Source organism: Gordonia mangrovi (assembly GCF_024734075.1).
GTDB lineage: Bacteria > Actinomycetota > Actinomycetes > Mycobacteriales > Mycobacteriaceae > Gordonia > Gordonia mangrovi.
In genome coordinates this window covers 115,343-229,894 of the sequence record NZ_CP102850.1, presented here as the reverse complement: position 1 = coordinate 229,894, position 114,552 = coordinate 115,343, and the positions used below count along the sequence as shown (strand labels likewise).

Annotated in this window: 111 protein-coding genes, 3 tRNA genes and 1 pseudogene (2 of these 115 only partly in view); 73 read left to right on the top strand and 42 right to left on the bottom strand. The window is 67.3% G+C overall.

Features of this window, described 5'->3' with window-relative positions; all coding sequences use genetic code 11:
- The 3 genes from leuC to NWF22_RS01075 all read left to right on the top strand — a co-directional run.
- Positions 1-261: the end of a 3-isopropylmalate dehydratase large subunit gene (leuC, locus tag NWF22_RS01085; protein WP_160901003.1), read on the top strand. 1,176 nt of this gene lie to the left of the window's left edge; 261 of the gene's 1,437 nt are visible here — the last part of the coding sequence; the start codon falls outside the window, past its left edge; it ends in the stop codon at positions 259-261.
- 42 nt (positions 262-303) lie between these two features.
- The gene (gene leuD, locus NWF22_RS01080) at positions 304-897 is read left to right on the top strand and encodes a 3-isopropylmalate dehydratase small subunit (RefSeq protein WP_160901004.1); all 594 of its coding nucleotides are present in this window, start codon (positions 304-306) and stop codon (positions 895-897) included.
- A gap of 173 nt (positions 898-1,070) precedes the next feature.
- The gene (locus NWF22_RS01075) at positions 1,071-1,664 is read left to right on the top strand and encodes an HU family DNA-binding protein (protein WP_160901005.1); all 594 of its coding nucleotides are present in this window, start codon (positions 1,071-1,073) and stop codon (positions 1,662-1,664) included.
- Positions 1,665-1,777: 113 nt separating this feature from the next.
- Here NWF22_RS01075 and NWF22_RS01070 read toward each other — a convergent pair whose 3' ends face one another.
- The 3 genes from NWF22_RS01070 to cofC are packed head-to-tail and all read right to left on the bottom strand — an operon-like array spanning position 1,778 to position 5,700.
- Positions 1,778-2,692 (bottom strand): NUDIX hydrolase, encoded by a 915-nt coding sequence (locus NWF22_RS01070; RefSeq protein WP_160901006.1) that lies wholly within the window; start codon positions 2,690-2,692, stop codon positions 1,778-1,780.
- A 37-nt stretch (positions 2,693-2,729) separates the two neighbouring features.
- A complete protein-coding gene (locus NWF22_RS01065) occupies positions 2,730-4,913 on the bottom strand; it encodes an RNA degradosome polyphosphate kinase (RefSeq protein WP_160901007.1) in 2,184 nt (727 codons plus the stop codon).
- Between the two features lie 7 nt (positions 4,914-4,920).
- Positions 4,921-5,700 (bottom strand): 2-phospho-L-lactate guanylyltransferase, encoded by a 780-nt coding sequence (gene cofC, locus NWF22_RS01060; RefSeq protein WP_233750885.1) that lies wholly within the window; start codon positions 5,698-5,700, stop codon positions 4,921-4,923.
- Positions 5,701-5,818: 118 nt separating this feature from the next.
- Here cofC and NWF22_RS01055 point away from each other — a divergent pair, with 118 nt between their 5' ends.
- On the top strand, positions 5,819-6,823 hold the full coding sequence (locus NWF22_RS01055; RefSeq protein WP_160901008.1) for an NAD(P)H-dependent glycerol-3-phosphate dehydrogenase: 1,005 nt from the start codon (positions 5,819-5,821) through the stop codon (positions 6,821-6,823).
- 11 nt (positions 6,824-6,834) lie between these two features.
- Here NWF22_RS01055 and NWF22_RS01050 read toward each other — a convergent pair whose 3' ends face one another.
- On the bottom strand, positions 6,835-7,353 hold the full coding sequence (locus NWF22_RS01050) for a DUF3515 domain-containing protein (protein WP_258321287.1): 519 nt from the start codon (positions 7,351-7,353) through the stop codon (positions 6,835-6,837).
- Between the two features lie 49 nt (positions 7,354-7,402).
- Positions 7,403-7,648 (bottom strand): Lrp/AsnC ligand binding domain-containing protein, encoded by a 246-nt coding sequence (locus NWF22_RS01045; RefSeq protein ID WP_160901009.1) that lies wholly within the window; start codon positions 7,646-7,648, stop codon positions 7,403-7,405.
- Between the two features lie 97 nt (positions 7,649-7,745).
- Here NWF22_RS01045 and thiL point away from each other — a divergent pair, with 97 nt between their 5' ends.
- From thiL to NWF22_RS01030, 3 genes are read left to right on the top strand one after another with little or no spacing between them, the layout of a single operon-like run.
- Positions 7,746-8,765 carry a thiamine-phosphate kinase gene (gene thiL, locus NWF22_RS01040; protein WP_258321286.1) on the top strand — a complete coding sequence of 340 codons (1,020 nt, stop codon included), beginning with the start codon at positions 7,746-7,748 and terminating at the stop codon, positions 8,763-8,765.
- Positions 8,766-8,796: 31 nt separating this feature from the next.
- Positions 8,797-9,318: a gamma carbonic anhydrase family protein gene (locus NWF22_RS01035; RefSeq protein ID WP_160901011.1), complete on the top strand. Its 522-nt coding sequence runs from the start codon at positions 8,797-8,799 to the stop codon at positions 9,316-9,318.
- A complete protein-coding gene (locus NWF22_RS01030) occupies positions 9,315-10,031 on the top strand; it encodes a uracil-DNA glycosylase (RefSeq protein WP_160901012.1) in 717 nt (238 codons plus the stop codon). Before NWF22_RS01035 ends, NWF22_RS01030 begins: the two co-directional genes overlap by 4 nt.
- An 11-nt stretch (positions 10,032-10,042) precedes the next feature.
- Here NWF22_RS01030 and NWF22_RS01025 read toward each other — a convergent pair whose 3' ends face one another.
- Positions 10,043-10,858, bottom strand: a complete 816-nt coding sequence (locus NWF22_RS01025) for an enoyl-CoA hydratase/isomerase family protein (protein ID WP_160901013.1) — start codon at positions 10,856-10,858, stop codon at positions 10,043-10,045.
- Between the two features lie 130 nt (positions 10,859-10,988).
- A complete protein-coding gene (gene rpmB, locus NWF22_RS01020; RefSeq protein WP_124706538.1) occupies positions 10,989-11,180 on the bottom strand; it encodes a 50S ribosomal protein L28 in 192 nt (63 codons plus the stop codon).
- A 200-nt stretch (positions 11,181-11,380) separates the two neighbouring features.
- Here rpmB and fakA point away from each other — a divergent pair, with 200 nt between their 5' ends.
- The 3 genes from fakA to NWF22_RS01005 are packed head-to-tail and all read left to right on the top strand — an operon-like array spanning position 11,381 to position 16,061.
- Positions 11,381-13,048 carry a DAK2 domain-containing protein gene (fakA, locus tag NWF22_RS01015; RefSeq protein ID WP_233750886.1) on the top strand — a complete coding sequence of 556 codons (1,668 nt, stop codon included), beginning with the start codon at positions 11,381-11,383 and terminating at the stop codon, positions 13,046-13,048.
- A complete protein-coding gene (gene recG, locus NWF22_RS01010) occupies positions 13,048-15,306 on the top strand; it encodes an ATP-dependent DNA helicase RecG (RefSeq protein WP_160901457.1) in 2,259 nt (752 codons plus the stop codon). Before fakA ends, recG begins: the two co-directional genes overlap by 1 nt.
- A gap of 35 nt (positions 15,307-15,341) precedes the next feature.
- Entirely contained in the window at positions 15,342-16,061 is a 720-nt protein-coding gene (locus tag NWF22_RS01005; RefSeq protein WP_202398192.1) for an HNH endonuclease family protein, read from the top strand.
- On the opposite strand, the gene NWF22_RS01000 is transcribed toward NWF22_RS01005, so the two are convergent.
- Together NWF22_RS01000 and NWF22_RS00995 are read right to left on the bottom strand one after the other, a co-directional pair.
- The gene (locus NWF22_RS01000) at positions 16,021-17,160 is read right to left on the bottom strand and encodes an MFS transporter (protein ID WP_160901014.1); all 1,140 of its coding nucleotides are present in this window, start codon (positions 17,158-17,160) and stop codon (positions 16,021-16,023) included. The two genes, NWF22_RS01005 and NWF22_RS01000, sit on opposite strands and share 41 nt — an antisense overlap.
- 12 nt (positions 17,161-17,172) lie before the next feature.
- A complete protein-coding gene (locus NWF22_RS00995; protein ID WP_258321285.1) occupies positions 17,173-18,561 on the bottom strand; it encodes an HNH endonuclease in 1,389 nt (462 codons plus the stop codon).
- 112 nt (positions 18,562-18,673) lie between these two features.
- Here NWF22_RS00995 and NWF22_RS00990 point away from each other — a divergent pair, with 112 nt between their 5' ends.
- The 11 genes from NWF22_RS00990 (at position 18,674) to holA (ending at position 29,328) form a co-directional block, all read left to right on the top strand.
- Complete coding sequence (locus NWF22_RS00990; protein WP_160901015.1) at positions 18,674-19,951, top strand: glutamate-5-semialdehyde dehydrogenase; 1,278 nt, start codon at positions 18,674-18,676, stop codon at positions 19,949-19,951.
- Positions 19,951-20,871 (top strand): AAA family ATPase, encoded by a 921-nt coding sequence (locus NWF22_RS00985; RefSeq protein ID WP_202398193.1) that lies wholly within the window; start codon positions 19,951-19,953, stop codon positions 20,869-20,871. The genes NWF22_RS00990 and NWF22_RS00985 overlap by 1 nt, the downstream gene beginning before the upstream one ends.
- Positions 20,871-22,304 carry a vWA domain-containing protein gene (locus NWF22_RS00980; RefSeq protein ID WP_160901017.1) on the top strand — a complete coding sequence of 478 codons (1,434 nt, stop codon included), beginning with the start codon at positions 20,871-20,873 and terminating at the stop codon, positions 22,302-22,304. Before NWF22_RS00985 ends, NWF22_RS00980 begins: the two co-directional genes overlap by 1 nt.
- 52 nt (positions 22,305-22,356) lie before the next feature.
- Entirely contained in the window at positions 22,357-23,061 is a 705-nt protein-coding gene (nadD, locus tag NWF22_RS00975) for a nicotinate-nucleotide adenylyltransferase (RefSeq protein ID WP_160901018.1), read from the top strand.
- A gap of 49 nt (positions 23,062-23,110) precedes the next feature.
- Positions 23,111-23,473: a ribosome silencing factor gene (rsfS, locus tag NWF22_RS00970; RefSeq protein ID WP_160901019.1), complete on the top strand. Its 363-nt coding sequence runs from the start codon at positions 23,111-23,113 to the stop codon at positions 23,471-23,473.
- Entirely contained in the window at positions 23,470-24,183 is a 714-nt protein-coding gene (locus NWF22_RS00965; RefSeq protein ID WP_160901020.1) for a histidine phosphatase family protein, read from the top strand. Before rsfS ends, NWF22_RS00965 begins: the two co-directional genes overlap by 4 nt.
- The gene (gene octT, locus NWF22_RS00960; RefSeq protein WP_160901021.1) at positions 24,180-24,947 is read left to right on the top strand and encodes a diglucosylglycerate octanoyltransferase; all 768 of its coding nucleotides are present in this window, start codon (positions 24,180-24,182) and stop codon (positions 24,945-24,947) included. Before NWF22_RS00965 ends, octT begins: the two co-directional genes overlap by 4 nt.
- Before the next feature lie 4 nt (positions 24,948-24,951).
- Positions 24,952-25,800 (top strand): DegV family protein, encoded by an 849-nt coding sequence (locus NWF22_RS00955; RefSeq protein WP_160901022.1) that lies wholly within the window; start codon positions 24,952-24,954, stop codon positions 25,798-25,800.
- 105 nt (positions 25,801-25,905) lie between these two features.
- Positions 25,906-26,847: a ComEA family DNA-binding protein gene (locus tag NWF22_RS00950; RefSeq protein ID WP_160901023.1), complete on the top strand. Its 942-nt coding sequence runs from the start codon at positions 25,906-25,908 to the stop codon at positions 26,845-26,847.
- An 11-nt stretch (positions 26,848-26,858) separates the two neighbouring features.
- Entirely contained in the window at positions 26,859-28,358 is a 1,500-nt protein-coding gene (locus tag NWF22_RS00945) for a ComEC/Rec2 family competence protein (protein WP_258321284.1), read from the top strand.
- Positions 28,351-29,328 carry a DNA polymerase III subunit delta gene (holA, locus tag NWF22_RS00940; RefSeq protein WP_160901024.1) on the top strand — a complete coding sequence of 326 codons (978 nt, stop codon included), beginning with the start codon at positions 28,351-28,353 and terminating at the stop codon, positions 29,326-29,328. Before NWF22_RS00945 ends, holA begins: the two co-directional genes overlap by 8 nt.
- Positions 29,329-29,370: 42 nt before the next feature.
- Here holA and rpsT read toward each other — a convergent pair whose 3' ends face one another.
- Entirely contained in the window at positions 29,371-29,631 is a 261-nt protein-coding gene (gene rpsT / locus NWF22_RS00935; protein ID WP_160901025.1) for a 30S ribosomal protein S20, read from the bottom strand.
- A gap of 162 nt (positions 29,632-29,793) precedes the next feature.
- Here rpsT and NWF22_RS00930 point away from each other — a divergent pair, with 162 nt between their 5' ends.
- From NWF22_RS00930 to NWF22_RS00915, 4 genes are all read left to right on the top strand, one after another.
- Positions 29,794-30,924 (top strand): sulfotransferase family protein, encoded by a 1,131-nt coding sequence (locus NWF22_RS00930; RefSeq protein ID WP_160901026.1) that lies wholly within the window; start codon positions 29,794-29,796, stop codon positions 30,922-30,924.
- 78 nt (positions 30,925-31,002) lie between these two features.
- Positions 31,003-32,823 (top strand): circularly permuted type 2 ATP-grasp protein, encoded by a 1,821-nt coding sequence (locus tag NWF22_RS00925; RefSeq protein ID WP_160901027.1) that lies wholly within the window; start codon positions 31,003-31,005, stop codon positions 32,821-32,823.
- Positions 32,820-33,803, top strand: a complete 984-nt coding sequence (locus NWF22_RS00920) for an alpha-E domain-containing protein (RefSeq protein ID WP_160901028.1) — start codon at positions 32,820-32,822, stop codon at positions 33,801-33,803. The genes NWF22_RS00925 and NWF22_RS00920 overlap by 4 nt, the downstream gene beginning before the upstream one ends.
- The gene (locus NWF22_RS00915) at positions 33,800-34,648 is read left to right on the top strand and encodes a transglutaminase family protein (RefSeq protein ID WP_160901029.1); all 849 of its coding nucleotides are present in this window, start codon (positions 33,800-33,802) and stop codon (positions 34,646-34,648) included. The genes NWF22_RS00920 and NWF22_RS00915 overlap by 4 nt, the downstream gene beginning before the upstream one ends.
- Before the next feature lie 6 nt (positions 34,649-34,654).
- Here the strand turns inward: NWF22_RS00915 and NWF22_RS00910 are convergent, their stop codons facing one another.
- Both NWF22_RS00910 and NWF22_RS00905 read right to left on the bottom strand, forming a co-directional pair.
- Positions 34,655-35,059: a type II toxin-antitoxin system PemK/MazF family toxin gene (locus NWF22_RS00910; RefSeq protein WP_160901030.1), complete on the bottom strand. Its 405-nt coding sequence runs from the start codon at positions 35,057-35,059 to the stop codon at positions 34,655-34,657.
- A gap of 7 nt (positions 35,060-35,066) precedes the next feature.
- Positions 35,067-35,729, bottom strand: coding sequence for an alpha/beta hydrolase family protein (locus NWF22_RS00905; RefSeq protein ID WP_160901031.1), 663 nt, complete (start codon positions 35,727-35,729; stop codon positions 35,067-35,069).
- 54 nt (positions 35,730-35,783) lie between these two features.
- Here NWF22_RS00905 and lepA point away from each other — a divergent pair, with 54 nt between their 5' ends.
- The 3 genes from lepA to NWF22_RS00890 are packed head-to-tail and all read left to right on the top strand — an operon-like array spanning position 35,784 to position 40,692.
- Positions 35,784-37,706, top strand: a complete 1,923-nt coding sequence (gene lepA, locus NWF22_RS00900; RefSeq protein ID WP_160901461.1) for a translation elongation factor 4 — start codon at positions 35,784-35,786, stop codon at positions 37,704-37,706.
- 4 nt (positions 37,707-37,710) lie between these two features.
- Positions 37,711-39,759: a M3 family metallopeptidase gene (locus NWF22_RS00895; protein WP_233750887.1), complete on the top strand. Its 2,049-nt coding sequence runs from the start codon at positions 37,711-37,713 to the stop codon at positions 39,757-39,759.
- 9 nt (positions 39,760-39,768) lie between these two features.
- The gene (locus NWF22_RS00890) at positions 39,769-40,692 is read left to right on the top strand and encodes a cation diffusion facilitator family transporter (RefSeq protein WP_160901033.1); all 924 of its coding nucleotides are present in this window, start codon (positions 39,769-39,771) and stop codon (positions 40,690-40,692) included.
- Between the two features lie 6 nt (positions 40,693-40,698).
- On the opposite strand, the gene NWF22_RS00885 is transcribed toward NWF22_RS00890, so the two are convergent.
- The gene (locus tag NWF22_RS00885; RefSeq protein WP_160901034.1) at positions 40,699-42,729 is read right to left on the bottom strand and encodes a glycoside hydrolase family 15 protein; all 2,031 of its coding nucleotides are present in this window, start codon (positions 42,727-42,729) and stop codon (positions 40,699-40,701) included.
- A 132-nt stretch (positions 42,730-42,861) separates the two neighbouring features.
- Between NWF22_RS00885 and NWF22_RS00880 the strand changes: the two genes are divergently transcribed.
- The 5 genes from NWF22_RS00880 (at position 42,862) to NWF22_RS00860 (ending at position 47,012) form a co-directional block, all read left to right on the top strand.
- Positions 42,862-43,059 (top strand): hypothetical protein, encoded by a 198-nt coding sequence (locus NWF22_RS00880; RefSeq protein ID WP_160901035.1) that lies wholly within the window; start codon positions 42,862-42,864, stop codon positions 43,057-43,059.
- A gap of 258 nt (positions 43,060-43,317) precedes the next feature.
- Entirely contained in the window at positions 43,318-44,316 is a 999-nt protein-coding gene (locus NWF22_RS00875; RefSeq protein ID WP_160901462.1) for a sulfate ABC transporter substrate-binding protein, read from the top strand.
- A complete protein-coding gene (gene cysT / locus NWF22_RS00870; RefSeq protein ID WP_160901036.1) occupies positions 44,313-45,164 on the top strand; it encodes a sulfate ABC transporter permease subunit CysT in 852 nt (283 codons plus the stop codon). The genes NWF22_RS00875 and cysT overlap by 4 nt, the downstream gene beginning before the upstream one ends.
- Positions 45,161-46,015: a sulfate ABC transporter permease subunit CysW gene (cysW, locus tag NWF22_RS00865; protein WP_160901037.1), complete on the top strand. Its 855-nt coding sequence runs from the start codon at positions 45,161-45,163 to the stop codon at positions 46,013-46,015. Before cysT ends, cysW begins: the two co-directional genes overlap by 4 nt.
- Before the next feature lies 1 nt (position 46,016).
- A complete protein-coding gene (locus tag NWF22_RS00860) occupies positions 46,017-47,012 on the top strand; it encodes a sulfate/molybdate ABC transporter ATP-binding protein (RefSeq protein WP_160901038.1) in 996 nt (331 codons plus the stop codon).
- Here NWF22_RS00860 and NWF22_RS00855 read toward each other — a convergent pair.
- Genes NWF22_RS00855 through NWF22_RS00835 form a run of 5 tightly spaced genes read right to left on the bottom strand, consistent with a single transcriptional unit; the run spans position 46,970 to position 52,530 of the window.
- Positions 46,970-47,740, bottom strand: a complete 771-nt coding sequence (locus NWF22_RS00855; RefSeq protein WP_160901039.1) for a sirohydrochlorin chelatase — start codon at positions 47,738-47,740, stop codon at positions 46,970-46,972. The genes NWF22_RS00860 and NWF22_RS00855 overlap by 43 nt on opposite strands.
- A gap of 21 nt (positions 47,741-47,761) precedes the next feature.
- Positions 47,762-49,066, bottom strand: coding sequence for a sulfate adenylyltransferase subunit 1 (locus tag NWF22_RS00850; protein WP_160901040.1), 1,305 nt, complete (start codon positions 49,064-49,066; stop codon positions 47,762-47,764).
- Between the two features lies 1 nt (position 49,067).
- Positions 49,068-50,006, bottom strand: a complete 939-nt coding sequence (gene cysD, locus NWF22_RS00845) for a sulfate adenylyltransferase subunit CysD (RefSeq protein WP_160901041.1) — start codon at positions 50,004-50,006, stop codon at positions 49,068-49,070.
- Positions 50,003-50,788: a phosphoadenylyl-sulfate reductase gene (locus NWF22_RS00840; protein WP_160901042.1), complete on the bottom strand. Its 786-nt coding sequence runs from the start codon at positions 50,786-50,788 to the stop codon at positions 50,003-50,005. Before NWF22_RS00840 ends, cysD begins: the two co-directional genes overlap by 4 nt.
- The gene (locus NWF22_RS00835) at positions 50,785-52,530 is read right to left on the bottom strand and encodes a nitrite/sulfite reductase (RefSeq protein WP_160901043.1); all 1,746 of its coding nucleotides are present in this window, start codon (positions 52,528-52,530) and stop codon (positions 50,785-50,787) included. Before NWF22_RS00835 ends, NWF22_RS00840 begins: the two co-directional genes overlap by 4 nt.
- 364 nt (positions 52,531-52,894) lie before the next feature.
- Here NWF22_RS00835 and hemW point away from each other — a divergent pair, with 364 nt between their 5' ends.
- Positions 52,895-54,106, top strand: coding sequence for a radical SAM family heme chaperone HemW (gene hemW, locus NWF22_RS00830; RefSeq protein WP_160901044.1), 1,212 nt, complete (start codon positions 52,895-52,897; stop codon positions 54,104-54,106).
- A 7-nt stretch (positions 54,107-54,113) separates the two neighbouring features.
- Here the strand turns inward: hemW and NWF22_RS00825 are convergent, their stop codons facing one another.
- Complete coding sequence (locus tag NWF22_RS00825) at positions 54,114-54,563, bottom strand: type II toxin-antitoxin system VapB family antitoxin (RefSeq protein ID WP_160901463.1); 450 nt, start codon at positions 54,561-54,563, stop codon at positions 54,114-54,116.
- Positions 54,564-54,695: 132 nt separating this feature from the next.
- Between NWF22_RS00825 and hrcA the strand changes: the two genes are divergently transcribed.
- The 13 genes from hrcA (at position 54,696) to NWF22_RS00760 (ending at position 66,607) form a co-directional block, all read left to right on the top strand.
- Positions 54,696-55,730, top strand: coding sequence for a heat-inducible transcriptional repressor HrcA (hrcA, locus tag NWF22_RS00820; protein ID WP_160901045.1), 1,035 nt, complete (start codon positions 54,696-54,698; stop codon positions 55,728-55,730).
- An 86-nt stretch (positions 55,731-55,816) separates the two neighbouring features.
- Positions 55,817-56,980 (top strand): molecular chaperone DnaJ, encoded by a 1,164-nt coding sequence (gene dnaJ / locus NWF22_RS00815; protein ID WP_160901046.1) that lies wholly within the window; start codon positions 55,817-55,819, stop codon positions 56,978-56,980.
- Between the two features lie 37 nt (positions 56,981-57,017).
- Positions 57,018-57,770 (top strand): 16S rRNA (uracil(1498)-N(3))-methyltransferase, encoded by a 753-nt coding sequence (locus tag NWF22_RS00810; RefSeq protein ID WP_160901047.1) that lies wholly within the window; start codon positions 57,018-57,020, stop codon positions 57,768-57,770.
- An 11-nt stretch (positions 57,771-57,781) separates the two neighbouring features.
- Entirely contained in the window at positions 57,782-58,546 is a 765-nt protein-coding gene (locus tag NWF22_RS00805) for an alpha/beta hydrolase family protein (RefSeq protein ID WP_160901048.1), read from the top strand.
- 137 nt (positions 58,547-58,683) lie between these two features.
- Complete coding sequence (locus NWF22_RS00800) at positions 58,684-59,775, top strand: PhoH family protein (RefSeq protein ID WP_258321283.1); 1,092 nt, start codon at positions 58,684-58,686, stop codon at positions 59,773-59,775.
- The gene (gene ybeY, locus NWF22_RS00795; RefSeq protein ID WP_160901049.1) at positions 59,772-60,338 is read left to right on the top strand and encodes an rRNA maturation RNase YbeY; all 567 of its coding nucleotides are present in this window, start codon (positions 59,772-59,774) and stop codon (positions 60,336-60,338) included. Before NWF22_RS00800 ends, ybeY begins: the two co-directional genes overlap by 4 nt.
- Before the next feature lie 2 nt (positions 60,339-60,340).
- Positions 60,341-61,786 carry a hemolysin family protein gene (locus NWF22_RS00790; RefSeq protein ID WP_160901050.1) on the top strand — a complete coding sequence of 482 codons (1,446 nt, stop codon included), beginning with the start codon at positions 60,341-60,343 and terminating at the stop codon, positions 61,784-61,786.
- Positions 61,767-62,123, top strand: a complete 357-nt coding sequence (locus NWF22_RS00785) for a cytidine deaminase-like protein (RefSeq protein WP_160901051.1) — start codon at positions 61,767-61,769, stop codon at positions 62,121-62,123. Before NWF22_RS00790 ends, NWF22_RS00785 begins: the two co-directional genes overlap by 20 nt.
- Positions 62,123-63,055 carry a GTPase Era gene (gene era, locus NWF22_RS00780; RefSeq protein ID WP_160901052.1) on the top strand — a complete coding sequence of 311 codons (933 nt, stop codon included), beginning with the start codon at positions 62,123-62,125 and terminating at the stop codon, positions 63,053-63,055. The genes NWF22_RS00785 and era overlap by 1 nt, the downstream gene beginning before the upstream one ends.
- Positions 63,056-63,058: 3 nt before the next feature.
- Entirely contained in the window at positions 63,059-64,549 is a 1,491-nt protein-coding gene (locus NWF22_RS00775) for a YhgE/Pip domain-containing protein (RefSeq protein ID WP_160901053.1), read from the top strand.
- Between the two features lie 48 nt (positions 64,550-64,597).
- Positions 64,598-65,356, top strand: coding sequence for a DNA repair protein RecO (gene recO / locus NWF22_RS00770; RefSeq protein ID WP_160901054.1), 759 nt, complete (start codon positions 64,598-64,600; stop codon positions 65,354-65,356).
- A gap of 13 nt (positions 65,357-65,369) precedes the next feature.
- A complete protein-coding gene (locus NWF22_RS00765) occupies positions 65,370-66,200 on the top strand; it encodes an isoprenyl transferase (protein WP_160901055.1) in 831 nt (276 codons plus the stop codon).
- Entirely contained in the window at positions 66,197-66,607 is a 411-nt protein-coding gene (locus tag NWF22_RS00760) for a hypothetical protein (RefSeq protein ID WP_160901056.1), read from the top strand. Before NWF22_RS00765 ends, NWF22_RS00760 begins: the two co-directional genes overlap by 4 nt.
- Here NWF22_RS00760 and NWF22_RS00755 read toward each other — a convergent pair.
- Entirely contained in the window at positions 66,599-67,015 is a 417-nt protein-coding gene (locus tag NWF22_RS00755; RefSeq protein WP_160901057.1) for a Fur family transcriptional regulator, read from the bottom strand. The genes NWF22_RS00760 and NWF22_RS00755 overlap by 9 nt on opposite strands.
- Positions 67,012-67,389, bottom strand: coding sequence for an ArsR/SmtB family transcription factor (locus NWF22_RS00750; protein ID WP_160901058.1), 378 nt, complete (start codon positions 67,387-67,389; stop codon positions 67,012-67,014). Before NWF22_RS00750 ends, NWF22_RS00755 begins: the two co-directional genes overlap by 4 nt.
- 170 nt (positions 67,390-67,559) lie before the next feature.
- Here NWF22_RS00750 and NWF22_RS00745 point away from each other — a divergent pair, with 170 nt between their 5' ends.
- The 4 genes from NWF22_RS00745 to dnaG all read left to right on the top strand — a co-directional run bounded on the left by NWF22_RS00745 (position 67,560) and on the right by dnaG (position 72,862).
- Positions 67,560-68,963, top strand: coding sequence for a glycine--tRNA ligase (locus NWF22_RS00745; protein WP_160901059.1), 1,404 nt, complete (start codon positions 67,560-67,562; stop codon positions 68,961-68,963).
- Positions 68,964-69,133: 170 nt separating this feature from the next.
- On the top strand, positions 69,134-69,586 hold the full coding sequence (locus NWF22_RS00740; protein ID WP_160901060.1) for a cold-shock protein: 453 nt from the start codon (positions 69,134-69,136) through the stop codon (positions 69,584-69,586).
- A gap of 10 nt (positions 69,587-69,596) precedes the next feature.
- On the top strand, positions 69,597-70,880 hold the full coding sequence (locus NWF22_RS00735) for a deoxyguanosinetriphosphate triphosphohydrolase (RefSeq protein WP_160901061.1): 1,284 nt from the start codon (positions 69,597-69,599) through the stop codon (positions 70,878-70,880).
- 50 nt (positions 70,881-70,930) lie between these two features.
- Positions 70,931-72,862: a DNA primase gene (dnaG, locus tag NWF22_RS00730; protein WP_160901062.1), complete on the top strand. Its 1,932-nt coding sequence runs from the start codon at positions 70,931-70,933 to the stop codon at positions 72,860-72,862.
- Between the two features lie 315 nt (positions 72,863-73,177).
- On the opposite strand, the gene NWF22_RS00725 is transcribed toward dnaG, so the two are convergent.
- Together NWF22_RS00725 and NWF22_RS00720 are read right to left on the bottom strand one after the other, a co-directional pair.
- Positions 73,178-74,548 (bottom strand): cutinase family protein, encoded by a 1,371-nt coding sequence (locus NWF22_RS00725; protein WP_233750888.1) that lies wholly within the window; start codon positions 74,546-74,548, stop codon positions 73,178-73,180.
- A gap of 443 nt (positions 74,549-74,991) precedes the next feature.
- Positions 74,992-75,065 (bottom strand) — tRNA-Ile (locus NWF22_RS00720).
- Positions 75,066-75,210: 145 nt separating this feature from the next.
- Between NWF22_RS00720 and NWF22_RS00715 the strand changes: the two genes are divergently transcribed.
- The 5 genes from NWF22_RS00715 to NWF22_RS00695 all read left to right on the top strand — a co-directional run bounded on the left by NWF22_RS00715 (position 75,211) and on the right by NWF22_RS00695 (position 79,950).
- Complete coding sequence (locus NWF22_RS00715; protein ID WP_160901064.1) at positions 75,211-75,900, top strand: GntR family transcriptional regulator; 690 nt, start codon at positions 75,211-75,213, stop codon at positions 75,898-75,900.
- 94 nt (positions 75,901-75,994) lie between these two features.
- Positions 75,995-77,431, top strand: a complete 1,437-nt coding sequence (locus tag NWF22_RS00710) for an allophanate hydrolase (protein ID WP_160901065.1) — start codon at positions 75,995-75,997, stop codon at positions 77,429-77,431.
- A complete protein-coding gene (locus NWF22_RS00705) occupies positions 77,431-78,138 on the top strand; it encodes a cysteine hydrolase family protein (protein ID WP_202398389.1) in 708 nt (235 codons plus the stop codon). The genes NWF22_RS00710 and NWF22_RS00705 overlap by 1 nt, the downstream gene beginning before the upstream one ends.
- A gap of 40 nt (positions 78,139-78,178) precedes the next feature.
- Positions 78,179-79,777: a regulator gene (locus NWF22_RS00700; RefSeq protein WP_160901067.1), complete on the top strand. Its 1,599-nt coding sequence runs from the start codon at positions 78,179-78,181 to the stop codon at positions 79,775-79,777.
- Between the two features lie 100 nt (positions 79,778-79,877).
- Positions 79,878-79,950 (top strand) — tRNA-Asn (locus NWF22_RS00695).
- 79 nt (positions 79,951-80,029) lie between these two features.
- Here the strand turns inward: NWF22_RS00695 and NWF22_RS00690 are convergent.
- The 3 genes from NWF22_RS00690 to NWF22_RS00680 form a co-directional block, all read right to left on the bottom strand.
- Positions 80,030-80,809 (bottom strand): potassium channel family protein, encoded by a 780-nt coding sequence (locus NWF22_RS00690; RefSeq protein WP_160901068.1) that lies wholly within the window; start codon positions 80,807-80,809, stop codon positions 80,030-80,032.
- Positions 80,810-81,032: 223 nt separating this feature from the next.
- Complete coding sequence (locus tag NWF22_RS00685; protein ID WP_160901069.1) at positions 81,033-81,767, bottom strand: GntR family transcriptional regulator; 735 nt, start codon at positions 81,765-81,767, stop codon at positions 81,033-81,035.
- Positions 81,724-82,863, bottom strand: coding sequence for an acyl-CoA dehydrogenase family protein (locus NWF22_RS00680; RefSeq protein WP_160901070.1), 1,140 nt, complete (start codon positions 82,861-82,863; stop codon positions 81,724-81,726). The genes NWF22_RS00685 and NWF22_RS00680 overlap by 44 nt, the downstream gene beginning before the upstream one ends.
- A gap of 127 nt (positions 82,864-82,990) precedes the next feature.
- On the opposite strand from NWF22_RS00680, the gene NWF22_RS00675 reads away from it, so the two are divergent.
- Positions 82,991-83,800 carry a hypothetical protein gene (locus NWF22_RS00675; protein ID WP_160901071.1) on the top strand — a complete coding sequence of 270 codons (810 nt, stop codon included), beginning with the start codon at positions 82,991-82,993 and terminating at the stop codon, positions 83,798-83,800.
- On the opposite strand, the gene NWF22_RS00670 is transcribed toward NWF22_RS00675, so the two are convergent.
- The gene (locus NWF22_RS00670; protein WP_160901072.1) at positions 83,774-85,009 is read right to left on the bottom strand and encodes a TetR/AcrR family transcriptional regulator; all 1,236 of its coding nucleotides are present in this window, start codon (positions 85,007-85,009) and stop codon (positions 83,774-83,776) included. The genes NWF22_RS00675 and NWF22_RS00670 overlap by 27 nt on opposite strands.
- 197 nt (positions 85,010-85,206) lie before the next feature.
- Between NWF22_RS00670 and NWF22_RS00665 the strand changes: the two genes are divergently transcribed.
- The 5 genes from NWF22_RS00665 (at position 85,207) to NWF22_RS00645 (ending at position 90,577) form a co-directional block, all read left to right on the top strand.
- On the top strand, positions 85,207-86,022 hold the full coding sequence (locus tag NWF22_RS00665) for an enoyl-CoA hydratase-related protein (protein ID WP_258321282.1): 816 nt from the start codon (positions 85,207-85,209) through the stop codon (positions 86,020-86,022).
- Positions 86,023-86,112: 90 nt separating this feature from the next.
- Complete coding sequence (fadD5, locus tag NWF22_RS00660) at positions 86,113-87,717, top strand: fatty-acid--CoA ligase FadD5 (protein WP_160901073.1); 1,605 nt, start codon at positions 86,113-86,115, stop codon at positions 87,715-87,717.
- Positions 87,718-87,943: 226 nt separating this feature from the next.
- On the top strand, positions 87,944-89,074 hold the full coding sequence (locus tag NWF22_RS00655) for an NDMA-dependent alcohol dehydrogenase (RefSeq protein WP_160901074.1): 1,131 nt from the start codon (positions 87,944-87,946) through the stop codon (positions 89,072-89,074).
- Positions 89,075-89,107: 33 nt separating this feature from the next.
- A complete protein-coding gene (locus NWF22_RS00650) occupies positions 89,108-89,932 on the top strand; it encodes a serine hydrolase domain-containing protein (protein ID WP_160901075.1) in 825 nt (274 codons plus the stop codon).
- Positions 89,933-90,058: 126 nt separating this feature from the next.
- Positions 90,059-90,577 (top strand): DUF3145 domain-containing protein, encoded by a 519-nt coding sequence (locus tag NWF22_RS00645; protein ID WP_160901076.1) that lies wholly within the window; start codon positions 90,059-90,061, stop codon positions 90,575-90,577.
- 87 nt (positions 90,578-90,664) lie between these two features.
- On the opposite strand, the gene NWF22_RS00640 is transcribed toward NWF22_RS00645, so the two are convergent.
- From NWF22_RS00640 to aceE, 6 genes are all read right to left on the bottom strand, one after another.
- Complete coding sequence (locus NWF22_RS00640; protein WP_160901077.1) at positions 90,665-92,116, bottom strand: acyl-CoA carboxylase subunit beta; 1,452 nt, start codon at positions 92,114-92,116, stop codon at positions 90,665-90,667.
- Between the two features lie 31 nt (positions 92,117-92,147).
- Positions 92,148-93,419, bottom strand: coding sequence for a KasA/KasB family beta-ketoacyl-ACP synthase (locus tag NWF22_RS00635; protein ID WP_160901078.1), 1,272 nt, complete (start codon positions 93,417-93,419; stop codon positions 92,148-92,150).
- Entirely contained in the window at positions 93,419-93,721 is a 303-nt protein-coding gene (acpM, locus tag NWF22_RS00630; RefSeq protein WP_160901079.1) for a meromycolate extension acyl carrier protein AcpM, read from the bottom strand. The genes NWF22_RS00635 and acpM overlap by 1 nt, the downstream gene beginning before the upstream one ends.
- A gap of 214 nt (positions 93,722-93,935) precedes the next feature.
- Positions 93,936-94,844 carry an ACP S-malonyltransferase gene (locus NWF22_RS00625; RefSeq protein WP_160901080.1) on the bottom strand — a complete coding sequence of 303 codons (909 nt, stop codon included), beginning with the start codon at positions 94,842-94,844 and terminating at the stop codon, positions 93,936-93,938.
- A gap of 195 nt (positions 94,845-95,039) precedes the next feature.
- Positions 95,040-96,311, bottom strand: a complete 1,272-nt coding sequence (locus NWF22_RS00620) for a PucR family transcriptional regulator (protein ID WP_160901081.1) — start codon at positions 96,309-96,311, stop codon at positions 95,040-95,042.
- A gap of 74 nt (positions 96,312-96,385) precedes the next feature.
- Positions 96,386-99,190, bottom strand: coding sequence for a pyruvate dehydrogenase (acetyl-transferring), homodimeric type (gene aceE / locus NWF22_RS00615; RefSeq protein WP_258321281.1), 2,805 nt, complete (start codon positions 99,188-99,190; stop codon positions 96,386-96,388).
- Between the two features lie 217 nt (positions 99,191-99,407).
- On the opposite strand from aceE, the gene NWF22_RS00610 reads away from it, so the two are divergent.
- From NWF22_RS00610 to NWF22_RS00595, 4 genes are all read left to right on the top strand, one after another.
- Positions 99,408-100,031: an Rv2240c family protein gene (locus NWF22_RS00610; RefSeq protein WP_202398199.1), complete on the top strand. Its 624-nt coding sequence runs from the start codon at positions 99,408-99,410 to the stop codon at positions 100,029-100,031.
- 109 nt (positions 100,032-100,140) lie between these two features.
- Complete coding sequence (locus NWF22_RS00605; protein ID WP_160901083.1) at positions 100,141-100,572, top strand: DUF3052 domain-containing protein; 432 nt, start codon at positions 100,141-100,143, stop codon at positions 100,570-100,572.
- The gene (locus NWF22_RS00600; protein ID WP_160901084.1) at positions 100,569-101,087 is read left to right on the top strand and encodes a peroxiredoxin; all 519 of its coding nucleotides are present in this window, start codon (positions 100,569-100,571) and stop codon (positions 101,085-101,087) included. The genes NWF22_RS00605 and NWF22_RS00600 overlap by 4 nt, the downstream gene beginning before the upstream one ends.
- Before the next feature lie 88 nt (positions 101,088-101,175).
- Positions 101,176-101,247, top strand: a tRNA-Val gene (locus tag NWF22_RS00595).
- A 14-nt stretch (positions 101,248-101,261) separates the two neighbouring features.
- Here NWF22_RS00595 and NWF22_RS00590 read toward each other — a convergent pair.
- The 3 genes from NWF22_RS00590 to NWF22_RS00580 form a co-directional block, all read right to left on the bottom strand.
- Positions 101,262-102,239: a GmrSD restriction endonuclease domain-containing protein gene (locus tag NWF22_RS00590; protein WP_160901085.1), complete on the bottom strand. Its 978-nt coding sequence runs from the start codon at positions 102,237-102,239 to the stop codon at positions 101,262-101,264.
- A 336-nt stretch (positions 102,240-102,575) separates the two neighbouring features.
- Positions 102,576-103,370: a putative protein N(5)-glutamine methyltransferase gene (locus NWF22_RS00585; RefSeq protein ID WP_160901086.1), complete on the bottom strand. Its 795-nt coding sequence runs from the start codon at positions 103,368-103,370 to the stop codon at positions 102,576-102,578.
- A complete protein-coding gene (locus NWF22_RS00580; RefSeq protein WP_160901087.1) occupies positions 103,367-104,353 on the bottom strand; it encodes a helix-turn-helix transcriptional regulator in 987 nt (328 codons plus the stop codon). Before NWF22_RS00580 ends, NWF22_RS00585 begins: the two co-directional genes overlap by 4 nt.
- Before the next feature lie 290 nt (positions 104,354-104,643).
- On the opposite strand from NWF22_RS00580, the gene NWF22_RS00575 reads away from it, so the two are divergent.
- The gene (locus NWF22_RS00575) at positions 104,644-104,907 is read left to right on the top strand and encodes a hypothetical protein (protein ID WP_160901088.1); all 264 of its coding nucleotides are present in this window, start codon (positions 104,644-104,646) and stop codon (positions 104,905-104,907) included.
- Between the two features lie 41 nt (positions 104,908-104,948).
- On the opposite strand, the gene NWF22_RS00570 is transcribed toward NWF22_RS00575, so the two are convergent.
- Positions 104,949-105,827 carry an aldo/keto reductase gene (locus tag NWF22_RS00570; RefSeq protein WP_160901089.1) on the bottom strand — a complete coding sequence of 293 codons (879 nt, stop codon included), beginning with the start codon at positions 105,825-105,827 and terminating at the stop codon, positions 104,949-104,951.
- A gap of 30 nt (positions 105,828-105,857) precedes the next feature.
- Entirely contained in the window at positions 105,858-106,040 is a 183-nt protein-coding gene (locus NWF22_RS00565; protein ID WP_160901090.1) for a hypothetical protein, read from the bottom strand.
- 89 nt (positions 106,041-106,129) lie between these two features.
- Here NWF22_RS00565 and NWF22_RS00560 point away from each other — a divergent pair, with 89 nt between their 5' ends.
- Entirely contained in the window at positions 106,130-107,458 is a 1,329-nt protein-coding gene (locus NWF22_RS00560) for a family 1 glycosylhydrolase (RefSeq protein ID WP_258321280.1), read from the top strand.
- 47 nt (positions 107,459-107,505) lie between these two features.
- Complete coding sequence (locus tag NWF22_RS00555) at positions 107,506-108,330, top strand: maleylpyruvate isomerase family mycothiol-dependent enzyme (protein ID WP_160901091.1); 825 nt, start codon at positions 107,506-107,508, stop codon at positions 108,328-108,330.
- Positions 108,331-108,508: 178 nt separating this feature from the next.
- Here the strand turns inward: NWF22_RS00555 and NWF22_RS00550 are convergent, their stop codons facing one another.
- The gene (locus NWF22_RS00550) at positions 108,509-109,324 is read right to left on the bottom strand and encodes a spermidine synthase (protein WP_160901092.1); all 816 of its coding nucleotides are present in this window, start codon (positions 109,322-109,324) and stop codon (positions 108,509-108,511) included.
- Between the two features lie 60 nt (positions 109,325-109,384).
- On the opposite strand from NWF22_RS00550, the gene NWF22_RS00545 reads away from it, so the two are divergent.
- A complete protein-coding gene (locus NWF22_RS00545; protein ID WP_373691971.1) occupies positions 109,385-110,359 on the top strand; it encodes a cobalamin biosynthesis protein in 975 nt (324 codons plus the stop codon).
- Here NWF22_RS00545 and NWF22_RS00540 read toward each other — a convergent pair.
- Entirely contained in the window at positions 110,337-111,302 is a 966-nt protein-coding gene (locus NWF22_RS00540; protein WP_258321279.1) for an SURF1 family cytochrome oxidase biogenesis protein, read from the bottom strand. The genes NWF22_RS00545 and NWF22_RS00540 overlap by 23 nt on opposite strands.
- An 88-nt stretch (positions 111,303-111,390) precedes the next feature.
- Here NWF22_RS00540 and NWF22_RS00535 point away from each other — a divergent pair.
- Positions 111,391-111,938: pseudogene (locus NWF22_RS00535) on the top strand (putative zinc-binding metallopeptidase); the annotation flags it as partial.
- Positions 111,939-111,946: 8 nt separating this feature from the next.
- Here the strand turns inward: NWF22_RS00535 and NWF22_RS00530 are convergent.
- Both NWF22_RS00530 and NWF22_RS00525 read right to left on the bottom strand, forming a co-directional pair.
- Entirely contained in the window at positions 111,947-112,426 is a 480-nt protein-coding gene (locus NWF22_RS00530) for a low molecular weight protein-tyrosine-phosphatase (protein WP_160901094.1), read from the bottom strand.
- Positions 112,419-113,126, bottom strand: coding sequence for an HAD hydrolase-like protein (locus tag NWF22_RS00525; RefSeq protein ID WP_160901095.1), 708 nt, complete (start codon positions 113,124-113,126; stop codon positions 112,419-112,421). Before NWF22_RS00525 ends, NWF22_RS00530 begins: the two co-directional genes overlap by 8 nt.
- A gap of 39 nt (positions 113,127-113,165) precedes the next feature.
- Here NWF22_RS00525 and cobC point away from each other — a divergent pair, with 39 nt between their 5' ends.
- Together cobC and NWF22_RS00515 are read left to right on the top strand one after the other, a co-directional pair.
- The gene (cobC, locus tag NWF22_RS00520; RefSeq protein ID WP_160901096.1) at positions 113,166-114,242 is read left to right on the top strand and encodes an Rv2231c family histidinol phosphate aminotransferase CobC; all 1,077 of its coding nucleotides are present in this window, start codon (positions 113,166-113,168) and stop codon (positions 114,240-114,242) included.
- Positions 114,218-114,552 carry the beginning of a Nif3-like dinuclear metal center hexameric protein gene (locus tag NWF22_RS00515; protein WP_160901097.1) on the top strand. 784 nt of this gene lie beyond the right edge of the window, so 335 of the gene's 1,119 nt are visible here — the first part of the coding sequence; the start codon lies at positions 114,218-114,220; its stop codon lies beyond the right edge, outside the window. Before cobC ends, NWF22_RS00515 begins: the two co-directional genes overlap by 25 nt.

Genomic DNA, 114,552 nt, shown 5'->3' with positions numbered 1-114,552 from the left:
CGGGTACGTGCACAGGCCGAAGCGGAGGGCCTCGGTGAGATTTTCGTCGCAGCAGGCGCCGAATGGCGGCAGGCGGGATGCTCGATGTGTCTCGGGATGAACCCCGATCAACTCGCTCCGGGTGAGCGGTGCGCGTCGACCTCGAATCGGAACTTCGAAGGGCGGCAGGGCAAGGGCGGCCGCACACACCTGGTCTCGCCGGCGGTGGCTGCCGCCACCGCCATCCGGGGAACGCTGTCGGCTCCCGCGGATCTCGGCTGACCGCATCCCTGCACCCCCGAACACACAGGATTGGAAAACCTCATGGAACCTTTCATCACCCACACCGGGATCGGCGTGCCGCTGCGCCGGAGCAATGTCGACACCGACCAGATCATCCCCGCGGTCTACCTGAAGCGAGTGACCCGCACCGGCTTTGAGGACGGACTGTTCGCCGGATGGCGCGCCGACCCGGATTTCATTCTCAACAACGAGCCGTGGAGCCGGGGGTCGGTATTGGTTGCCGGCCCGGACTTCGGCACCGGTTCATCTCGCGAGCACGCGGTCTGGGCACTGTCGGACTTCGGCTTTCGGGTGGTCATCTCGTCACGCTTCGCCGACATCTTCCGCGGCAACGCGGGGAAGGCGGGCCTGGTGGCTGCCGAGGTCGCGCAATCCGACATCGAACTGATCTGGAAGCGACTCGAGGAGCAGCCCGGGCTGGAACTGACGGTCAGTCTTGCCGATCGGACAGTCTCCGCGGGAGACCTCGTGGTGCCGTTGGCAATTGATGACTACACCCGATGGCGCCTGATGGCGGGTCTGGACGACATCGGATTGACATTGCGGCAGGTAGAGGCCATTTCTGAGTTCGAGAAGCAACGGCCGTCGTTCAAGCCGGTGACACTCGGAGGCTGACCCCGACACCCTTCCGCGGGCTGTTCTGGCCAGACTCCGGAATCTGATCGCTGCTTTCGATTTCGCAACATGCCTCGTTAATTGGCGTGGAAGATGGACGTTTTCGAATTCGACGTTTACCGTGTGGAGTTAGCTGGCCTACCAATGGGTCAGAACAGCTTGCGGAGGTTTCAATGAACAAAGCAGAGCTCATTGATGAGCTGACCAAGAAGCTCGATGCGGATCGCAAGACTGCGACGGCCGCCGTCGAGCTCGTGGTGGACACGATTGTGCGCGCCGTGAACAAGGGCGAGAGCGTGACGATCACCGGCTTCGGTGTCTTCGAGAAGCGCAAGCGCGCTCCTCGCGTCGCGCGCAACCCGCGTACCGGCGAGACCGTGAAGGTGCGTGCCACTTCGGTTCCCGCGTTCCGGCCGGGAGCGCAATTCAAGGCGGTCGTCGCGGGCAAGCAGAAGCTGTCGGCCACCGGACCCGCAGTGAAGCGGGGCAGTGCCACGACCGCGGCTCCGGCGAAGAAGACCGCGGCGAAGAAGACCGCGGCGAAGAAGACTGCGGCCAAGAAGGCTCCGGCCAAGAAGACCGCGGCCAAGAAGGCAGCTCCGGCGAAGAAGACCGCAGCGAAGAAGGCAGCTCCGGCGAAGAAGACCGCAGCCAAGAAGGCTCCGGCCAAGAAGACCGCAGCCAAGAAGGCTCCGGCCAAGAAGACCGCAGCCAAGAAGACTCCGGCCAAGAAGACCGCAGCCAAGAAGACCACCGGACGCCGCTGAGGCTCCGGCACTTCGAACCGGCACTTCGAACCGGCACTTCGAACCGTCCACTTCGAACCGTCCACTTCGGCCCTCGACGAACTTCCCACGTCGGGGGCCGAAGCGTGTGTGGATCAGTTGCCGTTGCGGTCCGTGTGCGGTTGCGGGCTGTCGATGTGGTCGGCGGCCACCAGACGGCCGTTCAGAGTCGACAACACCCAGACGCTGCCTTTCCGATTGCGCTTGGCGGGCAACGTCAGGTCGTCCTCGTCGGCCCACCAGCGCATCAGCGGCGGGATCACCTTTCCCTGACTGCACACCGCGTGGATCGCGGAGGTGTCGGTGGCGATCTCACGCATACGGCGATGGGCGGCGCCGGGATCGGCCTTGTAGGCCTCCTCGGACAGTGAGGTCTCCGGCACGATGGCCACGCCGAGCTTCTCCGCCGCGGGGGCCAGCGTCTGCTCGCAGCGCAACCGGTCGGCCGAGTGCAGGCGCTCGGCGCCGAAGCTAGAGAGCAACGCCGCCAGGTCGCGGGCCTGTGCCCGACCGAACTTGTCCAGCGGGCGCATTCGGTCATCACCCTTGTACCGCGAGCGCTGCCCGGCGCGTGCGTGACGCACCAGCAGCAGGGTGTGCGTATCGGGCGGGAGGCGCTCGAACTCTTTGAGGACCTTCCGGTCCAGCCCGTAGCTGAGCAGACCGGCCGCCGCGGCAGGCTCGAGCCACCGCAGTTCGTCGACCTCCCGGTTGGGGGTGAAGTCACCTCCGAGTGCACGCGCAGTCCAATAGCGCACCCGTTTGTACCCGCTGGGGATCTGGTAGCCGACGTCCATCAGGTGGCGGCCGAGGCGGCTCAACTGCCCGGTCTCCTCGCGGATTTCACGGACCGCTGTGGAGATGAGCGTCTCGCCGGAGTCGATCTTGCCCTTGGGGAGGGTCCAGTCGTCGTAGCTGGGTCGGTGAACGAGGCAGATCTCGACGCTGTCGCGCGTCGGGCGCCACAGCACGGCGCCCGCCGCCCACACCGACTTCGTTGTCTTGGACATCGAAGCGAATCCTAGGGGTTCGAGGTTGCCGGCCGGTTCACGCGTGCGGGTCGGGTCGCCGACGGTTGCGTCGGATCATCTGCCGTTGGTGATCGCGGACTTCCTCACCGGCAGCCGGCGACGCCGCCCAACTCCCGTCGGATTGCAGCTCCCAACACCGCGTCCGCGGATCGAGCGCCGAGGCGAAGACGTCGCCGAGTTCAGTGGTCAGACGATGGTCACGAACCTGGACCATCACCTCCACCCGGCGGTCGAGGTTGCGGTGCATCATGTCGGCGCTGCCGATCCAGTACTCGTCCTGCGCGCCGAAATACAACACGCGAGAGTGTTCGAGGAACTGACCGAGGATCGAACGAACCACGATGTTCTCGCTGACCCCGAGCATTCCCGGCCGCAGCGCGCAGATGCCGCGGACGACGATCTCGACCGGAACGCCGTTCTGCGATGCGCGATAGAGGGCGTCGATCACCTGCTCGTCGACGAGGGCATTGGCCTTGAGTTGCACGCGGGCTCGGGTGTCGCCTTGGAGGAAGCGGTCGATCTCACCGTTGATGCGCTCGATGATGCCCGAACGAATCCCGTGTGGTGCCACCAGGATGTTGCGGTACTCCTTCTTTCGTGAGTAGCCGGTGAGGGTGTTGAACAGATCGGTGAGATCGGCGCCGATGTCGGGCGCGGCGGTGAACAGGCCCACGTCCTCGTAGAGCCGGGCGGTCTTGGGGTTGTAGTTGCCGGTGCCGATGTGGCAGTAGCGTCGGATCGACGAGCCCTCGCGACGAACCACCAGACATGTCTTGCAGTGCGTCTTGAGGCCCACGAGGCCATAGACCACGTGGACGCCCGCCTGCTCGAGCTGCCTGGCCCACTTGATGTTCGCCTGCTCGTCGAATCTCGCCTTGATCTCCACCAGTGCGACGACCTGTTTGCCGGCCTCGGCGGCGTCGATGAGCGCGTTGATGATCGGGGAGTCGCCCGAGGTGCGGTACAGCGTCTGCTTGATCGCGAGCACCTGCGGATCAGCCGCGGCCTGTTCGATGAAGCGCTGCACACTCGTCGAGAACGAGTCGTAGGGATGGTGGACGAGCACGTCACCTTCGCGGAGCGTGGAGAAGATGCTCTTGGGTGTCTCGCGCTCGCCGAACGCGGGATGGGTCGCGGGAACGAACGGGCGGTCCTTCAGATGTGGCCGATCGAGACCGTTGACCTCGAAAAGGCAGGACAGATCCAGCAATCCCGGGACCTGGATGACATCGTCGGGGTTCACATCGAGTTCGCGCAGCAGCAGTTCGAGCATGTGCTCGCTCATGTCGTCGGCGACCTCGAGTCGCACCGGGGAGCCGAAGCGTCGACGCGCGAGCTCGCGTTCGAGTGCCTGCAGCAGGTCCTCGTCGCGGTCCTCCTCGACCTCGAAGTCGGCATTGCGGGTGATCCGGAAGGCGTGATGCTCAACGATTTCCATACCCGGGAACAGATGCCCCAGGTTGGCCGCGATCAGCGTCTCGAGCGGCAGGAGGATGGTCTTCGACTCGTCTTCTTTCGACGCGTCGGCACGCCGCATCAGGGTGTCGACCCGGATCAGCCGGCTGACGTTGTCGGGCACCTTGATCCGGGCGAAATGTTCGCCACCTTCGTTGGCATCCTTGACCGTCACGGCCAGGTTCAACGACAGGCCGCTGATGTAGGGGAACGGGTGAGCCGGGTCCACGGCCAGCGGGGTCAGCACCGGGAACACGTCTTCGTGGAAGTAGTCGACCAGCCGGGTCTTCTGCTCCTCGGAGAGTTCGGCCCAGGTGACGACATAGATGTCGTTGTCGGCCAGCGCGGGGTTCACCGAATCGAGGAAGACCCGGGCATGCCGCTCGGCGACCGTCTGGGTGCGCGCGGCGATGCGGCGCAGCTGTTCTCGGGGTGACAGGCCGTCCGCCGACCGCACCGACAGTCCGGTCTCGTCGCGACGTTTCAGTCCGGCGACGCGCACCATGAAGAACTCGTCGAGGTTGGAGGCGAAGATCGCGAGGAATTTCGCCCGTTCCAATAACGGCATCGACGTGTCCTCGGCCAGGGCCAGCACGCGTGAGTTGAAGTCCAGCCAGCTCAGTTCACGATTGAGGTAGCGGTCGTCGGGAAGATCGGTCGCCTCTTCCGGGACCAGTGTCGCGGCGGGCGGCGCCCCCGGGATCGAGGTGATCGGTTGCGTGGCGATGTCGTCGGCAGGGCTCACGGTTCAATCATGACGCATCGCGGGTTGCGCGGAGACGTTTGGTGGCCGTCTCCGACTGTGCCGACCCGTTCGTGGCGGGTGCGGGCGCCCGTGCGCCGTCCAGGACCGCCGCGGTGTGGCGACCCACTCCCAACAACTGTGCGGCGTCGAGGTCGGCGGCGGTGTCCACGTCGGTGCGCAGATCCGGCCATCGGCGGTGCTGCGGATCGAGTTCGACGGCTCCGGTGGCCCGATGGGCGGCCGCGGAACCGGGCCCGAATCGTGGTGGTTCGGTGATACCCCGCCCACGCAGGAGGACCGTGGTGCCGTGCCCGTTCCGATCGGTCAGCACCGCCTGCGGCAATCCGCGCGCCGCGTCGATCACCGCCCGCATGCTAGGGGCCGTCGCGGCGGGCAGATCCGCCTGCACCAACATCACCGTCCGCATGGTCGGCCAGCGGCGGCGGGCGAGCGCCGAGGCTTCGGCGAATGCCTGGTTGAGTCGGTCGGCGCCGATTGGTTGTGCGATGCGGTCCTCACCCACGCTGGTCGCGCCCGCCGCATGCGCTGCGGTGAGCACCTTGGTGTCCGGGCTGATCACCACGATGCGGTCGACGCCGGCCTGTCGCAGCGCATCCATGGTGTCGAGCAGCATCGCCAGGACGAGGTCGCGGTGCAGTCCGTCGGAGGCTCGTCCGCGACTGGCCGCCAGTCGGGACTTGGCCTCGGCAAGGCGTTTGACCGCCAGCACGGCGACGACATCACCCGAGCGTGTTGCGCCCGCGTCGGTGTGTGATGTCGGTTCCATGGCATCCATGATGCCGACCGCGGCTCCGGGCGTGACGTGCACCCGCCCGATCCGCTCCGGCGCTCGTGACCCACGCACTAGTCTGAGGTGCGAAGTTGTGGTCGGCGAAGGAGTGGTCGTGCGTGCGGTGGTGATGGGTGCGGGTTCCTGGGGAACCGCGATCGCGAAGGTCTTGGTGGACGCCGGGACGGACACGACGATGTGGGCTCGGCGGCCCGAACTCGCCGAACGCATCACCCACGACCACACAAACACCGACTACCTGCCCGGGATCACGCTGCCCGACGGACTGCGGGCGACGAGCTCGGTGGTCGACGCGGTCACCGGGGCCGACGTGGTGGTGTGTGCGGTGCCCTCGCAGTCCCTGCGCGCGAACCTCACCGACTGGATGCCGCATGTGGCCGCGGAATCGACCTTCGTCTCGCTCGCCAAGGGAGTGGAGACCAGCACGCTGATGCGGATGAGTGAGGTCATCTCCGAGGTCTCCGGTGCGCCGGATGACCGGATCGCCGTGTTGTCCGGACCCAACCTCGCGCGTGAGATCGCCGAGGGGCAGCCGGCGGCGACCGTCATCGCCTGTAGCGACGAACACCGCGCCGAGGAGCTGCAGCAGGCCTTCAACACCGGGTACTTCCGGCCGTACACCAACACCGACGTGGTGGGCTGCGAGATCGGCGGTGCGGTGAAGAACGTCATCGCACTGGCGTGCGGGATGGCCAGCGGTGTCGGGTTCGGTCAGAACACGCTCGCGACCATCATCACCCGCGGTCTCGCAGAGACCATCCGGCTCGCCGTGGCGGTGGGTGCGCAGATCGAGACCCTGGCCGGTCTCGCCGGAGTGGGCGACCTGGTCGCCACCTGTTCGTCGCCGCTGTCACGCAACCGGACGTTCGGTGCGCATCTCGGGCAAGGGGCGACGATGCAGGAGGCGCAGGAGGCCACCCACGGACAGGTCGCCGAGGGGGTCAAATCGTGTTCGTCGGTGCGGGCACTCGCCGACAAGTTCGACGTCGAGATGCCGTTGACCGACGCGGTCCATCAGGTCTGCCACTCGGGCCTGTCGGTTGCCGATGCGGTGAGTTCGCTTCTCGGCCGCCGCACCAAACCCGAGATCTACGACTGACCGACCCGGGATCAGCCGAAGTCGAGCGGTGCCCGCGGCAACGTCCGGTCGATCACCGCGCTGACGTCGGTGATGGGTGCGTTGCCGGCGTTCTCGGGAATCCACATCGCCACATATGGTCGATGGTCGACACACACGTATGCCTGTCCGGCACCCTCGACGGTATCGGTGATGAACCACTGGACCGGGTTGATCACCTGCAGGTTGCTCGTCGGCGACAGTTCGTCGGGACGGGAGATACCGCATCGCAGGGTGACCGGATCGGTGTCGCCGTCCGACGGCCACGTCACCGTGGTGCCCTCCACCTGCTTGTCGCCGAATCCGTCGAAGGTCTGTGGCAGCGCGTCGACGAGTGTGGCGCACTCGGCCGCTGACGGCTCGCCGGATGCGTAGTCCTCGATCGGGGTGGTGGGTTCCGGACGCAGCGCCGCGAACGTGATGAAGCCGACGATCACCATCGCCGGGATGGCCACCAGGGTGGCGATGAGTGCCGGACTCAGTCTCGGGCCGGTCTGGTCGTCGTCGGTCACGACGAACACACTAGTGACCGGACCCGGAGACGCTGCGACCGTCGGCCGGTCAGTGCGCGGACTGCACCACGGGGCAGGTGAGAGTACGGGTGATGCCGTCCACCTTCTGAATCTGTGGCACGACGTTCTCCGTCAGGTGCGTCGCGTCGGCCGCGTCCACGCGGACGATGACATCGTAGGGTCCGCTGACCTCTTCGGATGTGGCGACGCCGGAGATCTCCGCGATCGTTGCCGCTGCCAGTGCGGCCCTTCCGACCTCGGTCTGGATCAGAATGTATGCCTGAACCACGCCCATCCTCTCGTCTGTACCGGAGTCCGGCTGTCGACCCGGTGTCAGTATTGTCGCTGACAACCCCGTCCAAGCGCGACTGGAAGCGAATCGAGGAGTTGTGGTGTCCGTCGGAGATGCCCGGGATCCGGTCGATCGATCGAGAACTGTCGGCGAGGTCGGGGAGCGGCGACTGATAGCCGAATTGACACGATCATCACGTGCGCTGGACGTCACCCACCGGCCACCGGACGTCGTCATCGGTTCCGGAGACGATGCGGCGGTGATCGACAGCGGTGGGCCCACGGTCATCAGTACCGACACCGCGGTCGCCGGTCGGCACTTCCGATTCGACTGGTCGGATCCGCGCACCGTGGGAGCGCGTGCGGTGGTGCAGAGCGCCGCCGACATCGCGGCGATGGGTGGTCGCGTGACGGGCACGGTCGTGTCGATCGCCTGTCCCCCCGACACCACCGTCGGCACCGTGCTCGACATGAACGCCGGAATCCTCGACGCGACCCACCGGCTCGGCGGCCGGGTCCTCGGCGGCGATCTCGTGGGCGCCGACGAGGTGGTGCTCACCGTGACCACCGTGGGTGCGCTCGACGGTGCGACACCCATCGTGGTCGGCGGTGCGCGGCCAGGAGACCTCCTCGCCGTCACCGGCAGTGCCCTGGGCGCCAGTGCCGCCGGACTGGCGCTGCTGCTCGACGCGCAGCGACGTGGGACCGACGAACTGCTCACCGAATTCTCCGGTCTCGTCGCCGCACATCGGCTCCCGGCGCCGGATCTGACTCAGGGGCCCGCCGCGGCCCGCGCCGGTGCGCATGCGATGACCGACATCTCCGATGGCCTCGTGGAGGAATTGATCACCATGGCCGCGGCGTCGGGAGTGCAACTGTCCGTGGCCGGCGACCGGATTCCGGTCAGTGACGACATGCGTTCTGCCGCTGAGCGTCTCGGTGTGGATCTCCGTGACTGGACGGTAACCGGCGGCGAGGACCACGAACTGCTCGGGTCGTTCGCGGCGGGCTCGGTGCCGCCCGGGTGGACCACGATCGGCGAGGTCCATGACGGCACCGCGGTGTGGGTGGATGGTCGAACGGTGCAGGATCTGCAGGGCTGGCAGTCGTTCGGATCGTGAGGCCGGATCGGGCATGCCCTAGATTCGGGGGATGGCTATCTATGCGCTCGGTGAACGTGAACCCACCGTCGGCGACGATGTGTACATTCATCCGGATGCCGTCGTCATCGGCGACGTGACGCTGGGCGACGGGGTGTCGATCTGGCCGACCGCGGTGCTGCGCGGCGACTCCGGGACCATCACCGTGGGGCGCCGCACCAACATCCAGGACGGCACCATCATCCACTGCACACCGATCGATGCCACGGTGATCGGTGCGGAATGCGTGGTCGGTCACAACGCGCACATCGAGGGCGCGACAATCGGCGACCACTGCCTGATCGCGTCCGGGTCGGTGGTGCTCAACGGGTCCACGATCGGCAGCGGTGCCGTCGTCGGTGCCGGCGCGGTGGTCCCGTTCGGGTTCACGGTGCCGGACCGGGCGATGGCGCTGGGTGTGCCGGCCAGGATCCGGGAGGGATTCCAGGTGCCGGAAGGACACGTCGATCTCAACGTCGAGATGTACTTCGAGAACGCCAAGTATTTCCGGGAATCGCTGCGGAGGATCGGATGAGTGCACCCACACCCGCGTCCGACGGTACCGGCGCCAAACCCCTGTCGGATCTGATCGACCCCGGCTGGGCCGATGCGTTGGCGCCGGTCGAACCGGTCATCAGCGCGATGGGGCAGTTCCTGCGCGCGGAGAACGCGGCTGGACGTGGCTACCTGCCGGCCGGCAAGAACGTGTTGCGGGCATTCACCGATCCGTTCGCCGACGTCCGGGTGCTGATCGTCGGGCAGGACCCGTATCCGACGCCCGGTCATGCGGTGGGACTGAGTTTCTCGGTGGCGCCCGAGGTGTCGCCGATTCCGAGGTCGCTGGCCAACATCTACCGCGAGTACTCCGCGGACCTCGGCTACCCGGCGCCCGCCAACGGGGATCTCACTGGGTGGGCGAAATCCGGCGTGCTGTTGTTGAACAGGGTCCTCACCGTGTCCCCGGGAGCACCCGCATCGCACCGCGGGAAGGGCTGGGAACAGGTCACCGAGTGTGCGATCAAGGCGTTGGTCGCCCGCGCTGCCGACCCCCTGGTGGCCATCCTGTGGGGGCGTGACGCCGCCGGACTCGCGAAGTGGCTGCCCGACGTGCCGGTGATCGAGTCGGCTCATCCGTCACCGTTGTCGGCGAGCCGAGGTTTCTTCGGTTCCCGACCGTTCAGCAGAGCCAATGAGGCGCTGGAGGATCTGGGAGCCGACCCGATCGATTGGCGATTGCCCGAGGCCTGACGTCAGCTGGGTCAGGCGTTGCGGGCGGAGCCGAAGTCCGGCTTGCGCTTGGCGACGAAGGCATCGACGCCTTCGATCCCCTCCGGTGATGCGGACAATGCCGAGATCGACCGGGCCTCCGCGGCGAGCTGATCGCCCAGGGTGGACGTGGCCGAACGGGTGAGCAATGCGCGCGCGGCGGCGTCGGACTGCCACGGACCCGATGCGATCTTGGCCGCGGCCGCGAGTGCCGCGGCGTCGACTTCGTCGTCGGTGACGATCTCGGACAACAACCCCCAGTCGAGTGCCTTTTCGGCGTCGATGACCGGGTCGGTGAGGATGATCTGACGGGCGCGAGCCGCGCCGACGAGACGGGGCAGCGTCCACGTCATCCCGCCATCGGGAGACAGCCCGATACCGCGGTAGGCCGGTCGCATCTTGGTCGATGGGCCACCGATCGCGACGTCGGCGTGGGTGACGATGCTCATTCCGGCCCCGGCGGCCCAGCCCTTGACCGCCGCCACCACCGGTCGCTCGGCCTCGTGCAGGGCGTTGATGAAGGCGTGAAAATTGTCGGCGATCTCGCGCAGGAAGGTGGGGCGGTGAGCGGCGGAGGCGAAGTCGCGGACGTTGCCACCGGCGCAGAAGTTCGCGCCCGGACCCTTGAGCAGGATCACACCGACCCGGCGCTCGCCGCGAGCGACCTCGCGCAGCGCGGCGGCGCCGGCGGCCAGGGCGTCGTCATTGAGTGGATTGCCCGGGGCCGAGGACGAGATCGCGATCGTCAGGATGCCGTCGTTGTCGGTGACGGGTTCGGCTGTGGGTGCGGTGACAGAGTCGGCGGTCATGGTCTGCAGACTCTAGCCGGAACGCACAAAGACCCGACTCCCAGGGCCGAGCAAGTGTTCGCTCGGGGAGTCGGGTGCAGTGTGGATGTCGATTCGAGGCCGACGCCGATGGCGCCAGCCGCCGGAAGCGTCAGACGCGAGCGGTCTTGCCGGCCTTCAGGCAGGAGGTGCACACGTTCTTGCGCTTGCGGTTCCCCGGCGCGACCTCGACGCGCACCGACTGAATGTTCGGGTTCCACCGGCGGTTCGTGCGGCGGTGCGAGTGTGACACCGACTTGCCGAAGCCCGGTCCCTTGCCGCAGATGTCGCAGACGGCAGCCATCGTCGAACTCCCTTGTGTTGATGAAAGTGGTCGTGTTCTGCCCGCAGTTCCACGATCGGCGACCTGCGTCGACGGGCACAGTTGCAAGGCAACCCTGCAAGAATAGCCGCATCGACCCGACCGGGCCAAATCGTGGTGCCCGGGTAACCTCGAACACATCCGGCCAACGGCCATCGTCGCTGCCAACGGTAAGGGGTTACATGGAGTCGGTGTTCGACGGTGGTCTCATCAAGACGATGAATCCGCAGCTCCTGCGGGATTGGGCGCATACCGCGGTCGAGGGACTCGAGACCCTGCGCGGCGAGATCAACGACCTGAACGTCTTCCCGATCCCGGACTCCGACACGGGCAGCAACATGCTGTTCACGATGCAGGCCGCAGCCGACGGCCTCGCCCCGCTGTCCGAGGACGCGGGTACCGCGCAGGTGGCGCGGGCGATGGCCGACGCAGCGATCGCCCAGGCCCGGGGCAATTCCGGCATCATCCTCTCGCAGGTGCTGATCGGTCTGGCCGACGCCGCCGAACTGATGGCCGACGAGACGCAGATGACCTTCAACCAGTTGTGGGCGGCGGGCCTGCGGCTCGGTTCGCTGGCGGCCGTTCGTGCGGTCAGCGACCCTCGTGAGGGTACCGTCCTCACCCTGATCCGCACCGCCGCCGAAACCGCCGCATCGCATCTCTCGGAATCGGCGGGCGATCTGGCCCGTGCGGTCGCCGACGATTGCGCGGAAGCGCTCGAACACACGCCCGAGCAGCTGCCCGAGCTCGCCGAGGCGGGCGTCGTGGACGCGGGTGGGCGGGGTTTTCTCGCGCTGGCCGACGCCATGGTCGCGGTGTTGACCGGTGTCGCACAACGCCGGCGCCGCTATCGCGGCATCTTGATCGGCGGTGGCATCCCGGGCCATCAGGGCAACGATGCGTGCACCGGCGGCAGCGACATGGACTTCGAGGTGATGTATTCGCTCGACGGTGCCGCCGGCGAGCAGGTTGGCTCGTTGCGCCAGGTTCTCAACGAGATCGGTGACTCCGTCGTCATCGTGGGCGACAGCTCGTCTGGTGGAGAACGATTCTCGGTCCATGTGCACACCAGTGATCCCGGCCGGGCGGTGGAGGAAGGCGCGATGCGTGGCCCGATCGCCGAGGTCCGGATCAGCTGTTTCGCTCTCGATGCGATCCACGCCCAGGTCGACACGGCCGAGCCGCCGCCCCGGCACAAGCGTGCGGTGGTCGCGGTGGTCACCGGCGAGGGCGCCGACGAACTGTTCACCGAGGCCGGGGCCGCGGTACTGCGCGCCGACGGCGGACTCGCGCCGGAGGCCCTCACCGAGGCGATTCGCGGGACCGACAGTGCACACGTGGTGGTGATGGCCAACGGCAAACTGAGTTCGCAGGATCTGGTGTCGGTGACGGCGGCCACGCGCTCGGCGCAGCGTTCGGTGGTGTTCCTGCCGACGTCGTCGATGGTGCAGTGCCTGTCGGCGCTGGCCGTGCACGATCCCACCGAGGCCCCCGATCCGGACACCTATGCGATGGCCGAGGCGGCCGCCGGCACCCGATGGGGTTCGCTGGTGCGCGCGGAGAGCCGGATCATGACACTCGCCGGTACCTGTGAGGTGGGCGACGTGTTGGGCATGATCGGGTCCGACGTCCTGGTGATCGCCGCCGACCAGACCGGAGCGGCGACCGCACTGGTCGACCTGATGCTCGCCACCGGCGGCGAGATGGTCACGGTGATGGCGGGTTCCGGCGTCGATGACGCCGCGCTGGACGCGCTCACCGAACAGATGCGCCGCAGCTATCCGGGTGTGGAGCTCGCCATCTACCGCACCGGTCAACCCGATCAGCTGCTGCAGGTGGGGGTCGAGTGATGGTCGCGATGGCCGATGGCCTCGACACGGTGCTCAGCCCCAAGGTCGTCGCGCAGATCGAGACCCTCGGCATCGTCACCGTCGGCGAGCTGCTGCGCTACGCGCCGCGCCGATATGTGCGGCAAGGTCAGTTCTCCAACCAGGAGCTGCCCGTCGAAGACGACTGGCTGACGATCGTCGGCCGCGTCAACAGCGCCGCCATGATCCCGATGAAGAAGCGCTCGGGAAAGTTCCTGAAGGTCACCGTGACCGACGATGACTACACCTACGTGGCCAACTTCTTCAACGCCCGCTTCATCCAGCATCGGATCAAACCGGGGGCCCGGGTGCTGATGGCGGGCAAGGTGAAACTCTTCCGCGGGCAGATCCAGTTGTCCCACCCGCAGTGGGCGGTGCTGCCCGATGGCGAGGCGGGCGTGGACGGGGTGGTCGGCTCGGCGATGCTGGCGGAAATGTTGGGCGCGGAGGCGGAGTCGCTCGACGAGTCGGGGAACACCGCAGCGGAGGCTCTGGTGGATCGGTCGATCATCCCGATCTACCCGGCCACCAAGGACATCCAGACCTGGACCATCTGGGCGGCGATTGCGCGCACACTGGCCGCGGTCGAGCGCAGCGGCGCGCAGGCCGACGCCCTCACCGACCAGCAGCAGACATCGCGCGGGCTGATCAGCACGGCCGAGGCTCTGCACAAAGTGCATCTGCCCGACACCGACGATGACATCGAGTCCGCGCGGGCGCGCTTGAAGTTCGACGAGGCAATGGCCATCCAGACCGTGCTGGCCCAACGTCGGATCGCCGGCCGCACCGAGAACGGTCCGCCGTGCCCGCACGTCGACAACGGCCTCGAGGACCGACTGCGCGAGCGTCTGCCGTTCACGCTGACCGACGGGCAGAAGGACGTGGTGGCCGAGATCGCGGAGGATCTGGGTCGGGACACCCCGATGAGTCGCCTCCTGCAAGGTGAGGTCGGTTCCGGTAAAACTCTCATCTCCCTGCTCGCGATGCTCCGGGTGGTGGACAACGGGCATCAGTGCGCGATCCTCGCACCGACGGAAGTTCTTGCCGCACAGCACTACCGGACGATGACGTCGATGCTCGGGAATCTCGCGGAAGCCGGCGAGTTGACCGCGGCGGAGGGGGCGACGAAGATCGCGCTGCTGACCGGGTCGATGAAGACCGCGGGGAAGCGTCAGACCCTGCTGGACGTGGTCACCGGCGAGGCCGGCATCGTGGTGGGGACCCACGCCCTTCTCGAGGAGAACGTGGCGTTCTTCGACCTGGGTATGGTCGTGGTGGACGAGCAGCACCGATTCGGCGTTGAACAACGGGATACGTTGCGCGGCAGGGGAAAAGACCGTCTGATGCCGCATTTCCTGGTGATGACCGCGACCCCGATCCCGCGCACGGTCGCGATGACGGTGTTCGGCGACCTCGACACCTCGGTGCTCACCGAGTTGCCCACGGGTCGCCAACCCATCAAGACGACGGTGGTGCCCATGCGCAACTCGACCTGGGTGGACCGCGCGTGGGCGCGGGCGGCCGAGGAGATCGCGCAGGGACGCCAGGTGTATGTGGTGTGTTCACGGATCGGTGACGATCCCGACGCCAAGAAGAAGCCGAAGGCAGGCACTGCCGAATCGGAACCGAAGAGCACGTCCGTGGTCGACCAGTACGCCGAGTTGCTGGGCGGTCCCCTCGCCGAACACCGGATAGAGATGTTGCACGGTCGGCTTCCCGGCGACGAGAAGAACGCGATCATGGACGCGTTCGGTCGGGGTGAGATCGACGTGGTGGTCTCCACCACCGTCATCGAGGTCGGTGTGGACGTCCCCAACGCCACGATGATGGTCATCGTCGATGCGGAGCGATTCGGGGTCAGTCAGCTGCATCAGCTGCGCGGTCGTGTCGGCCGCGGCCAACACCCCGGCTTGTGTCTGTTGATGACCTCGGCGCCGGATATCTCGCAGTCGATGCAACGTCTCCGAGCGGTCGAGGCGTCGACCGACGGCTTCGAACTCGCCCGTGTGGATCTCGAGCAGCGCAGGGAAGGAGACGTGCTCGGCTCGTTGCAGTCCGGCGGCGTCTCCTCGCTGCACTTCTTGTCCTTGCTGGAGGACGGCGATGTGATCGCCGATGCCCGCGAACTCGCCGACGAGGTGGTGGGCGCCGATCTGCCGCTGGCCGATCATCGTCCGCTCGCCGACCTCGTCGACGCCGTCTTGGTGCCCAACAAGGTCAAGTACCTCGACAAGTCCTGACGGAACCGTCCGCGGGGCCACGGCGTCCAAATCCCATGGGGGCGCGTGCAGGGTGGCCGGTGCGGTGGTGGGTGATGCTCGTCGGCGGCGTGCTGACCTCGGTGATCGTGGCCGGGGGAGTGCTGACGGCCGGACGTGGATTGTCGATCGATCCGGCGGTCAGCAGCCACGCGCGTGCGGCGTTGGTGCGGTTGGCGGAGCTTACGGTGACCGACGGTCGCCCATCACGGTCGGACTACCGGCGTGCGGCGTTCGGCGCGGCGTGGACCGACGCCGCAACCGTGCTCGGTGGTGGCAACGGATGCGACACCCGAAACGACGTCCTGGCGAGAGATCTCACAGATCTGCGCCGATCCATGGTCGACAGCTGTCCGAATGCGGTGGCCGGCGGTGAGTTCCGCAGCCCCTACACCGGGGACTTCATCGTGTTCCGGCGGGACCGACGCGCGGGCGATGTGCAGATCGATCACATCGTGCCACTCGCGTATGCCTGGGATATGGGTGCATGGTCGTGGCCGGTGACCATGCGGACGAATCTCGCCAACGATCCCGCGAACCTGGTCGCCGTGGATGCCGCGTCGAATCTCACGAAATCCGATCAGGCCCCGGCGCAGTGGCTGCCGCCGAACCGAGGTTTCCACTGCCAGTATGTGACCCAGTTCGTGATGGTGATGGCCGGATATCGCCTGACCGTCGACCGCCCCTCACACGACGTCATGGCTGCGGTCCTGCGGTCGTGTGCTGCGGTCGAGTAGAAACGAACCGTGCGCACGCGAGGGTCACCACGGCGATGGATGCGGCCATCGTCAGGAAGGCCTCTGCATACCCGAGTCGGGCGACGAACCAACCGAATCCGACGGCACCGAGCCCGAGGCCGCCGTCGTAGGCGATGTTCCAGATGATGCTCGCCGTGCCGCTGCGTTCGGCACCGAGACGTTGAACGGTCACCACGAACGAATCGTTCTGACACGAACCGAAACCGACGCCCAGTAACGCGGCCCCGAGGATGAGTGACCAGGCGGGTCCGCCGAGAGATATCGCGATGATCGTGCAACCCAGGGCCGCGACGAGCACCGACACCACCAGCAATCGTCCGGCTGCGTGGCGGTCACCGAGGAATCCTGCGCCCAGCCGTCCGATCACCAATGCGATGGACGCCGCGAGCAGTGCGGCGGCGACTGTCACCGCATCCGGCCCGGACAGGGAGAGGAATGTGGTGGCGGCGCCGAAGGACCCCGCGACCATCACGAACAGGATGATGGGCACCGTGATCGGCCGTACATCGGACACCGACGGCCGTTGGAAACGCCCGTGCACCCCGCCCGGAAGCCAGCAGGCCGTGACAGTGCCCGCCAGGCTCGCAGCACCGGCCACATAAAACACGAGGTCGTAGCCCAGCACGTCGACGGCCCACACGCCGCCGGCCAGAGCGCCGATGTTCGGGAGCGCCGCAGCGGCACCGTAATAACCCGAATAGGAGGCGAGCTTTCCGGGGCCCGCGAGGTCGGCCACGATCACCGCCCCGGCGATCACGATGAAAGCGAATCCAACGCCACGGATCACACTGATCAGCACGATCGGGGCGGCCTCGGTCGCCAGCGGATAGAGCGCCGTCGGGACACCGAGGAGGACTGCGCCAAGCACCATCATGGTGCGGAGGGAGACGTGTTGGAACAACCACGGCATGGAGAGTTGTGTGAGTACGGTGGCCGCCATCATCGCCCCGGTGGTGGCGCCGACCACCACGCTCCCGGCGCCACCGCTCGACGCCCACATGGGCACCACGGGAAGCAGCGCGGCGTAGTTGACGAAGGCCAGGAAGGTCGCCGCCATCAGCGCCACGAGATTGCTCATGGCACCAGGGTTTCACGCAGCGTTGAGCAGCGCGAGGAGACGGGACTCCACCACGCTCGTGGTGTCCGGGACATGACCGACGGCCGGTGGCGCTGCCGACAGGTGAGTGCCGCCGGTCGGTGTATGGATCTCCATCCGGTGTCCCCCGGACGTTTCCACCACCGTGTATCGCCAGCCGTCGGCCTCCTTCGCCAGATTGTGGGCGCGACAGGCCCCGTCGCCGTTCACATCGGTGGTGGCGCCACCGTGTCGATGCGGTGTCGCATGATCGGTCTCGGCTATCGGTGCTCCGCAATACGGTGTGCGACACAATCGGTCACGCATGGCGATGAAGTGTGCCAGCGCCTTGGGAAACGTGCGGGACCGCGCGTCCATGGAGACCAGCGTGCCGTCGCGTGGTCGCGCGAACAATCGTCGCAGCGTCGATCTCGTCGCCTCGTCGGTACCTTCGGCGATCATCTGTCGCGCCAGGCTGCTCGGGATCGGACCGAACCCGGGGATCTCCGCGGCCTCGTCGCTGGTGGTGAGCATGGTGCGTTCGGACATGACCACGTTCACCGACACCGGCACCTTCTCGGCGGAGGACTGGCCGGTGACCCGCTCGACGAGCGTGTCGGCCATGATCTGCGCATGCGTCCGGTCGTCACCCCCGACCGTCGCGTCGGCATGTGCTTTGAGTGACGCATACACGGCGACTCCCTGTTTCAGGGGGAGCAGCGCCGAGAGTTTCGTCATCAGATCCGGGGCCGGGCGTACCCCGACGCGGCGGTCCTTCTCCGCCCGGGCCGATCGCGCGACCACGGCGTGTGGGTCGAGTTCGTAGGCGTGTTTTTTGGCCGAGGCCTCGAGTGCGCGATCGCTGACGCCGTCCAGGACGGCCGGATCGGCGCACATGCGTCGATCGATCTCGGTTCGGGTTTCTTTTGTCAGATAAGCGGTTTCACGGACCAGGATCGTGGCACGCCACTCGGTGAGCGTCCCGGACGTCAACGCCCGCATCGTGTGCGGCATCTCGTGGGCGAGAGCCCGTGTGAAACCCAGGTATTGACTGCCTTTTCGCGGGGACACCTTCCGGGCGAGACCGACCTCTGCCGACAGGCTGCGCCCGCGCCGGGATGCCGGTACGTTGCGCATCTGCTCGTCGGCGTCCCGCAACTCCTCGAGTCGCGCCGTCTCACGCACTTGCGCGGCAGCGCAGGCCGACTTGATCTCCTCGAGCAGCGTCAGGCGTCGTGTCGCGTCGGCCTCGGTGTCGGCTACGGCAAGCGATGCAACCGAATCCAGCGTGGAGCGCAGGAAGTCGGGCGCAGCCGGCGTCTCTGCAGCAGGTTCGGCGTTACCCGGCGTCACAACCGACACGTCCACCGACATCGACCCCCCGATCGATTGATTCGAACTCACGTTCGAGGGTACGCCACGATCGTGATCGGCGCAACAGCCGGGATTGGGGCGCTTCCGGGCGCACCGCTACTCTGGTGGGCGACATGTTTCCGCAGGCGAAGTCGAGGATTCCATGAGTGCACCCACCGCCGATTCGGGCGTGGTGGCGACCGATGTCGAACAGGTTGTCACGGGTCTGGCCAAGGCCGCCAAGGTCGCGTCGCGTGCCCTGGCCGGGTTGACGACCGCCGCCAAGAACGAGGTGCTGCTCGCGGCGGCCGAGGCGATCGAGGCCGACAGTGAGGCAATTCTGGCCGCGAATGCGGCCGACATCACCCGTGCGGACAACGACGGCACCGAGGCCAGCCTGATCGACCGTCTGCGGCTGACCCCCGAGCGCATCACCGGGATTGCCGACGGGCTTCGCCAGGTGGCCGTGTTGCCGGATCCGATCGGCACCGTGGTGTCCGGGAAGACGCTGCCCAACGGTATGGAACTGCGTCAGTTGCGGGTGCCGCTCGGTGTGGTCGGCATGGTCTACGAGGCACGGCCGAATGTGACCGTGGATGCGTTCGGCATCGCCTTCAAGTCGGGCAACGCGGTCCTGCTGCGCGGTTCGTCATCGGCGGCGAACTCGAACGCGGAGCTCGTCCGGATTCTGCGTGAGGTGATGCGCGACCAGGGGGTCAACCCCGATTCGGTGGCACTTCTGCCGAGCGAGGATCGTTCCAGCGTCACCGCGCTGATCCGGGCGCGTGGCCTCGTCGACGTCGTGATCCCGCGCGGGGGCGCGGGACTGATCAACGCGGTCGTGGCCAATGCGACGGTGCCCACCATCGAGACCGGCACCGGCAACTGCCATGTCTACGTGCATGCGCTCGCCGATCTCGATGTCGCCACCCGCATCGTGCTGAACTCGAAGACCCGTCGGCCCAGCGTCTGCAACACCGCCGAGACGGTACTCATCGACAAGGCCGTGGCGTCCGACGCGTTGCCGAAGATCTCGCAGGCCCTGCAGGCGCAGGGCGTGGTGATCCACGGTGATGAACCCGGTATGGAGCCGGCGACGGACACGGACTGGGCCGAAGAGTATCTGTCGATGGACATCGCGATGAAGGTCGTCGACGACCTGGATGCGGCGGTCGCCCACATCGACACCTGGGGGACCGGTCACACCGAGGCGATCGTCACCACCGATCTGGCCGCCGCGCGGGAATTCACCTCGCGGGTCGATGCGGCGGCGGTGATGGTCAACGCGTCGACCGCGTTCACCGACGGTGAGCAGTTCGGGTTCGGTGCCGAGATCGGCATCTCGACACAGAAACTGCATGCGCGCGGTCCGATGGGGCTGCCGGAACTCACCTCGACGAAGTGGACCGTCTGGGGCGACGGCCACATCAGGCCCGCCTAATGGCCGAGACGACCGCCGCGACCGGCGGGCCCACCACCGTGCCATCGTTCACCGACGTCGCCGACGTCACCACACGGCTGCGCGACACCGGCTATCTCGCCGACGACGCCACTGCCACGTCGACGTACCTGGCCGACCGGCTCGGCAAACCGCTCCTGGTGGAAGGCCCCGCCGGCGTCGGCAAAACCGAACTGGCGCGGGCGATCTCGCAGTCGACCGACGCCGAGTTCATCCGGCTGCAGTGCTATGAGGGCATCGACGAGGCCCGGGCACTCTACGAGTGGAACCACGCCAAGCAGATCCTGCACATCCAGGCCACCGGCACCCGCGACTGGGACGAGGCGAAGAGCGACATCTTCTCCGACGAGTTCCTGCTGCCGCGCCCGCTGCTGCGCGCCATCTCGAGATCCGAACCGACGGTGCTGCTCATCGACGAGGTGGACAAGGCCGACGTCGACGTCGAGGGGCTGCTGCTCGAGGTGCTCAGCGACTTCGCGGTGACCATTCCCGAGATGGGGACGGTGGCGGCGACTCGCCGCCCGATTGTCATCCTCACCTCGAATGCGACGCGCGACCTCTCCGAGGCGCTCAAGCGTCGCTGCCTGTACCTCTACATCGACTTCCCCGACTCCGCCCGCGAACGTGAGATCCTCGCCTCGCGGGTGCCCGGGCTGCCGGAGGCGCTCGCAGCCGAACTGGTCCGCGTCGTCGGTGTGCTGCGCGCACTCGACATCCGCAAGAAGCCGTCGGTGGCCGAGACCATCGACTGGGGCAACACCCTGCTCGCGCTCGGCGCAGGGGAATCGACCGGTGGCGCCGGGGCGACGCTTGACGACGGGCTGATCGCCCGGACGTTGGGTGTGGTGCTCAAGCACCGCCCGGACCTGAAGACCGCGTTCAAAGAACTCAAGTTGGGCTGATGGCCGGCGCGGCGGAGATTGTGGCGCCCGAGGTGCCGCTGATCGATCATCTCACCGGTTTCGTTGACGAGTTGCGGGCCCGCGGCATCGTCGTCGGGCCGTCGTCGCTCATCGATGCGGCCCAAGCGGTGGAGGTGCTCGATCTCCTCGACCGTCGCACGTTGCGTGAGGGCTTGGCCGCCACCCTGATCAGTGATCAGATGCATCGCCGGGTGTTCGACACCGTCTTCGACCTGTGGTTTCCGTTGGGCACCGGCGCGCGCACCGCGGTCTCCGAATTGCCGAGAACGTCCGACGGCGAGGTGGATGTGGAGGCGATCCGCGACCAGCTGGCCGAGTTGCTCGCCGACGAGTCGCCCGATGCGGACGCGCGGCTCGCGCAGATGGTGGCGCTCATCGTCGACCAGCTCGGACGTTACGATTCCACCCGCGGCGAGGCGTACTCGGCCTATCAGGCGTTGTCGCAGATCAGTCCGCAGACGCTGATCGCGCGGATCGCGGCCGCGATGGCCGGCGGTGATGGCGACGACTCGCTCGGTGATCGGGCCGGTACCGAGCCTCGGTATCGCAGTGCCGCACGTGCTCGCTCGGCCGACCTGCGTGCTGCGATCGAGTCGGAGACACAGCGGCGGATGGCCGGTGCCAAGGGGCGGGAACGGGTCGCGGAGTACGCGGTCCCACAGCTGCCGGAGAACATCAATTTCCTGTCGGCCGGTGCGTCGGATCTCGCGGAGATCCGACGCACGATCGAGCCGCTGGCCCGGCTGCTGGCGGCCAAGTTGGAGATTCGTCGTCGTCGATCGCATCGCGGCGCGGTCGACGTGCGCAAGACGTTGCGGGCATCGATGTCGACCGGCGGTGTGCCGATCGAGCTGACCCACCGCAAGCCCCGCCCGGGGCGTCCGGAGCTCACCGTGATCTGTGACGTTTCGGGTTCGGTGGCAGGATTCTCCCAGTTCACGCTGCGGTTGGTGTACGCGTTGCGTCAACAGTTCTCGAAGGTCCGGGTGTTTGCGTTCGTCGACACCGTCGACGAGGTGACCGACTTCTTCGACCGGGGCGCCGACGACGAGGACTTCGGGACCAGCATGCACCGGATGATCACCACCGCCCGGATCAGCACCCGCGACGGACACTCCGACTACGGCAACATGCTGAAGGGTTTCGTCGACGACTACGTCGAGTCGTTGACTCACCGCGGTGCGCTGCTGATCCTCGGCGACGCCCGCAACAACTACCACGATCCGCGTCTGGAAGCTCTTCGTGAGCTCGTCGACCGAGCCCGGCACGCCTACTGGCTGAACCCCGAGGCCCAGCGCAATTGGGGCACCGGAGACTCGGCGGCGACCGAGTACGCCGAGGCCATCGAGATGTTCGAGTGCCGCAACGCCACCCAGCTCGGTCGGGTGATCGCCGACCTGCTGCCGGTGTGATCTGCAGCGGCTCGCCGGGTGCCGCGTGGTCGACCGCGTAAACTCACACGTCATGGCCACCGACGGGCAGACGTCCACGCGACCGCGCGCACGCCGCATCGGCATCATGGGTGGCACCTTCGATCCCATTCACAACGGTCACCTCGTGGCCGCCAGCGAGGTCGCCCACCGGTTCTCCCTGGACGAGGTGATCTTTGTCCCGACCGGACGGCCCTGGCAGAAGCTGGGCGAGGACGAGGCCGGCAACGTCATCGACGCGACCCGGGCGGTCAGCCCGGCCGAGGATCGCTACCTGATGACGGTCATCGCCACCGCATCCAATCCGCGCTTCAGTGTGAGTCGCGTCGACATCGAACGCGAGGGCGACACCTACACCGTCGACACGTTGCGAGACCTACGCACACTCCATCCCGAGGCGGAGCTGTTCTTCATCACCGGCGCCGATGCACTGGAGTCGATCCTGTCCTGGCAGGACTGGGAAGGGTTGTTCGAACTCGCGCACTTCATCGGTGTCAGCCGCCCGGGCTACGAACTGCACGCCAAGCATCTTGCTCAGCATCTCGGTTCGTTGCCGCCGGACACGTTGCAGATGCTCGAGATCCCGGCGTTGGCGATCTCGTCCACGGATTGCCGTGCCCGTGCCGCGCGCGGCCGGCCGGTCTGGTATCTCGTCCCCGACGGCGTCGTCCAGTACATCGCCAAACGCAAGCTGTACCGCGCGCCGAAGGCGTCCTCGCCAGGGGTGTCCGCGCCCTGATCGCACTCCGCCGCACCACACCGCACCACTCCACGACGGAAGGACTCCAGTGACTGCCTCAGCCGAAGCGCTGCAGATGGCCACCGTGGCGGCACACGCCGCCGCCGACAAACTCGCCCACGACGTCACGGTCATCGACGTCTCCGAACAGCTCGTCATCACCGACATCTTCGTGATCGCGTCGGCCGACAACGAACGGCAGGTCACCGCGATCGTCGACGAGGTGGAGGACAAACTGCGCGAAGCCGGCCACAAGCCCGTTCGACGCGAGGGCACCCGTGAGGGCCGGTGGGCACTGATCGACTACGCCGATATCGTCGTACACATCCAGCACACCGACGAACGGCAGTTCTACGCGCTCGAACGGTTGTGGAAAGACTGCCCGGTGATCGACGTGGACGGCCTCGCATGAGCGGCGGTCCGGACAGCCACGACACTTCTGTGGAACGTCTCACCCCGGTGGTGCGTCGGCTGATCCTGTTGCGTCATGGGCAGACCGACTACAACGCGACCAGCCGGATGCAGGGACAGCTCGACACCGAGCTGTCGACGTTGGGCCGCCGCCAGGCCGAGGACGCCGCGGTCGCGTTGGCCGATCGCGCACCGATGCGCATCCTGTCCTCCGATCTGACCCGCGCCCGCGACACCGCCGAGGCGTTGGCGCGACGGACGGGGCTCACGGTGACCACCGACAAACGGCTGCGCGAGACCCATCTCGGTGATTGGCAGGGCATGACCCACCTCGAGGTCGATGCCGAGATGCCGGGGGCGCGGCGCATCTGGCGCGACGACGCCGCCTGGGCGCCACCGAACGGCGAGAGCCGAATCGACGTCGCCACCCGGGCCACCCCGCTGGTGGACGAGCTCGTCGACATCGTCGACGGCTGGGGCAGTGGCGAACGGCCCGAGGCCCCGGTGGTGCTCGTCGCGCACGGCGGCGTCATCGCCGCGATGACCGCGGCGCTGCTGGACCTGGATCGAAGGTCGTGGCCGGTGTTCGGCGGGCTCGCGAACACCAGTTGGGTGCAACTGTCCGGCCACGGCGTGCCCGGCAGTGCGCCACGGTGGCGATTGGACGTCTGGAACGCCTCGGCCGAGGTGGCCGACGCGGGCGTGCAGTGACGATCCTGATCCTGTCGGATTCACTCGCCTACTACGGACCGACCGGTGGACTGCCCGCCGACGACCCTCGGATCTGGCCGTCGCTGGTGGGGGCGGCATGCGACCGTGACGTCGCGCTGTTCGGCCGGATCGGCTGGACCAGTCGCGATGTCTGGTGGGCCCTGATCCAGGATCCCAACATCTGGGCGGCGGTGCCGACCGCCGAGGTGGTGGTGCTGGCGTTCGGCGGGATGGACAGCCTGCCGTCGCCGCTGCCCACCGCGCTGCGCGAGCAGATCCGCTATGTGCGACCGGCGCGACTGCGCCAGGTGGTGCGCGACGGTTACTCGTGGTTGCAGCCCCGACTGTCGAAGGTCGGGTGGCCGGTGGCGCTGCCGCCGGCGGTCACGGTCGACTATCTGGAGAAGATCCGGGCGGCGCTCGCCGAGTTGCGGCCCGATCTGCCGATCGTGCTGTGCCTGCCGCCGACCCACCGCAGTCCGTACTACGGGTACGTGCACGCCGGGCGGGTACCGACCACAGCGGCCATGCTCCGCTGGGGTCGCCACCACGCGCTGCCCATCGCCGACTTCTATCCGGTCACCTGCGATGCGTTCGGGCAGCGACCCGACACGATGAACCCGGACGGCATCCATTGGGGATTCGAGTGCCATCGGCAGATCGCCGGCGAGGTCATCGGTGCGGTGCGCAACGCGCTGGCCGGCCCCGCCCTCGATGCTGCCGACGCCGCCCCCGACCACCCCGAAATCGACCGGCTAACGTAGACCCGTGCCAGTCGTCGTCGTCACCGATTCCTCCTCGCGCCTACCAGCCGAGATCGCCGACCACTACGGCATCCGTCAGGTGCCGTTGCACCTGACCGTGGACGGCGAGGACTATCGTGAAGGCGTCGACGACGTACCCGCCGACATCGTGTCCCGTCCCGGCGTGACGACCTCGGGGGCCAACCCGCACGAACTCGGCGAGGTCTATGAACAGGCGCTGGCCGACAGCGACGGCGACGGGGTCGTCGCGGTGCACATGTCCCGGCGGCTGTCGGGCACGTGGAGCGCCGGTCGCCTGGCCGCCGAGAAGTTCTCCGGGCAGGTCCGCATCGTCGATTCCCGATCGGTGGGGCTGGCCGTCGGTTTCACCGCGATCGGTGCGGCCCAGGCGGCGAACACGGGCGCCGACCGTGACCGCGTCTACGAGTCCGCCATCCGGCAGGCCGCCACCATCGACTCGATGCTGTGCGTCCATCAGCTCGAGAACCTGCGGCAGAGCGGCCGGATCAGCGCCGCGAGCAAGATGCTCGGCTCGGCACTGTCGATCAAGCCGATCCTGCACATGGTCGACGGCATGCTGACGTTGCGTGAACGCCACCGCACCTTCTCCAAGGCGCTGGACAAGATGGCCGATGCGGCGGTCGAATCGGCGGCCGGCCGGCCGGTGATCCTCGGCGTCCAGCACTGCGAATCTGCCGATCTGGCAACGGAATTCGCCGACGACCTGGCCGGTCGCCTACGTGAGGTGACGTCCCGGGTGATGGTGGATCTCGGGCCCGTCCTCGGCTGCCACGTGGGGCCGGGCGCCATCGGGGTGACCCTCGCGACTCACCTCGAGCCGATCGAGGTCTGACGGCGCCCGCAGCGGACTCCACAGCCGCTGGGTGATCCACAGATCGCCGACCCAGGTCGGGCTCGCGCCGTTTTCGGCCGCCGATCGGCCATAGCCTCCACGGGCATGAGCACAACCTCGTCCCGTCGTCGATCCGGTCTCGACCGACTTGACACCCGTGCGCCGACGACGGCCACCGCGCAGTCGGAAGACAATACGCTGCATGGTGATTCCATCGCCGAGGAGCACGATTCGGGTGGGGTCGGCGGTCCGTGGGGAGTGACGGCCGTCCCCACGTGGTTCACCCCGGTCGACGATGCGGAGCGCGCCGGGCAGCAGATGAGTGTCGGTGAACGGTTCGGCGACGTCGACGCCGACGAGTCCGACGACGAGCCACGGCGCCGCTTCCTGGTCGCGCCGCCGGCGGCGATCGCGCTGATCCTGGTGGGGATCGCGGCGTGTGCCGTGGCCGGGTTCTCGCTCCTGCGTGGCGGGACGGACACACCGACGACGGTGGCATTTCCCGCGACTGCCGGGCCGTCCGCCGCGGGCGGGGTGACCACCTCGGATGCGCCGGCAACGGCGTCGGCGGCCGAGGTGGTGGTCAGTGTGGTGGGTCTGGTGCATCGGCCCGGGCTGGTGCGGCTGGCTGCCGAGGCGCGCGTGGCCGATGCGATCGCACGAGCCGGCGGAGCGCGCAAGGGGGCAGATCTGTTGTCGCTGAACCTCGCACAGCGCCTCAATGACGGCGACCAGGTGTTGGTCGGCTATGGCGGTGATGGTGGGCGGATGGCGCTGCGCAGTGCGGTCGTCGGAGCCGGTGGTCAGGCGTCGGCAGCGCAATCCGGTGCATCGGGGGACCCGGGGTCATCGTCGGGGAAGGTGGACCTCAACTCCGCGACCGAGGCGCAGCTCGACGAGTTGCCCGGCGTCGGGCCGGTGACCGCGCAGGCCATCATCTCCTGGCGTGACACCCACGGTCGGTTCACATCGGTCGACCAACTCGCCGAGGTCGACGGGATCGGACCCGCCCGCTTCGCTCGACTGCGCGATCTGGTGACGGTGTGAGCGTTCGGCGCGTGGCACGTGACGTCGTGCCCGGCGGCGACTACCGATTGGTGGTCCCGGGGCTGACCACGTGGGCGGTGACGTTGCTGATCCTGTACGGCCCTCGCTGGTCGGTGTGGCCGGTGATCGGCGGGGGTGCGCTGATATGTGCAATCGCCGTGCTCGCCATCCTGCGCGTGCGGGTGACGTGGACCGCGGTGTCGCTGGTGGTGATCGCCTCGGGGATGGCGACGGTGACCGCCGGCGCGATGGCGTTGCGTCTGGAGACCGCGGCGGTGCATCCGTTGGCAGAGGCCGATGGCAAGGCGCGGATCGCGGGTGTGATCCGCGACGATGCGATGACTCTCGGCTCCGCGTCGTCGCGCGTTCGGATCCGCATCGACGTGACCGAGATGGCGGGGCTGACGGTCGCCCCGGCGACTGCGGAGTTGACCGGTCCGAGCGAGACATGGGCAGAACTATCTGTCGGGCAACCCTTCTCGGCCCTTGTTCGGGTGAGACCGCCACGCCGGGGTGAGTTGCTCGTCGCGCGCCTGTCCGCGGTGTCCGCTCCGCATCTGTCCGGCCGACCGCCGCCACATCAGCGATTGGCGACATTCATCCGTCAACGGCTGCAACAGATCTCCGCACGTGCTCTCGGCGTGGACGCCGCCGGTTTGCTGCCCGGCCTGGTGCTCGGCGACACCAGCGGCCTCGATGCGGATGTGCGGACCGATTTCCGCACCGCCGGGCTCACGCATCTGGTGGCGGTGTCGGGCGCCAACTTCGCCATCGTCTGTGGGGCTGTGGTATTGGCGGTGCGGATGCTCGGGGCATCCCCGCGGGTGACCGTTGTGGTCGGCGCGATCGTGGTGGTGTCCTTCGTGATCCTGGTCCGTCCCTCGCCGAGTGTGTTGCGCGCGGCGATGATGGGCCTGATCGGATTGTTGGCGTTGGTCAGATCGCGGCGGGCGCAGGCGTTGCCGGCGCTCGGGTCGGCGGTCGTCATCGGGTTGTTGTGGTGGCCCGAGCTGGCGGCCGATCCGGGTTTTGCCCTGTCGGTGATCGCGACGGCGGGACTGGTGCTGTGGTCGGCGCCGGTGCGGGATCGGTTGCGGGGGTGGGGAGTGCCGCCCGGGCTTGCCGAGCTGACGGCGATGGCATTGGTGGCGCAACTGATCACCGCACCGGTTGTCGCGATGATCAGTGGCCGGTTCAGCGTCGTCGGGTTGGCGGCCAACATCGCGGTGGCGCCGGTGGTCGGGCTGATCGCGATCGGCGGGACCGCGGCCGCGGTGGTGGGTGCGCTGGGTGGTGCCGACGGCCTGGGTGCGGTGTGCGCGGAGTTGATGATCCGCGCGCTGGCGCCGGAGTTGTGGTGGATGCTCACGTGCGCCCGGGTGCTGGGCCGACAGTCGTGGGCGGCGATCACTGTTCCGTCCGGTGCGGTCGGGGCGTTGGCGGTGACGATGGTGACCGCGTGCGCCCTCGGTGCTGTCGGCGTGGTCTGGCAGCATTGGCGTCGTGAGTGAACGCCTGCATCTGCTGCTCGGAGACGACGACTTCCTGACCGGTCGGGTCATCAGCTCGATCACCTCGGCGCAGGCGGCGGCGGCCGGCACCGATGTCCCGGTGACGCGGGTGCGCGCCGGGGACGTCACCGAACACGAATTGGCGGAACTGCTCAGTCCGTCGCTGTTCGCCGAGGACCGGGTCGTGGTCGTCGAATCGGCGGCCGAGGCGGGTAAGGAGCCCGCTGCATTGATCGCGCAGGCGGCCGGAGAACTGCCCGACGGCATCACCCTGATGGTGATCCACACCGGCGGCGGCCGCGCGAAGTCGTTGGTGCCCGCGTTGCAGAAGGCGGGTGCGACCGAGCACGACTGTGCGGCACCCAGATGGCCGTCGGAGCGGATGGATTTCGTACGCCGAGAATTCCGCGTACTCGGTGCGCGGGTGAGCAACGACGTGGTGGAGCAGGTCGTCGAGGGGGTCGGGGCCGAGCTGCGTGAACTGGCCGCGGCGTGCGCCCAGCTCGTCGCCGACACCGACGGAAAGGTGACCGTCGACGCGGTCCGACTCTACTATCAGGGCCGCCCGGAGATCACCGGGTTCGAGGTCGCCGACAAGGCGGTGACCGGCGACCGACCGGGCGCGCTGGAGTCGCTGGCCTGGGCCGAGCACCACGGCGTCCCACGGGTGCTGCTCGCCGATGCGCTGGCCGAGGCGGTCCACGCGATCGCCCGGGTCCGGGCGATCGGATCGATGGATCAGTACGCGGCCGCGTCCGAACTGGGTATGCCCCCGCGTCGGGTCAAGAAGGTGCAGGCGCAGGCACGCGCCTGGGATTCGGCATCCATCGCGGCCGCGATCCAGGTCGTCGCGCAACTCAACGGCGACGTCAAAGGCCAGGCTGCCGACCCGGCCTTCAGTCTCGCGAACGCCGTCGGGACCGTGGCGGATCTGCGCCCGGCGCCCGGACAACGCAGTTCACCCCGGTGACCGCGTGGGCGTCACCGGGGTGAACTGAAAGACTTCAGCAGATCAGAGCTTGTTGACGGCGAGTGCCATCGCCGACTTCTTGTTGGCGGCCTGGTTGGCGTGGATGACGCCCTTCGAGGCGGCCTTGTCGAGCTTGCGGCCGGCGGTGCGCGACAGCTCGGCGGCCTTGTCCTTGTCGCCGGCGTCGACGGCCTCGCGGAAGCTGCGGATCGCGGTGCGCAGCGACGACTTCACCGACTGGTTGCGCTGACGGCGCTCTTCGTTGGTGCGGTTACGCTTCATCTGCGACTTGATGTTGGCCACGCGTGTATTCCCTCTTGATCTGGTCGGTAGTTGTTTCGTCTCCAGCAGGTCTGATGCCGTGAACCCGTTGGATCACGTCGACTCTGCGACAGCGATCGACTTTACCAGTAGGCTGCCACCCCGCCCAAATCGTCGACCCCGCCCACTAGGCTGGCCATCATCATGTCAGTCGTCTTCGTTCACATCGGCCTGCCCAAGACCGGCACCACCCACCTCCAGGACCGCCTCTGGCGCAACCGTGACCTGGCGTTGCGGTCGTCGGGTCTGCTGTATCCGGGCAATCGCATGACCGACCACTTCCACGCCGCCACCCATCTGCAGCCCGAGCGCTACCTGGACTGGGTGAACCCCGACTTCGACGACGCGTGGCCCACCCTCCTCGGACAGATGAAGGCGTGGCCGGGCAAGTCGCTGCTGTCGCATGAGCTCTATGCAACGGCCACGCCGCGGCACATCCGCACACTGATGTCGGACCTCTCCTTCGCCGATGAGATCCACGTCATCGCGACAGTCCGCGACCTGGCGAGGCAGCTGCCCTCGGTGTGGCAGGAGAACATCAAGAACCAGCGGCGCGCCGATTTCGCCGAGTTCCTGGCGTCGGTGCGGGATCACGGACCGGCGGTGCCGGGCTTCGTCGCGCCCACCGACGCCGGCGAGGAGGAGCCGTTCTGGGAGTTCCAGGATTATGTGCGGATCCTCGCCGACTGGGCCGACGCGGTGGGGCCGCAACGGGTGCATCTCGTCACCGTGCCGACCCGGCGCGACACGCCCGGCGAATCGATCTGGGAGAGATTCCTGCGGGTGCTCGAGGTCGATCCGGGGCCGCTGACGATGGAGGTGCCGAACCTGAACTCGTCGTTGCCGGCGGCGCAGGCCGAATACCTGCGACGACTCAACCACCATCTGCAGCCGTCGGATGTGCACTGGAGTCGTTACGACGGGGTGGTGAAGGGTCAGGTCATCCAGATCCTGAAACGCGCCGAGGGGGCGCCGTTGGGGCTCAGTGCCGAGCAACGTGTGTGGGCGGCGAGTGCCGCCGACGACATGGTGGCGGCGGTCCGGTCGCGCGGCTACGCCGTCTCCGGGGACCTCGCGGATCTCGAGGTGGCCACCGCTGCCGGCGCCGACGCCGAGCCGCCGACCACCGCCGACGTCCTCGACGTCGCCGTCGCGACGATGGCGGAGATGGTCAAGCAGGCGCCGATCGCCGACAACCGGCCGCGGCTGCGGACACGTGCCATGAACGTGGTGCGTCGCGTCCGGCGCCGGGTCCGCGCGCTCCGCCGTCGGTGAGCCGCCCGCGATGAGGTGTGCCACGCGCGTGACCAACAGTCCTGCCGAATCCCGGTTTTTGTAGCACCATGTCAAGTTATGAGTCCCGCGTCGACGACCTCCGCCAGCAAGCGAGCCGCCAGCAAGGCCACGAAGTCGAAAGCGACGACCGGCAGCCAGCCGAACAAGTCGACCAAGGCCACCAAGTCGACGGCCGGGCGTAAGTCCGACACCAAGGCGGCCGGCACCAAAGGGCGGTCCAAGGAGCCGGCCAAGCGCGCCAAGACCGTCGTCCGCGAACCCAAGGCGATCGACAACACGATCTTCTCCGGGTACTCGGAAGGGCCGTACGGCAAGGCCTTCGACGAGATGTTCGACGCCGACGGCGAGGTGCGCGCACCGTATCGCGGCATCTACAAGGCGATGTCGGAATACGACGCGGCCGACCTCGACGTGCGGGTCGATGCGCTCGGTCGTGCGTTCATCGATCAGGGTGTGACCTTCTCGCTGTCCGGCAAGGAACGGCCGTTCCCGCTCGATGTTGTGCCGCGGGTGATCTCGGCGGGTGAGTGGAGCAAGCTGGAGGCCGGCATCACCCAACGTGTGCAGGCCCTGGAGTTGTTTCTCGACGACATCTACGGCGAACAGGAGATCCTGCGCGACGGGGTGCTGCCGAAACGACTCGTGCACTCGTGTGAGCACTTTCACCGGCAGGCCGCAAACATCCGGCCGCCCAACGGGGTTCGCATCCACGTCGCCGGCATCGACCTCATCCGCGACGAGAACGGCGATTTCCGTGTCCTGGAGGACAATCTGCGGTCCCCGTCGGGTGTCTCCTATGTGATGGAGAACCGACGCACCATGGCGCGGGTCTTCCCGGATCTGTTCTCCTCACATCGGGTGCGTGCGGTCGCCGACTACCCGAGTCACCTGCTGCGCGCCCTGCGAGCGTCTGCAGCGTTCAACGAGGCCGACCCCAACATCGTGGTGCTCACCCCGGGTGTCGCCAACTCCGCCTACTTCGAACACTCGTTGCTGGCGAGACTGATGGGCGTCGAATTGGTCGAGGGTCGAGACCTCTTCTGCCGCGACAACATCGTCTATATGCGCACCACCGAGGGCGAGCAGCGGGTGGATGTGATCTACCGCCGCATCGACGACGATTTCCTCGATCCCATGCAGTTCCGGCCGGACTCCATGCTCGGCGTCGCGGGACTGCTCAATGCCGCCCGGGCCGGCAACGTGGTCATCTCGAGTGCGGTCGGCAACGGCGTCGGCGACGACAAGCTCATCTACACCTATGTCCCCGAGATCATCGAGTACTACCTCGGCGAGAAGCCCTCGCTGCAGAACGTCGACACGCTGCGGTGCTGGCTCGACGACGAATGCGAAGAGGTTCTCGACCGGATCGACGAACTGGTGGTCAAACCGGTGGAGGGTTCCGGCGGCTACGGCATCGTGTTCGGTCCGGACGCCACCAAGGCCGAACTGGACACGTTGGCTCGCAAGGTGCGCAACGATCCCCGCGGGTGGATCGCCCAGCCCGTGGTGCAGCTGTCGACGGTGCCGACCAAGATCGACGGGGAGGTGCGGCCCCGACACGTCGACCTGCGGCCGTTCGCGGTCAACGACGGAGAGTCGGTGTGGGTGCTGCCGGGTGGACTGACCCGCGTCGCCCTACCGGAGGGGTCGTTGGTGGTCAACTCCAGCCAGGGTGGTGGCTCCAAGGACACCTGGGTGCTCGCATCGTCACGCTCGTCGGCCGAAGACCGCGAGCTGTCCGGGGCGAAGGTGGTCAACGCCAGTGGGGTCGCGGCCGCCCGCCCGGCCGAGAGCGCTCCCGACCCACTGCACACCCAGACACAACAGCAGCAGCAGGCGCAGCAGGGTACCGATCAGCAGGGTGGTGAGCACCGATGATGTTGGCGCGCAACGCGGAATCCCTCTACTGGATCGGCCGCTACGTCGAACGAGCCGACGACATGGCACGTATTCTCGACGTCGCGATCCACCAGTTGCTCGAGGACGCGACCGTCGACGTGGACCGCCAGGCGCGACTGGTGATCCAGGTGCTCGGTCTGGACGCACCCGGCACCGACGAACTGATCGACGTGTGGACGCTGACCGAGCGCGTCGCCTACGACAAGGACGCGATCGGGTCGATCGTCGACCTGATCCGGTCGGCCCGCGAGAACGCCCGCGGTGCGCGTGAGGTCACCTCGAGCGAGATGTGGGAGTGTCTCAACACCACCTACAACGGACTCAGCGACGCCGAACGTCGGGCCCGCCGTCTCGGCCCGCACGAATTCCTGTCCTATGTCAAGAACCGGGCGGCCATGTTCGCGGGCCTCGCCGACGCCACGCTCAGCCACGACGACGGCTATCGGTACCTGCTGCTCGGGCGGTCGGTGGAGCGTGTCGACATGACCATCCGGATGCTGCTGTCGCGCGCCGGCGATCGCGTCTCGTCGCCGTCGTGGGTCAGCGTGCTGGTGTCGGCCGGCGCGCAGGACACCTTCCTGCGCACCTACCGGGGACGCCTCGACGCAGACAACATCGTCGAGTTCATGCTGGTGGACCGGCTTTTCCCACGGTCGGTGTTCCACGCACTGCGGGTGGCCGAGCACAATCTGACCGAACTGGAGAAGCGGCCGAGTCGCGTCGGCACCCAAGCCGAGGCGATGTTGCTCCTCGGCCGGGCGCGCAGCTCGTTGGAGTTCATCGAGCCGGGCAATCTGCTCGACGACCTGCAGGACCGCCTGCTCGATCTCCAGGACACCTGCCGGGCGGTCAACGAGGCGGTGACCGGCCAGTACTTCCATGTGTCGCCGTATGTCTCGTGGGCCGACGCCCGCGTGAGCGATTCGGAGGACCACATGATCGAGGAGAGTGAACTGTGAGCTGGCGTCTGCGCGTCGTCCATTCCACCGGATTCGCCTACAAGAGCGCGGTGACGTCGTCGTACAACGAGGCCCGCCTCACGCCCCGCAGTGACAATCGGCAGAACGTCATCATCAACCGGGTCGAGACGGTGCCGGCCACGAGGTCCTACCGCTACACCGACTACTGGGGCACTGCGGTTACCGCCTTCGACCTGCACGCGCCGCACGAGGAACTCGAGGTGTCCGGCATGTCGGTGGTGGAGACCGAGGCCGGCGGCCGGGTCCCGGTCGGCGAGCAACGCAGCTGGGACGAGGTGCGTAGCGCCTACGTCAGGGACCGCTACGACGAGATGCTGGCCTACACCGGGTATGTGCCGAAGAACCGGCAGCTGACCTCGGCGGCGACACGGCTGGCCAAGGGTCTCGAACCGGATGCGGCGGTCGAGGCGGTGTGCCGGTATGTGCACGAGGAGATGAAGTACGTGCCGGGCACCACCGGCGTACACACCACGGCCGTGGACGCCTGGAACGAACGCAAAGGGGTGTGCCAGGACTACGCGCACCTGTCGTTGCTGATGTTGCGTGGTCTCGGGATCCCGGCCCGCTACGTCTCCGGCTACCTGCACCCGAAACCCGATGCCGCCATCGACAAAACGGTGGAGGGGCAGAGCCATGCGTGGATCGAGGCATGGACGGGAGGCTGGTGGGGTTTCGACCCGACCAATGCCACCGACATCACCGAGCAGCACGTGTCGGTCGGGGTCGGACGTGACTATGCCGATGTGTCACCGCTGAAGGGCATCTACACCGGGGGTGGGGCGACCGATCTCGACGTCGTCGTGGAGATCACCCGGTTGGCCTAGACCAGGTCAGTGCCAGCCGTAGTCGCTGCGCAACCGGGTGGCGACGCGGTCGAACCGCTCGCGATCGAGAATGGCGCCCTCACGACGGATGCCGTGTTCGGAGACCACCAGCACCCGGTCGAGACGGACGTAACTCTCCCGCCGTGACGAGTCCCACACCCCGCTGCCGATGCGCACCCAATCCGGATCCTCGCGGTGATACTCCTTGCTGGACAACATCAATCCGAGAAGGTACGTGCCGGCGCGGCCGACGACGAGCACCGGGCGATCCTTGCCCTCGTCGGGATCATCCTCGTAGCGCACCCAGGTCCAGACGATCTCGCCGGGATCGGCGGCACCGTCGAGGTCTGGGGAGTAGCAGATCGTGCGCGCGAGGGCGCGTGTCGCAGCGGTACGCGGACCGGGTGGCATCGCCGCGTCAGCCGATCAAGGTGTCGAACACGGCGTCGGCGGTCAATGCGGCGGTGGGTTTGCGGTCGGGGTTGAGGTTGTGTCCGACCTTCTCGATTTCGACCACGCGGGTGGGTGCCGGGATCAGCGCCACGGCGTCGGCGAGTTCGTCCGGGGTGGCGAACGGATCGGTACTGCCGTGCACGATCACGGTGGGCACCGAGATCGACGGCAGGTGTTCGGTACGCAGCCGGTCCGGTTTGCCCGGTGGATGCAGGGGATAGGACGTCAACAGCAGGCCGTCGGCCAGATCCGGGTCCTCGGCCACCGCCATCGACGCCTGGCGACCACCGTAGGAATGGCCGCCGACGATCAGCGGAGCACCGCCCACCCGAAACGTCTCGCACGCCGCGACGATGCCGGCCCGGTCGGCGGCCGCCGTCGACGGGCTCGGCGGGCCCTTGGGGCGACGTTGACGGTAGGGCAGGTCGATGCGGGCCACCAGCAGGCCCCGCGCCGACAGCTCGTCGGCCAGCGCGCGCAGGATGACCGCGTGCCGGTTGCCACCGGCCCCGTGCGCCAGGACGGCCACACCGACGCGATCCCGGCCGGGGTCGGTGACCTCCGCCACGACAGAGTCGGCGTCGTATGTGCGCGACTCGGGACTGTTCGGCGGGGGTGCGGCAGCCATTGCTCAACCGTAGCGGCGAGCGTCGCCGACGCCGACTGCGGCGGGCATGAGAAACTGGACCCATCGACGCGGTCAGGCCGACCGCGTCCCCATGCCGCACGTCCGAGGAGCAGTTCGATTCCCACCTTCGCCGACAACACCTTCACCGCCCCCGAGCGGATCCGCAACTTCTGCATCATCGCCCACATCGACCACGGGAAGTCCACCCTGGCCGACCGGATGCTGCAGCTCACCGGTGTGGTCGAGGAGCGACAGATGCGAGCGCAGTACCTCGATCGGATGGACATCGAACGTGAGCGCGGTATCACCATCAAGGCGCAGAACGTGCGCCTGCCGTGGCAGGTCACCGACGAGTCGGGCGCCACCACCGACTACGTGATCCACCTCATCGACACTCCCGGACATGTCGACTTCACCTACGAGGTGTCGCGTGCGCTCGAGGCCTGTGAGGGTGCGATCCTGCTCGTCGACGCCGCGCAGGGCATCGAGGCGCAGACCCTGGCCAACCTGTATCTGGCCATGGACAAGGACCTGACGATCATCCCGGTCCTCAACAAGATCGATCTGCCGGCCGCCGACCCGGACCGCTATGCCGCCGAGATCGCCCACATCATCGGTTGTGAGGCGTCGGACGTGCTGCGGGTGTCCGGCAAGACCGGCGAAGGTGTCGCCGCTCTGCTCGACGAGGTGATCAAGCAGGTCCCGCCACCCGAGGGCGACCAGGACGCACCCGCACGTGCGATGATCTTCGACTCGGTGTACGACACCTACCGGGGTGTGGTCACCTATGTCCGCGTCGTCGACGGACGGGTGCTGCCGCGCGAAAAAGTGCTGATGATGTCCACCGGCGCCACCCACGAGTTGCTCGAGGTCGGCATCGTCTCGCCCGAACCCAAGGCATCCAGAGGCCTCGGTGTCGGGGAGGTCGGCTACCTCATCACCGGTGTCAAGGACGTCCGGCAGTCCAAGGTCGGCGACACCGTGACGACGGCCAAGCACGGCGCCGAGCAACCGCTGACCGGCTACCGCGAACCCCAGCCGATGGTCTACTCGGGTCTCTATCCGGTGGACGGCTCGGACTATCCGGTGTTGCGTGAGGCGCTGGACAAGCTGCAGCTCAACGATGCCGCACTGGCGTACGAGCCGGAGACCTCGGTGGCCCTCGGGTTCGGGTTCCGCTGCGGATTCCTCGGGTTGCTGCACATGGAGATCACCCGCGAACGCCTCGAACGTGAGTTCAACCTGAACCTCATCTCGACCGCGCCCAACGTGGTCTACCGGGTGATCATGGAGGACGGCCAGGAGATCACCGTCACGAATCCCTCGGACTGGCCCGCGGGGAAGGCCAAACAGATCTTCGAGCCGATCGTGAAGATGACGATCATCGCGCCCAGTGAATTCGTCGGGGCGATCATGGAGCTCTGCCAGTCCCGGCGGGGTGACCTCGGCGGTATGGACTACCTGTCGGAGACTCGCGTCGAATTGCGGTACACGATGCCGATGGCCGAGATCATCTTCGACTTCTTCGACGCGCTCAAGTCGCGCACCCGCGGGTATGCCAGCCTCGACTACGAGGAGGCCGGCGAGCAGGAGGCCGATCTGGTGAAGGTCGACATCCTGCTGCAGGGCGAGGCGGTCGACGCCTTCAGCGCCATCGTCCACAAGGATGCCGCATACGCCTACGGCAACAAGATGGCCACCAAGCTGAAGGAGCTGATCCCGCGGCAGCAATTCGAGGTGCCCGTGCAGGCCGCTGTCGGGTCGAAGATCATCGCGCGAGAGAACATCCGCGCCATCCGTAAGGACGTGCTGGCCAAATGCTATGGCGGCGACATCAGCCGTAAGCGCAAGCTGCTCGAGAAGCAGAAGGAGGGCAAGAAGCGGATGAAGACGATCGGCCGGGTGGATGTCCCGCAGGAGGCGTTCGTGGCGGCCCTCTCCACCGACTCGCTCGGAGACAAGCCGAAGGGGAAGTAGACCGTTGGAGACCCGCCGCAACCCGGTTCTGGCCGAGAGCTCGCTGCCGCACGGACTGCCCGACTTCGCCTCGATCTCCGACGACGATTTCCTGCCGGCCTTCCGCGAGGCGATGACAACCCACCTCGCGGAAGTGGAGTCGATCGCGACGGACTCGCGGCCGGCGACCTTCCGAAACACCGTGGAGGCGCTCGAACTGTCCGGCCGCGACCTGGCACGGGCGGGTGGGATCTTCTTCAATCTCGTCGGGCCCGACACCAACCCGCAGCGAAACGAGATCTCCCAGCAACTCTCGACGTTGCTCACCGACCACGCGAACACGATCTCGATGGATCGGCGCCTGTTCGACCGGATCTCGTCGCTCCATGAGCGCATGGACGAACTCGGTCTGACCGAGTCGCAGGAACGACTGCTGGCCAAGCGCTATCGCGAATCGGTGCGTGCGGGAGCCGGTCTCGGTTTGGGCGAGCAGGAGCAGATGCGACAGATCTCGTCGCGGTTGGCCTACCTGAGCACCGCGTTCTCGCAGCGGATTCTCGACGACACCAACGCCTCGGCGGTGTTCGTCGACGACGCCGCCGGCCTCGACGGGCTGTCGGCGGGGCAGATCGCTGCCGCCCGTCGAGCGGCCGCCGACGCGGGCCACGACTCCGGGTATCTGCTCACCCTGGAGCTGCCGAGCAGTCAGTCGTTGCTCACCGTGCTGACCGATCGTGACGTGCGGCAACGCGTTTTCGACGCCTCGGTCTCCCGCTGTGCCCGGGGCAACGAACACGACACCCGCGAGCTCGTCCTCGAGATCGTCCGGCTGCGTGCGCGGCGGGCCCGTCTGCTCGGGTATCACGACCACGCCGAATACGTGATCGCCGAGGAGACCGCGCCGAACCCCGACGCCGTCGTCGAACTGCTCGACGAGCTCACCGAGTCGGCGTTGCGTGCCGGCGGACGCGAACTGACTCGACTGACCCGCTTCGCCGACGAGGAGATCGGTGCCGCCGACCTCACGTACTGGCTCGATCGGGAGCGCCGGGCATCCTCGGCGGTTCCCCTCGACGACTTCGCCGACTACTGCGAGCTCGACAATGTGCTGCAGCGCGGCGTCTTCTATGCGGCCGGCAAACTCTATGGCCTGCGTTTCGTCGAACGATCCGATCTCGACGGCTATCACCCCGACGTGCGGGTGTGGGATGTGATCAACGAGGCCGGCCGCAGCATCGGGCTGTTCCTCGGTGACTTCTATGCGCGCCCGTCCAAACGGGGCGGCGCGTGGATGAACAACATCGTCGACCAGTCGGTGGCGCTGTCGGCGCAGCCGATCGTGGTCAATGTCGCGAACCTGACCAAACCCGATCCCGGCGAGCCGTGCCTGCTGACGATGGACCAGCTGACCACCCTCTTCCATGAGTTCGGACACGCTCTGCACGGCCTGCTGTCGGCGGTCGACTATCCCTCGCAGTCGGGGACCTCGGTGCCCCGCGATTTCGTCGAGTTCCCGTCGCAGGTGAACGAGATGTGGGCGCTGCACCCGGATGTGTTGTCGCAGTACGCTCGTCATCACGAAACCGCGGCGCCGATCCCGGCAGGGCTGGCCGATGCGGCGCGGGCTGCGGCGAAGACCGAGAGCGCGCACGCCACGCTCGAATACCTGGCCGCAGCGCTGTTGGATCTCGCCTGGCATCGGATCACCGTCGACGACGCGGTCGACGATGTCGTGGAGTTCGAACGAGCGGCATTGCGCGCGAAGGGTTTCACCGGCGACCTGATCCCGCCGCGATACCGAAGCGCGTACTTCAACCACATCTTCGGCGGCGGCTACTCGGCGGGCTACTACTCCTACATCTGGTCGGAGGTTCTCGACGCCGAGACCGAGCAGTGGTTCCTCGCCGAAGGTGGGCTCCGGCGCGACAACGGTCGGCGCTTCGCCGAGGCCACTCTCACGCGCGGTGACAGCATCGACCCGTTGGTGGCACACGAGAAGCTCATCGGACGCACCCCGCAGATCGGGCCACTGCTCGCCCGCCGCGGGCTGGCCGCGGCCGGCGAGGCCCGGTAGCCGCAGCCGATGGAATCCGGCGTGGGGCCCGGTCGGGACGCCCGTGGTGACCTGACACGGTTCGCGCTGCTGAGCATCGCCGCGGCCGTGGTGACCATTGCGATGAAGGTCACCGCCTGGCGGATCACCGGGTCGGTGGGCCTGCTGTCGGATGCGGCCGAGTCGGTGGTGAATCTCGTTGCGGCAGTCGGTGCTTTCGTGGCGTTGCGGGTCGCCGCCCGACCCGCCGACGCCGGTCACAACTTCGGCCACACGAAGGCGGAATACCTCTCGGCCGTCGTCGAGGGCGTGATGATCTTCGTCGCCGCCGGCGCGATCATCGTCGCCGCAGTCGACCGCCTGATCCATCCCGCCGAACTGGAGTCGGTAGGACCGGGCCTGGCGATCTCGGTCGCGGCCACCGTCGTCAACGGTGCGGTGGCGGTGGTCCTGCTGCGGGCGGGCCGGCGCCACCGTTCAATCACCTTGGAAGCCGACGGCAAGCATCTGATGACCGACGTGTGGACCACCGTCGGCGTGGTGGTCGCGGTCTTCCTGGTCGCCGTCACCGGATGGCTTCGGCTCGATCCGCTCATCGCGATCGCTGTCGCGATCAACATCCTCGTGGTGGGCGGCCGGCTGATCTGGCGCTCGGCCGAGGGAATGATGGATGCGGCCCTACCCGAATCCGACCGGGCAAAGGTCGAGGCGGCCCTGGCCCCACATCGCGAGCGCGGCGTGGTCTTCCACGACATCCGCACACGTGAGGCCGGGCATCGTCGCTTCATGCAGATGCACATGCTGGTGCCGGGGACCTGGACGGTGCAGCACGCCCATGACCTCGCCGAGGAGGTCGAGGCCGACCTGCAGGCGACGCTGTCACACCTCGACGTCACCATCCACGTCGAGCCGGTGGAGGACCCCCGAGCCTACGAATCCTGGCGCCTGTCCTGACCGGTGTCAGTGATGTGCCGGCTGGAAGGTTCCGTGGCTGGCGGCTTCCTCGGCCCGGATCACGTGCATCACCGCGTTGATCAACGCCAGGTGGGTGAACGCCTGCGGGAAGTTGCCCAGATGCTGACCGGTGCTGGCGTCGATCTCCTCGGCATAGAGCTTCAGCGGGCTCGAGTAGGACAGCAGTCGCTCGCAGAGGACCTTGGCGCGATGGAGCTCACCGATCTCGACGAGCGCCGAGACCAACCAGAACGAACAGATGGTGAAGGTCCCCTCCTCGCCGGAGAGTCCGTCGTCGGTCTCGTCGACCCGGTAGCGCAGAACCAGGCCGTTGTCGGTGAGCTCATCGGCGATCGCGAGCACCGTGTTGCGGACCCGGTAGTCGTCCGACGGCAGGAAGCGCAGCAGCGGGATCAGCAGCGCGGACGCGTCGAGCGCGGGGTCCCCGTAGCGCTGGGTGAACACCCCGCGCTCGTCGACCCCGTGTTCGAGGATGTCGGCGCGGATCTCGTCGGCGATACCGGCCCACGTCTTCGCGTACGACTTCTCACCGTGTAGCGCGGCGAGGCGGGCGCCGCGGTCGAGCGCCACCCAGCACATGACCTTCGACGAGGTGAAGTGCTTCGGTTCGCCGCGCACCTCCCAGATCCCGCGATCGGGCTTGCGCCAGTTCTTCACGGCCTCCTCGACCTGCGCCTTCAACACCGGCCACAAGGTCTCGGGGACCGCCTCGCTCGACTTGGTGTTGAGGTAGACCGAGTCGAGCATGGTGCCCCAGATGTCGTGCTGCGCCTGGTTGTAGGCGCCGTTGCCGATACGCACCGGGCGGGCACCGTCATAGCCGGACAGGTGGTGGAGTTCCTCCTCCTCCAGGGTGCGTTCGCCGCCGACCCCGTACATCACCTGCAACGGATGGTGTTCGCCGTTGGTGGCCCCGGACACGTCGGCGATGAACGAGAAGAAGTCGTCGGCCTCACGGTCGAGCCCCAGGGTGTACAGACCCCACAGGGCGAACGTGGAGTCGCGTACCCACGCGTACCGGTAGTCCCAGTTACGTTCGCCACCAGGGGTTTCCGGAAGGGATGTGGTCGCAGCGGCGAGCAGTGCGCCGGTCGGGGAGTAGGTGAGACCTTTGAGGGTCAGCGCTGACCGCTGCAGATGTGTGCGCCACGGATGGTCGGGGAAGGTGCCGGCGTTGATCCATTGCCGCCAGCACTCCGAGGTCGACCACATCTTCTGTGCGGCTTCCTCGAAGTTCTGCGGTGCCGGCTGCCGCGACCAGGACAGTGCGACGAACCGGTTGTCGCCCTCCACGAGGCGGGTACGCGCGCGGGCCTCGCGGCCCTCGAGTCCCAGGCGCAGGTCGGTGGTCAGCTTGAGCGTGGGGCCGGGTGCAGTGGTGCCCGTGCCGGTGGCGATCGCCTCCCCATAGGCGGGTCCGGAGTACTCCCAGACCGTCTTGCCCCGGTGGTAGTCGAACGCCGGTTCGCAACTGAGTGACAGTTCGACGGTGCCCGAGACACATCGCACCGTTCGCAACAGGATGTGTTCGGCGTCCCAATCGGTAGGGGTGCGGCGATGCGTCGTGGAGCGACGTTCGTTGTCGTGCCAGGGGCCCATCACCAGGGCATCGCGCACCACGATCCAGCCGGTGTCGGTCTGCCAGGTGGTCTCGACCATCAGGCTGCCCGGCAGATACCGCCGATCGACCGGCACATTGACGCCGTAGGGGGCCAGGCGGAAATGGCCGGCGCTGCGGTCGAGGACGGCGCCGAACACGCTGGGGGAGTCGGGGCGCGGCACACACATCCACTCGACCGAACCGTTGCGTGCGATCAGACAGTTGGTCTCGGTGTCCGACAGAAAGGCGTAGTCGCCGATATGGGGAAACGCGTTGTGACTCGGGGTCGCGGGCGAGAAGGCCTTGACCTCGGGGTCGATCTCGCCGGCGTCGGAATGTGCGCTGTCGGTGGCGTCGAGGTGCGTGGCGTTGTCGATGGGCAGCGCAGTGACGGCAGCGTCTTCCGGTGGAGTCATGGCTATATCATTGCGATCAGGCCCGACCGTCGCCACTCGGCCGACGTCGGAACCTTGCCGGGTTTGAATCAGCCTGCGCGAAACCCATGTGGGCCGGGGTGCCGGCCGGGAAGAACGAAGAGGTGAAATGTCATGTCGCTGCTCGCCTGGTGGGACGGTGTCGAGGAGTGGCTGACGGGTCTCTCGTTCGTCCCGCAGTTGCTGGTGACCCTCGTCGTCGTGATCCCGTTCGCCGTGCTGGTGGCCGCAGCGCTCAATGTGCTGGTCGACGCGGTGTCCACGGTGTTCGACCGGCGCCGATTCGCCGATGACGACGGAAAGGGGCTGTAGGCGGTGTTCCGTTCCCGCGTGACCTTGGCCTTGGTGGCGCTCATCGTGCTGGTGATCCTCGCCTGGGTGCTCACCAGGTAGCACATCGACTCGACCTGCGGTACCGCTCGCGCCCACGCATGTGGTGACGCATCGCCGCCCGTTGCTAGCGTCTACGGGTTCGGTTGATGCAATGGTGGGAGGACGGTGAGCGTGACGAAGTCGGCAGCCGCGCGCTCGTGGCGCCCGTTGACGGCGGTGGTCGTCGTGGCGCTGGTGATGCTCGCCGCCACGTCCTGTGGTGGCTCGACCGACGAGCCCGGCGGCGACGACATCTCCTCCGGTTCGCGCCATGTGAACCTGATCGCCTACGCGACGCCCAAACCCGGGTTCGATGTCGTGATCCCGGCGTTTCGTCGCACCGAGGCAGGCCGTGACATCGGCTTCTCCCAGTCCTACGGCCCGTCCGGTGACCAGTCCCGAAAGGTGGCCCGCCGTGTCCCCGCCGACGTGGTGAACGTCTCGGTGCAACCCGATATCACCCGACTCGTCGATGCGGGAGTGGTGGACGAGGACTGGCAGCAGCGGGAGCCGAACGGCAGCGTCCCGTTCGGGTCTGTGGTGGCGTTCGTCGTGCGCAAGGGCAACCCCAAGAACATCCACGGCTGGGACGATCTGCTCAGGCCGGGAGTGCAGGTCATCACCCCGAATCCGGGCAGCTCCGGTTCGGCGAAATGGAATCTGCTCGCACCGTATGCGGTGCACAGTGACGGCGGGAGTGACCACCAGGCCGGTCTGGACTACATCGCCGAACTGATCCGCGATCACGTGACGGTGATCCCGAAGTCGGGCCGGGAGGCCACCACAGCGTTCGAACAGGGCCAGGGTGACGTGCTGATCAGCTACGAGAACGAGGCGATCATGCTCGACCGGGCCGACGCGACCGCGAGTCCCGACAAGCAGGTCGAGTACTTCGTCCCTGCCGAGACATTCCGGATCGAGAACCCGGTCGCCGTGGTCAACACCACCTCCGACGAATCCGCAGCCCGCGACTTCGTCGACTACCTCTTCACCGACGAAGCCCAAGTGTTGTGGGCCGAACAGGGATTCCGACCGGTGATGCCCTCGGCGATCGCGGCGACCAGCGCTCTGTTCCCCGGCGAGATCGACACCTTGTGGACCATCGACGAACTCGGCGGCTGGGACGCGGTGGACGCCGAACTGTTCGGTCCCGACGGAGCGATCACCGAGATCTTCGACACCGGAGGCCGGCAATGAGCGCACCGGTCACCGACAGTTCGCCGCCGGGCGGATTCCTGGGGCGTAGCCGAACCTTCAGCGGAGTCAGCCCGCTGGGCGTTGGTGTGGCCGCACTGTGGCTGACCGTCATCGTGCTGCTGCCGCTGGCCGCCATCACGGCGCAGTCCTTCGCCGACGGCTGGTCGGGATTCTTCGACGCTGTGACCGATCCGAATGCGCTGGCCACCCTGCGCATCACCGTTCTGGTATCGGTGGTGGTGGCTGCCATCAACATGCTGTTCGGCACCATCATCGCCTGGGTACTGGTGCGTGACGACTTCTGGGGCAAGGGATTCGTCAACGCGATCATCGATCTGCCGTTCGCCCTGCCGACGATCGTGGCCAGCCTGGTGCTGCTGTCGCTGTACGGGCCCAACAGCCCGATCGACATCCACCTCAATGCGACCAAACCGGCGCTGGTGATCGCGCTGACCTTCGTGACGTTGCCGTTCGTCGTACGGCAGGTGCAGCCTGTGCTGATGGAACTCGACACCGACGTCGAGGAGGCCGCGGCAGTCCTCGGCGCGAGCAACGCGACCACCTGGACCAGAATCGTGCTCCCCGCCCTGCTGCCCTCCATCCTCACCGGCGCCGGACTCGCGTTCACCCGAGCGATCGGCGAATTCGGGTCGGTGGTGCTCATCGGCGGCAACATTCCGGGCGAGACCCAGGTCGCCTCGCAGTACATCCAGCAACAGATCGAGGTCGACGACCCGGTCAGTGCGGCCGCGGTGTCGGTCATGTTGCTGCTCACCGCGTTCGTGGTGCTGCTGGCACTGCGCATGGTGGGGCGACGCCAACGGCTGCGCGAGGAGCACGACCAGTGAGAGTGTCACCGCTGATCCGCTACGGCCTGCGAACCGTCGCCGTCGTCTACCTCTTCGTGCTGTTGATCGTGCCGGTCGGGTTGATCTTCTGGCGTTCGTTCGAACACGGCCTCCTCCAGTTCTGGGAGTGGATCACCACCCCGGCGGCGATCTCGGCGCTGCAACTGAGTCTCCTGATCGTGGCGATCGTGGTGCCTTTGAACGTGGTGTTCGGTATCGCGACGGCACTCGCGCTGGTGCGGGGCCGCTTTCCCGGCAAGGGCGTTCTGCAGGCCGTGGTCGACCTCCCGTTCGCGGTGTCACCGGTGGTGGTGGGTGTGGCGCTCATCCTGCTGTGGGGCTACGGCGGTTGGTTCGGCGGGATCGAGAGCGCCGGCTTCCGCATCATCTTCGGCTTCCCGGGGCTGGTGCTCGCGACGATCTTCGTGACCCTGCCGTTCGTGGTCCGCGAGGTCGAACCCGTGCTCCGCGAAATCGGGACCGAACAGGAACAGGCCGCGGCCACGCTGGGTGCCAACGGCCGACAGACGTTCGCGCGCATCACCCTGCCGGCCATTCGCTGGGGTCTCACCTACGGCATCGTGCTCACCGTCGCACGCTCCCTCGGCGAATACGGCGCGGTCATGATGGTGTCGTCGAACTTCCCGGGTATCTCGCAGACGCTGACCCTGCTGGTGCATTCTCGCTATGTCGACGACTACAACGAGTACGGCGCATACGCGGCGGCCACTCTGCTGATGCTGGTGGCCATCGCAGTGTTGATCGCGATGACGCTCATCGAACGCCGCGTCCAGAGCCGGATGGGTGACGCGAGCCCCGAAGCCACCGATCCCCGGAAGGAAGGCGTGTGACATGTCGATCTCGGTGATCCGCGCGAACAAACGGTACGGCGATTTCGCCGCCCTCGACGACATCTCGATCGACATCCCGGAAGGCTCCCTCACCTCGCTGCTCGGGCCGTCGGGGTCCGGCAAGTCGACGCTGCTGCGCGCCATCGCCGGGCTCGACAGCCTCGACTCGGGCACTGTGTTGATCAAGGGGAACGACGTGTCGGCGGCGTCACCGCAGCAACGTGACATCGGCTTCGTGTTCCAGCACTATGCCGCGTTCAAACACCTGACGGTGCGGGACAACATCGCGTTCGGGCTCAAGATCCGCAAGCGGCCGAAGGCCGAGGTCAAGGCGAAGGTCGATGAGCTCCTCGAGGTCGTCGGACTGACCGTCTTCCAGAAGCGCTTTCCAGCCCAACTGTCCGGCGGGCAACGTCAGCGCATGGCGCTGGCGCGGGCGCTTGCGGTGGATCCACAGGTGCTGCTCCTCGACGAGCCGTTCGGCGCGCTCGACGCCAAGGTGCGTGACGATCTGCGGAAGTGGTTGCGGCGGTTGCACGACGAGGTGCATGTCACCACCGTGCTGGTCACGCACGACCAGCAGGAGGCGCTCGACGTCAGTGACCGCATCGCAGTACTCAACAGGGGACGGATCGAGCAGGTGGGCACCCCGGATGATCTCTACGATCGCCCGGCCAACGTGTTCGTCGCCTCGTTTCTGGGTTCGACGGTCCGGCTCAACGGCGAATTGGTGCGCCCGCACGATATTCGGATCGGTCGGAACCCGGAACTGGCGCTACCCGCCGCGGATGCCGCCCTGGACACCGGGGTCATCAAGGCGACGGTGACCCGTGTGGTGTATCTGGGCTTCGAGGTGCGGTTGGAACTGATCGCGGCCACCACCGGCGATGAGTTCCAGGCGCAGATCACCCGCGGTGACGCCTACGCGCTGAATCTCAAACCCGGAGAGGTGATCTATGCGCGGGCCACGAAGGTGGCCGCGCTCAGCGAGTCCTGATCGGTCCCACCGGTGGCGCCGAGCCAGTAGTGGTGGCACACGGCGTCCACCACATCACGGTGGGCGCCGAGTGGGCCGGCCACCACCACGCCGTCGGCCAGCGCGTCCAGGGCCCGCTCCACGCGTTCGGTCAACAGGCCTGCCGACAGGAAGTACGGGCTCACCGCGATCGTGCGGGCGCCGGCAGCGCGCAGGCGTCGGACGGCGGTGCGCAGCCGATGCTCACGCGCGCCGAGTTTGGTCGCGAACACCACTTCGACCGGACGGTGCAGCAGTGTCGACAACTCGATGGCGCGGCGCCGGACATGACGGTCGGCGGCCGGATCCGAGGACCCGACCGCGGTGAGGATGACCCCGACCCGCTCGTCGGACTGATCGCTGATCCCGGCCTCGCCGAGGCGTTCGGCGAGGGCTGCGGCCAGCGACACCGTGCCGATGACATCGGTCTGGTGAACCACCCGGCCGGTACCGGCGTGTTCGGCGATGATGGCCGGCAGGTCGACCTTGCTGTGATAGCCGGCGGAGAACAGCAGCGGCACCACCACACAGTCACCGCTGATGTCGGCGAGGGCCGGCCCTACCAGGGGCTCGTCGAGGTCGAGATAGGACAGCCGGATGTGCACTTCGGGCAGGGTGCGTGCCACCGCGTCACGAATGCGTGACGCGGTGGCGGCGAACCGCGGATCGCGGCTGCCGTGGGCCACCAGCAGGAGCGTGGGGTTCGTCAACAGCTTCTTCGCAGGGTCGGATCAGACGAGTTCGGGCGTCTCGGTCAGATGCAGATGCGCCAGTGCGTCACCGACGAGACCCGCGCCGAGCGTATTGCCGCCCTGCGGATCGATCAGCAGGAAGCTGCCCGATTCGCGGTTGACCTGATAGTCGTCGGCGGCAATCGGTTCGGCGGTCTGGATGGCGATGCGGCCGATCTGGTTGAGTTCCACCGTGTCCGGTGCGTCGATGAGCGACAGGTGCTGCTCATCGAAGAGCACCTCGATGCCGCCCACGATCGCCTGGGTGGTGCGCGTGCCGTGCTTGAGCAGCAGGCGAGCACCGGGTCGCAGCGGCTTCTCGGCGAGCCAGCAGACCGTGGCACCGAACTGCTGCAACGGTTCCGGCGCATCCCCGGCCGCGGCGATCACATCGCCTCGGGAGATGTCGACATCGTCGTCGAGCAGCAGGGTCACGCTGCGACCGGTATGGGCGGTCGCCAGCTGTCCGTCCGCGGTGTCGATCTGACGGACGGTGCTGCGGGTGCCGGCGGGAAGGATGACGACCTCGTCGCCGACGGAGACACGGCCGGCCGCGATCTGACCGGCGTAGCCGCGGTAGTCGGGGAACTCCGGCGTACGCGGACGGATCACGTACTGGACGGGGAAACGCAGCCCGACGTCCTTGATGTCGGTGACATTCGGGACCGTCTCGAGATGCTCGATGAGGGTGGGGCCGTCGTAGTACGGGGTGTTGTCCGAGCGGGTGGCGACGTTGTCGCCGTGCAGCGCGGACACCGGAATCGAGATGACCTGCTCCGGCGACCATCCCAGCGAGCGGGTCAGATCGGCGAACTCGGCCGATATCTGGCCGTACACCTCGTCCGGATTGTCGACGAGGTCGATCTTGTTGACCGCCAGCACCAGCCGCGGAACACCGAGCAGCGACATCACCGCGGCGTGCCGGCGGGTCTGCGCGACGACACCGTTGCGGGCGTCGACGAGCAGGATCACCAGCTGGGCGGTGGACGCGCCGGAGACGGTGTTGCGGGTGTACTGCACGTGGCCGGGGGTGTCGGCGAGCACGAACGACCGTGCCGGCGTGGCGAAGTAGCGGTAGGCCACATCGATCGTGATGCCCTGCTCGCGTTCGGCACGCAGACCGTCGACGAGCAACGAGAGGTCGGGGCCTTCGAGACCGCGGTCCACCGACGCCTTGGTGACGGCATCGATCTGGTCGGCCAGCACCGATTTCGTGTCGTAGAGCAGTCGGCCGACGAGGGTCGACTTGCCGTCGTCGACGCTGCCCGCGGTGGCGATGCGGAGAAGGTCGGGAGCGTGCTTCATCTCAGAAATATCCTTCGCGCTTGCGGTCTTCCATGGCGGCCTCGGAGACACGGTCGTCGCCGCGGGTGGCGCCACGTTCGGTCAGCCGCGAAGCGGCGACCTCGGCCAGGACGGCCTCGTTGTCGGCGGCGTCGGACAGGACCGCGCCGGTGGTCGAGCCGTCGCCGACGGTGCGGTAACGCACCGAGAGTCGTTGTAGTTCTTCGCCATCGCGGGGACCTCCCCACGGTCCCGGCGTCATCCACATACCGTCGCGCTGGAACACATCACGCTGGTGCGCGTAGTAGATCGGTGGGAGCATCACCTGCTCGCGGGCGATGTAGCGCCACACGTCGAGTTCGGTCCAGTTCGACAGCGGGAATACCCGGACGTGTTCGCCGGGAGCGTGGCGGCCGTTGTACAGGTTCCACAGTTCGGGACGCTGCCGTTTGGGGTCCCACTGGCCGAAGGCGTTGCGCAGGGAGAAGATCCGTTCCTTGGCGCGGGAGCGTTCCTCGTCGCGGCGGCCGCCGCCGAACACCGCGTCGAAGCGGTTCTCGGTGATGGCGTCGAGAAGCGGAATGGTCTGCAGCGGGTTGCGCACACCGTCGGGACGCTCGGTGAGCCGGCCGTCGGAGAGGTAGTCCTCGACCTTGGCCACGTGCAGCCGCAGGTTGTAGCGGTCCACGACCTGGTCGCGGAACTCGAGGACCTCGGGCAGGTTGTGCCCGGTGTCCACGTGCAGCAGCGAGAACGGCAGCGGGGCCGGCCAGAAGGCCTTGAGCGCCACATGCAGCAGCAGGGTCGAGTCCTTGCCGCCGGAGAACAGGATCACCGGGCGTTCGAACTCGCCGGCGACCTCACGGAAGATGTGGATCGCCTCGGATTCCAGCGCGTCGAGGGTGGTGAAATCGTCTGCCGTGTCGACGATCGGGGAGGCGGAGGTGTCGGCGATGGTCATGATGCGTGCAGCCCACATTCTGTCTTGGCGCGACCGGCCCAGCGGCCGCTGCGCGGATCGGATCCGGGTTCGGGTTTGGCGGTGCAGGGTGCGCAGCCGATCGACGGGTAGCCGTCGTCGACGAGCGGGTTGACCAGCACGCCGTTGGAGTCGATGTAGTCCTGCATGGTCTCGTCGGACCAGGCGGCGATCGGGTTGATCTTGACCAGCCCGAAGCCCTCGTCGAAGGAGATCAGCGGCGCGTTGGCGCGGGTGGGTGCCTCCACCCGCCGGATGCCGGTGATCCAGGCGTCGTAGCCGGCGAGCCCGTTCTTGAGCGGAACCACCTTGCGCAGCCGGCAGCATTCGCCGGGGTCACGGGCGAACAGGTTGCGGCCCAACAGTTCGTCCTGCTCGGCGACGGTGTGTTCGGGGGTCAGGTTGACCATCTCCACACCGGGGCGAGCGAAGCGACGGGACATGTCGTTGTACACCTGCTCGACCGCATCGCGGGTGCCGATGGTCTCGGCGAAGTGGTAGCCGGTGTCGAGGAACAGCACCTTGAGCTTGCTGCCGTGCAGCGCCTCGTCGTCGATGTTCTTGCTCGCCAGGTCGACCAGCGCTGCGTCCTGCATGTTGGATGCGACGACGAAGTTGTCACCGAAGGTCTCGGCGGTCCACCGCAACAGGTCGGCAGGGGTGGCGTCGGGGCCGAGATCGGCCGCGCCCTTCTCGGCGATCGCGCGCAGTTCGTCTTCGCTGAACCGGCGGCCGGTCGCTGTCGTGTCGGTGGACGTGCTCATCGCAGTGCCTCCTCTTCAGCCCGAACGGCCCACTGGGCGAACCGTTCTCCGTCGTGTCGCTGCTCCACGTACTTGCGGACAACCCGGTCGATGTAGTCGCCGAGTTCGGTGGAGAGCACTTTGTGTTGCCGCAGTTTGCGGCCGAATCCGGCGTCCTGGCCGAGGCTTCCGCCCAGGTGCACCTGGAACCCCTCGGTCTGTCCGCCGTTGCCGTCCTCGACCAGCTGACCCTTGAAGCCGATGTCGGCGACCTGCGAGCGGGCACACGAGTTGGGGCAGCCGTTGATGTTCACGGTGATCGGGGTGTCGAGGTCGGCGTTGATGTCGGCGAGACGCTCCTCGAGCTCCGGGACCAGCCGCTGCGAGCGCTTGCGGGTCTCGGTGAACGACAGCTTGCAGAACTCGATACCGCTGCACGCCATCAGGTTCCGACGCCAGTTCGAGGCGCGTGCGCTCAACCCGAGTTTCGCGAGGTCGGCGATGAGCTCGTCGACCTTGTCGTCGGCGACGTCGAGCACCACGAGCTTCTGGTACGGGGTGAAGCGGATGCGGTCGGACCCGACTCGTTCGGCTGCCTCGGCCACCTTGGTCAGGATGGTGCCGGAGACGCGTCCCGCCATCGCGGCGAAACCGACGGAGTTGAGGCCGTTCTTGAGCTTCTGCACGCCGACGTGGTCGCGCGGGGCGGTCAGCGGCTCCGGCGCGGGACCGTCGATCAGCTTGCGGCCGAGGTATTCGTCTTCGAGGACCTGACGGAACTTCTCGATGCCCCAGTCCTTGATGAGGAACTTCAGCCGCGCCTTGGTGCGCAGACGGCGGTATCCGTAGTCGCGGAAGATGGCGACCACGCCCTCCCACACGTCGGGCACCTCGTCGAGTGGAATCCAGGCGCCCACCCGCTGCGCCAGCATCGGGTTCGTGGACAGCCCGCCGCCGACCCAGAGGTCGAGGCCCGGACCGTGTTCGGGGTGGTTGACGCCGATGAACGCGACGTCGTTGGTCTCGTGCGAGACGTCCTGCAGACCCGAGATGGCGGTCTTGAACTTACGCGGCAGGTTCGAGTACTGCGGGTCGCCGATGTAGCGGCGGACGATCTCGTCGATGGCCGGGGTGGGGTCGAGGACCTCGTCGACGGCTTCACCGGCCAGAGGCGACCCGAGGATGATGCGCGGGCAGTCGCCGCACGCCTCGGTGGTGTAGAGCCCGACGCTCTCGAGACGCTCCCAGATCGTGGGGACGTCCTCGATGCGGATCCAGTGGTACTGGACGTTCTCGCGGTCGGACAGATCGGCGGTGTCGCGGGCGAACTCGGTGGACAGCTCGCCGAGCGTGCGCAGCTGGGCGACGTTGAGTGCCCCGGCGTCGCAGCGCACCCGCATCATGAAGTGGCTGTCCTCGAGGATGTCGATGTTCTCGTCACCGGTCCAGGTGCCGTCGTAGCCTTCGGCGCGCTGGGTGTAGAGGCCCCACCAACGCATCCGGCCGCGCAGATCCTGCTTGTCGATCGAGTCGAAACCCTGCTTGGCGTAGATGTTCTCGATACGGGCCCGGACGTTGAGTGGGTTGTCGTCCTTCTTGACCTGCTCGTTGGGGTTCAGCGGCTCGCGGTAGCCGAGTTTCCACTGGCCTTCGGCGCGGCGCTTGGTCGGACGCTTCTTGCGGGCGGGGCGGTCCGCGGCCGGCGACGGCTTCGCAGCCGCATCGGTCGAGGTCACGGATAGATCGTCGGTGGTGGACGTCATGGAGTCTCCTGAGCTGACGCACGCACACGCCAGCGTTCACGAAAGGTGGGCTGGAAACGTGCCGGCATCCCGCGGCGAGCGGGGGACTTCTCAGGGCCGAATCGTCGTCTGCCGACGACAGGGGAGCACGTCGTCTAGGGACGACAGAATGCGCTGCAGACGCGCTTGAAATCAATGTGGCGTCGCGCGGCGAGCCACACCCCTGGGGAAGTCACGTCGTACATAGTGCCACGATCACCCTTGCCGCGTCTACTTGGGGTTATTTTTCCTCACGATGAGGCAAATACCCGTTTCCCGCGTGAATCGGCATCGGAACGGTCGAGGTGGCGGTCATGCCATCAGGTCGAGAGCGCATGATGGACCCATGAAGGTCGAAGGCGAGCAGGCAGTCGACAGCGCCGTCGAAGTCGCGTGTGCCGCCATCGACCCAGCGGCGCCTCTCGGCCTCTATCTGCATGTGCCGTTCTGTGCCACGCGCTGCGGATACTGCGATTTCAACACCTACACGGCGGGGGAGCTGGGCACTTCCTCGTCGCCGGAGTCGTGGCGGCACGCGGTGGAGCGGGAACTGGATGCCGCGGCGCGACTGCTCAACCCCGTGCGACCGGTGTCGACGATCTTCGTCGGTGGCGGCACGCCGTCGCTGCTCGGGTCCGACGGCTTGTGCAGGCTGCTCGACGCGGTGCGGTCGCGCTTCGCGCTCACCGACGATGCCGAGGTCACGACCGAATCGAACCCGGAATCGACCTCTCCGGAGTTTTTTGACGGACTGCTCTCGGCCGGCTTCACCCGAATCTCACTCGGCATGCAGTCGGCCGCGCCGCACGTTTTGGCGACCTTGGACCGGACACACACGCCGGGCCGGGCGGTGGCCGCCGCACGAGAGGCGACCGCCGCCGGATTCGAACACGTCAACCTCGATCTCATCTACGGGACCCCGGGCGAGACCGACGCGGATCTACACGCGAGTGTCGACGCCGTGCTCTCGACCGACGTCGACCACGTCTCCGCGTACGCACTCATCGTGGAGGACGGGACCGCGCTGGCCCGACGGATTCGCAGTGGCGAGCTGCCGGCGCCCGACGACGACGTGCTCGCCGACCGTTTTCAGATCCTGGACAACCGACTGCGCGCCGGCGGTTTCGACTGGTACGAGGTGTCCAACTGGTCCCGCACTGACGCCGGGCGGTGCCGCCACAACCTCGCCTACTGGTACAGCCACGACTGGTGGGGTATCGGTCCGGGCGCGCATTCTCACGTCAACGGCGTGCGGTGGTCGAACCAGAAGCATCCGGCCCGGTACGCCGATGTCCTCGACGGCGGAAGACTGCCCGTCGGTGGCCACGAGGTCCTGACCGACGAGGATCGTCACGTCGAGTCGGTGATGCTGACCGCGCGATGCCGGGACGGTCTGCCGGTGGATCGACTCACGGCCGAGGAGTTCCCGCGTGCCGCCGGCTTCGTCGACGACGGCCTACTCGAATTCGTCGGATCGGTGGACGCGCGGCTCGTGCTCACCGACGCCGGGCGACTGCTCGCCGATCGGGTGGTGCGCGAGATCCTGTACGCCGGGTGACGGTGGCTCACCACTGCGGCGGCGTCGTGGATGGCAGGGTCCAGCCGGTGCTGCGGGTGGCCTTGCGATGGGCGCCACCGGGCACCGGCGCCCGGCCCGGAGGCGGTAGGCGTTCGGTGTCGAGTCGGTTGGCCACCGAGTCCGCGTCGGTGTCGAGGTCGATGGCGTCGAGGTCGAGCATCCGTGCGTGGATGATGTGCCGGTTGCGCAGTGCGGAGCGAACGGCGCGATGCAGCCCGTCCTCGAGATAGAGATCGCCTCGCCATCGCACGACATGAGAGAAGAGGTCGCCGTAGAAGGTCGAGTCCTCGCTCAGCAAACGATCGAGCGCGAGGACCTTGGTGACCGTGGTGAGTTCGTCGAGCCGGAACTGCCGTGGCGGGATCTTGGCCCACCCACTCGCCGACATCCCGTGGTCGGGATAGGGCCTTCCCTCCCGTACCCCCTTGAAGATCATCGAGCACTTTCTGGTCCGGCGTGCGTGGCGGCCCGGCACGACGACGGCGCATCCGACGCTGTACACGCAACGGTTCGTAAGATGGACGTCACCTACTGTATGGCAGAGTGCACGTTCGGGAGGTGTTGTCGGATGTCGACCACGGACGATCGCAGGTTCGAGATCTTGCGTGCGATCGTGACCGATTTCGTCTCCACCCAGGAGCCCATCGGTTCCAAGGCACTGGTGGAGCGTCATCAGCTCGGGGTGTCCAGCGCCACGGTGCGCAACGACATGGCGGTGCTGGAGGCCGAGGGCTATATCGCCCAACCGCACACGAGTTCCGGCCGGGTGCCCACCGACAAGGGTTACCGGATGTTCGTCGACCGGATCAGCGAGGTGAAACCGCTGTCGGCGGCCGAGCGCCGGGCGATCTTGTCGGTCCTCGACTCCGGTGTCGACCTCGACGACGTCCTGCGACGCTCGGTGAAGCTGCTCGCGCAGCTCACCCGGCAGGTTGCGGTGATTCAGTATCCCGTGCTGTCCACGGCCACCGTGCGGCACCTCGAAGTGGTGTCCCTGTCGCCGTCGCGGCTACTGCTGGTGGTGATCACCGACACCGGCCGGGTCGAGCAACGGATGGTTGCCCTGGGCGATGACCTCGACGAGGACGACTACATCCGGCTGCGCGACATGTTCTCCGCGGCGTTGCACGGCAAACGCCTGGAGGAGGCGTCGGTGGCGGTCGCCGAACTGGCCAACGACGCCCCGGTCGACATCCGGGACGCGGTCATCTCGGTGGCCACGATCCTCGTCGAGACGCTCGTGGAACGCGGTGACGATCGTCTCGTTCTGGGCGGCACATCCAATCTGGCGCGTTCGGCCGCCGACTTCGCGCCGGTGCTCGGCGGGATGGACACGGTGCTCGACGCTCTCGAAGAGCAGGTCGTGGTGCTCAAATTGCTCGCCACGAGCCAGCGGATGGGACGGGTGACAGTGCAGATCGGGGAGGAGACGCAGACGGAGAACCTGCGTGGCACCTCGGTCGTGTCGACAGGGTACGGTGCTTCGGGCACGGTGTTCGGCGGCGTCGGCGTGGTCGGTCCCACACGCATGGACTATCCGGGAACAATCGCGTCTGTCGCAGCCGTTGCCAAGTATGTCGGCGAGGTGTTGGCCGATCGCTGACCCGTGCGGCCGCCTCGTGCGGCCCGGGAGCGATACCGGACCACCCGAACCAGTGTGACCAGCGAGACGACAGGACCGAGACGACCGTGGCACGTGACTATTACGGAATCCTGGGCGTGGCCAAAGGCGCCAGCGACCAGGAGATCAAGCGCGCATACCGCAAGAAGGCGCGCGAGCTGCACCCCGACGTCAACCCGGGCGAGGAGGACAAGTTCAAAGAGGTCAGCACGGCCTACGAGGTGCTGACCGATCCCGAGAAGCGGCGCATCGTGGATGCCGGCGGCGACCCGTTGGCCGGTCCCGGCCAGGGTGGCTTCTCCGGTGGCTTCGGCAGCGGCGGCCTCGGCGACGTCTTCGAGGCGTTCTTCGGGTCCGGCGGCGGCGGCGGTTTCGGCGGCGGCTTCGGCTCGGGCCGTGGACCGCGCAGCCGCGTGCAACCCGGTGAGCCTGCGTTGGTCGCGGTGGAACTCGACCTCGAGGAATGTGCCGCCGGGGTCAACAAGGAGATCACCGTCGACACCGCGATCCTCTGCGACCTGTGCAAGGGATCGGGTACCCACGACGATTCGAAACCCATCAGCTGCGACACCTGTAAGGGTCAGGGCGAGATCCAGGCCGTCCAGCGTTCCTTCCTCGGTCAGGTCATGACCGTGCGCGAGTGCCCCACCTGCCATGGCGTCGGTGAGGTCATCCCGGACCCGTGCCGCAAATGTGGCGGTGACGGACGCGTCCGGTCGCGGCGCACCATGACCGTGAAGATCCCGGCCGGCATCGAGAACGGGATGCGCGTGCGCCTGTCCGGCCAGGGTGAGGTCGGCCCGGGCGGCGGCCCGGCCGGTGACCTGTACGTGGAGGTCACTGAGCGACAGCACGAGATCTTCGTCCGCGACAAGGACGATTTGCACTGCACCGTCCGTGTCCCGATCGCCGACGCCGCCCTCGGCAACGAGATCGATGTCGCCACGATCCTCGACGGCACCGCACGCGTCACCATCGCACCCGGCACCCAGCCCGGCCACGTGGTGAAGGTGCGCGGGCAGGGCATGCCGCACCTCAACACCGGGGTGCGCGGCACCCTGCATGCCCACCTCGAGGTGGTCGTCCCGACCAAACTCGACTCCGCGCAGACCGAGGCACTGACCCGGTTCCGAGAGGCTTCGCACGAGCAGCCCGAGATCGTCAGTTCGGCGACCGGGGCCGCCGCCGGCGGGTTGTTCTCGCGACTGCGCAACGCCTTCGCCGGGCGCTGACGCGCGGACGAAGCCACCGGATCGACGAAGGCGACGCGTGAGTCCACCACTGTTCTGGGTCGCGGACGTACCGCGGGCCGGTACCGACGTCGTGGTGTCGGGCCCGGAGGGTCGCCACGCGGTCACCGTCACCCGGTTGGCCGTCGGTGAGGAACTGATCGCCTGCGACGGCCGCGGTTCCACCGCCCGGTGCGAGATCGTGGCGATCACCGGCAAGGACTCGTTGGTGGCACGGGCCCACACCTACGCCTATGCCGATCCGCCGCGACCCCGCGTGACGGTGGTGCAGGCGCTGCCGAAGTCGGAGCGGTCCGAACTGGCAGTCGATCTCGCCACCGAGGCCGGCGCCGACGAGATCGTGCCGTGGCAGGCCGCGCGGTGCGTGGCCCGGTGGACCGGCAAAGCCGAGAAGGGGCGGGAGAAGTGGCGGGCCGCGGCGACGGCGGCCGCCAAACAGAGCCGACGACCGTGGATTCCGTCGATCGCACCGTTGGCGTCGACGACCGACGTGCGCAGCCGCTGCGCCGATGCGATCGCCACCGGCGGCGTGGTCGCGGTCCTGCATGAGCACGGTGCCGTCGGATTGCGCGATGTCGCGCTCGGCGAGGCCGCCGAGATCGTGCTCGTCGTGGGACCCGAAGGCGGACTCGACGACACCGAGATCGCCGACCTCACCGCGCTCGGCGCGACGTCGGTGATCCTCGGGCCGGAAGTGCTGCGCACCTCGACGGCCGCGGCCGTCGCGCTCGGCGCCATCGGTGTGCTGACCGATCGGTGGGCGACTCGGTGAAACGGTGTGCGGTGCAACGCACCAAAGTCGAATACGGCACGGCTCCATCGCAATTCGGTCACGTGTATCTTCCCGCAGACGGCATCGGGCCGACCGACGTGGTGCGGCCGGTGGTGTTGATCCACGGTGGCTACTGGAGTACCGAATTCGCACTCACCATCGAGACCGCGATCGCCCGCCTGATCGCCGGACGGGGTTGTGTGGTCTGGAACATCGAGTACCGCCGCGTCGGTGAGGACGGAGGCGGGTGGCCCGGGACGGGCCGCGACGTGTTGGCCGCGTTGCGGGCTCTGGACGGGCCGGTCCGCGACGCCATCCCCGGGGAGATCGCCGCGCAGGTGGACTGGGACGCGGTGGCCGTGGTCGGCCACTCGGCCGGTGGACAGCTCGCCGTGTGGGCGGTGGCCCAACTTGGCGCCCACACTGCCGGCACCACGATCACGCAGGTCATCGCGCAATCGGCGGCCCTGGACCTCGAAGCGGGCGCCGACCGTCCCTCCATTCGCGGTCTGATGGGTCGACCGGCCGACGAGATCCCACATCGTTATCGCGAGGCGTCCCCGGTGTGTCAGGAACCGTTCGACGCGCACGTCGTGGCCCTGCACGGCGAACTCGACACCGCGATCCCGGTCGAGGCGAGTCGCCGATATGTGCAGACGGTCACCGCCGCCGGGCAATCGGCCGAACTCGTGGTGGTGCCCGGCGAGGGACATGATGCATTCGTCGATCCGCGCAGCGCCTCCACCCGCCGGACGATCCGGTTGCTGGGTGTGTGAGCCGACGCCCATCGGGCACCGCAGCGGTGGTTGGCAGCGGAATAATGCCTGCTGATGCCCCGTTCAATCGCGTTAGACTGGCATGATCCCGGCGCAACCGCTGCACCGAAAACAGACCCTGAGGAGTGATTTCATACGTGAGTGACGACACCCCGGACGCGAGCACGTCGTCGAACAGACCACCCGCGGGCCGATCTGTCACCTCCAACGTGGAAATCTCTTCCGAGGTGGTGTTCGGCCTGCTCGGAGCGAGTGACGTCAATCTCCGCACGCTGGAACAACTCCTGCCCGCCGACATCCATGTGCGCGGCAACCAGGTGACCCTGACCGGACCGGCCGGCGACGTCGCGGCGTCCGAACGCGTCATCGCAGAACTGGTCGATCTGGTCGGGCGCGGTACCCCGCTGACCCCCGACCTCGTGCGGCACAGCGTGTCGATGTTGTCGGACGGGGCGAGCGAATCGCCCGCCGACGTGCTGTCGCTGGACATCCTCTCTCGTCGCGGCAAGACCATCCGGCCCAAGACGCTCAACCAGAAGCGCTACGTCGACGCGATCGACAACCACACCGTCGTGTTCGGACTCGGCCCCGCCGGCACCGGCAAGACCTACCTCGCGATGGCCAAAGCGGTGCAAGCGCTGCAGTCCAAGTCGGTCAATCGCATCATCCTGACCCGCCCGGCCGTGGAGGCCGGCGAGCGCCTCGGCTTCCTGCCGGGCACGCTCAGCGAGAAGATCGATCCCTACCTGCGGCCGCTGTACGACGCGCTGCACGACATGATGGATCCCGAGGCGATCCCGAAGCTGATGGCCGCCGGGGTCATCGAGGTGGCGCCGCTGGCATATATGCGGGGCCGGACACTTAACGACGCCTTCATCATCCTCGACGAGGCGCAGAACACCACCGGCGAGCAGATGAAGATGTTCCTCACCCGCCTCGGATTCGGCTCGAAGGTCGTCGTCACCGGTGACACCACCCAGGTCGACCTGCCCGGCGGGGCGCAGAGCGGCCTGATGGCCGCCACTCGCATCCTCGACGGTATCGATGACATCCATTTCTCGACGCTCACCAGTCAGGACGTGGTGCGCCACCGTCTCGTCGCCGACATCGTGGACGCCTACGGCCGCGCCGAGGAGAGTCAACGGTCCGGTGGCGGCCTGCGTGACGCCGACCGGCTGCCCGGCAACCGCGCGTCGCGTCGCGCCGCGAACCACGGGCGTCGCTCATGAGTATCGAGCTGGCCAACGAGTCGGGTGTTGAGGTCCCGGCGGATCTCATCATCTCGTCCGCGCGTTTCGCGGTGGCGGCGATGGATGTGCATCCGGCGGCAGAGCTGTCCATCCTGTGCGTCGATCTGGATGCGATGGCCGACATGCACATGCAGTGGATGGATCTGCCCGGTCCGACCGACGTGATGAGCTTCCCGATGGACGAACTCGCGCCGGGCGGCCGTCCCGACGCGGCCGAACCCGGGCCGGCGATCCTCGGTGACATCGTGCTGTGTCCGGAATTCGCGGCGGAGCAGGCGAAGTCTGCTCGGCGTTCGTTCGAACACGAGTTGTCGATGCTGACCATTCACGGTGTGCTGCATCTCCTCGGCTACGACCACGCCGAACCCGAGGAGGAGAAGGAGATGTTCGGTCTGCAGAACCGGATACTCGACGACTTCTATGCCGAGCGGAATCGTCAGGCGCAGGTCCGTCGGCAATCCGACCGCGACACGCGGCTGCTGACCAATATCGGATTCACCGATTTCACCGCGGGTGACAACCCCTCCGACGAGGACGATTGACGGTGCCTGACGACGTCATCTTCGTCGTGGCCGCGCTCGCGCTGCTGCTGCTCGGCGGCATCTTCGCCGCCATGGATGCCGCGCTCTCGACGGTGTCGCAGGCTCGCGTCGAGGACCTGATGAAGGAGCATCGCGCAGGTGCCGGCCGACTGGCGACCGTGTTGGAGAGTCGCGGCACCTACGTCGGTCTCGCCGTGCTGCTGCGCGTCACCTGCGAGACGGCGTCGGTGGCGTTCATCGCGCTCGCCCTGACCGACTGGCTCGGGGTGGGGTGGGGTCTGTTCGCCGCGATCCTCGGCATGGCGGTGGTGCTGTATGTGGCGGTCGGCGTCGGTCCGCGTACCCTCGGTCGCCAGCATGCCTACACCATCTCGTTGGGTTCGGCGATCGCGTTGCAGGCCATCGGTTTGCTGCTCAAGCCGCTCACCCGGCTGCTGATCCTGATCGGTAACGCGCTCACCCCCGGTAAGGGTTTCCGCAACGGGCCGTTCGCCACCGAGGTCGAGCTGCGTGAGGTCGTCGATCTCGCCGAGGCCAGCGGTGTGGTCGCGGCCGATGAACGACGGATGATCCAGTCGGTGTTCGATCTCGGCGACACCAACGCCCGCGAGGTGATGGTGCCGCGCCCGGAGATGATCTGGATCGAGCAGGACAAGATGGCCACCCAGGCGATGAATCTGGCGGTGCGGTCCGGTCACTCGCGTATCCCGGTGATCGGTGAGAATCCCGACGACATCGTCGGCGTGGTGTATCTGAAGGATCTGGTCGCCGGCGGAGTGTCGGCATCTGCACAGGTGCATGAGGTGATGCGGGATGCGGAGTTCATGCCCGACTCCAAGCCTCTGGACAAGGTGCTCGCCGACATGCAACGCACCCGCAATCACATGGCGCTGCTCGTCGACGAGTACGGCGGTATCGCGGGATTGGTCACCATCGAGGACGTTCTCGAGGAGATCGTCGGTGAGATCACCGACGAATACGACACCGACGAGGTCGCGCCCGTCGAGGAACTCGACGACGGTTCGATCCGGGTGTCGGCGCGACTGCCGGTGGAGGATCTCGGTGAGTTGTTCGACGTCGACATCGACGATGACGAGGTGGAGACCGTCGGCGGTCTGCTCGGCCTCGAACTCGGTCGTGTCCCGCTGCCGGGGGCGCGGGTGGAGTCCCACGGACTGTTGCTGGTCGCCGAGGGCGGACCGAACCGTCGGGGACGCCAGCGCATCATCACCGTGCTGGTCACCCGCATCGAAGAGCCCGAGACCGACGACACCCGGCCCGGGCGCGGTGACCACCATGACAGCGACATTCCCGGTGATGGTGTGGCCGAGCGGGACAGGGGTGCGGAATACTCCATGTCCAGCCGAGGTCGTCGCAGCGATCGCACGGCGACCGTACGAAGCACACCATCGGCAGCGAGGACTGAACGTGACCACAGCCCCGGGTGAGAACACCGAACTCTCCGACGAGGACCACAAACTCGTCGTCCTCGCCCGAGGGGCACTTGCCCGCGCCGAGACGAGCACCGCCGCCGCGGTCCGCGACGGGGACGGCCGCACCTACGCCGGCGCACCGGTGGAGATGCCGTCACTCCGGTTGTCCGGGTTGCAGGTCGCGATCGCGACCGCATTGTCGTCGGGCGCGCGCGCATTCGAGGCGGCGGTGGTGGTCAACGGCGCGGCCGATGATCCCGGAATGATCACGCTGACCGAGGTCAGCGCCGATGCATATGCGGTGCTGACCGACCTGAAGGGTGCACCTGTCGAACGGGTGGGTTCGGTCTGATGGCCGAGTTCCGGTCGGGTTTCGTGTGTTTCGTCGGCCGGCCCAACACCGGGAAGTCGACGCTGACCAATGCGTTGGTCGGCGAGAAGATCGCGATCACCTCCAACCGGCCGCAGACCACCCGGCACACCATCCGCGGCATCGTGAACCGCGATGACGCGCAGCTGATCCTGGTGGACACCCCGGGGCTGCACCGCCCGCGGACGCTACTCGGCCAGCGGCTCAACGATCTGGTTCGCGACACCTACTCCGAAGTTGATGTCATCGGCGTGTGCGTACCCGCCGACGAGGCCATCGGCCCGGGCGATCGGTGGATTCTGTCCCAGGTGCGCCAGATGGCGCCGCGCACCACGGTGCTCGGCGTGGTCACCAAGATCGACCGGGTCACCCCGGACAAGATCGCGGCACAACTCGTCGCGCTGTCCGAACTGCTCGGACCCGACAGCGAGGTGGTACCGGTCTCGGCCCGCTCCGGCAAGCAACTCGACGTGCTGACCGACGTCCTGGTGAGTCTGATGGAGCCCGGACCGGCGTTCTATCCCGACGGCGAGCTCACCGACGAGCCCGAGGAAGTGCTGATGGCGGAGTTCATCCGCGAGGCGGCGCTCGAGGGGGTGCGTGACGAGCTGCCGCATTCGCTGGCCGTCGTCATCGAGGAAATCATCCCGCGCGAGAGCGACAGGGACGACGAGAACGGCGAGTCCGCCGACGGCCCGTCGATGGTCGACGTCCACGCCATTCTCTACGTGGAACGCGACAGCCAGAAGGGCATCATCATCGGCCACCGCGGTTCACGGCTCAAAGAGGTCGGCACGGTGGCCCGGGCGCAGATCGAGAAACTGCTCGGCACCAAGGTCTTCCTCGACCTGCATGTGAAGGTCGCCAAGGACTGGCAACGTGACCCCAAACAGCTCGGCCGGATGGGTTTCTAGCCGATGGGGCGTCACGAGAGCACCGACGACACCGAGAAGTCGTCGGGCGACGAGGTGGTGTCCGAAGCGTCGGTCCCCGAGGCCGAGGCCGGCAGCACCATCGCCGAGGTTCTCCGCTCGCCACGGTTCTGGCTGGCGCCGCTCATCCTGGTCGTCGTGATCATGTCGCTGATGGCTGCGGTGTACATGGGCGCAGTCGCCGATCCGCAGAAGAATCTGCATGACTTCCCGATCGCGCTGGTCAACGAAGACCGTGGCGGAGAAGTCGACAACCCCGACGGCACCACCACCACGCAGAACTTCGGCGCCGAGGTCGCCGACGGCGTGGTCTCGGCCGCGGCCGCGAGTGGAATCGCCGTCGAGCGCACGGACCGTGTCACCGCGCTGGGCGAACTCAACTCCGGCAAGACCTACGGCGTCGTGGTGATCGGGCCCAACTTCACCAACCGCGCCGTGGCGTTGGGGCGCTCGGCGGTTCTGCAGGCCAAACCTGCGCCGATGGCCATCGACGTGTTCATCAACCGCGGTTCCGGCACGTTCGCATCGGCGGTCACCACGACGTTCGCCGACGAGATGTCCGAACAGGTCAATGCCCAGGTCGGGGAGCGGCTGGTGGCGACGGTGCGGCAAACCCTGGTGGCCGCCGACGTGCCCTTCTCCGGAGCCGCGCAACTGGCGCTCGCCAACCCCGTCGACGTGCGGGTGATCGAACCGACACCGTTGCCGGACGGCTCGGGCAACGGGCTCTCGGCCTTTTACTACACGCTGCTGCTGATCCTTGCCGGATTCACCGGCGCCATGATGGTCAGTGTCGTGGTCGACGGCATCCTAGGACAGACGCCGATCGAGTACGGGCCGTTCTATCAGCTCCGCCAACGGCTGGCGATCTCACGTTGGGGGACCCTGGCGACCAAGTGGACGATCATGGTGTTCGTCGCGCTGGTGCAGTCGGGGCTCTACATCGCGGTGTGCGCCGCCGTCGGCACGTCGCTGCCGAATGCGTTCTCCCTCTGGATGTTCTCGGTGCTGGTGATCACCGCCGTGGGTGTCTCGGCGAGTTCGATGATGGCCGTGTTCGGCAACCCGGGCCTGATCCTCAACCTGATCTTCTTCGTCATCCTCGGCCTGCCGTCGTCGGGCGGCACCGTGCCACTGGAGGCGAGTCCGCGGATCTTTGCGTGGATCGCCGCCATCGAGCCCATGCACCTGGTGTACCTGGGGTGTCGGGCGATCCTGTACTTCGACGCCGACCTCGACGCCGGTCTGGGGCGATCGGTGATCCAGTGCCTGATCGGCCTGCTCGTCGGGATCGCGCTGGGACTCGGTGGGACCAAGCTCTACGACCGCAAGGGTTGGCACCGGTTCCCCGGCGGCATGACGTTGCCGCCGCGTCTGGCGCGGTTCGCCGACGGCGGCGGTCCGGCGACCATCACCACACCGTCGCCGGCACATGTCGCCGCGGTCTCCGCGGACAGACCCGCCGACCCGGGCTGAGCGCATGTCGCGGCGGTCACCGTCGGTGCGCGGTGGAAGAATGAATGGGTGAGGTTCTATCGGGATGAAGCCGTCGTGCTGCGCCAGCACAAGCTGGGAGAGGCCGACCGCATCATCACGTTGCTCACCCAGGAGCACGGCCTGGTCCGTGCGGTCGCCAAAGGTGTGCGACGTACCCGATCCAAATTCGGCGCCCGGCTCGAACCCTTCGCCCACGTCGATGTGCACCTGTATCCGGGGCGCTCTCTGGACGTGGTCACCCAGGTGCACACCCTGCACGCGTTCGCCGATGCGCTGGTCGCCGATTACAGCCGCTACACCACCGCATGTGCGGTACTGGAGACCGCGGAGCGGCTCGCCGGTGAGGAACGTGCGCCGGCCGCGCAACTGCACCGGCTGACCGTCGGTGCGCTCCACGCGCTGGCCGAACATCGGCGGCCCAACGAACTCATCCTCGATGCCTACCTGTTGCGGGCCATGCACTGCGCGGGATGGATGCCCACCCTCGACGTCTGCGCCCGCTGTGCGCAGCCGGGACCGCACCGCGCGTTCCACGTGGCGGCCGGCGGTGCGGTCTGTATCCACTGCCGGCCGCCGGGCTCGGCCACACCGTCGCCGGGCGTGCTGGATCTGATGGACGCGCTCTTCCGTGGCGAATGGGAGCACACCGTGGACGTCAGCTCCTCGTTGCAGCGGCAGGCCAGCGGGCTGACCGCGGCGCATCTGCAGTGGCATCTGGAACGGCAGTTGCGAACCCTGCCCCTCATCGAACGTGAAGCACCCCATAGGCTGGTGGACACCGCGTGAGAGGAGACGGGCGATGGCGTTACGACCCGGTTCGCGATCCGGGAAGGTCCGACCGGCTGCCCCCAGATCGGCCGACGCCGAGGTCCGACCACCGGACCCGCACCCCAGCGGGGCGACGCCACCCGCACTGCCGTCGGAGCTGATCCCGAAACACGTCGCCCTGGTGATGGACGGCAACGGTCGGTGGGCGCAGGATCGTGGCCTGCCCCGTACCGAAGGGCACAAGCGTGGCGAGGCCGTGCTCATGGACACCGTGTGCGGGTGCATCGAACTCGGGGTGTCCTGGCTATCGGCGTATGCGTTCTCCACCGAGAACTGGTCGCGCAGCCCCGAAGAGGTTCGGTTCCTGATGGGCTTCAATCGGGACGTGATCCGTCGTCGGCGTGACGAGATGAACGAGATGGGCGTACGGGTGCGCTGGGCGGGGCGCCGACCGCGGCTGTGGCGCAGCGTGATCCGTGAGCTCGAGGTCGCCGAGGAGATGACCCGGGACAACACGGTCATGACACTGACCATGTGCGTCAACTACGGTGGCCGGGCCGAGATCGCCGACGCGGCCAAGGAGATCGCCCGGCGAGCGGCGGCTGGCGAGATCGACCCCGAACGCATCACCGAGTCGTCGTTCGCCCGCTACCTCGACGAACCCGACATGCCCGACGTCGATCTGTTTCTGCGGCCGTCGGGGGAGAAGCGGACGTCCAACTTCCTGCTGTGGCAATCCGCCTACGCCGAGATGGTGTATCAGGACAAGCTGTTTCCCGATTTCGATCGCCGCGACCTGTGGGCGGCCTGTGTCGAGTATGCGAAGCGGGACCGGCGTTTCGGCGGGGTGATGCCGACATGACGGAGGTGGCTGCGAAGCGACCGGGATGGCCGTCCCGGGTCGCCACCCTGGTCGCGGAATTCGGCGAGGTCGTGACCGTCGACACCGAGTCGGTTGTGGTGCAGGTGGGTTCCACTCGCGCATCGATCAGGGCGTTGGAACTGGCCGCCGGTCTCGAAGTTCTCACCGTGACCCAACTCGTCGCGCTCGACCTGCCGAACACCGATGCGCTGCGTGACGACGTGGAATCGTGCGACGCGCAGCTGAGTTTCGGCGCCCTGCGCCGTTCGGATCCCGAAGGGGTGACCACCGATGTGCTGCAGTACTACACGTTCCCGGCCGGATCGCTCGACGACATGCCGTTGCTGACCGTGTTGCACATGGTGTTGTCGGCGGGAGCGGATGCGGCACAGCAGCTCTCAGCGTGACCGCTGGCAGTCCGCGCAGTAGCCGAACACCTCCACGGTGTGGTTGATCTCGGTGAACCCGTGCCGGGCGGCCACTGTGGCTGCCCACTTCTCGACGGGTTCGGCCTGCACCTCGACGGTGGTGCCGCAGCGGCGGCACACCAGGTGGTGGTGGTGTCCCGACGAGCAGTGGCGGTAGCGCATCTCGCCGGAACCGTCCCAGAGCACGTCGATCTGTCCCGCCTGACTGAGCGCCTGCAGATTGCGATAGACGGTGGTCAGCCCGATCGATTCGCCGCGCGCTTTGAGCTGCTCGTGCAGTTCCTGTGCGGAGACGAAGTCGTCGCCGGCGGCCAGGGCGTCGGCGATCGCCGCGCGCTGGCGGGTCGACCGCACACCGGTGACCGGACGGTCGGTGCGCGCGGTCACCGCGACACCTCGCCATCGCCCCGAGCGGGTTCGGCAGCCCGTCGCGGTTCCATCGCGTGGGTGAGCGCGTCGGTCACGATGTGGGCGAGGTGGTGGTCGACCAGCTCGTAGATGATCTCGCGGCCGCTGCGATTGCCGCGGACCACACCGGCGTCCTTGAGTACCCGCAGGTGCTGGCTGACCAGCGGCTGGCTCAACGACAGCGCGCCCACCACCTCGTGCACACATTGCGGACGATCCTGAAGCCGCAGCACGATCGCGACGCGGGTGGGTGAGGCAAGTGCACGCAACAGGTCGCTGGCCGCCTCATATTCCGCCGGTCCCGCGACATGCGCGTCGGCGCCGGCGGCGCAATCTCGTTCTGGTGAGCCCATCACACCCATCCTAAAGGAAGTGGTTTTCATTTGGCGGTGGAGTGGATTCCGTCATCGGATAGTGGTGTGGCTACCCTGTAATGGCTGCCGTTTCGACATGGTGCTCCGCTGACATGGTGCGCGACGGTGGCGTCATCCGAGAACACCGAGTCGTTGGAGATCAGTTAACCGTGGCCGCCCAGTCCAACCGTAACGAACCGAGCAGGGTCGAAGCCGTCGTCAACCTCGCCAAGCGTCGAGGCCTTGTCTACCCCTGCGGTGAGATCTACGGCGGTACCCGCTCGGCCTGGGACTACGGTCCGCTCGGTGTCGAGATCAAGGACAACATCAAGCGTCAGTGGTGGCGCACCATGGTCACAAGCCGCGAGGACGTGGTGGGTCTGGACTCCTCGGTGATCCTGCCCCGGCAGGTCTGGGAGGCCTCCGGGCACGTCGAGGTGTTCACCGACCCGCTCGTCGAGTCGTTGCACACCCACAAGCGCTTCCGCGCCGACCACCTGATCGAGGCCTACGAACTCAAGCACGGTCACCCGCCGGCGAACGGCCTGGCCGACATCAACGATCCCGACACCGGTCAGCCGGGCAAGTGGACCGAGCCGCGTGCGTTCAGCGGCCTGCTCAAGACGTTCCTCGGCCCGGTGGACGACGAAGAAGGCCTGCACTACCTGCGACCGGAGACGGCGCAGGGCATCTTCGTCAACTTCAAGAACGTCATGACCACCGCGCGCAAGAAGCCGCCGTTCGGTATCGCCCAGATCGGCAAGAGCTTCCGCAACGAGATCACCCCGGGCAACTTCATCTTCCGCACCCGGGAGTTCGAACAGATGGAGATGGAGTTCTTCGTCAAGCCCGGCGAGGACGAAGACTGGCATCAGTACTGGATCGACCACCGGTTCAACTGGTACGTCGATCTGGGTATCGACCCGGAGAACCTCCGCTTGTTCGAGCACCCCAAAGACAAGCTCTCGCACTACTCGAAGCGCACCGTCGACGTCGAGTACAAGTTCGGTTTCTCCGGCAACCCGTGGGGTGAGCTCGAAGGCGTCGCCAACCGCACCGACTTCGACCTGACAACCCACAGCGAGCATTCGGGCGAAGACCTGTCGTTCTACGACCAGGCCTCCGGCGAGCGCTACACCCCGTACGTCATCGAGCCGGCCGCGGGTCTGACCCGCTCGCTGATGGCGTTCCTCTGCGACGCCTACACCGAGGAAGAGGTGCCCAACGCCAAGGGCGGTACCGACAGTCGCACGGTGCTGAAGCTCGACCGCCGCCTGGCCCCGGTGAAGGTGGCGGTGCTCCCGCTGTCGCGCAACGAGAAGCTGTCGCCGAAGGCCAAAGACCTCGCCGCCGAACTGCGCAAGCACTGGAACGTCGAGTTCGACGACGCACAGGGAATCGGCAAGCGATATCGGCGCCAGGACGAGATCGGCACGCCGTTCTGCGTCACGGTGGACTTCGACACCCTCGACGACCAGGCGGTGACCGTGCGTGAGCGCGACACCATGAGCCAGGAGCGGGTCGCGCTGGACAAGGTCGTGGAGTACCTCGGCGGCAAGCTGCTCGGTTCCTGACCCTTCGTGACGCTCGCAAGCTCGCTGCTGCGGGATCAGGGTGGGGTCGTCACGAAAGGCCCGCGTCCAGTGCGACCTGCGGATATCTGTCATAGTTGTGAGTGGAGTTGTCGTCGCACGCCCGGGCATGGGGTCCGGAGGGTGGTGCGGCGAGGAGAGCGAGTGAAGCGGTGACCGTCAGTGGCAAGGTCGTGCACTACGACGCAAATCGGGGATTCGGGTTCCTCGCACCGGAGTCGGGCGGCGCCGACGTCTTCCTGCACATCAACGACATCGACATCGACGAGAATGCCCTGAAGCCGGGCGCCAAGGTGGAGTTCGACGTCGAGGAGACCGACCGGGGTTCCAAGGCGGTCAACGTGGCGGTGACCGAGGCTGCTCCCGCCGACGAGGCACCGGCCGGCCGTCCGCATCGACGCGACGGGCACGATCACGGCCGCTCACACGGCGGCGATCGTCCGCGACGCCCGCGCGGCTCGGGCTCACTCGACGCGTCGGCGTTCACCGAGGAGATCACCGAGTTGCTGCTCGATTCCTCGGACGACCTGACCGCCGGACAGATCGTGGCGATCCGCCAGCGCATCACCGATTTCGCGGTCGCCCGAGGCTGGGTGCTTGACTAGCTCCACCAGCATGTCCGCCATTCCCCCGACGGCCGAGTACGGTGACGAGGCCGTCGAGCGGTTCGTGCCCGAGGCCCCGAAGGTCGCAAGTCTGCCCGGGACCCGGACCGATCACCGCAGCGACTTCGCGCGGGATCGGGCACGCGTGCTGCACTCGGCTGCGCTGCGTCGCCTCGCCGACAAGACACAGGTCGTTGGCCCGCGGGAAGGTGACACCCCGCGCACCAGACTCACCCACTCGCTCGAGGTCGGTCAGATCGGCCGTGGAATAGCGATCGGGCTGGGGTGTGAACCGGACCTGGCGGAACTGGCCGGCCTCGCCCACGACATCGGGCATCCTCCGTACGGGCACAACGGGGAACGAGCGCTCAACGAGGTCGCGGCCGAGATTGGTGGATTCGAGGGCAATGCGCAGAACCTGCGCATCCTGACCCGCCTGGAACCCAAGTTGCTCGACGCGCACGGTCGTAGTGCGGGACTCAACCTCACCCGGGCCTCGCTGGATGCAACGCTGAAGTACCCCTGGACGAGACGGCCACCCGCCGTGAAATTCGGCGCCTACGACGACGACGCGTGGGCACTGGAGTGGATTCGCAACGGTGCGACGGCCGGCCGGCAGTGCCTCGAGGCCCAGGTGATGGACTGGTCCGACGACGTCGCCTATTCCGTCCACGATCTCGAGGACGGGGTCATCGCCGACCGCATCGACCTGCGCACGCTGGCCGATCCCATCGATCAGCGGGCGCTGGCCGACATCGGCGTCAAGGAGTTCGACGGACTCGAGGCGGGTGCGCTGATCGACGCGGCTGCGCGGCTGTCCAGGATGGACATCGTGATGGCGGCGGGCGGCTACGACGGCAGCCTCGACAGCGCGGTCACGTTGAAACGGCTCACCAGCGAACTGATCGGACGATTCGCATCGGCGGCGATCACCGGGACCCGTGCAATGGTCGGTGACCGCTCGGTGTCGCGCTACGACGCCGACCTCACCGTCTCGCCGCTGGTGGCGGCCGAGGTCGCCATCCTGAAGACCCTCGCGCTGCGGTTCATCTTCTCCAACGAACGCCACAAGGCCACCCAGCGGCGTCAACGCGAACGCATCCACCGGGTCGCGGACTGGCTGACCGCGGCCGCCCCGGGTGGGCTCGACCCGATCTTCGTGCCGTTCTGGCAGGAAGCCGCCGATGATGCTGCACGCCTGCGGGTCATCGTCGACCAGATCGCGTCGATGACCGAGGGTCGACTCGAGCGTTCGGACCGGCAGAACTCCGGAGCTCAGGCGCACCTCGGCTGAGTGTGAACAGGGGTGCGGCGATGCGTCGCGCACTCACTACACTGGTCGGCGTGCCAGGCCGAATCCCCGATCGCGACATCACGGCGATCCGTGAGCAGACGCGCATCGAGGAGATCGTCGGCGACTACGTGGCGCTGCGCCGGGCCGGCGCCGACAGCATGAAGGGGCTGTGCCCGTTCCACGACGAGAAGACCCCCTCGTTCCATGTCCGGCCGAACCATGGACATTTCCACTGTTTCGGCTGCGGCGAGGGTGGTGACGTCTACAGCTTCTTGCAGAAGCAGGAGCACATCAGTTTCGTCGAGGCCGTGCAGCAACTCGCCGACCGCATCGGTTACCAGATCCACTACGAGGGCGGCGGCACCGCGATCATCCGCGACCGTGGCACCCGCGCACGGCTCGTGGCGGCCAACGCCGCCGCGCAGAAGTTCTACGCACAGCAACTCCAGTCGCCGGAGGCGCAGCCGGCGCGCGACTACCTGACCGAGCGGAATTTCGACGCCGCCGCAGCAGCGACATTCGGCTGTGGGTATGCCCCGGCCGGCTGGGACACCATGACCAAAACCCTGCTGTCCCAAGGCTTCGAGTTCAGTGAGCTCGAGGCCGCGGGCTTGTCGAAGCAGGGACGCAAAGGCCCCATCGACCGCTTCCATCGCCGGCTGCTGTGGCCGATCCGCAATCTCGGCGGCGACATCATCGGCTTCGGCGCGCGCAAACTGTTCGCAGACGACAATCTCGGCAAGTACATGAACACGCCGGAGACCATGCTGTACAAGAAGTCTCAGGTGTTGTTCGGTCTCGACCACGCGAAGAAGAACATCGCCAAGGGGCATCAGGTGGTGATCGTCGAGGGCTACACCGACGTGATGGCGATGCATCTGGCCGGGATCACCACCGCGGTGGCCTCGTGCGGGACCGCATTCGGCGAGGACCATCTGGCGCTGTTGCGGCGACTGATGATGGACGACTCGTACTTCCGGGGCGAGGTCATCTACACGTTCGACGGCGACGAAGCCGGAAAGGCCGCTGCACTCAAGGCTTTCGAAGGCGAACAGAGCATCGCCGGACAGACGTTCGTGGCCGTGGCGCCCGAGGGGATGGACCCGTGCGAGTTGCGACAGGACCGTGGCGACGCGGCGGTCCGTGACCTGGTGGCGCGGCGGGTACCGATGTTCGAATTCGCGATCAAGGCGTTGCTCGGCGGTCATGACCTCGACACGGCGGAAGGGCGTGTGCACGCACTGCGTGAGACGGTTCCCGTCGTCGCGCGGATCAAGGATGTCGCGTTGCGCGACGAGTATGCGCGGCAGCTGGCCGGCTGGGTCGGCTGGGAGGACGTGGCGCAGGTCTTAGGGCGTGTCCGTGAGGAGGGTGCGCGGCATGCCCGGGCGACCGGCACGGCGCCCTCGAACACCGGGCGCTCGGCGCAGGTCACCTCGATCCGGCGACAGCGCCCGGAGGCCGCCTCGACACCGCCGACGGGGCGGCCACTACCGACCGATCCGCGCCTGTGGCCGCAGCGCGAAGCCCTCAAGGCCGCATTGCAGTATCCCGCCATCGCGGGCACGGTGTTCGACTCGCTGCCGGTGGAGTGTTTCACCGAACCCGCCTACGCGGCGATCCGGACGGCGATGTCCACTCTCGGCGGCACGTCGGTGGGCATGGGTGGCGCCGAGTGGGTGGACGCGGTACACATCGGCGTCGACGATCCCGTTCTCGGTCCACTGGTCACCGAACTCGCGGTGGAGTCGATGCCGGTCACCGAAGACAACATCTCGCGCTACATCAGCAGTGTGTTGGCGCGGCTGCAGGAGGTCTGGGTGGGTGCCCAGATCGCCGACATCAAGTCGCGTCTGCGTCGGATGGCGCCGGGGGAGGACCCGGACGGCTACAACGCGGTGTTCGGGGATCTGGTGGCGTTGGAGGCCTATCGGCGCAGCCTGCTGGAACAAGCCGTCGACCCCGACTCCGGGGTCGGCTGAGTCCGACCGCCACTGATCCGACCGCACCTGACGTTCACGCTGCCCTGGCATACCTCGCGCCCGGGCGGAGCTGCTCGGGGAAGAGCGGTCGGTGCGGGTCGTCGGCGTTGAATGTGCACCCACCGCCATAGGTGTGCGGGCCGCGGCAGTGATCGGGTGTGGGTTTCGGCCTGCCCCAGATGTGATCGGTTCCCCGCATGGTGTCTCCCCTTCGCGCGCTGTGTGCGATGGGAGAAGTATCGCCCGACCTGTCCGAAAGGGCAGGTCGAGCGGCGGGATGTCACCTCCCGGGCAACGGTGTGGCGGACAACACACTCATCCGCGGGCGATGGCGGTCGACAGCCACTGGGCCAGCCAGTCCACCGCGTCGTTGCCCTCGTCGTCGACCACGAGTGACCCGTAACGGACGTGGCTGTCGCCGGCGTAGAAGTGCCCGGCCGAGACCGCATCGGTGATCAGGGCGGCGGGATCGGTGATCGCGTACTTCGCGACGATACCGGTGACGTCGGCCGCGGAACTGCGCAGGTCGGGGGATGCGATCGGCATCCCGGAACCGGTCCGCGCGCGCACGGAGACCACGTCGTGGGCCACGAGGGCGAGTTCCCGGCCGAGGCGGGCAACCTCGGCGCGCGTGTCGGTGGTGACCGGCACGGTCGTGGCCCCGGCACGTCGGCCGACCTCGGCGGCGGCCACCCACGTGAGCTCCTGGATTCGGCCCACCAGGTCGGCGGCCCGTTCGATGTCGATATGGGAAAGTCCTGCGGCGACCAGTGACATCGCCTGGGTGAAGCCGGTGTCGTCGGGAATGAGCGCGAGCGTGGCGGAGATCTCGGTGAAATCGACGGCTGCCGCCAGGGTCACCAGAGGCCGCAGGTCGGTATTGAGCTCTCTGGCGGTCGAGTGCGCGGCGGCCAGGTCTCCGGCGGCGGTCTGCCGCGGCAGCGTCGCCAGGCCGTCGCCGATACCGCGGAGGTCGATCGAGGCCAGCGTGCTGGCGGCGGTGGCCGCGCGCGCCACAGCGAGCGCGGCCTGGTCGGGCGTCTTGCCCAGCACCGTGCCGAGTTGACCGAGCAGCGGGTTCTCTTGCTTGTCAATGGAGCAGTAGAGGTCGTCACGGGCGCAGATCGACGAGACCCGTCCGGCGAGACTGCCCATGCCTGCCGGACGCGGGCCGGCGATGCCGATGCCGTCGGCCCGGGGGCCGACGACGGTCTCGCCCCGGGTACCCGCGCGCGGATCGGCGAGCAACGCGACGGCGAGCACCCTGTCCGGGGTGATCGGTCCCAGTCGGTTGCCGATCGCCGACGCGAGATCGCCGGCGGCGTCGGCGCCCTGGCTGTATCCCGTGATCGTCACCTTCGCCGACGGATGCTCGGCGGTGAACTCGCGCAGCACGCGGGCGGCATTGTCCAGTGCGGTCGCCTTGCTCACCCCGTAGCTCTCCCCGTTGTCGAAGGCGCGGGCGAGATAGGGCAGGAAGTAGATGTGGGCCGAATCGCCATGGTCGCGGCGGATACGCTCGGCGATGGGTGTGAGTGCACCGGTCGGTGTGGACGGGTCGGCGGTCTCGTCGGTTTCCCAGGTTCCCGGGATGAACAGGTTGAACGTCGTGGGGTCGGATGGCTGGGCCGACGCGGGTGTCGGCGTGAGCAGCACGCCGACGATGGCGATCGTCACGACCGTCATCGCGAGGCGTAGCGCGTCTGTCGCCGGATGCGCTCCGCGGGGTTGTTCAGTTGTGTTGGAGGACAGGATCTTTCGGAAAACACGAGGGGCACGCGTCATGTTGAGTTCCACACGGGGCGACTTGGCGGGTCGGTCGGCCGAACCCGGGCAACTGTGACGTGATGAAGGTCGTTGTGATGATCTCGAACTCTATCGTGTGGGGCCACTCGGGCGGCGAACTTTCGCCCCATTGAGCGACACCACCGCGTGTCGAGCTGGTGAACCCTGCGAGTCCCGCTGCCGCGCAGGGTTGTTGGAGTTTCCAGTGTGGCCAGAGTGATCGATGAGGAACTCTTCTTGCCTGATGAAGCTGTGAAATGTGGTGCGGGCGAAATGCTTTCGGGGCAGTGATTCGTTAGCTTAACAAAACCTGCGCAAAGGATGAGGTCGCGCACCGCGATCGGTGGGGCGGGCGGGGCTCGAACCCGCGACCTACGGATTATGAGTCCGCGGCTCTAACCAACTGAGCTACCGCCCCCGGCGTGGGCACAGCGCATGCCCGACGCGCCACATTACCGCACGAGTTCGGCGCGCCGGTCGGCACCGCGTCACGAGGTCGACACTGGCTAGACTGCAGGGAATCGAGAGTGGATGGCACGAGCACGGTGACGAACGAGGGGCGCATGACCGGGGCCGACGGGGCGAGCATGGACAGTGATCTCCCCGAGAGTCTGGTCGACGTGGCGGGGCGGCGCATCCGCGATGCCATCCTCTCGGGCGGACTGAAACCAGGCCAGAAGATCGTCGAAGAGACGTTGTGCGCCGATCTGGGCATCAGTCGAGCGCCGGTGCGGGAGGCGCTGCGCCTGCTGGCCCAGCAGGGCCTCGTCGAGCATCAGCCGCGTCGCGGGACCCGGGTGGCCGAGTGGTCGCCGCGCGACATCGTGCAACTCTTCGAGCTGAGGCAGGTGCTCGAGCGTTTTGCGGTGGAGTCGGCCCTTCCGCTCGACGACCCGGCCGCCCAGCTCGCGCCGGTACGTGCGGCCGTCGAGGAGATGAAGCGGGCGGCCGACGACCTTGCGAAGGATGATGCGCATCGGCGGTTCCACGCGGCGGTCGTCGGCCTGGCCGGAAACCGTCAACTCGACATCGCCCTGGAGCCGATCCTGCTCAAGCTGCAGTTGCCGATGGCGGTGAACCTGCGTGCGGAGACCGTGGACCACCACGGGCCGGACGACGGATTCCAGCGACATCTGGCGATCCTCGAGGCCCTGGAGACCAACGATCCGGTCGCGGCGGTCGCGGCGCTGCGCGACCACAAGCATCTGCAGTATCTCGACCTGGCCGCACCGCCGGTCACCGGGGCGGGGTAGCCGGGTCGCACCAGCCGGCCGCGCCCGAGCGCCGCTAACATAACCGACACACAGCCGATCCGCAGATGCCATAATTCTGTCGACAATCGACGGTATGGAGAATCTCGACCCGCAGGGCTCCGGCCCCGTCCTGGGTCCATCGATCGCGGAAATTCTGGCCGAACATGTGAGTGGAACGGGTTCGCCCCTACGGACCGCTCGACGGGTGGCCGATGCGATCGGGGCCTGCGGCGACGACGGCACGTGGCTGTCGACCGTGGGTCGTGACGAACTGCTCGACGCGGCGGCCGAGCTCGAGAGCCGTCCTGGCGCTCGGACGCTCCCGCTCTACGGAGTCCCGTTCGGCGTCAAGGACAGCATCGACGTCGCGGGAGTGCCGACCACACTGTCGTGTCCGGACTTCGCCTACGTCCCGGCGGTGACGGCGCCGGCGGTCCAGCGACTGCTCGATGCGGGGGCACTGTATGTCGGTAAGACGAATCTGGACCAGTTCGCCACCGGACTCAACGGCACCCGCACGCCGCATACGGTACCGCGCAGTGTCTATGGCGGAGAGATGATCTCGGGAGGATCGAGCTCCGGATCGGCGCTCGCCGTGGCGCTCGGTCAGGTTCCGTTCGCGGTGGCGACCGACACCGCCGGCTCCGGTCGAGTGCCCGCGGCGCTCAACGGGGTGGTGGGATACAAACCGTCACGAGGTCTCATCAGCACGGTCGGTCTGGTGCCGGCATGCAAATCGTTGGACTGCATCACGATGATGGCCGGCCACATCGACGACGTCGACCGGGTGATGGCGGTGATGGCCGGTCGTGACGACGGCGATCCCTGGTCCCGAAGCGCCGGGCCCACGTATCCGGGCACTCCGATCCGTATTGGTCTGCCACCGGTGAGCGAACTGGAGTTCTTCGGTGACGACGCGATGCGCGCGGCCCACCTGGCGTTTCGAGACAGACTGGAGCACAACGCGTTCGCGGTGAAAGTGGAGATCGTCGAGGTATCCCTGGCGCCGTTCCTGGCGGCCGGGGAGTTGCTGTATGCGGGACCGTGGGTTGCCGAACGGCTGGTGGTGTTCGGCGACTTCCTGGCCGAACACCCGGACTCCATCCATCCGGTGGTCCGCGACATCCTGCGCAGTGGGCAGAAGTACAGCGCCGTCGACGCCTTCGCCGCACTCCAGGAACTACAGGAACTGCGGGCCGAGGTAGGCCGGACGTGGCGCGATCTGGACGTGCTCGTGGTGCCCACCATCGGTCGCACGTTCACCGTCGAGGAGGTTCTCGACCAACCGATCGAGACCAACACGATGCTCGGTCACTACACCCACTTCGGCAATCTGCTGGACCTGCTCGGCATCGCGGTGCCGCAGGGGCACACCGCCGATGGTCGGCCGCACAGCGTGATGCTGCTGGGCAACGCGCGCTCCGACGACACGGTTGTGCACTTGGCCGCGGCCCTGCTCGACGAGCCGCGGACCATAGCGCCCCCGACCACCGACCACACAGAAAGGCTTGTCTCGTGGCCGAACCCGTGATGATCGCCGCACAACCCGCGCCGCTGGACCTCGATCTCGCGCGCACCGCCCTCGTGATCATCGACATGCAACGCGACTTCCTGCTGCCCGGCGGGTTCGGGGAGAGCCTCGGCAACGACGTGACGCTCCTGCAGCGGGTCGTGGCCCCGTTGACGGAATTGCTCGCCGCTGCGCGCGCGGCCGAGATGTTGGTGATACACACCCGCGAGGGGCATCTGCCGGACCTGTCCGACTGTCCACCGGCGAAACTCAATCGCGGTGCGCCGTCGCAACGCATCGGTGATCCCGGCGTCTACGGCCGCATCCTGATCCGTGGCGAGTACGGCCACGACATCGTCGACGAACTCGCGCCCGCCGCCGGGGAAGTGGTGATCGACAAGCCGGGCAAGGGTGCCTTCTACGCCACCGACCTGGATGCCGTGCTCGCCGAACACGGCATCACCCAACTCCTGGTCACGGGTGTCACCACCGAGGTGTGCGTGCACACCACCACCCGTGAGGCCAACGACAGGGGCTTCGAATGCATCGTCGTATCCGACTGCGTCGGTTCGTATTTCCCGGAGTTCCAACGCGTCGGCCTGGAGATGATCGCCGCGCAGGGCGGGATCTTCGGCTGGACCGCGCCCAGCGGCGTCCTGATCGCCGCCCTCACCGATCAGTCGGCAGCGTCGCCGTCGACCACGGTGCCCGACACCGCAGTCTCCTGATGCGGGCACGCCACCTGTTGCCGAGAGGATCGCACCACCGATGAGCACCACCACCGACCCTGCTCCGCCCGCCGACCCGGCGCCGTCGCCCGCGCCGCCGACCGTGCCGTGGTGGACCCGCGGCGACACCAACGCCTTCTTCGGACTCGGGTTCAACATCCTCGTCAACGTGCTCACGCTGACCGGACTGATGATCGCCGTCGTCGCGGTCCCTGCCGGGGAGGTGCTCGGCACCGTGCTGCCCGCGCTCGGCGTGGCGCTGATCCTGGGCAATCTGTACTACACGTTCCTCGCGCGCCGCCTCGCCAAGCGGGAGAACCGCACCGACGTCACCGCCCTGCCCTACGGACCCAGCGTGCCGCACATGTTCATCGTGGTGTTCGTCGTGATGCTGCCGGTATATCTGTCCACCGACGATGCGATGCAGGCGTGGCAAGCCGGAGTGGCGTGGGCCTTCATGATCGGCGTGATCGTGATGATCGGCGCATTCGTCGGGCCCTATGTACGCAAGCTGACGCCTCGGGCGGCGATGCTCGGCACGCTCGCGGGCATCTCGATCACCTTCATCGCCATGCGGCCGGCCGCACAGATGTGGGAGGTCGCCTGGATCGGCCTGCCGGTGCTGGCGATCATCCTGATCGGGTTCTTCACCGACGTCCGGTTGCCCGGCAACATCCCGGTCGGTCTGGCCGCGCTGTTGGTCGGCACCGCGATCGGCTGGATCGGTGGCTACATGTCGGTGCCCGACCTCGAACAGGCCGTCTCCGACATCGCGGTGGGGATTCCGGATCAACGGGTCGACATGCTCATCTCCGGGCTCGGCGACCTGGCGCCGCTACTGGGTACCGCCATCCCCCTCGGCGTCTACAACTTCACCGAGGCGATGAGCAACGTCGAGAGCGCTGCGGCGGCCGGCGACAGCTACAACCTGCGCAGTGTGTTACTGGCCGACGGCGCGGGCGCCTGTATCGGCGCCGCCTTCGGGTCCCCGTTCCCGCCGGCGGTCTACATCGGCCATCCCGGGTGGAAGGACGCGGGCGGCCGGGCGAGTTACTCGTTGGCCAGTGGGGTGGTGATCGGCATCCTGTGCTTCGTCGGGCTCTTCGGGGTGTTGGAGGCCCTGCTGCCGGTACCGGCGATCGTGCCGATCCTGCTCTACATCGGTCTGCTGATCGGCGCGCAGGCATTCCAGGCCGTACCGCGACTCCACGCGGTGGCGGTGGTGGCGGCGATTCTGCCGAACCTCGCCGAGTGGGGCAGGGGCATGATCGACAATGCGTTGAGCGCTGCCGGTACGACAGCCGACGAGGTGGGCGCCGAGGCGCTCGGCAACGCCGGTCTCGTCTACGACGGTCTCAAGACCCTGGGAGAGGGTGCGGTGCTGGTGGGTTTGGTGCTGGGTGCCATCGTCACCTTCATCCTGGACAAGAAGTTTCACTTCGCCGCGATCGCGTGCGCGGTCGGTGCGGTGCTGTCGTTCATCGGGCTCATCCACGCGCCCGAGGTGAGTTGGGCGGCCAGCCCCGAGGTCGCACTCGGCTACTTCTTCTTCGGCGTGGTGTGCATTGCGTACTGGTTCCTGCCGAACGCCCGCGCACCCCGCACCTTCGACGAGGCCGAGGTAGTGGCCGGCCACTGATGTGACTTGCGGCGCGGGGGATGCGCCGGAGAACGAGCGTGCAGGCGTTTTGTTCTCCGGCGCGTCCATGCGCTAGAGTCATCACTCGGTTCGAGAGCATTCCCCCATAGCTCAATTGGCAGAGCATTCGACTGTTAATCGAACGGTTACTGGTTCGAGTCCAGTTGGGGGAGCAAGTAAAAATCCCCGTCGCCGGTATCTGGCGGCGGGGATTTTGGCTATCCGGGGCGGCCCTTCCCGGACGCGCCCGGGTCACACCTCGGCGGCTTCCCGGTGACGGGCGAGGTCGCGGCGCAGTTCGGCGACCTCGGTGCGCAGTGTCTGGATCTCGGCTGAAGTGGCCGCCGCGTTGGCCTCGTCGTCGTCGGCGACGCGCTGCACGATCCACGACGCGATGGTGGCGGTGACGACACCGATGACACTGATCCCGCCGAGCATCAGCAGACCCGCGATGACCCGCCCGGTGGTGGTGACCGGGGCGTAGTCGCCGTAGCCGACAGTGGTCACCGTGGTCATGGACCACCACAGCGCTTCGCCGAACGAGGTGATGGTGGCGTCGGGCAGGCCGCCCTCGGTCTCGTAGATCGCCAGGGACGCCACATAGATCAGGAGTGTCGCGCTGGCCGCCGTGTAGATCACCACGCGGCCTCGAATGGCACCGCCGAGTGCCTTCTGCAGCACCGTGATGAGGATCAACAACCGCAGCAGGCGGAGCGGGCGCAGCATCGGCAGGACGACGATGGCCAGATCGGCCAGGTGCCGCCAGAACCAGGACCAGCGGTCGGGGGTGATGGCGAGGCGCACGATGTAGTCGATGGCGAAAACGGCCCACGACATGAAGATGGCGACGTCGAGGACGGTGTTCATCGTCGAACCGGGATCGGCGAGAACCTGCACCGAGTACGCGGTGAGGAAGAGTATTGCCATGGCCACCAGCGGCCACTCCGCCCGTCGTTCCCACCACGCAAGCGAATCGTGCCGGCCGACGGCAGAGGCCCTGCGGCGGTTGGATGTGGTGTCGGCGGTGTCCATGTCGAGTGCACCTTTCGTCTCGTCGGGGCACCGCGACGTGACGAGGTCGCGGTGGGTCTCGCGGGACCGCTGAACGACCGGCGCCGCCCAGGGCGGGGCAGGTCGTCGGGGGTGACCTGCCCCGCCCTGGGCGGCGCACTACAAGAGACTACCCGACGCGGACGGATACCTCAGTCCGACCGGGCCCGGCGCGGCGCGGATCGGATGAAATCTCGGTGCCGGATCAGCTGTGCTCGTCCCAGATACCGGTCCCCGCCAGGTGCCGGGTCAGGCGCGCGGCACCGTCGACGAACTGGCGCCGCGTCTGCTCGACGACCTGTGCCCGGTCCCCGGCGCGATAGGCATCGATCAACTTCGCGTGGGAGTCGACGGCGACCTCACCCCATTCCGGATCGGTCGCGTACAACCGGGCGGGTGTGTAGCGGGTGGCACTGAGCAGGAACCAGGCGAGTTTGCCGCCCGACGCGATGAGGTTGTGTACCCGATGGAACTCGAACTCCGCGCTCGCGACCTGACTGCCGTCACCGGAGGCCAGCGCACTGCGTAGTTGCTGGTTGTGCCATTCGAGGTCGGCAATCTGTTCGGCGGTGATCGCGTCCGCGGTGCGCAATGCGAGTTTGACCGCGATCTCGCCCTGGAGCCAGAAGAGGTCCTCGACGTCGGTGCGGCTGAGTTCGGCGACGATGTAGCCCCGATGGGGTGCGAGATTCACCATTCCCTCACCCCGCAGGGTGAGCAGCGCCTCGCGGACCGGCGTCACACTGACGCCGAGTCGCTCGGCGGTCTCGTCCATGCGTACGTAGTCACCGGGACGGAGCGCTGCGGTCATGATCTGCTCACGCAGGTGCGCCGCGACCTCTTCGGAGAGCTGGGGCCGGCGCCTCAGACGTCCTGACGTCGAGCGCGCCGGGCCGTCAGAGCCCGTAGGTCTTGCCGATGATGTCGCGCTGGATTTCATTTGTGCCACCGTAGACGGTCGAGATGATCGCACCGCGCATCAGGCGCTCCGCGTCGAACTCGGTTGCGTAGCCGTAGCCACCCATCATCTGCATCGCGTCGATCGTCATCCGCTTCGACGTCTCGGTGGCCTTGAGCTTCGCCATCGAGGCCTCGCGCGGCAGCAGCTTGGTGGGATTGTCGTCAGCCTGCTGTGCCACCGCGTAGACCAGCTGCCGTGTGCACTCGATCTCGGTGGCGAGGTCGGCCATCCGGTGGCGCAGCGCCTGGAAGGTGCCGATGGGGCGGCCGAACTGCTTGCGGTCGGTGATGAACTCCAAGGTGTCGGCGAACGACCGTTCTGCCACGCCGAGTTGCATCGCGGCGAGGATCAGCCGCTCGGTGTTGAGTCCGGCCATCAGCTGGTTCCAACCGTTGCCCACCTCACCGACGACGGCCGAATCAGGCACCTCGCAGTCGGTGAAGTACAGGTCGTTGACCTCACGGCCGCCCAAGGTGTCGATGCCCTTGACCTCGAGGCCCGGGGTTCCGGCGGGGATGTGGAACTGGGTCAGGCCCTCGTGCTTCTTGTCGGTCTTCTCGGTGCGTGCGATGAGCAGGATCGACTTGGCGAAGTGCGCGTTGGAACACCAAGTCTTCTGACCGTTGATCACCCAGCCGCCGTCGACCTTCTCGGCGCGACACGTCAGGTTCGCGACGTCGGAGCCGGCCTCGGGTTCCGACATCGAGATGGACAGCGAATCGCCGTCGACGACGCCGGCGAGGACGTCCTTCTTGAGCTGTTCGTCGGCGAACTTCTGGTAGGCGGCGGCCGTGATCAGGGTCGGGCCGATGCCGCCGATCGGCGCGTTGCCGCGCATCGCCTCCTGCAGCAGGATGCACATCTCCATGTTGCCCGCGCCGGCGCCGCCGAACTCCTCGGGGACGACGATGCCGGTCCAGCCGAGTGCGGCCATCTTGCGGTAAAGCTCCGGTGAATGCAGTTCCGCACCGTTGTCGGTGAGCGCGTCGCGTTGCGCTCGGGTGCCGGCTTCGCGCTGACAGAAGTCGGCGACCGCCTTGGCGAATGCGGTTTGTTCGTCGGTGAAGGACACCATCGCGGGATCTGGCCTTTCGTCATGGTCGGGAGCAGCGCTCCAAGTCGGCTCGAAAGTATCACATCACATATATGTGTACGGGATGTGAGTGACCTGCACCACATACGGCGCCCGCTACATTGGTCGCATGCCCAAGTCTCAGCGGCCGCCGTCAGCCGGCGAGAGCGATCCCGCCGCCGTCGATCCCGCCGCCGTCGATCCCGCCGCCGATTCGTCCCCGGCAGATGCTCCGCGGGTGGGGAGTGCTCGATCACCGGAGGAACTGACCTCGCTCGACGGTGAGGAATTCCTGGCCGTCAATCGCTCCACTCGCGATCGGCTGCGTGCCGAGGCGGACGGCAAGAAGAGGCGCCGCCGGGGTCGGCGGCGGGGCGAGGGCGACGCCACGGACCGGGTTCCCGGGAGAGTCGCCGCCACCGGTTCCCGGCGTGGTGTGCGGGCTGCGGCGATCGTGCTGGCCGCGCTCTCGGTGATCCTTGCCGCGACCACGGTGTCCTTCGCTTTCGCCTGGATGCAGGCCGAAGACCGTGCGGAGGCGGCAGGGCCGTCGGAGGCAACCCGCTCGGAGATCATGCGCGTGGCACGCGACTACGCGGCCACTGTCGCGACCTATGATCCGGCCCGCTACGACGACCTGGACCGCCGAATCCAGGAGATCTCCACCCCTGAATTCGCCAAGACCTACATCACCTCCTCGCGGGACGCGCGCCGCGGCAATGCCGCGGTGGAGGGGACATCGCAGGCGGTGTCCAACGATGCCGGGGTGGTGTCGCTCTCCGACGGCAAAGCGGTCGTGTTGGTGACACTCGACCAGACGGTCACCTCGCCGCAGGTGAATTCCCAGGTGCCCGAGGGTATTCAGTATCAGTCACGGGTCAAGGTGACCTTGGAGCAACGCGACGGTCGGTGGCTACTGGCCGAGATCGACACGGTGTGAACCCCCGGGGGTGTGGTCGGCCAGGAGCAGCCGCAGACCCAGCGCGCTGACCCGCTCGGCGGACGGTCGACGGCGCGGGCGGGTGAGGTCCATCGTCACGTTCAGTGCCGCCTGCACCAGAAAGCGTGCCTGCACCGGGGTCAGTTCGGGACGATCTCTGGTCAGCCAACCAGCCCACTCCTCGACATTGATGCGCTGCTGAGCGCGGAGTTCGGTGCGTTGTCGCGGTTCGACGTTCCCGATCTCACTGGCGTAGACGGCGAGGATGTCGTTGTTGGTGCAGCACATGTCGCAATAGGCGGTCACCAGCGCCACGATCGCCTCCCGTGGAGTGGCGGCGCGAGCCAAAGCATCGGAGATCATCGCGGTGACCCGATCGGACGCCCGCCAGAACGCCGCCTGCAGGATCGCGGCCTTGCTCTCGAAGTGTCGGTACACGCCGGACGGCGGCAGATCAGCGGCTCGTGCGATGTCGTCGATCGTCACCTCGCGGAACCCGCGGGCGGCGAACAGTCGGATCGACTCCGCCAGCAGCACCTCACGTTTCGACGTGGGGGACAGTCCGCCACCCGTGCGGTCGATGGGCGCTTGCGGCGGCAACTCCACGTCCGTCAGCGACATCGCGGCGTCGGTGATCAGTGCCACGATCTGTCGCGCGGCCAGGGCCGTGCGGTGGGTGGCAGGGCTGGCGACCGCGCTCGTCATGGCCGCAGTGATGAGATCTGCCGAGGCGGCGTCGAGATCGGGCCGGCAGGCGTACAGCACGCCACGTATGCGCCGGTGCTGGGCGACCACGATCGCGCGGACGTACTGCGCGTCGTCGCCGATGAGGTAGTCGGCCTCCCAGTGATAGATCCCGCCGGTGCGCCGGTTGTCCACCGCCGCGGCCGTCAGCGCGCTGAGCAGCCCGCGCAACTCGGTCGTGGGATCGTCGGGCGAGATCGGCACCGCCTCGGTGGCCGCCGCCAGGGCGTCGGCGAGTGAGCGCGCCGTCTCGGCGAACAGGGCGTACTTGTTCGGGAAGTGCCGGTAGAGGGCCGGCGCGGAGATGCCCGCGGCCTCGGCGATGTCGTCGAGACGGACAGCGTGATAGCCGCTCCCGCTGAACGCCTTGGCGGCCACGCGCAGGATGACTTCACGCCGATCGGCCGGGCGACGCCGTGGCGTGCGGCCCTGCGAAGCAGTCGGGGTCGGGGAACGTGAAGCCATGAGATGCGAGCTTAGCCGGAATCGAACTTCTCCATACGAGATTCCTCTGACAGCAACAAAGTCCCAGCAAAATCGACCTTGTCGCAAAGATAAGTTAATGAGTATTCTCGTGATCTAGGTCGCACTGTGATAGTACTGTGGGCGTCGATCCACCTGTGGCAGGCGAGGGTGACAGAGCTTGAGGAGTGAGGCGAACAGTGAGTGAGCACGACGCTGCGGTCGACGAGGTGCGGGCCGAGGTGGACGCACGAGGGGTGGCCCGGATCGAGATCGACCGGCAGCATCGGATGAATGCGCTCAACGGCGCGGCCACCCGCACGATCATGGATGCGCTCGGCGAGTGGTCGCAGCGCGATGACGTGCGGGTGGTCATCATCGACGGCGTCGGTGGCAGCTTCAGCACCGGGGCCGACGTCATCGACATCGCCCAGACCGCCGGCGGTAATCCGAGCGGTGGTCTCGATGCCGGCCAGGCTCGCGGCGTCATCTCCGGAGGGTCCGAGCTCGCTCGTGCCGTGCGGGCGGTCCCGGTCCCGGTCATCGCGTCAGTGGATGGGCCTGCGGTCGGCATCGGCGCATCGCTGGCGATGGCCTCGGACCTGGTGTACGCGACCGAGCGGTCCTATTTCCTGTTGGCCTTCATCAACATCGGTCTCATGCCCGACGGTGGGGCATCGATGTTGGTGGCCGCGTCGATCGGTCGGGCCCGTGCGAACACCATGGCCTTGCTCGGCGAGAAGCTCCCGGCGGCAGAGGCATTCGGTGCCGGGCTCCTGAGTGGGCTCGTGGCCGACCGATCCGAACTCGACGCCACTGTCGACAAGGTCGTCGGCAAGCTGGCGGGCACCTCGACGAGCGCGCTGAGGCTGACCAAGGCGGCGCTCGATGCCCACACGATGGGCGACTTCGAGGCCGCTCTCGACCGCGAGCTCGATGGACAGACGGAATTGCTCCAGTCCGCCGAATTCCAGGCCGCGATGGCAGCCTTCGCCGGTAGCAGCGCCAAGTCCTGACGGCGCCGAAGATCCCCGCCGACCGACATCGACACCCACACAACACCACACGCGACCTGCGAGAGCAGCGCACGAACGGAGGAACAACCCATGACCGCAACCATCGACCCGGCCAGCGATCTCACGACCGAGCCACTGCGGTCGCGGCGCAACCACTGGAACAACCAGGTGCGCCGTCACGCCTTCATGACGCCCGATCGTCCCGCGCTGAAGTTCCTCGGCCAGGTGACCACGTGGCGTGAACTCGACGAGCGCACTCGGGCCTTCGCCGCAGCACTGAGCCGTCGAGGCGTCGGATTCGGTGACCGCATCCTGTTGGTCATGCTCAACCGGAGCGAGTACGTGGAGGCAACCCTCGGCGCCAACCTCATCGGTGCGATCCCGGTGCCGGTCAACGTCCGGATGAGCCCCGCCGAGATCGCCTTCCTGGTCTCCGACAGCGGCGCGAAGGTGATCGTCACCGAGTCGCTGCTGGCGCCGCTCGCCGACGCGGTGGTGGCCTCCACCGGTGCGATCGATTCGACGATCGTGGTCGGCGACACCGACAATGCTGCGCACCTGAAGTACGAAGAACTGATGGCCGAGGATTCCTCGGATCTGCCGGAGATCGACATCCCCGAAGAGACCGTGGCGTTGATCATGTACACCTCGGGCACCACCGGAAAGCCCAAGGGTGCCATGCTCACCCACACCAACCTGCAGGCGCAGGCGGTTACCTGTCTGCAGGCCCTGCAGACCCGGTCCGATGACATCGGGGCCTGCGTTGCACCGATGTTCCACATCGCCGGCCTCGGCGCGATGACCCCGCTGTTCTACATGGGCGCGCTCTCGGTGATCCATCCGCTGGGGGCATTCGACCCCAACGACATGCTCGACATCCTGGAGCAGGAGGGCACCACGTCGATCTTCCTGGTGCCCGCGCAGTGGCAGGCGGTGTGCGCCGCTCAGCAGGCGAAGCCGCGTGACCTCAAGCTGCGCGTGATCAGCTGGGGTGCGGCGCCGGCATCGGACACCGTGCTCCGGGCGATGAGCGAGACCTTCCCGGATGCAGTCAATGTCGCCGTCTTCGGGCAGACCGAGATGTCGCCGATCACCTGTGTCCTCGAGGGCAAGGATGCGCTGCGCAAGATCGGCTCGATCGGCAAGGTGGTGCCGGCGGTGACCGCACGCGTCGTGGACCCGGAGATGAACGACGTGGCGCGCGGTGACGTCGGCGAGATCGTCTACCGCGGACCCAACATGATGAAGGGCTACTGGCAGAACCCGCAGGGCACCGCGGATGCGTTCCACGGAGGGTGGTTCCACTCCGGTGACCTGGTCCGTGAGGACGAGGAGGGCTTCCTCTACGTCGTCGACCGTGCCAAGGACATGATCATCTCCGGTGGCGAGAACATCTACTGCGCCGAGGTGGAGAACGCCCTGTTCGGCTACGAGAAGATCTCGGAGGCCGCGATCATCGGTCGCGCACACGAGAAGTGGGGCGAGGTGCCCGTCGCCGTGGTGGTGCTCGCCGAGGGCGTCGACGATCTCACGCTGGAGGAGATGGAGCCCTATCTGAACGAGAACCTGGCCCGGTTCAAGCACCCCAAGGACCTGGTCATCGTCGACGAGCTGCCGCGTAACGCCGGCGGCAAGGTGGTCAAGCCGACGCTGCGTTCGTCCTACGGCAGCAAGGATGCCGGCCTGGCGAACTGAGCGTGAGCCGGATCGTGGCGTCGATCCGGGCGTGAGAGCGGACCGCGTGCACTCGGGGCTGTGCATGCGGTCCGTTCGTCTGTGTGGGGTTTGCGGTGGGAGGAATCTCGGACTAGAACACGTTCCATTTCTGCACGAAAGTGACTAGGGTCTCTTCTAGGTCGTCGGCGTCTGCCGGGGGGCGATGGAAGTCGGTCGAGTCGTTGTCGGAAGTGGAGGATGTCAGGTGAAGACCAAGGGTGCGCTGCTGCGGGAGAACAACAAGCCGTGGGAGATCGAGGAGATCGAGATCGGCGATCCGCAGCGCAGCGAGATCAAGATCCGGATGGAAGCGGCCGGTATGTGCCACTCGGATCATCATCTGATGACCGGCGGCATCCCGATGGCCGGGTTCCCCATCCTGGGTGGGCACGAGGGTGCCGGTGTGGTCGAGGAGGTAGGGGAGGGCGTCACCGACTTCGAGGTCGGCGACCACGTGGTGTTGTCGTTCATCCCGTCGTGTGGCAAGTGCCCCTCGTGTAAGGCGGGTCTGGCCAACCTGTGTGACTTCGGCGCGATGCTGTTGCAGGGTGAAGCCGTTTCCGACAACACCTTTCGCATCCACACGGCGGAAGGGGAACCGGTCTACCCGATGACCCTGCTCGGCACCTTCTCGCCCTACATGGTGGTCCACGAGGCCTCGGCGGTGAAGATCGACAAGGACATCCCGTTCGAGGTCGCCGCACTGTGTGGCTGCGGCATCCCGACGGGGTACGGCTCGTCGACGCGTAGCGGTCATGTGCGCCCCGGCGAGGACGTCGCCATCGTCGGCGTGGGCGGTGTCGGCACCGCGGCGCTGCAGGGTGCGGTCATCTCGGGCGCCCGCAACGTGATCGCGATCGACCCGGTGGAGTGGAAGCGCGAGCAGGCGATGAAGTTCGGTGCCACCCATGCGTTCGCATCGGTGGAAGAGGCCGCGATGAGCATCGCCGAGTTGACCAACGGCCACATGTGCCACAAGGTGATCGTCACCGTCGGCGAAGTGCACGGTAAGGATGTCGACACCTGGATGGGGATCACCGCCAAGGCCGGTACCTGCGTGCTCACCGGTATGGGCAACATGCTCGAGAACGAGGTGACGCTGAACCTGTCCATGTTGACGCTGCTGCAGAAGAATCTGCAGGGCAGCATCTTCGGCGGGGCCAATCCGAAGCTCGACATCCCGCAACTGTTGTCGATGTATCGGATGGGCAAGCTCAACATCGAGGACATGATCACGCGGCAGTACCGCCTGGACCAGATCAACGAGGGCTATCAGGACATGCTCGACGGTAAGAACATCCGCGGCGTGATCCGATACACCGACGCCGACCGCTGAGCGTCATCCCGGCATGTCGGTAGTGTGGCCGATGTGTCGTCTTTGAATGCGTTGGCGCAATGGCCGGTCGACAACGTCTCGGCCGCGATCGTCTCGACGAGTGGGGTCATCGATCAATTCGGTGACCCCACTCGCGTGTTCGAACTCGCCTCGGTGACCAAACCCTTGGTGGCGCAGGCGGTGTTGGTCGCCGTCGAGGAGGAGGCGGTGAGCCTCGACGACCCGGCCGGGCCGCCTGACGCCACCATTGCGCATCTGCTGTCGCACGCCTCGGGTCTGGATTTCGCCAGCCGCGAGGTCATCGCGCCCGTCGCGACCCAACGCATTTATTCCAGTGCCGGTTTCGAAGTGCTCGCCGAAACGGTGCAGGCCGCCACCGACATCGACTTCGCCACGTACCTGCGGCAGGCGGTCTGCGAACCGCTCGGCATGTCGTCGACGGAACTGGTCGGGCCGGCCGGTCACGGAGCCCGCTCGTGCGTCGCCGACCTCGCGCGATTTGCCACGGATCTGCTGTCGCCGACGGTGTTGTCGGCCGACCTCGCGACCGACGCGGTATCGGTGCAATTTCCGGGCCTCGACGGTTTCGTACCCGGCTACGGAAAGCAGAAGCCGAACGACTGGGGGCTGGGATTCGAGATCCGGTCCCACAAGAGCCCGCACTGGACCGGAACTCAGAACTCGCCGCGCACCTTCGGTCACTTCGGACAGGCGGGGACGTTCTGCTGGGTGGATCCGGAACTGCAGGCCGCATGTGTCGTGCTCACCGACCGCGACTTCGGTGCATGGGCCAAACCCCTGTGGAGTGAGTTCAACGATGCCGTCATCGACGATGTCCGCAGCCGAACTCGTTCCTGAGAAAGCACACCAGAAACTGGCGCAACACGTGCAACATGGGGCACAATTGACCACACAAGTGTGATATCCGGATTCGCGAGGTGTGTTGGGGAAGACGTTCCTCGTCGAAAACCGGAGGTGAACAAGGTGCGCAATCTGAATCAGTTTGCGGACATGACGACTGGAGTGGTCTACATCCACTCGGCGCCGGTGGCGCTGTGCCCGCATGTGGAGTGGGCTCTGTCGTCGACCCTGAATGCGCGGGCCAACCTGAAGTGGTCCGCGCAAGAAGCCGACCCCGGGTTACAGCGCGCGACCGTCGACTGGACCGGGCCGGTCGGCACTGCCGCGCGTCTGGTCACCGCGCTGCGCGAATGGTCGGGCCTGCGATTCGAGGTGACCGAGAACGCCAGCGACGGCGTCGACGGCGAACGTTTCTGCTATGTCCCGGGATTGGGGCTGTGGCGGGGCGCGATGAGTGCCAACGGCGACGTGATGATCGGCGAGATGCAGCTACGATCGCTGATCGACAGACAACCCGACAGCATCGGTCTCGCCGGCGACCTCGAGGCCGTTCTGGGAACCGCGTGGGACGACGCGCTGGAGCCCTATCGGATGGGTGGGGCCGGCGCCGAGGTCACCTGGCTGCAGCAGCGGGTGGGGTAGGCGCTCCTGGTCGCGCGCGCAGCTCCTGTTCGCGCGCGCGGCCTCACGCGCGAACAGGAATCAGGCGCGCGAGAACGCGGTGTGGCCTCAGAGAGGGATGTTCTTGTGGCGTCCGCGGCGGGCGGGGGCTGCGGCGAGGGCCGCAGCGATCCGACTGCGGGTGGTGGCCGGGTCGATGACGTCGTCGACGACGCCGATCGACTGGGCACGGCCGACACCGCCGGCGATGGCCTCGTGCTCGGCGGCCAGACGCTCGTGGAGTGCTTCGCGCTCGTCGTCGGGTGCGGCGGCCAGCGCCTTCTTGTGCAGGATGCCGACGGCGGCCTTGGCTCCCATCACGGCGACCTCGGAGCCGGGCCAGGCGAATACAGCGGTCGCACCGAGTGCGCGGGAGTTCATCGCGATGTAGGCACCGCCGTAGATCTTCCGGGTCACCAGGGTGACCCGCGGGACGGTGCATTCGGCGAATGCGTGCAGCAGCTTCGCGCCGCGGCGCACCACACCGTTCCACTCCTGACCGACACCGGGCAGATAGCCGGGTACGTCGGTGATGACGACGAGCGGGATGCCGAACGCATCGCACAGGCGCACGAATCGAGAGGCTTTCTCGGCACTCTCGGAGTTGAGGCAGCCGCCCATCCGCAAGGGGTTGTTGGCGATCACACCGACGCTACGGCCGGCCAGGCGGCCGAAGCCGACCACGATATTGGGCGCCCACTTGGCCTGCAGCTCTTCGAAACTGGAGATCTCGGTGGTCCCGTCGGCGGCGAGTTGCGGGTCGAGCAGGTGAGTGACGACGGGGTGGACGTCGTAGGCGCGCCGGTTCGATTCGGGCAGCAGTGCCCGGAGATCTGTGTCGCCGGCCTCGGCGGCTGTCAGGTCGAAGGTGCCCTGTCGGCCGAAGGTGGACACGAGGCGTCGTGCGCGCCAATAGGCGTCGTGCTCGGAGTCGGCGGTGATATGGCTGACTCCCGACTTCTTGCCGTGGGTCAGCGGTCCGCCGAGCGTCTCCATGTCCACCGACTCGCCGGTGACACTCTTGACCACGTCGGGGCCGGTGACGAACACGCGGCCGGCGGGGGCCATGATGACCACATCGGTGAGGGCCGGACCATATGCGGCGCCACCGGCCGCGAAACCGACGACCACCGAAATCTGTGGCACGTAGCCGGATGCGCGCACCATGGCCTCGAAGACGCCACCCACCGCATGCAGGGCTTCGACACCCTCGGCCAGCCGAGCGCCCCCGGAATGCCAGATGCCGACCACCGGTGCCTGTTCGGCGATGGCGGTGTCGATCGCGTTGACGATGTGGGCACACCCCACCACACCCATGGCACCGCCCATCACGGTGCCATCGGTGCAATAGGAGACGGTGCGAATGCCGTCGACCGTCCCGATGGCGGCCTGCACACCTGACTTGTCGCGGGTGTGCAACAGCGACATCGAGCCTTCGTCGAAGAAGGTGGTCAACCGCAACAGCGGATCGCGGGGATCGGCTGCGTCCTCATGGCCGGAGATGGGGGCCACTGTGGTCAAAGCAGTCTCCTGTGGTGTCGGGGAGCGTCGGTCAGTAGCGACCGAAGGCGAGCGCGACGTTGTGCCCACCGAACCCGAATGAGTTGTTCAACGCGTAGTCGATCTGCCCGTAGCGGGCCTCGCCGGCCACGACGTCGATGTCGCATTCGGGATCCTGGTTCTCCAGGTTGAGCGTCGGCGGGATCACGCCTTCCTCGACACTCTTGATGGTGATCACGGACTCCAGCGCCCCGACTGCGCCGATCGAGTGTCCGAGAGCCGACTTCGGTGCGTACACCGCCGCCTGCTGACCGATGGCGGCCTTGATGCCGGCCGCCTCGGCCGTATCGCCGATGGGTGTCGACGTGGCGTGCGCGTTGATGTGGGTGATGTCGCTCTTCTGCAGGCCCGCGGTCTGGATCGCCCGGGTCATGGCGCGGGCGTTGCCCTGGCCACTCGGGTCCGGAGCCACCAGATGGAAGCCGTCAGAGGTGATCCCGGCACCCAACACGCGGGCGTGGATGTGCGCGCCACGAGCCTTCGCGTGCTCCTCGCGCTCGAGGATGAGCATCGCGGCGCCCTCACCGAAGACGAAACCGTCGCGATCCTTGTCGAACGGACGCGAAGCGCCCGCCGGATCGTCGTTGCGCGTGCTCATCGCCCGCATCATCGAGAACGCGGCGATCGGGATCGCGTCGATGTGGCCTTCCACGCCACCGGTGACCACCATATCGGCATCACCCATCACGATGTGGCGCCACGCGTGCGCGATCGCCTCGGCGCCCGAGGAGCAGGCAGAGACCGGGGTGATGACGCCGGCACGTGCGCCGACGTTGAGTCCGGTCACGGCGGCGGGGCCGTTGGGCATGGCCATCGAGACGGCCAGCGGGGAGACCTTGCGGTAGTTGCCCGAGGACTCGATCGCCTTCACGGCGTCGACCATGGCGTCGCCGCCACCCTGCCCGGTGCCCAGCACCACGGCCAGGCGGTCGGGGTCGACCTCCGGCTCGCCGGCCTGGGCCCACAACCGCTTGCTCATGACGTGTGCGATGCGCTCGACGTAGGCCATCCGGCGCGCCTCGACGCGGGTGACCTCGTCGGCCGGGTCGGCCAGCAGGCGTCCGCCGATGCGGCACGGCAGTTCACCGTACTTGGTGACGAAATCGTCGGTCAGTTCGCGGATGCCGGTCTTACCGTCGAGCAGGCCCTGCCAGGTGGAGTCGAGATCGACGCCCAGCGAGGTGGTGGCCACCATGGAGGTGACCACCACACTCGGGAAGTTCCCGCCCAGCGTGGAGTATTCGCGGAGGGACGGAGAACTCATCAGTTCTGGTCTGCCTCGACCTGGGCCTGGATGGCAGCAGCAGCCTCGGGGTTCTCGGCCTCGAGCTTCTGGATGTAGGCCACGGCGTCACCGACGGTGCGCAGGCCCGCGAGGTCCTCGTCCGGGATCTTGACGCCGTACTTGTCCTCGGTCTGCACCGCGATCTCGACCATCGACAGCGAGTCGATGTCCAGGTCGTCGACGAAGGACTTCTCCATGGTCACCTCGGACGGCTCGATGCCGGTGACTTCCTCGATGATCTCGGCGATGCCGGCAATGAGTTGTTCCTGAGTGGCGGCCACTGTGTGGCTCCCTTCTGTGTCGATCTATGGGGGTCGATCTATGGGGGTCGATCTGTAGGGGGTCGACCTACAGGGGTCGATTGTGAGTGTCGATCCAGTGGAAACTGATCGGTGCTCCAAACAGCTCCGGAGCACACGCGGGCACCCGCCCGCGCGTGCTTGGACAACCGGTGTGGTCCGGCTTTCCGGGGGTCACGGCGCAGCGCCGTGACCGCTATCCAAGTTCGGTGATGGTGTCGAGACCGTCGGGGCTCTTGAGCGCCTGCGTCGGCGTCCCCTTCAGCTCTCGCTTGGCGATGCCCGCCAACGTGCCCGCCGGCGGAAGCTCGACGATGGCCGTGGTGGACTGCTCGCGCATGAAGCCCGAGCACAGATCCCAGCGCACCGGCTTGGTCACCTGGGCGACCAGCTTGGCCAGCGCGTCCGCGCCGTCGGTGACCGGGCGGCCGTCCGCATTGGACAACAGGGTCCGTTCCGGATCGGCAGGCGTGATGTTGGCGGCGGCCTCGGCGACGGCGTCCTGGGCCGGCGCCATGAACCGCGTGTGGAATGCGCCGGCGACCGCGAGCTTGCGGGTACGCGCCTTGGCGGGCGGGTTGGCGATCAGTTCGTCGATGGCCTCGACCTTGCCGGCCGCGACGATCTGTCCGGCGGCGTTACGGTTGGCAGGAATCAGGTCGAGCTCGTCGAGTCGGGCGAGCACCTCGGTCTCGTCGCCGCCGAGTACCGCCGCCATCGTGGTGGGCTCCGCCGCGCAGGCCTTCGCCATCGCCGCGCCACGTACCGCCGCCAGGGTGACGGCCTCGTCGGCGCTGATCACACCGGTGATCGCGGCAGCGGCGAGTTCGCCCACCGAGTGGCCGGCGACGATGGCGTCGACGGGTAGTTCGGTGCGTTTGCGGTACTCGTCGAAGGCGAGCAGCGCGGCCGCGACGACGAGTGGCTGGGTGACCGCGGTATCGGTGATCTCCTCCGCGGTCGCGGTGGTGCCGAGCCGTTCGAGGTCGAGTCTCGTCAGCTTCGACCACGTCGCGAGTTGGTCGCGCGCACCCGCGAGTTCCAACCATGTGGTCAGCATCCCTGGTGTCTGAGAGCCCTGGCCGGGCGCAAGCATCGTGAGCACGTGACCAGAGAACACTGTCGGAGCCCGTTTTGCGGGTGTTGTAGCCCATGAACCTTGTGGCACGGATTTGTGGGGTTTCCACAAAGTTCATCGAAGGGGTACCTGGTTCGTCACCACTCCGAGATGCGTTATGAAACCGTGTCCTGATGAGCTTGACGTGCACAAACGTGGAAAACGGCCTGTTGCTGATGTGACCTATGTGGCGTGAGAGGGTGATTCGTTTTGGAAGTGTGTCAATCGACCCACAGTGCCCGCGATCCTCAGTACATACGCATCGCGCGGGTTTGTCGGATCGCGACCTGTGATTTCCGCAATCTTCTTCAGTCTGTAACGAACGGTATTTGGATGGATATACAGAAGACGGGCACAACTCTCGACCGACCCACCGGAGTCGAGGTATGCCTCCAAAGTCGCATTCAGCGTGCTGCCCCCTTTCGCCAGCGGACGCACCAGTTGATCGGTCAGAGCGGTCGTGGCGGTGGCATCACCGTTGAGCGCGCGTTCGGGTAGGAGCTCGAGGCTGTGCACCGGGCGAGGGGCGTTGGGCCAACCCACCACGGCGGTGATCCCGGACATCGCCTCGTCCGCGCTGGTGTGCGCGCTGCCCAGGTTGGGCATCGTGGGACCGATCACCACCGGACCGTCGGCGAAGTGGGTGAGCAGCGCGGTGACGAATCGTTCGGTCGGTCGGATGCTGCCGCTGACGATGGCGACGAGGAATTTGCCCTGCACCACCGACAGTGCCGAGCGGTCGAACTGTTTGGCGGTGTTGTGGATGGCCAACGGTACCGACACGTTCTGTTCGGGCGGGGGGATGCCGACGATGACCGTCGCCGGTGCATCGGAATCCCAGTTGAGGGCCGCGGCCCGCGAGAGCAGTTGTGGGCCGGTGTCGCCGCGAACCACGGCGTCGACGACCAGCGCCTCGAGTCGGGAGTCCCACGCGCCGCGCGATTCGGCTGCCGAGGCGTAGATGGAGGCGGCGGCGAAGCCGATCTCGCGGCCGTAGCGCAACACCGATTCGGTCAGGGCCCGTAGCTGCGCGTCGTTGCGAGCCAGCAGGGGCAGCCACTTCTCGAAGAACTCCATGGCCACCCGGACCATCTCGACGGTCTGCAGCAGGGTGATCCGGCGTGCCAGATCCTGTGGGACCACCTGGAAGGCCTGCACCGTGAACTTCACGTTGCCCTCGGGGTCCTGAATCCACTCGACGAAGTTGACCACCGCGGTCTGCACCACCAACTGCACACTGGCGCGCTGGGCGGCGTCGAGGTCGCCGAAGTAGGGCAATTGCTCCTGCATGGAGTGCACGGCCTCGGTGGCCAACCGGCCGCTGTACTGCTTGACCCGCCGCAGCAGGGTGTCGGGGAGGGCGTCGTGCACCGTCGCCGGTGCCGGCACGTGCGCTCCCCGCTCACCGAACACGTCGGCGGGCGGTGGCTCGGGGTTCAGCGGAGCATCGGTCACCTGTTCAATCTATGCCCCCGGGCCACGCGCCGATCCGCAGATCGGTGCGTGGCCCGGGGGCCACCACGCGCTGATCAGGCGACCCCGGGATCGCTGGTCTGCTCGGGCGCGGCCGCCACATCGGTGATCTGGTAGCGATCGGCGGCTTCCTGGGCGACCGTGTAGGGGATGTTGTTGTCGCGCGCCAGGCCGACGAGCACCCCGACCACGATCGATTCTGCGTCGACGTTGAAGAAGCGGCGCGCGGCGGGACGCGTGTCGGAAAAGCCGAACCCGTCGGTGCCGAGGGTCAGGTAGGTCCCTGGGACGTAGGCGCGGATCTGCTCCTGTACCCCGCGCATGAAGTCGCTGACGGCGACCGTGGGGCCGACCGTCTGACCGAGAACCTCGGTCACATACGGCAGAGGCTGGGCGGTGTTCGGCTCGCGGACACCGAGCCGGTCGGTCTTGATGCCGTCGCGGGCCAATTCACTCCACGAGGTCACCGAGTACACGTTGGCGCCCACGTCCCACTCGTCGGCGAGGATCTCGGCCGCACGCAAGGCATCCGGCATGGTGACCCCCGACACGAGGATGTTGGCGTAGAACTGCTTGCCGTCCGGTGCCGGCTGGAACCGGTGGATACCCTTCAGCACTCCCGCGACATCGAGGTTCTCCGGCTGCGCCGGCTGCGAGATGGGTTCGTTGTAGACCGTCAGGTAGTAGTAGATGTTCTCCGGGTTCTCGCCGTACATCCGCTCGAGGCCGTCGGCGATGATGTGCCCGAGCTCGAACGCGAAGGCCGGGTCGTAGGAGACAACCGCCGGGTTGGTCGCGGCCAGCAGCGGAGAGTGCCCATCGGCGTGCTGCAGGCCCTCACCGGTGAGGGTGGTTCGGCCCGCGGTCGCGCCGATGACGAAGCCGCGGGTCATCTGATCGCCCGCCGCCCAGAAGCTGTCGCCGGTGCGCTGGAAGCCGAACATCGAATAGAAGATGTAGAGCGGGATCATCGGCTCGTCGTGGGTGGAGTACGACGTGCCGACCGCGGTGAAGGAGGCCGCCGAGCCCGCCTCGTTGATGCCCTCGTGCAGGATCTGGCCGTCGGTGGCCTCCTTGTAGGCGAGCATCAGCTCCGCATCCACTGAGGTGTACAGCTGTCCGTTGCGGTTGTAGATCTTCAGCGTCGGGAACCACGAGTCCATGCCGAAGGTACGTGCCTCGTCCGGGATGATCGGCACGATGCGGTCGCCGATCTCCTTGTCGCGCAGCAGGTCCTTGAAGATGCGGACCAGTGCCATGGTGGTGGCCACCTGTTGCTTGCCCGAGCCCTTGCCGGCGGTTTTGAGTGCCCGGCTCACGTCGGGTTTCAGGGCCTTTGACCTTGTCCGGCGGGCCGGCAGCGAGCCGCCGAGCTGCTTGCGACGGTCCAGCATGTACTGGATCTCCGGGGCGTCCATGCCGGGGTGGTAGTACGGCGGCAGATACGGATCCTTCTCCAGCTGCTCGTCACTGATCGGCATGCGGGTGGAGTCGCGGAAGGCTTTCAGGTCGTCGAGGGTCAGCTTCTTCATCTGGTGGGTCGCGTTGCGGCCCTCGAAGTGCTTGCCCAGGGTGTAGCCCTTGATGGTGTGGGCGAGGATCACCGTCGGCTGACCCTTGTGCGCCATCGCCGAGGCGTAGGCGGCGTGGATCTTGCGGTAGTCGTGTCCGCCGCGCTTGAGGTTCCAGATGTCGGCGTCGGAGAGATTCTTGACGAGTTCCTTGGTGCGCGGGTCACGGTTGAAGAAGTGCTCGCGGACGAAGGCCCCGTCGTTGGCCTTGTAGGTCTGGAAGTCGCCGTCCGGGGTGGTGTTCATCAGGTTGACCAGCGCGCCGTCGCGGTCGGCGTGGAACAGCGAATCCCACTCCCGACCCCACACCACCTTGATGACGTTCCACCCGGCACCGCGGAAGAACGACTCGAGCTCCTGGATGATCTTGCCGTTGCCGCGCACCGGGCCGTCGAGTCGCTGCAGGTTGCAGTTGATGACGAAGGTCAGGTTGTCGAGGCCCTCGGTTGCGGCGAAGCTGGCGAAACCGCGCGATTCCGGCTCGTCCATCTCGCCGTCGCCGAGGTATGCCCAGACGTGTTGCTCGGAGGTGTCCTTGATGCCGCGGTCATGGAGGTAGTGATTGAAGCGCGCCTGGTAGATGGCGTTCATCGGGCCGATGCCCATCGACACCGTCGGGAACTGCCAGAACTCCGGCATCAACCGCGGGTGCGGGTAGGAGGGCAGCCCGCCACCCTCACCGGCGTGGCTGTGTTCCTGCCGGAAACCGTCCATCCGGTGTTCGTCGATGCGGCCCTCGAGATAGGCGCGCGCGTAGATACCGGGGGAGGCGTGGCCCTGGATGAAGATCTGGTCGCCGCCGCCGGGATGCTCGAGACCGCGGAAGAAATGATTGAACCCGACCTCGTAGAGCGCCGCCGACGACGCGTAGGTCGAGATGTGGCCGCCGACGCCCACGCCCGGGCGCTGGGCCCGGTGAACCATGATCGCCGCGTTCCACCGCAGCATGGCGCGGAAGCGTCGCTCGACGTCCTCGTCGCCGGGAAACCAGGGTTCGCTCTCGGTCGGGATGGTGTTGACGTAGTCAGTGGAGGTCAGTGACGGGATGGACACCCGCTTCTCGCCGGCACGTTCGAGCAGTCGAAGCATCAGATACCGGGCTCGGCCGGGCCCGGCGTTGTCGAGCATGTCGTCGAACGACTCGAGCCATTCGGCGGTTTCGTCGGGGTCGATGTCGGGCAGGTACGAGGCGACCCCTTCCCGGATCACCCGGACACGGTTGCGACCATCGCCGTTGGCGTTGTCCGCGCCGGTCGCCTTGGTCGTCGTGTGCTCTGCCTGTTCGGTCACTGTGATGCCTACTCCCTCGGTCGGCCGAACACGGTGGTGTCCGGCGTGCGATGACACGGGGCCGCTCCCATGATGTCGGGACGACGGCGTCCCCCTCTTATCGTGCCGCATGTCACTAGGGTTGGCATTGGGTGGGCGAGGTTGTCACCGCATGGCTGCCACCCGTCGCGACCTGCGGTAGCGTTTCGGTGTTTGTTACTCATGAGTCAGGAGGGCGATGCGGGGCTCGTCATCGACCGCGGTCGGCGTTGTCGTCGTCGCGGGCCTGGTTGCCGCGGGCTGCGCGGAACCGATCGACGGCTCGGGGACGGCGGCTCCGGGGCAGGTCGCGGCCTACCAGGCGGAGTTGTCGGCGTCGGTGGCGTCGTCGATCCGGCAGGACGCGGTGGACCTGTGCCGGGAGGCCATGTCGTCGATGGTGGTGATGGTGAACGGCTACAACGCATTCGTCCAGCGGCTCAGTGAAGTGCACAGCTATGACCGGGTCGGTGATCTCGACGACCGGGCCCGCGCCGGACTGATCGCCGGTTCGGACGTGATCCGGGCTCATCTGTCGTCGGTGACCCCGACGGAGGTGGCCGAACCGACCGAGCAGTTCCTCGATTCCACCGAACGGCTCGGCGACGCGATCGCCGCACGACGGTTGACCGGACTCAACCCGATAGCGACGGAGTGGACGCGGGACAAGAAGGCCGTGCTGGATCGGTGTGCGCAGTTCCTGCCGTTGCCGCCGACCTCGGACGCGTCCCCCGCGCCGGTCCCGGGATCGGCCGGGTCCGGTGGCCCGCAGACGACCACGCCGACCGCCCCGGCCGGGCCCTCGGCCCCCGCGACGCCATGACAACCGATGATGACGGTGTCCACATGCCCCTGTTCGGGTTGCACCCCGAGCATTTAGGCTGTTCCCTAAGCTGACAGTCGAATACCCATTGGCAGGGAGGTCGCACGCGGTGGTAGCCGCCACAGAGTCCAGTAGCGCTGGGGACAATAGCGCCCACAAGCTCGGATTCACGTCTGGCATGGTGGTGCAGGAGCTCGGTTGGGATGAGGACACCGACGACGAGTTGCGCGCCGACATCGAAGATGTCATCGGTGAAGAGATGCTCGACGAGGACGCCCAGGAGGTCATCGACGTCGTCGTCCTCTGGTGGCGGGACGGCGACGGGGATCTCGTCGACGCGTTGATGGATGCGATCGGACCCCTCGCCGACGACGGATATGTCTGGGTGTTCTCCCCGAAGACCGGCACCGATGGGCACGTCGATCCGAGTGAGATCGCCGAGTCGGCGCCGACCGCGGGATTGACCCAGACCAATGTGCTCAGTCTGGGGAGATGGTCGGGATCGCGGCTGGTGCAGCCCAAGTCCCGCAAGCGCGCATGAGCGGCGAGGTCGCCGAACAGTCGTCGTCGCTGCTGGCCGTCGGTGACACGGCGCCCGACTTCGAATTGCGTGATCAGAACAATCAACGGGTCTCGCTGTCGGCGCTGCGCGCCGACGGGCAGGTGCTGCTGGTGTTCTTCCCCCTGGCGTTCACCGGCACGTGTCAGGGCGAACTCGGCTACATCCGCGATCACGAGCCCAGCTTCGTGCGTGACGGGTTGCGGACCGTGGCGATCTCGGTGGGGCCGCCGCCGACCCACAAGGTGTGGGCGTCGGCGCAGGGATTCCTGTTCCCCCTCCTCGCGGACTTCTGGCCGCATGGTGAGGTGGCCCGGACGTACGGGGCCTTCAACGAGGTGTCCGGGTATGCGAATCGGGCCACGTTCCTGGTGGACAGGGACGGCGTCATCCGGTTCAGCAACATGCTGGAGCCGGGACAGGCGCGGGATGCGTCGCTGTGGGACGAGGCGCTGCTCGCCGCCGGCGAGAACGGTGCCGCGCGGTCACCCCGGTGACCAGCCGGCCGGTTTGGGCTCTGGCGCGATACCCATTACATTCATGAGTTGGTGTCCGCCGGTGGGTCTTCTCGCCGGATCGTCACTCGCGCGTATAGCTCAGCGGTAGAGCTCTGGTCTTACACACCAGCGGTCAGGGGTTCGAATCCCTTTGCGCGCACCGTTGATCGCCGCTCATTCACACGCGACGCCGTCGCCGTCGAGTCCGGTGCGGTAACCCGGCTGACCCACAAATAGCGGCGCGGCGCCCGCTGCGCGTGCAGCGGCGCAACTCGGGTAGTAGCCGGACGGGTCGGCCGTCGTCACCGGCGGCGTCGAGGCGGTTGTGGTGGCAGGCGTCGAGGCCGTGGTCCCGGCGCACTCCGTGAGAACCCGCGTCATCGCATCCTTCTCCGCTTGCGTCACCCAGAGGTGATACAACGCCTTCACGGCGATCTGGCGGGACACATAGGTGCATCGGTAGGTCTTGTTCGGGGGGAGCCAGGTGGCGGCATCGCCGTCGCCCTTGCGCTGGTTCGCCGCGCCTGCCACGGCCTGGAGGTTGCGGGGGTCGTTGGCGAAGTCGCGCCGCTGTTCGGCACTGAGTTGCTGGGCACCCTTCTGCCATGCGTCCGACAGCGCGACGACGTGGTCGATCTGGACCTGCGCCGAGGTCTGCTCGCCGCGCACGAACGAGATCCGCTGTCCGGTGTACAGGTCGTCGAGCATGCCCGATGCGACGACGCAGTCGCGCGTGCCGGTTTTCAGCGCGATGTCGGTGAGGTCGCGGCGCAGGATGTCGTTGCGGGTGTCGCAGCCGTTGTGACCGTCGGCCACGGTCACGTCGTCCGACCATGCCTGCCCGAACTGCTCGCGCTCATACCCGGTCCTGGGGGCCCGGCCTTTGACGGCCAGGGTCTCCAGAGTGGCGATGGCGCGCCGGGCCGAGGCCGACGGACCGGTGGTCGCTTCCGTCGAATCCGGGGCGGTGGAGGTCGACAGGGCGGGGGGACGCGTCGACGGACCGGACACGGTCGTAGGGGTGGCCGCGACCCGGTCGCTCCCGTCTGACGGATCGGACATCGCACCGACCGCGACGAGTCCGGCCACCGCAGCGATCAGCACACCGAGCAACAGCAGGCTTCGTCGTCTGATCGGCGCGGTCTTCGGCATCGGTCTCTCGTGCTATGGGTGGTTCATCCCCAGGATGACATGGCGCGCCGACAGGTCGCGGGAGGACCACGGTGCGTGCGCGTGGGTCCGCGCCTGGTCAGCGGGAAACGCGTTCGCGCACATGACGAGGTGCTTCACCGACTGTTCATCCGGCGCTGTCCGGCGGGTGCCGGTCGGGCGGTAGCCTCGAGGGCGCCGACGGATCGATTGTTGCCCTTCCCCGGGCGATCCCGAGGACGCACCACCTTCGTCGACATCCCCGATCCGGGGACTCCGGGGGTGGTGCAGACAGCTCACGCGCCCCGACCGCTCACCCGCGGCCGGGGCGTTGTGCGTTCATCGGCCTCGCTGTCGCCCTGTCACCACCGTCGCGGACAACTCCTCCGATGACGCCACCGAGGTGAGCAGACCATGCTCGGAGAGCGCCTCGGCTGTCAATGCCGCCTGCGCCGCACCCGTCTCGAGAAGGACATGGCCGCCGGGCCGCAGCCAAGCGCCGGCTGCGGCGCCGATCCGGCGGTGATATTCGACACCGTCGGCGCCGCCGTCGAGTGTGTGTCGTGGCTCGTGGTCGCGCGCTTCCGACGGCATCTTCGCGACGTCCGCGGTCGGCACATACGGGGCGTTGACGACGATGCTGTCGACGCTGCCGCGCAACGCATCCGGCAGTGGATCGAACAGGTCGCCACAGAAGGTCTGGCCACCGAGGGGGCCGATGTTGCGGGTCGCGCACCGCACGGCGACCGGGTCGATGTCGCAGGCATACAACCGGATGTCGGGGACGTCGCGGGACACGACGAGCCCGATCGCGCCGGTCCCACAGCACAGGTCCACCACCACCGATCCGGGCCGGGTGACCGCAACGGTTTGCCGGACCAGCCACTCGGTGCGCCGGCGCGGGACGAACACCCCGGTGTCGACCAGAACGGTCAGGCCGCAGAAGGTCATGCGGCCGAGGACCACCTCGAGTGGTTCTCCGGTCACGCGACGTGCCAGCCATCCGGCCAGTTCGCGCTCGTCCGTCGCGTGGGTCAGCATCAGTTGTGCTTCCTCTTCGGCGAACACACACCCGGCTGCGCGCAACCGGTCGGTGGTCCGCTCCAGCACCCCCGGTCGATCAGCGGTGATCATGACGCCTCGGCGGCGTCGGCCGCCCGCCGATACCGGATGGCGACGTCGTCGTGATAGCGGGCCACCGCGCGGCATTCGTCGACGAGTTCGCGCGGCTCGAGGATGGTGAAGTCTGCGTCGAAAGCGCGGAGCCAGCGCGCGATGTTCACCAGTGACGTGCTGACAAGCACCAATTCGCAGCTGTTCTCGTCGCTCGCCTCGATGGTGCCCCACTCGTCGTGCACCATGGCGGCAACGGTCTCCAGTGGCGCGTGGATCCGCACGCGGGCCGAGGCGCGGCGATAGACCGCGCCGAGGCTGCGGGCGAGATACCCCGAGGCGCCTCCCTCGGGCAGCTCGCGTGGGGTGAACCGCGGGCCCGTCGGGGTCTTCGGGTCCATCCGATCGACGCGGAACGATCGCCAGTCCTCGCGCCGCAGATCCCATCCGATCAGGTACCACCGCAATCCGCTGCGCACCAACCGGTACGGCTCGATCTCGCGACGACTCTCGGTGCCGTCGCTGCGCCGGTAGTCGAAGCGCAGGCGCTCGGCACGGTGGCACGCCGTGGCGATCTCGGTGAGGGTCTCGCCGGAGACGGGATATCGGGTCTCGCGTGGCACGGCCTCCATGGTGAGCGCATCGAGCCGGTGGCGCAGCCGCGACGGCATCACCTGGCGCAGTTTGGTGAGTGCGCCCGCCGACGCCTCGGCCATGTCGCTCACCGACCCGGTGGTGATCTCGTTGAGACCGAGCGCCACCGCGAGCACCTCCTGATCGTCGAGCAGCAGCGGTGGCATCTCGGCGCCGGCGCCGAGCCGGTAACCACCGCCGACACCGACGGTGGCATCGACCGGGTAGCCGAGTTCGCGGAGTTTGTCGATGTCGCGCCGTACGGTGCGGGTGGTGATGTTCAGGCGTTCGGCCAGTTCGGTACCCGACCACTCGCGGCGGGTCTGCAGCAGACTCAGCAGCGCCAGCAGTCGAGCGGATGTTTCCAGCATGCGACCATAGTGCCGCTTCCTGCGGACAGGTGTTGACCGCATTGGGCAACTGGTGTCCCAAGCTTTTCGGGGTGTCGGTTCCGTCTGTCGAATGACGATTCTCTCGATATCGCGATGAGCCTGTGCGAAAATCGACTCGGAGCCGGGTCCGGAACGACCAACGGTCGAATCTGGGTCAGGTGGACCAATTGCTTTGTGTCAGTAACGAAATGATCAGTCAGCTCTTTTTGACTCTGCACGGCCAACAATCAGCGGTCTGATTTCTCGAGTAATTCCACAGGAGAACAATCATGACCACCCACCTCAAGAAGTTGGCCGTCGGAGTCGCGCTCGGAGCGACAGCAGCATTCGCCTTCGCGCCCGCCGCATCGGCGGCGCCGGTCGCCGATCCGCACGATGCGGCAACGATCGAAGTACCCGACATCCCGGTTCCGCTCCTGCCCGTGCCGTTGCTTCCGGTGCCGTTGCTGCCGGTTCCGCTGGTGCCGATCTTCCCGATTCCCGATGCTCCGAAGACGGTGTGCATCACCATCGTGTGCGTGCCGGTGGATTGACGTGTGCGGCGTCAGCGCACGCCGACGAGAGTGGGTCGGGGCTACTCACGAGCGCCGAGATCGAGCGCGTCCGGATGCGCCCCGACCCGCTCGCCGGTGTCCAGCGCGGCGATCGCGGCCAGGTCATCGGTGTCCAACTCGAAGTCGAGGACGTCAATGTTTTGTGCGATGCGCTTGTCGTGCACGGACTTCGGGATCGCGATCACGCCGTTCTGCAAATGCCAGCGGACCATCACCTGCGCCGCCGAGCGGTCATACCGTTCGCCGATGCGGGTCAACGTGGGGTCGGTCAGCAGGGTGTTCGGCGATGAGTCGGCACCCCACCCGGCGCCGCTGCCGCCCAGCGGGCTCCACGCCTCGACGGCGATGCCGCGCGAAGTGCAGTACTCGCGCACAGCGGTCTGGCCCAGTCGCGGATGCAACTCGACCTGGTTGACCGCGGGCACCTCACCGGTGGCGTCGACGATGGTGTCGAGGTGGTGCGGTTCGAAGTTCGATACACCGATCGCCGATGCCTTGCCGACATCGCGGATCTCGGCCATCGCACGCCAGGTCTCGATCAACCGGTCGGTGTTCTGCAGGGGCCAATGAATCAGATACAGGTCGACGTGATCGAGTCCGAGACGCGCCAAGCTGGCGTCGATCGCCGCATGGGCTCGGTCCCGACCGTGGTCGGCGTTCCAGAGCTTCGTGGTGACGAACACCTCGGACCTGTCCACGCCGGACGTGACGATGCCCCGCCCGACCGCGGCCTCGTTGCCGTAGGCGGCGGCAGTGTCGATGTGACGGTAGCCGGCCGCACCGATGGCGAACTGGACCGCGTGCTCGGTGTCCGCGTCGTCGGCCTGCCACACGCCGAGTCCGAGTTGCGGAATCAGCGTGCCGGTGGACAACTCGACGGTCGGGAGATCAGTGCTCATCACTCCAGGCTAGACATCTCACCGCGCCGCTCACGACGACCCGAACCGCGGATGGGTGACAAAGAACTGCCAGATCAGCTCGGTGGCAGACACGGTGTCGCCGAGACTGCCGGTCGGGTGGCAGGGGATCGGCGACGGCCAGCGATGCGTGCCGCCGCCCGGACGGTAGTGCACGACCGACGCATCGAGACGGGCGCAGAGCGGCCAGGACATCCGGTCGACCCGGGTCGCAGCGACGTCGGTGGTCGTGCATCGCCACAGAATACGGCTCCCACGAGCGCCATATCTGGAATCCTTGGCTCGTGCTCGGAGGCATACAGTTACCCGGCGCGCGACGCGTCACGTGGTTGGCCGCGGTCGTCCCGGCGATCGTGGTGGTGCTCGCCACCTCGGTGGCCGCGCCCGCCGGTGCCGGTCCCGCGCCGACGCCGCTGCCGGGTGATTTCGTCTGGGGTGTGTCGTCGAGCGGGTTTCAGAGCGAGGGATCATCGCCTGACAGCAACTGGCGGCGGTACGCGATGTCGGGCCGCACGCACGACCGCGTCGGGACCTCCGTGGACTTCCGGCATCGCTACCGCGACGACATCGCGCGCGCGGCACGTCTCGGCGTGGGGGTGTATCGGGTCGGGGTCGAGTGGGCCCGCATCGAACCGAGACCGGGCGTGATCGACCATGGCGAACTGACCTACTACGACGACGTCATCGCCACGATCGTCGCGGCCGGCATGCGACCGATGATCACGCTGGACCACTGGGTCTACCCCGGCTGGATCGCCGATCGGGGCGGCTGGGCCGATCCGGCCACACCCGCACGCTGGTTGCGCAACGCACGCCGCGTGGTGGATCGCTATGCGCGGTTCCATCCATACTGGATCACCATCAACGAGCCCTTCACCTACGCCACCAACGAGATCAGGCTCGGGGCCATCTCGCCGGCAGCGGTACCGGCGATGGTGGACCGCCTCGTGACCGTGCACCGGGCGATCTACCGACACATTCACCGACGCGATCCGGCGGCCATGGTGTCGTCCAACGTGGCCTACATCCCCACGGTCGAGCCGCTCCTCGACACCCGGTTCCTCGATCGGGTCGCCGACAGTCTCGACTTCATCGGAATCGATTACTACTACTCGGTGTCGCCGGGGAACACCAACGCCTGGCACGCGGCGACCGACGAGCAGTGGCTGGCGCCGGTTGCCGCCGACGGCCTCTACTACGCGCTGCGTGACTACGCGCGGCGCTATCCGGACATGCCGCTGTACGTGGTGGAGTCGGGCATGCCCACGCGAGACGGCGCCCAGCGGCCGGACGGATACCGGCGCGGGGACCACCTGCGCGATCTCGTGTACTGGCTGCAACGGGCCCGCGGCGACGGTGTCGACGTCATCGGGTACAACTACTGGAGTCTCACCGACAACTACGAGTGGGGAAGCTACACACCGAGGTTCGGGCTCTACTCGGTGGACGTCACGACTGATCCGACCCTGACGCGCCGGCCCACCGATGCCGTCGCCGCCTACCGTCGGATCACGGCAACCAACGGTGTGCCGACCGGCTACAGGCCGTCCCGGCCCGCCGAATTCTGCTCGTTGGTCGCGGCACCGTCGAGCTGCCTCGAACCTGTTCGATGACACGCCCGACCCACGACCCACCTGATCCACGACAAAGGAGACCGACCATGGCCAAGACCCTGCTACCGGTGGAGCCGATCGTCGACGCCCTCGTCGCGCAATGGCAGACGCTCGATGATGTGGTGTCCGCGCTCGGTGACGATCAGTGGTCGGCGGACTCGATCCTGCCGGGCTGGTCGGTGGCCGACATCGTGGCACACGTGATCGGCACCGAGAGCATCCTCGAAGGGCGTGACGTGACCTCGACCCGCGATGTGAGTGCGCTCGACCACGTGCGCAATCCGATCGGTGAACTCAACGAACGCTGGCTCGACCACTATCGGGAGTCGTCACGGGCGGATGTGATGGCCGCCTTACGAGAGATCGTCGGCGTCCGCACCGACCATCTGCGTGCCACGAGCCAGGAACAGTTCGACGCCGACGCGCTGACCCCGGCCGGACAGGACACCTACGGGCGGTTCATGCGTATCCGCGTCTTCGACTGCTGGATGCACGAGATCGACCTCCGGGACAGCACCGACGGGTCGACACCGTCGGATGAGGGGCCGGCCGCCGTCGCACTCGACGAGATCGCGGCGTCCCTGCCGTTCGTGGTCGGCAAGCGGGCCAAGACCCCGAAGGGCTCGGCGGTGTTGTTCGTGCTCGAGGGTGTCGGGGCTCGGCGGATCCGGATCTACGTCGACGATCGAGCCGCCAAGGTCGACCAGTTCCCGGACGGCGACGCATCCGCCGACGTCACGCTGACCCTCGATTCCGTCGATCTCGCCCGCTTGGCAGGCGGACGGACAAGTGCGGACCCGAGTCGTGTTGCGATCACCGGAGACCACGAGATCGGTCGAGCCATCGTCGGCGCCCTCAACTATGTGATCTGAACGCCTCGACAGCGGCGTGGTGCGAACGTGTGTGCGAACCGGGTTCACCGGGTGAACGCCGCGGTTTGCGATCGAGAAAGCCGTGTCGTCTGAACGGATGAGTGCGGGTGCGGGCTGATTTCGATACGGCCTCGGCTTGCTCAACCAGCGAGGGTACGCGAGGTGCTGGCCGGTTTTGTCAACCAGCGGTAGGGGCGTCGGTGATGACCGCACCGGAACCGAAGTCGCGGGCGCGGGGGCCGTCGAGCATCTGAGCGGGTTGCGGGTCGCTGAGGAGCGTTCGGACGAGTTCCGGGGTAGCGATGATGGGATGATCGGACGCCGCCAGCACGATGTTGCCGGTGCGTCGGCCCTTGAACATCGCGGCATCGGCGACGAGCGCGACGTGTGCGAACACGCCGGCGGCGGTGGAGACCTCCGCGCGGGCCAGGGCCAGGTCCCGGTTGTCGCCGCAGTTGGCGAGATACAGGCCACCGGGGGCCAGGACGCGGTGCACCTGCTGAAGAAACCCGGTGCTGGTCAGGTGGTCGGGAGTGCGGGCGCCGGCGAACGCGTCGCGCACGATCACGTCGCGGGTGTGTCCGGTCAGCGACGTCACCACCTCGCGCGCATCGCCCACCCGGATGCGCAATCGGGGGGCGCGGGGCAGATCGAACCACTCACGGGACAAACGGGCCAGTTCACCGTCGATCTCGACGGCCACCTGCTTGGCTGCGGGATACCGGGCGGCGATGAATCGGGGCAACGCACAGGCCGCCGCCCCGAGATGCAGCACGCGCAAGGGTGTGTCGAGCGGAAATCGGTCGGCGATCAGCGCGGTCATCTGCCGCATGTACTCGAAGTCGAGGACCGTGGGGTCGGGGTGGATGTGCGAACTCTGCGCTCCGTTGACGGTGAGCAGCCAACCGCCCGCGATCGTGTCGGGCGTCAGTTCGGCCACGCCGGTGTCGATCGGGTACGTGCCGGCGCGGGGCTCGGCCTGAGGTCTGGGCATCGCGGAGAGTCTATGCCGCCGCCGCGAAGTCCCGAATTGTGCGCCGATACGATCGCCGGTGTGTCCGACCCTTCGCTCCCTTCTGCGTCTCCGGCGCGTGCCCACGTGGGCCTCGGTATCGCGGGAGGCCTACTGATCGGGGTCGCCGCCGATCGGCTGCTCGGCGACCCGACGCACTGGCATCCTGTCGCCGGTATCGGCCGTTCGATCGCGGCGCTGGAGGCCCGTCTGTACGCGGATTCGCGCGCGCGGGGTGTGGGACTGGCGGGGGTGGGCGTGGGCGCGGCGTGGGCGGTCGGCGCGCTCGCGGCGCGGCAGTCGCGGGTGTCGGGGACCGTCCTGGTCACCGCGACGGCCACCTGGGCGGTGCTCGGCGGGACCACCTTGAGCCGGGTGGGTGAGTCGATGGCCGACGCCCTCGACGCGGGTGACCTGGAAGCGGCGCGCCGCCTCGTACCGAGCCTGTGCGGACGGGACCCGTATGCGCTCGACGAAGCCGGGATGACGCGCGCCGCGGTGGAATCGATCGCCGAGAACACCTCGGACGCGGCCGTGGCGCCGCTGGTGTGGGGCGGACTGGCCGGTATACCCGGCCTGCTCGCGTATCGGACCGTCAACACCCTCGATGCGATGGTCGGCTATCGCAACGAACGCTACGGCCGGTTCGGGTGGGCGTCGGCCCGCCTCGATGACGCGGCGAACCTGCTGCCGGCGCGGCTGTCCGGCGTACTGGTGGTGGCGCTCGGCGGCACCCCGCTGCGCACCGCCGCAACGTGGCGTCGCGATGCCGGCCGCCATCCGAGCCCGAACGCCGGGGTCGTCGAGGCCGCGTTCGCCGGGGCGCTCGGTGTGCAACTCGGCGGACGAACGGAGTATCCGCACGGTGTGGAGAACCGACCCTTGCTGGGGGGCGGGGCCGTGCCGACGACCGCCGACCTACGGGCCGCCGTGCGGTTGTCGCGGCGGGTGCAAGTCGGTGCCGCAGTGATGGCAGCGGTCGTGGCGGTACTGATCAACCGCCGTAGCGGCGGCTGAGTTTGGCGCGCACGTCGGCGTCGACCGTTTCGGAATCCGGGGCGGTGCCGATCTGATGACGCTGCCGCGTACCCGAGGCGGTGCCCGCCTCGCGCAGGTCTGCGCGGACCTGCGCACGCCGGTTGCGGACCGGAGCGACCGGGTCGGCGGTCATGTCGGGCGTGCCGACCTCCGGGGTGGATTCCGTCTGCGCGGTCGCCTGCGATGCACGGCGCCGCTGGCGGATCTCGGAGTAGACGAAATAGCCGGCGCCGAGCGGTGCCATGATGCCGAACGCCAGCCACTGCAGACCGTAGGAGAGGTAGGGACCCGAATCGAGTTGCGGCAGGCCGATCTCGCCCAGCGACCCGGGCTGGTCGGGTGACAGTTGCAGATAGAACGGGTCCAGGGACGTATCGACGGCCCGGCCGACCTCCGCCGGGTCGATGGTGTACACGGCCACGCGGCCGGCTTCGGTGTGGACGCCACGGCCCGCAGATGTGCCCTCACTCTTGCGGATTCGCGCGTCGATCGTGGTGGTCTCGGACGGCGCGGCGGGAACCGCGGGCAACGCGCCCTGCTCGGGGCGGACATAGCCGCGATCCACGAGGACCACGCGCGCGCCGTCATCGGTGGCGAACGGTGTGAGCACCTCGACGGCCGGGCGCTCCTCGGCCGACCGCAGCCGCACGAGCACCTCCCGGTCGGTCAGATAGCGCCCCGTCAAGGTGACCTCACGCCACTCGGTCGACGGGTCGAAACCGGCTCCGGCCGGCGCGACGTCTCCGATCGGAACCGCCGACTGTGCCACGGCGGAGGCGATCAGGTCGTTGCGGTGCTCGGTTGCGGAGTTCTTCCCCAGTTGCCACGGCGCGAGCAGAGTGAAGCACATCGCGGCGAACGCCACGACCACCACGCCCAGGGCGAGCCACCCCGGGCGCAACAACGTCCGCACCACCTGCACACCTCAACGGTACCGAGCCGACCAAATCGACTCGGCCCGGCGTGACGCTCACGACGGTCCGCGCAGGGTAGCGTTGGCGCTCGCTGTGGACCAGGCCGGAGGTGACGACGTGCACCGCGAGCAGATGAGGTGGAGTTGTCGGAGCCCTACCGCACCGTGTCGGGACACCCCGGTCAGGAGGTCGGCCGCTATTACCGGGTGGCGCTCGGCGATGATCTGATGCGCGCGCGGTTCGTGGAACTGTTCGGCGATCCCGACGAGGACCATCGAGCCGCGTTCGATCGTCACCACTCGCAGGGGGCCCCGGCCGGATGGGAACAGGACTTCGTGTCGTCGGCCGCGACGATCCATCCGGCCGAGGACTTCGCCGAGACCTTCGCGTACTACCGGCACATCCGCGCCACCCTCGACACCACCGCGGCGTTCACGATGGCCCCCGCCGGCTCGTCGCCGGCGGGCGTGACGGCCGGCGGCGATGTGGGTTTCGACCGGCTGGTGGAGTGGTGGCTACGGCTGAGTTGGGCGTTGAACCAGATCAACCGTTCGATGGGCCATCCGGATCCGTATCCGTTCGGGCTACCCGAGCGGGTTCGGGACAAGATTCGCTTCGTCCACGATCTCGTCGTGCCGGGATGACCGTCGGTTCACCGACCGTCGAGGGTTGCGTGCACCCACGCCAAGAGGCCGGGGATGGCGGCCTCGATCTGCTCTCGGGTCTCCTCGAAGTCCTCGCCGGTGCCGTAGTACGGGTCGTTGAGGTCCAGATCCTCGGGATCCGCCTCCGGATCGAAGCTGCGGAGTAGGCGCACCCGTTCACCGAGTCGCTTGCGCTCCAACTCCCGTACGTGGCCGGCATCCATGGCGACCAGCAGGTCGGCGTCGAAGTGGTCGGGCGACAGTTGCGACGCGACATGTCCATCCGGGTACCCGTGCGCCAGCAATTCGGTCCGCGCGCGGTTGTCGGCGGGTTCGCCGGTGTGCCACCCACTCGTGCCGCAGCTCGACACCCGGACGTGCCCGTTCAGCCCCGAGTCATCGAGGACCGATCGGAAGATGTTCTGTGCCATCGGTGACCGGCAGATGTTGCCGGTGCACACGAAACACACGTGTAGTCGATCAGACACCAAGTACCTCGCGCAGATCTGCAACGGACCCGACCGCCCAGGCCGCCGAGTCCTCCTCCCCATGCAGAGCGTAACCCCAAGCGACGATCACCGCTGGAATCCCGTACAGCGCGGCGCCGTCGACATCGTGAGCACGATCACCGACCATCACCACAGGTGGAGCGGTCACACGCGCACCCGGCGTCGCATCGACGCCGAGCTGCCTCAGCGCGTGCGCGATGACGTCGGATTTGGCGCGGCGGCGTCCGTCATCGCTGGCGCCGGCGATGACCTGAAAATGCTGGGCGAGACCGAAGTGTTCCAGGATGGCGCGGGCGGTCTTCTCGTTCTTCGACGTCGCCACCGCGAGCGTGCGGCCTGCGGCCCGCAGGTCGGCCAGCAGTTCGCCCATGCCGTCGAACACGGAGTTCTCCAACCAGCCGACGTCGGTATAGCGCTCCCGATAGGCGCGCATGGCGGCCTCGGCCGTGGCCGCATCGAGCCCGAGGCCGGTGAGGGTGTCGATCATCGGCGGACCGGCGATCCCCGCCACCACCTCGGGCGACGGCTCGTCGACACCCACCGCGGCCAGGGCATACCGGAAGCTGTTGGCGATCCCGTCGAAGCTGTCGGTGATGGTGCCATCGAGATCTACCAGCAGCAGCGTCGACCGATCGGCGGGATCGGCGAGAGGGGTGGCGAGATCGGGTGTTGCAGGCATGTCGGTCACCGTTCCATGGTGCACGTAGGCTGGGGATTTATGACATCGGGGCTGTTCGCCCGGGATCGGCACGGCGATGCCGACGCCGAACCGGGACTTGTCGACTTCGCGGTGAATGTCCGCGGCGGGCCGCCACCATTCGTCGCCGATGCCCTCGCGGGCCGGATCGGCGACCTCGCCACCTACCCGTCGGCCGACGACGAGCGGCGCGCGGTGGACACGATCGCCGCCGCCCACGGGCGAGCGTATGACGAGGTGTTGCTGCTCTCCGGCGCGGCCGAGGGCTTCGAACTGCTGCCCAGACTCGAACCACGCCATGCCGCTCTCATCCAGCCGTCGTTCACCGAACCGGAGATCGCCCTGCGCGCCGCCGGAGTCCCGATCACCGACGTGATCCTCTCTGATCCTTGGGAATTGGATTCCGCAGCGGTACCCGAGGACGCCGATCTGGTGGTGCTGGGCAATCCCACCAATCCGACGTCGGTGCTGCACCCGGCGTCGGCGATCGAACGACTCCGGCGCCCCGGACGTCTCGTCGTGGTGGACGAGGCGTTCGCCGATATCACCCTCGATCCGCGCACCGGCCACCCGGAGCCCGAGTCCGTGGCCCACCGATCGCGGCCCGACCTGATCGTCATTCGCAGCGTGACAAAGACGTTCGGTCTCGCCGGATTGCGCGCCGGCTATCTGTTGGCGACCCCCGAGGTGATCGGTCGGGTGACGGTCGGTCGCCGCCCGTGGCCGCTGGGCACCCTGGCGTTGACCGCGCTGACCGAATGCGTCGGACCGACCGGTCGGGATCACGCGCACCGCGAGGCCGGCAGGATCGCCGAGGACCGCGCCGAGATGGTCGCCATGCTGTCGGCAGCGGGTATCGAGGTCTGCGGCGAGCCGCGCGCGTCCTTCGTGCTGATCCGGCTGCCACAAGCGCTGCGGCTCAAACAACGACTGCGGGAGAAGGGATTCGCGGTGCGCAGCGCCGCGAACTTCGTCGGTCTCGACGACGACCACGTCCGGTTGGCGGTGCGGGACGTCGACCGCACCCGAACCCTGGTCGACACCATCACGGCCATTCGAGAGGAGATCGCGGGATGCCCACAACCGTCGCAGAGGTGATCGGGGTGCTCGACAGCGCCTACCCGCGGCGTCTGGCCGAGCCGTGGGACTCGGTCGGACTGGTCTGCGGAGACCCCGGCGAGACGGTCGACACCATCCTGACCTGTGTCGATGTCACCGACGACGTGGTCGATGCGGCGATCGGCATGGGCGCGCAACTGATCGTGGCCCACCACCCGCTGCTGCTGCGCGGAGTGGATTCGGTCGCGGCCGACACCGCCAAGGGGCGCATCGTGCACCGCCTCATCCGGTCGGGGATCGCGCTGTTCACCGCACACACCAACGCCGACAGTGCCCGGCCCGGCGTATC

Bases quoted from the DNA above. Each gene is read 5' to 3' on its own strand.
- NWF22_RS01025 (WP_160901013.1), bottom strand. From the start codon at position 10,858: ATGACCGCCGACTCTGTCACCGCACCCACAGCCGAACCCGTCACCGAC.
- NWF22_RS00825 (WP_160901463.1), bottom strand. From the start codon at position 54,563: ATGATCTTCAAGGGGGTACGGGAGGGAAGGCCCTATCCCGACCACGGG.
- ybeY (WP_160901049.1), top strand. From the start codon at position 59,772: ATGAGTATCGAGCTGGCCAACGAGTCGGGTGTTGAGGTCCCGGCGGAT.
- NWF22_RS00685 (WP_160901069.1), bottom strand. From the start codon at position 81,767: ATGAAATCCAGCGCGACATCATCGGCAAGACCTACGGGCTCTGACGGC.
- NWF22_RS01035 (WP_160901011.1), top strand. From the start codon at position 8,797: ATGGCTATCTATGCGCTCGGTGAACGTGAACCCACCGTCGGCGACGAT.
- NWF22_RS00675 (WP_160901071.1), top strand. From the start codon at position 82,991: ATGCCCAAGTCTCAGCGGCCGCCGTCAGCCGGCGAGAGCGATCCCGCC.
- fakA (WP_233750886.1), top strand. From the start codon at position 11,381: ATGGAGTCGGTGTTCGACGGTGGTCTCATCAAGACGATGAATCCGCAG.
- NWF22_RS00910 (WP_160901030.1), bottom strand. From the start codon at position 35,059: ATGCCACCCGGTCCGCGTACCGCTGCGACACGCGCCCTCGCGCGCACG.
- rpmB (WP_124706538.1), bottom strand. From the start codon at position 11,180: ATGGCTGCCGTCTGCGACATCTGCGGCAAGGGACCGGGCTTCGGCAAG.
- NWF22_RS00700 (WP_160901067.1), top strand. From the start codon at position 78,179: ATGAGCACCACCACCGACCCTGCTCCGCCCGCCGACCCGGCGCCGTCG.
- NWF22_RS00835 (WP_160901043.1), bottom strand. From the start codon at position 52,530: ATGACGTCCACCACCGACGATCTATCCGTGACCTCGACCGATGCGGCT.
- NWF22_RS00565 (WP_160901090.1), bottom strand. From the start codon at position 106,040: ATGTCCTGGCCGCTCTGCGCCCGTCTCGATGCGTCGGTCGTGCACTAC.
- leuD (WP_160901004.1), top strand. From the start codon at position 304: ATGGAACCTTTCATCACCCACACCGGGATCGGCGTGCCGCTGCGCCGG.
- NWF22_RS01075 (WP_160901005.1), top strand. From the start codon at position 1,071: ATGAACAAAGCAGAGCTCATTGATGAGCTGACCAAGAAGCTCGATGCG.
- NWF22_RS00550 (WP_160901092.1), bottom strand. From the start codon at position 109,324: ATGCCCAGACCTCAGGCCGAGCCCCGCGCCGGCACGTACCCGATCGAC.
- cysT (WP_160901036.1), top strand. From the start codon at position 44,313: ATGAGCGCACCGGTCACCGACAGTTCGCCGCCGGGCGGATTCCTGGGG.
- NWF22_RS00555 (WP_160901091.1), top strand. From the start codon at position 107,506: ATGGCCAAGACCCTGCTACCGGTGGAGCCGATCGTCGACGCCCTCGTC.
- NWF22_RS00725 (WP_233750888.1), bottom strand. From the start codon at position 74,548: ATGACGGTCGTGACGATCGCCATCGTCGGCGTGCTGCTCACGCCGACA.
- NWF22_RS00890 (WP_160901033.1), top strand. From the start codon at position 39,769: ATGGAATCCGGCGTGGGGCCCGGTCGGGACGCCCGTGGTGACCTGACA.
- NWF22_RS00775 (WP_160901053.1), top strand. From the start codon at position 63,059: ATGGGGCGTCACGAGAGCACCGACGACACCGAGAAGTCGTCGGGCGAC.
- NWF22_RS00680 (WP_160901070.1), bottom strand. From the start codon at position 82,863: ATGGTGTCCTTCACCGACGAACAAACCGCATTCGCCAAGGCGGTCGCC.
- NWF22_RS00610 (WP_202398199.1), top strand. From the start codon at position 99,408: ATGCGGGGCTCGTCATCGACCGCGGTCGGCGTTGTCGTCGTCGCGGGC.
- NWF22_RS00930 (WP_160901026.1), top strand. From the start codon at position 29,794: ATGTCAGTCGTCTTCGTTCACATCGGCCTGCCCAAGACCGGCACCACC.
- NWF22_RS00990 (WP_160901015.1), top strand. From the start codon at position 18,674: ATGAGTGCACCCACCGCCGATTCGGGCGTGGTGGCGACCGATGTCGAA.
- NWF22_RS00880 (WP_160901035.1), top strand. From the start codon at position 42,862: ATGTCGCTGCTCGCCTGGTGGGACGGTGTCGAGGAGTGGCTGACGGGT.
- NWF22_RS01000 (WP_160901014.1), bottom strand. From the start codon at position 17,160: ATGAGCAATCTCGTGGCGCTGATGGCGGCGACCTTCCTGGCCTTCGTC.
- NWF22_RS00585 (WP_160901086.1), bottom strand. From the start codon at position 103,370: ATGATCACCGCTGATCGACCGGGGGTGCTGGAGCGGACCACCGACCGG.
- NWF22_RS00635 (WP_160901078.1), bottom strand. From the start codon at position 93,419: ATGAGTTCTCCGTCCCTCCGCGAATACTCCACGCTGGGCGGGAACTTC.
- nadD (WP_160901018.1), top strand. From the start codon at position 22,357: ATGGCCACCGACGGGCAGACGTCCACGCGACCGCGCGCACGCCGCATC.
- NWF22_RS00885 (WP_160901034.1), bottom strand. From the start codon at position 42,729: ATGACTCCACCGGAAGACGCTGCCGTCACTGCGCTGCCCATCGACAAC.
- NWF22_RS01070 (WP_160901006.1), bottom strand. From the start codon at position 2,692: ATGTCCAAGACAACGAAGTCGGTGTGGGCGGCGGGCGCCGTGCTGTGG.
- NWF22_RS00525 (WP_160901095.1), bottom strand. From the start codon at position 113,126: ATGCCTGCAACACCCGATCTCGCCACCCCTCTCGCCGATCCCGCCGAT.
- NWF22_RS00590 (WP_160901085.1), bottom strand. From the start codon at position 102,239: ATGCCGAAGACCGCGCCGATCAGACGACGAAGCCTGCTGTTGCTCGGT.
- fadD5 (WP_160901073.1), top strand. From the start codon at position 86,113: ATGACCGCAACCATCGACCCGGCCAGCGATCTCACGACCGAGCCACTG.
- NWF22_RS00985 (WP_202398193.1), top strand. From the start codon at position 19,951: ATGGCCGAGACGACCGCCGCGACCGGCGGGCCCACCACCGTGCCATCG.
- NWF22_RS01045 (WP_160901009.1), bottom strand. From the start codon at position 7,648: ATGGGCGTGGTTCAGGCATACATTCTGATCCAGACCGAGGTCGGAAGG.
- NWF22_RS00760 (WP_160901056.1), top strand. From the start codon at position 66,197: ATGACGGAGGTGGCTGCGAAGCGACCGGGATGGCCGTCCCGGGTCGCC.
- NWF22_RS00980 (WP_160901017.1), top strand. From the start codon at position 20,871: ATGGCCGGCGCGGCGGAGATTGTGGCGCCCGAGGTGCCGCTGATCGAT.
- NWF22_RS00575 (WP_160901088.1), top strand. From the start codon at position 104,644: ATGACCACCCACCTCAAGAAGTTGGCCGTCGGAGTCGCGCTCGGAGCG.
- cofC (WP_233750885.1), bottom strand. From the start codon at position 5,700: ATGGAACCGACATCACACACCGACGCGGGCGCAACACGCTCGGGTGAT.
- NWF22_RS00905 (WP_160901031.1), bottom strand. From the start codon at position 35,729: ATGGCTGCCGCACCCCCGCCGAACAGTCCCGAGTCGCGCACATACGAC.
- NWF22_RS00850 (WP_160901040.1), bottom strand. From the start codon at position 49,066: ATGAAGCACGCTCCCGACCTTCTCCGCATCGCCACCGCGGGCAGCGTC.
- NWF22_RS00600 (WP_160901084.1), top strand. From the start codon at position 100,569: ATGAGCGGCGAGGTCGCCGAACAGTCGTCGTCGCTGCTGGCCGTCGGT.
- NWF22_RS00705 (WP_202398389.1), top strand. From the start codon at position 77,431: ATGATCGCCGCACAACCCGCGCCGCTGGACCTCGATCTCGCGCGCACC.
- NWF22_RS00765 (WP_160901055.1), top strand. From the start codon at position 65,370: ATGGCGTTACGACCCGGTTCGCGATCCGGGAAGGTCCGACCGGCTGCC.
- NWF22_RS00925 (WP_160901027.1), top strand. From the start codon at position 31,003: ATGAGTCCCGCGTCGACGACCTCCGCCAGCAAGCGAGCCGCCAGCAAG.
- NWF22_RS01030 (WP_160901012.1), top strand. From the start codon at position 9,315: ATGAGTGCACCCACACCCGCGTCCGACGGTACCGGCGCCAAACCCCTG.
- NWF22_RS01005 (WP_202398192.1), top strand. From the start codon at position 15,342: ATGGGGGCGCGTGCAGGGTGGCCGGTGCGGTGGTGGGTGATGCTCGTC.
- NWF22_RS00920 (WP_160901028.1), top strand. From the start codon at position 32,820: ATGATGTTGGCGCGCAACGCGGAATCCCTCTACTGGATCGGCCGCTAC.
- NWF22_RS00570 (WP_160901089.1), bottom strand. From the start codon at position 105,827: ATGAGCACTGATCTCCCGACCGTCGAGTTGTCCACCGGCACGCTGATT.
- NWF22_RS00860 (WP_160901038.1), top strand. From the start codon at position 46,017: ATGTCGATCTCGGTGATCCGCGCGAACAAACGGTACGGCGATTTCGCC.
- recG (WP_160901457.1), top strand. From the start codon at position 13,048: ATGGTCGCGATGGCCGATGGCCTCGACACGGTGCTCAGCCCCAAGGTC.
- cobC (WP_160901096.1), top strand. From the start codon at position 113,166: ATGACATCGGGGCTGTTCGCCCGGGATCGGCACGGCGATGCCGACGCC.
- NWF22_RS00580 (WP_160901087.1), bottom strand. From the start codon at position 104,353: ATGCTGGAAACATCCGCTCGACTGCTGGCGCTGCTGAGTCTGCTGCAG.
- NWF22_RS00715 (WP_160901064.1), top strand. From the start codon at position 75,211: ATGACCGGGGCCGACGGGGCGAGCATGGACAGTGATCTCCCCGAGAGT.
- hemW (WP_160901044.1), top strand. From the start codon at position 52,895: ATGAAGGTCGAAGGCGAGCAGGCAGTCGACAGCGCCGTCGAAGTCGCG.
- NWF22_RS00690 (WP_160901068.1), bottom strand. From the start codon at position 80,809: ATGGACACCGCCGACACCACATCCAACCGCCGCAGGGCCTCTGCCGTC.
- era (WP_160901052.1), top strand. From the start codon at position 62,123: ATGGCCGAGTTCCGGTCGGGTTTCGTGTGTTTCGTCGGCCGGCCCAAC.
- NWF22_RS00735 (WP_160901061.1), top strand. From the start codon at position 69,597: ATGTCCGCCATTCCCCCGACGGCCGAGTACGGTGACGAGGCCGTCGAG.
- NWF22_RS00670 (WP_160901072.1), bottom strand. From the start codon at position 85,009: ATGGCTTCACGTTCCCCGACCCCGACTGCTTCGCAGGGCCGCACGCCA.
- hrcA (WP_160901045.1), top strand. From the start codon at position 54,696: ATGTCGACCACGGACGATCGCAGGTTCGAGATCTTGCGTGCGATCGTG.
- NWF22_RS00710 (WP_160901065.1), top strand. From the start codon at position 75,995: ATGGAGAATCTCGACCCGCAGGGCTCCGGCCCCGTCCTGGGTCCATCG.
- NWF22_RS00950 (WP_160901023.1), top strand. From the start codon at position 25,906: ATGAGCACAACCTCGTCCCGTCGTCGATCCGGTCTCGACCGACTTGAC.
- cysD (WP_160901041.1), bottom strand. From the start codon at position 50,006: ATGACCATCGCCGACACCTCCGCCTCCCCGATCGTCGACACGGCAGAC.
- NWF22_RS00965 (WP_160901020.1), top strand. From the start codon at position 23,470: ATGAGCGGCGGTCCGGACAGCCACGACACTTCTGTGGAACGTCTCACC.
- NWF22_RS00840 (WP_160901042.1), bottom strand. From the start codon at position 50,788: ATGAGCACGTCCACCGACACGACAGCGACCGGCCGCCGGTTCAGCGAA.
- NWF22_RS00875 (WP_160901462.1), top strand. From the start codon at position 43,318: ATGCTCGCCGCCACGTCCTGTGGTGGCTCGACCGACGAGCCCGGCGGC.
- NWF22_RS00750 (WP_160901058.1), bottom strand. From the start codon at position 67,389: ATGGGCTCACCAGAACGAGATTGCGCCGCCGGCGCCGACGCGCATGTC.